This window comes from Streptomyces radicis (assembly GCF_003626575.1).
Lineage (GTDB): Bacteria > Actinomycetota > Actinomycetes > Streptomycetales > Streptomycetaceae > Streptomyces > Streptomyces radicis.
The window spans coordinates 1-112,724 of the sequence record NZ_RBDY01000021.1 but is presented as its reverse complement, the minus strand read 5'-3'; the positions used below and the strand labels follow the sequence as shown (position 1 = coordinate 112,724).

Sequence of the window (112,724 nt, the reverse complement as noted above, 5' to 3'; positions counted from 1 at the left end):
ACCGGAGCCGTGGAACCCGGCGCCCACCCGACGCGACAACCGGGCCATCACCCTGCCCGCCACCAACCCGAACAACCGAAACGGCCCGGCGGGCAAACCGACGGACCGTCACGAAAGATCGAGGCTAGCGTCATCGGCGCCCTCAACGTCGGCGTGACCGGTGTGCTCCATGGCTTTGCGAGCCTCGATGGCCACCAGGTCGGGACTCATGGCACCGACCGTGAGGACAGTTGTCATTCCGGCGACGACGGCTTCGGCGGGCAACTGCCGGTGCAGCAACAGCACTTCGATCAACAGCCGGGTGCCCTCGCGGTCCCCGCATTTGGCCTTGGCCGCCACCCAGAACGCCTCGTGAGTCTTGGTAAAGGTGCCCTCGGCCCTCGCCTGGGCGAGGGCCGAGGCGCCGGCGAACGCTCCGGGGCGGACAAGCAGGATCTCCAGGTAATGGTCGAGGATGTCGTGAGCGGAGTAACGACGCGTCAGTCTGGGGTGACGGGCCACGACTCTGCGGCCGTCGTAGATCCACAGCTCGTTCGCCCGCAGCTTCACTCGCACCTTGGTGCCGATGAACTTGGCGGGCACCGAGTAGTAGCTCTGGCGAACGGTGATCCTGCCATTGCGCTGGACCTGCGGTGTCAGGTCGATCCCGCAGTCATAGCCGTCAGCGGGCAGCGGGCGAAGAAGCTCGCGTTCCTGCTCGAAATCGAAACCGATCGAGGTCGGACGGCCATGGATATGCCGAGCATCCTCAGCCAGATCGATCGCGGTCAGACGCTCGTTCAGTTCCGCCAGCAACTCGGCAGCGGGCGGAGGGACCAGATGCTTGCGGCGGAACCGGCCACCCTCATGCTCGACCCCGCCCTTCTCATGAGCGCCTTTCTCCCCGGGAGTGCAATAGAGCGCCGAGAAGCCGTACCACGACTTGAAAGCGGCCCACCGGGCCGTCTCGGTGCGCGAGCGCCCGAACAACACCTGCTTGACCGCAGGCTTGAGGTTGTCGTAACGGATGTGGACCGTGGGCACCCCGCCGAGCACCTCGAACGCCTCGACATGGCCCTCGAAGAACGCCTCCTGCGAGGCGGTGGCATAGACCCGGTGCACTGCCTTGCCGGAGTACGACATCCGCAGCGTGAACAGCACGCACTTGCGACGCTGTCCCGCCAGGTCCAGCCACACGTCCGCGAAGTCGACCTCAGCCTCCTCGCCGGGCTGCTTGGTCTGCGGGACCGTCCCCTCCAGATGACGGCGTCCCTGCTTCGCCTCCAACACCAGCTCCGGGCGGCGCTTTGCTACGTAGTCCCGGACCGTGGTGTACGCGGCCAACTCGAAATCGTGCTCGGCCGCGAGCCGTTCCAGGACCCTGCTGATCGTGTGCTTCTGCTTCTTCGGAGCCGACAGGTCCTCACGCAACATCGCGTCGATGAAGCCCTTCACCGGCTCCAGCACGCTCTTCCTGGGCGGCGGCTTCTTCCGCTTCGCCGGCACCGGATGGGCCAAAGCCTTCGCCACCGTATTCCGCGACACCTTGTACCGCTGAGCCAGGGTCCGCCCCGACACCGTCGGATCCAGCCGACGATCCCGACGGATCCGCTCAAAGATCCACTCACGCGACCTGTACACACGGGCTCCTGACACGACCGTGATCAACAAGCACAGCGTGAGCCGCCAAACAGTCCAAAGCACCGATTACGCCATCAGCGGCATGTCACATACCCGACCCCAGGGGTGGCTCCCGTCCTCACCGCCCGACCCAGCTGCCCCGAACATCCCGCCCTACTGGCTCCCATTCACCCCGATAGAAACACGTTCGGGTACTCGAAGGCGATGAGGTTGTCGGGGAGGGTGGCGGACACCTGGATGAGCGCGGCAAGGCCGAGCGGGCCGCCGCTGACCCCGTGCGGGTGACGCGGGGGAGGTGCCGCCCCCGGGGCGCCGTGGGTGAGCGTTCCGCCCGTGGATAGTGAGGGGCCCGGCGATCACGAAGCCGTCGCCGCGGGCCACCACCGCACGAAGCAGGAGGAGACACCCATGCGCGGAGTTGTGATGCACGCCCCGGGCGATGTCCGTGTCGAGGAGCGTGGGGATCCGGCGATCCTCGAGCCCACGGACGCGCTCATCCGCGTTTCCGCGACCACGATCTGCGGGTCCGACCTGTGGCCGTACCGGGGCGTCGAGGAGGTCCACGACGCCCCGATGGGTCATGAGTACGTGGGCGTCGTCGAGGAGGTCGGCGCCGATGTGCGCACGGTGAAGGTCGGCGACTTCGTGGTCGGGTCGTTCTGGGCGTCGGACAACACGTGCGAGATCTGCCGGGCCGGGTACCAGTCGCACTGTGTGCGCAGGGTGCCCATGGGCTCGCTCGGCACCCAGGCGCCGCTGGCCAGGGTCCCGCTGGCGGACGGCACGCTGGTCGCCACCCCCGGCATGCCGGACGAGGACCTGATCCCTTCGCTCCTGGCGGCCTCGGATGTGCTGGGCACGGGCTGGTTCGCCGCCGAGGCCGCGGGGGCGGGCCCCGGCAGGACGGTCGTCGTGGTCGGTGACGGCGCGGTCGGCCTGCTCGCGATCCTCGCGGCCGGGCGGCTCGGCGCCCAACGGGTCATCGCGATGAGCCGCCACGCCGACCGCCGGGCCCTGGCGCGGACCTTCGGCGCGACGGACGTCGTGGGGGAGCGCGGCGACGAGGGCGTGGCCAGGGTCAAGGAGCTCACGGACGGGCTCGGGGCCCCCTGCGTGGTCGAGGCGGTCGGCACGCAGGAGTCGATGATGCAGGCCATCCGCTCCACGCGCCCCGGCGGGCACGTCGGCTATGTGGGCGTGGGGCACGGCGTTTCCCTGCCGGGGATGGAGCTGTTCTTCTCGGGTGTGCACCTGCACGGCGGCCCGGCCCCGGTGCGGCGGTTCCTGCCCGATCTGATCCGGCTGATCTGGGACCGCGAGATCGACCCGGGCACGGTCTTCGACCTCACCCTGCCGTTGGAGCGCGCCGCCGAGGGCTACCGGGCCATGGACGAACGCCGCGCCGTCAAGGTGCTGCTCACCGTCTGAGTCGGCGGCGTACCCCTGACACCCCGTCGCGCGGTCCGGCTACGGTGCCTCGTCCGTTGCCCCGGCCGCGTCGGGGTAGGCGGCGAGCGCCTCGGCGGCGGACGCGACGATCGCGGGGACGCGGGCCTCGTCGACCCCGAGGAGCCGCAGGGAGCCGCGCACCACGGAGGCGGCGTAGGCGGGCCTGCTCCCCTCGTCGCCCCACTGGCGCTGCGACACGGCCGCCTCCACCAGGGCGAAGACGAGGTCGAGGTCGCGCGCCAGGGCGTCCGCGCGGTCGGGCGGGTGCAGGGCGTCGAGGACCGCGCGGCCGAATCGGCGATAGGTGTCGCGCAGGCTCGTCCGGGCCGCGTGGGCGGGCGCGAAGTCGTCGGGGACCAGCCCGGGCAGGCGGTGGAGGACATGGAGGTCGAGCCGGTCACGCAGCAGGGTGTCCAGGTCGTGGCGGATGAGCGCGCACAGCCTGACCTCGGGCGTGAGGTCCCGCGCGTCGAGCCACCGCGCGAGGGCCAGCGCGGGCGTGACGGTGCTGGACAGCAGGGCGGCGAGGATCGCCCGCTTGTCGGCGAAGTGGTAGTACAGGGTCGCCTGTTTGATGCCGACGGAGTCGGCGATCTGCCGCGTGCTCGTCGCCTCGTAGCCGCGCGCGCCGAACAGCGCCGACGCCGCCTTGAGGATCTCCTCGCGCGTGCTCAGACCGTTATGCCGCTTGGGGGCGGCGCGCGGGCGTCCGGGGCCGCGGCGCGCGCCCGGGGCCTGCTCGGCCTGCGGCATGGTCCCTCCCTCCGGGTCGCCGACGGCGCGTGGGCACCGCGTCGGCGCGGTCACCGTACCAGAGGCCGCCCGGGTTTCTGTCGTTGACAGAATTTACGCCCCGGTCATTCTCGGCCTCGCCTCCCCGGGTTAGGTTCCTGTCAGTGACAGGAACCAGGCCCGAGCGAGAGGACCCCTTCTCATGAACGTTGTCGGCAACGCCGTGCTGATCGTCGTGGACATCCAGGGCGGCGGTGCGGAGGTGCCCGCGCCCGGCACCGGGATCCCGCACATGCCGGGCCGCGGCGAACGCGCGCCGCGGCAACGCCGGCTCGTCGACCGCGCGCGGGAGCGGGGCGTTCCCGTCGTGTGGATCCAGGAGGTGCACAAGCCGAACCTCGTCGACATCGGGCGCGAGCTCGACGGCTCCGAGGGGCCGCACTGCGTCGAGGGGCGCCCCGAGACGGAGCTCGCGGCGGGGCTCAGGCCGCGGCCCGACGAGTTCCACATCCGCAAGCGCCGTTACTCGGCCTTCTTCGGCACCGAGTTGGAGATCGTGCTCAAGGCGTACAAGGCGGGGACGGTGATCCTCATCGGCGGCCTGACGGACGTCTGCGTGCACTACACCGCCGTCGACGCCCACCAGCACGACTACCGGGTCCGGGTGGTCACCGACTGCGTCGCGGGCTCCACCCGGGAGGCCCACGACGCCGCGCTGCGGGCGATCCACTACCTGCAAAGGGACGCGCTCGTCGAACAGGCCGACGTGCTCGGCTGGTTGGCCACCGCGCCCGCCAACCCCGAGGTCGCGCTGGCCGACCGCACCCACCTCGCCGCGCGCCCCGCCTGAGCGGCCCTCAGGACGTCATGGCACATGGGCGCAGATGGTCTCGGCCCAGGTCAGAAGGCTGGAGGGCACGCCGGGCCGCGGGCTCGGGTGGTCGGTCGCGGGCACCGTCGGCATGTCGGTGACGCGGGCGCCCCCCTGCGCGCGGGCGGCCCGGGTCGTGGCCGTGGTGGCCGCCGGTGGGGCGGCGGGGTCCGGTCGTGAGGCGGGTTCGGCCATGGTCATCTCGCGCGGAGGTTTTTCTTTCGGTCGATCGACAGAATTGGACGCCCGCCGCGTCTCGGGGGCGTGAGCCAGGCGTTGAACGGGCGTCTCGGCGGTGCCCCGGTCCGCCCCCGGTTGGCTGGATCCAAGGCTGATCGTTTCGGATTCGCTAGGCTTTCCTGGCGGTTGCACGCGCCGCGATGGAGTTCCGCGCTCACGGGAGCCGCCGCCGTGCGCCGTTCCATTCCGGATGGATTCCAGCTGGATTCCAGGTGAGTTGAAGGGAGCGAGTCCGCGGATGTCCGACACCGCTGGCCTGAACGTCGAGGCCAAGAACGGTCATGCGCTCGTCGACGACCTCGCAGGCCGCATTCGCGGTCGGATCATGTCGGGCGAGATCGCCATCGGCGCCCAGCTGCGCCAGGCGGAGCTCGCCGCCGACTTCGGCGTCAGCAGGACGCCGGTGCGCGAGGCGTTGCGTCAGTTGCAGAGCGGCGGCCTCATCGAGGTGCTGCCCAATCGCGGCGCGGTCGTGCGGGTCCCGGCGCCCTGGGAGGTGCGCGAGGCCTACGAGGTGCGCGCGGAGCTCGAGGCGCTCGCCGCCGCGCGGGCGGTCAGCCGGATCACCGGCGAGCAGATGGAGGAGCTGCGCCGCGTCAATCAGGAGATGTACGACCACTCCGTCGCCGAGAGCAGGGGCGAGCCGGTCGGCCTCCCGGTCAGCCAGGGGGACAACGACCGCTTCCACACCCTGATCGCCGACATCTCGGGCAACGCCCGTCTCGCCAAGGTCGTCAACGACGTCAACGAGACCTTTCCGCGCAATGTCTCGGCCCAGCTCATCGTCAGCGACACGCGCCATCGCGACGAGAACTTCCGCGAACACGAGCGCATCGTGGCCGCCCTCGCCGCGGGGGACGCCGAGGCCGCGGCGGCCGAGATGCGCGAGCACGTCGTGAAGGCGGGCGAGCAGCTGGCCGAGTGGTACGAGAAGCGCTCGTCGACGGTCTTCCGCGGCGGAGCGGGAGCGCAGTAACGCCTCGCGGCACGCTCGGGTGGGCGCCCGCCCTCGGGCGGGCGGGGCCCGGCGTGGCCGCGGCCCGCCGTCCTCGTCGCCGCCGCCGTGCGGTCCTTCGGTGCCCCACCCGTTCCGTGCATGCTTCCGTGGCCAGGTTGGATCCAAGCATGTTAGTTTTGGATCCCCACGGAAGGGTGATGAGAGATGGATTCGATCGAGGCGGTACCTGTCACCTCCCCAGGCACGGGGACGGAGACAGATGTCGCCGCCGAGCGCGCGCGCACCGTCGGCGCGGGTCTGTCGCACCACTTCAACGCCGCGGGCTCCGCGTTGCCCTCGCACGGCGTCATGGCTGCCGTCGTTGACCATCTGCGTCTCGAGGAGCGGTACGGCGGCTACGAGGCCGCGGCGGTGGCCCGCGAGCGGACCGAGGACGTCTACGCCGCGGCCGCCGAGCTCATCGGCGTGGGGGCCCATGAGATCGCCCTGTTCGACAGCGCGTCGACGGGCCTGCGGGTCCTCCTCGACGCGCTCAGGCCGGGGCGCGGCGCGCGCGTCATCGCGTCGAGCACGACCTATGTCAGCCACGCGCTGCACCTCATGACGATGGCCAGGGAGCGCGGCCTCGACCTGGTCGTCGCGCCCGTCGACCACCGGAGGAGGGTCGACCTCGACGCGCTCGACGCGCTGCTCGCGGACGAGCGGCCCTCGATCCTCACGGTCTCGCACATCCCCACGTCCTCGGGGCTCGTCGAGCCCGCCGAGGGCATCGGCGAGATCGCCAGGCGCCACCGGGCCACCTACATCCTCGACGCGACGCAGTCCGTGGGGCACCTGAACGTCGACGTGGGGGCCATCGGCTGCGACGCGCTCGTGACGACGGGCCGCAAGTTCCTGCGCGGCCCTCGCGGCACCGGCTTCGCCTATGTCAGCGAGTCGCTGTTCGAGCGGATGACGCCGACCGCCCCCGATGTGCGCGGGGCCCGTTGGGTGTCGGCGTCCGGCTGGGAGCTCAGCCAGGACGCGCGGCGGTTCGAGTCGTGGGAGAGCGCCGTCGCCGCGCGCCTCGGCCTCGGGGCCGCGCTGCGCGAGGCCATCGCCCGCTCGCCCGAGCGCACCGAGCGGTGGCTGCGCGGACGCGCCGGGCTGCTGCGCTCCGCGCTCGCGGACATCCCGGGGGTGACGATCGCCGACCCCGAGGGCGCCGTGTCCGCGATCGTGACCTTTGTCGTCGACGGGGTGGAGTGCCGCGCGGTGGTGGAGGCGCTCGCCGCCAGGAACGTCCGCGTCGTCTCGGTGCCCGCGACGCACGGCCAGTGGGACCTCGGCGCGCGGGCGCTGCCCTCGGTCGTCCGGGCGTCGGTCCACGTCTACAACGACGAGGCCGACCTCGGCGCGCTCGTCGACGCCGTCCGGGCGGTCGCCGCGGGGCGCGGCGGGGAGGCGCACGGATGACCGGGCGCCCCGACGACGCGGACGTCGTCGTCATCGGACTTGGCGTGCACGGCAGCGCCGCCGCGGCGAGCCTGGCGCGCCGGGGGCGCCGCGTGATCGCGCTCGACCGCTTCGGGCCTGGACACCACCGGGGGTCCTCGCACGGCCGTACCCGCATGATCCGCCGCGCCTACCCCCACCCCGTGTGGAACGGCCTTGTCGACCGCGCGTTCGCGGCCTGGGCCGCCCTCGAGGCGGAGTCCGGCGAGCGGCTCGTGCGCCGCACGGGCGGGCTCTTCGCGCACCGCGGCACATCGCGGCTCCAGGGCCCCGGGTGCGTGGCCGTCGACGACCGGGGCGAGCTGGCCCGCCGCATGCCGGGACTCGCCGTGCCCGAGGGCTACCGGGCGGTCCACGACCCCGGCGCCGGTGTCATCGAGGCCGCGAGCGCGCTCGCGGCGCTGCGCGGGGCGGCGCTCGCCCACGGCGCGGAGCTGCGGCACGGCGCGCGGGTGCGCGGCTGGGAGCCGAAGGGCGCGGGCGTCCGCGTCGCGACCGACGACGGAGTGCTGACGGCGGCCCGCCTGGTGATCGCGGCCGGTCCGTGGTCGGGCGCGCTCGTGCCGTCGCTCGCGCCCCTGTTCGAGGTGTGGCGCATCCTCACGGTGACCGTGCGGGCGGGCCAGCCGGTCGGGATGCCGCCGCGCCTCGGCGCCTTCTCCGTCGACCGTCCCGAAGGCCTGCTCTTCGGCGTTCCCGATGCCCTGGGGAACGGCGTGAAGATCGGCGTCGACGCGGGGCCCAGCTGGGACCCCGAGGAGCCGCCCGCCCCGCCGAGCCCGCGGGAGATCGCGGAGCTGCGCGAGCTCCTCGCCTCCTGTGTGCCGGGCCTCGACACGACGCCGGTCGAGGCCGTCGCGTGCCTCTACACGATGACGGAGGACAGGCGTTTCGTCATCGGCCCGCTCGCCGACGCCCCCGGGGTCGTGGTCGTGGCGGCCTGCTCGGGGCACGGCTTCAAGTTCGGGCCCGCCCTCGGCGACGCGGTCGCCGACCTGTGCGACGGCGTTCCGCGCCCCGACCTGGACTTCGTCTCGACGGCCCGGCGGGGGCTCTGACATGGCCCTCGCCCTCGCCGCCCCGCACCGCGACGCCGTCGCCGCGGGCGAGCGCGCCGTCGCGGCGGGCGGCAACGCGATCGACGCCGCCCTCGCCGCCGCGGTCATGCTCACCGTCGTCTACCCGCACCAGTGCGCGCTCGGCGGGGACCTCGTCGCCCTGGTCCGCTCGCCCGATGGCGCGACGACCGCGGTCGTCGCGGCGGGCACGGCGCCCCGCGCGATCGACCGCGCGTCGGCCACGTGGGCCGCCGTGCCGCGCCAAGGCGCGCACGCGGTGACCGTGCCGGGGATCGTCGCCGGATGGCTCGAACTGGCCCGCCTGGGAAGCCGCTTGCCGCTCGGCGCGGCGTTCGGCGACGCCGCGGGCGTGGCCGATGACGGCACCCCGGTGAGCGCGGGCCTCGAACGCGCGCTCCGCGCCCGCCGCGCCGCGGTCCTGGCCGACCCGGGCCTCCGCGCGGTGTTCGCGCCCGGCGGGGAGCCACTGGCGCGTGGGGCGCTGCTGCGCCAGCCCGCGCTCGGGGCGACGCTGCGGCGGCTCGCCGCCGATCCGCGCGACGCCTATGAGGGCGACACCGCGCGGGCGTTGGTCGGGACGCTGCGCGCGCGGGGCGGCGCGCACACGCTCGCGGACTTCGCCGACTACCGACCCGAGACGTCCCCCGCGGTGACGCGCGAGGTCGCCGGAGGCGCCTGGTCCGTCGCGCCGCCGCCCTCCGTGGGTCCCGTGCTCATCGGCGTCGCACGCGCCGCGGCGCATGCGGGAGGCGAACCCGCACCCGCGCGCGTGCTCGAGGCCAGCCTGCTCGGCGTCGCCGCCAGGGCCGCGCACCTGGGCGACCCGCGCTCGGGCGGCGCCGACCTCGAGGCCCTGCTGCGGCTCGACGCGGCGCCCGCCGCGGGGCGGGCAGAGCCGCGCGCCGCGGGCGACACCGTGGCGGTGGCGGCGGCCGACGACGCCGGTTGGGGCGTCACGATCGTGCAGAGCGTCTTCCAGAGCTTCGGCGCCGGGCTGCTCGACCCCGGGACCGGGGTCGTGCTGCACAACCGCGGCGCGGCGTTCAGCCTCGACCCCGCGTCGCCCGCCCGCCTCGCGCCGGGGGCGCGGCCCCCGCACACGCTGTGTCCCGTCATCGTCCACTCGGCCGCGACCACGGTCGTCGCGGGCTGCCAGGGCGGGCGGGCCCAGCCCTGGATCCTGGCCCAGCTCGTCCCCGCGATGACGGACGCGGCCCGGCCGCTGGCCGACATCCTGGCCCGTCCGCGCTGGGTGGTCGGCGACGTCGACCTCGGCCACGCCGAGCTCACCCTCGCCGCCGAGCCCGGGGTCGGCGCCGAGGTCACCGCTGCGGCGCGGGCGGCGGGGCTGCCCGTGGCCCGCCTCCCCGCCCGGGCCGACGCCGCGGGCCACGTCCAGGTCGTGCGGCGGCGCACGGGACCCGCGGGTCCCGCGCTCGAAGGGGCGAGCGACCCCCGTGCCGACGGCGCGAGCGCCGTCGTCCCGCCCCGCGTACGCCACCCCGAGGAGGAGAAATGACCACGACACGTCGGTGGAGCGACCCGCTCGACCCCGAGGAGATCGGCGGCGTCGTCGCCCTTGTCCGGCGGGACGAGCGCATCGGCGCCCGTCCCCGCTTCTGGGGGATGGCCGTCGAGGAGGGGCTCGCCCGCGGCCTCGCGCCGGGCCAGGGCCGCCCGGCGCGGCTCGTCGTCATGAACCCCGACGCGCACGAGGCGTGGGAGGTCACCGCGTGGACGGCCGGTTCCGACCGGCCCGCGTCCCTGGTGGCGTGGCGGCCCGTCGACGCCAAGCGGCCCGGCGTCTCGTCCGAGGAGGCGCGCCTGGTCGCGCGGGCGGCCCGCGAGCACCCGCTGCTGAAGGAGGCCCTGGCCAGGCGCGGGATCCACGACACCTCGCTGGTGTGGGTCGACCCGGAGTCGATCACGGGCTTCGAGCCCGAGGACCTGAAGGACAGGCGGCTCAGCTGGGGCACCGTGTGGCACCGCGAGTCGGAGGACGACAACGGCTACGCGCGCCCGGTCGCGGGCCTCGTGCCCATCGTGGACCTCGAGACGCTCGACGTCGTCCGCGTCGAGGACCACGGCGTGCTTCCTGTGCCGGGCGAGACCGGTGCCTACCGCTCGGGCACGTGGGGCGCGGACCGCGAGGTCGCGCCGTTGGAGATCACCCAGCCCGCCGGCCCCGGCTTCACCGTGGAGGGGCACGAGGTCACGTGGCAGAACTGGTCGTTCCGCGTCGGCTTCACCCACCGCGAGGGGCTGGTGCTGCACGAGCTCACCTATCGCGACGGCGACGCGGTGCGGCCCGTGCTGCGGCGCGCCGCCGTCAACGAGATGTATGTGCCCTACCTCGACTCCGACCCGACGGCCTATCGCAAGAACTTCTTCGACTGGGGCGAGTACGGCGCGGGACCGCTCACCGCGTCGCTCGAGCTGGGCTGCGACTGCCTGGGGGAGATCCACTACTTCGACGCGCACGTGCTCGACGGCCTCGGCGAGGTGAAGACGATCAGCAACGGCGTCTGCCTGCACGAGGAGGACTTCTCCGTCCTCTGGAAGCACGTCAACACGCGGACGGGCGAGGCCGATGTGCGCCGCTCGCGGCGGCTCGTCATCTCGTTCTTCGCGACGGTCGCGAACTACGACTACGGCTTCTACTGGTCCCTCTACCAGGACGGCTCGATCGAGCTGGAGGTCAAGCTCACGGGGATCCTCTCGGTGTCGGGCGTCGCCGAGGGCGCGCCGCCGCCGTTCGGGCGCCTGGTGGGCCCCGGCGTCCAGGCGCCCACGCACCAGCACTACTTCGCGATCCGCCTGGACACGGCGGTCGACGGCCCGCTCAACCGCCTTGTCGAGGTGCACGCCGAGACGGAGGAGGACGAGGCGCTCAACCCCTACGGCAACGCGTGCCGCATGGTGCCGACCGTCATCCCGTCCGAGCGGGCCGCCGCCCGCGTCAACGACCCGTCGCGCGCCGTGCACTGGCGCGTCGAGAGCGCGGAGCGCGTCAACCGGTTCGGGGACCCCACCGCGTTCCGGCTCGCGCTGCCGAACACCACGCGCCTGTTCGCGCGGCCCGGCAGCGTCGTCGAGCGCAAGGCGCCGTTCGTGGCGAAGCACCTGTGGGCGACGGCGTACGACCCGGCCGAGCGGTTCATCGCGGGGGAGTACCCCAATCAGGCGCCGCTCGGTGAGGAGGGCATCGCGGCGTGGCAGCGCGCCGACCGCCCCCTCGACGGTGCCCAGCTCGTCCTGTGGCCCGTCATCGCCTCGCACCACTACGCGCGCCCCGAGGACTGGCCGATCATGCCCGTGCAGCGCATCGGGCTGCGGCTCGAACCCGACGGGTTCTTCGACCGCAATCCGTCGCTCGACGTCCCGCCGTCGCCCCCGTCGGAGCGCTGCCACGCCGCGCCGGGACCGGCCACCGAGGGCGCGACGTCCTGCTCATGCCACGGGAACACGCGGGTAACGCCCCCGTGATGGCCTGCGTCTCCCGGGCGGCGTGCCCGGCGAGGCCCTCGACACGCAAGTATTGGATCCAATAGCATTCAAATCGGATACCTGATCCGGTGGTCGGAAGCGAGGGAGTCGCGCGGCATGCTGAAGCAGGAAGACAACGACAAGATCACCCGCTCGGGCCCCGGCACGCCGCTCGGCGCGCTGCTCCGCTCCTACTGGCAGCCCGCCGCGCTCGCCTCGGAGATGCCCGCCGAGCGCCCCGTCAAGGCGATCAGGCTGCTCGGCGAGGATCTCGTGCTGTTCAGGAGGCGCGAGGGCTGGGGGCTGATCAGCCGGTTCTGCGCCCACCGGGGCGTCGACCTGTCCTTCGGGCGGCTCGAGGACGACGGCATCCGCTGCCTCTACCACGGCTGGCTCTACGACGGCGAAGGGCGCTGTGTCGAGCAGCCGGCCGAGCCCGAGCACAGCCGGTTCCTCGGCAAGGTCAGGATCGCCAACTACCCGTGCGTCGAGCGGAACGGGATCGTCTTCGCCTACCTCGGCGCGGGCGACCCGCCGCCCTTCCCGCACTACGACTGCTTCGTCGCCCCCGAGGAGTTCACGTTCGCCTTCAAGGGCCTGTGGGAGTGCAACTGGCTCCAGGGCCTCGAGGGCGGCATCGACCCGAGCCATGTCTCGTTTCTCCACCGCTTCATCCAGGAGGACCCGCGCGAGGTCTACGGCCAGCAGTTCAGCGAGGAGGTCGCGGGCACGGGCCGGAAGCTCTCGACGCTCGTCGGCGAGAACCACCGCCCCGACATCGAGGTGGAGAGCGCCGACCACGGCCTGCGCGTCTTCGCGCTGCGGCAGCTGACCGAGGACATCAAGCACGTCCGGGTGACGAACCTGCTCTTCCCCAACGCCTTCGTCGTGCCGTTCGGCAACTCCAAGGTCTTCACCCAGTGGCACGTGCCGATCGACGACGAGAACCACCACTGGTTCATGATCTGGTACGACTTCGCCGAGCGGACCGACCAGGAGACGCTGCTCCGCCAGCGCCTCGAGGGCGTGAGCCTCCCCGACTACCGCCCCCTGCGGAACCGGGACAACGACTGGGGCTTCGACGCGCGGGAGCAGCGCGAGCTGACCTACACCGGGATGGGCCTCGACATCAACGTCCACGACCAGTGGGCGGTCGAGAGCATGGGGCGCGTCCAGGACCGCACCGTCGAGCGCCTCGGCGCCTCCGACCGCGCCGTCACCGCCAACCGGCGCCTGCTGCTGCGCGCCATCGACGCGTTCGCGGCGGGCGGCGTGACGCCCGCGCGCCCCGTCAGCGAGGAGCAGGCGGCGGCCCTCACCGGACCGCTCGCCGTCGACACGATCGCCGCCAACGACGTGTGGCAGACCCGGTGGATCGAGCGCGAGCGCGAGCGCCGACGCGACTCACCCTGGGCCTCGGGCACCGAGCGGGCCGAGGTCCCGGCCGATGCGTGAGCGCAACGCGGACGAGCGCCCGGTCGCGGCGGCGGGCGGAGGCGCCTCCGCCCGGCCGTTGCTCGGGGAGGACCGGGGCGGTTTCATCGACCGGCACGACCTGTGGAGCGAGGCGCAGTACGCGGCCGCGGGACAGATGCGCCGCGTCATCGACGAGCTCGGCATCGAGATGGTGCGCTTCTCGTTCGTCGACCAGCACGGCATCCTGCGCGGCAAGACCCTCACCCGCGCCGCGGTGCCCGCGGCGCTGCGCTCCGGCGTCACGGCGCCCAGCTCGCTGCTGCTGAAGGACACCTCGGGCCTTTCGGTCTTCGCGGTCTTCGCCGCCGACACCGGCGTGGGCGTCGGCGGCTTCGGCGGCGCGGGCGACATCGTGCTCGTCCCCGACCCGACGACGTTCCGCGTCCTGCCGTGGACCGAGCGCACCGCGACGCTCCTGTGCGACGTGCGCTTCCCCGACGGCGCCCCCGTCCCGTTCTGCACGCGCTCGATCCTGCGCGACGGACTCGCGGCGCTCGCCGCCCGCGGCTACGGCATGACGGTGGGCGCCGAGCTGGAGTTCCACGTGTTCCGCGCCGTGGACGCCGGGGTCGGCCCCGAGCAGGTCGGCGGCCCGGGGCGGCCTGGCGCCGCGCCCGCCGCCCTGCCCACGACGCGCGGCGCGCAGCTGCTCCACGACGAGGGCCTCGACGCGATGCAGCCGCTCGTCGACGCCCTCTACCGCGGGCTGACGCTGCTCGACCTGCCGCTGCGCTCGATCGAGTTGGAGTTCGGGCCGAGCCAGTTCGAGCTGACGATGGAGGCCGGTGACGCCGCCGACATCGCCGACGCGGTCGTCCTGTGCCGCACGGCCGTGCGCCGCATCAGCGCGGGGCTCGGCTATCACGCGACGTTCATGTCGAGGCCGCAGGGCGCCGATGGCGCGTCGACCGGGTGGCACCTGCACCAGTCGCTCCACGAGCTCGCGACGGGCGTCGGCGCGTTCGTCCCCGACGCGCCGGGCGCCACGCTCTCGCCCCTCGGGGCCCGCTATCTCGCCGGGCTGCTCGACCACGCGCTCGCCGCGGCGGCGTTCACCACGCCCACCGTGAACGGCTACAAGCGCTACCAGCCGTACTCCCTCGCGCCCGACCGGGTCACGTGGGGCATCGACAACAAGGGCGCCATGATCCGCGCCGTCGGCGGCCCCGGCGACCCCGCGACGCGCCTCGAGAACCGCTCGGGGGAGCCCGCGGCGAACCCGTACCTGTACATCACGTCCCAGCTCGTCAGCGGGATGGACGGGATCGACCGCGGTCTCGTCCCCCCGGCCCCGACGACCACGCCCTACGCCGAGGACGCCGAGCGCCTGCCGACCGACCTCGGCGCGGCCGTCGACGCCCTCGGCGGCGACGCGGCCTTCAGGGCGGCGCTCGGCGACACGGTCGTGGAGTGGTACGCCACGATCAAACGCGCCGAGTTCGACCGGTATCTGCGCCATGTCTCCGACTGGGAGCAGCGCGAGTACTTCGGGATCTTCTGAGCCGGAGCCCCGGGGAAGGATGCTCATGACCATCAGGACCGCCGTGACGGCGCTGCCCGACTACGAGCCGTTCCTGCGCGGGGGCGAGTGGGTCGCCCTGGGCGACCGCGAGGCCCGCGCCGTCGTCGACCCGGCCACCGAGGAGGTGCTCACCACGGTCGCCCAGGCGACCGAGGCCGATGTCGACGCGGCCGTCGCGGTCGCGGTGGCGGCGCACGAGGACCGCCGCTGGCGCGGGCTCGCCCCCGGCGAACGGGCGCGGATCCTGCACCGCGTCGCCGACCTGATCGAGGACGACCTGGAGGATCTCGCGATCCTCGAGACGCGCGACAACGGCAAGCCCGTCGAGCGCTCGCGCGCCGACACGGCCAGCGCGGCGCGCACGTTCCGCCACTTCGCGGGGGCGCCGTCGCGCCTTGGCGGCACCGTCGTCCCGATCGACGGCGGCGGAGGCCACCACGCCTACACCGTCCTCGAGCCCGTGGGCCCGGTCGCCGTCGTCCTGCCGTGGAACTTCCCGCTCATGACGGCGGCGTTCAAGCTCGCCCCCGCCCTCGCGGCGGGGTGCACGGTGGTCGCCAAGCCCGCCGAGGACACGCCCCTCACGCTGCTGCGCCTCGCGCGGATCCTGCTGGCCGCGGGCGTCCCCGACGGCACCGTGAGCGTCCTCACGGGCGACGGCCTGGTCGGCGCCGCGCTCACCCGCCACCCCGGCATCGCCAAGGTGTCGTTCACGGGATCGACGGAGGTCGGGCGCGCCGTCGCACACGCCGCCGCCGACGGCTTCACACGCCTCACGCTCGAACTCGGCGGCAAGAGCCCGAACATCGTCTTCGCCGACGCCGACCTCGACGCCGCCGTCGTGACGGCGATGCGGGCGTCGTTCGGGCACTCGGGGCAGATGTGCACGGCGGGCAGCCGCCTGCTCGTGCAGCGGTCCGTCGCCGACGAGATGACGCGCCGCCTGGTCGACGCCGTCGCGGCGGTGCCGGTCGGCGACGGCCTCGCGGGCGGCGTCACCGTCGGCCCGCTGGTGTCGGAGGCGCAGCGCGCGCGGGTCATGGGATACATCAGGAAGGGCGTCGACGAGGGCGCGACCCTGGCGGTCGGCGGAGGGACGCGCGGCCCTGGCTTCTATGTCGAGCCCACCCTCTTCACCGGGGTGACGAACGACATGACCATCGCGCGCGACGAGATCTTCGGGCCCGTGGTGGGGGTCATCCCCTTCGACGACGAGGACGACGCGATCCGGATCGCCAACGACACCGCCTACGGCCTCGCAGCGGGCGTCTGGACCCGCGACCTGTCCAGGGCGCACCGGATGGCGGCGGCGCTCCGCGCGGGAACGGTCTGGGTGAACACCTACAACGTGTTCGACCCGGCCCTCTCCTTCGGCGGCGTCGGCGCGTCGGGCCTGGGGCGCGACCTCGGGGACGAGGGGCTGCGCGGCTTCTGCGAGCCCAAGAGCGTCGTCATGGCGATCCAGGCGAGCTGACAGGAGAGGACGAGGATGGTCGACACGGTCCAGAGCGTCACGGGCCCCCTGCTCCCCGAGCAGCTCGGGGTCACGCTGACGCATGAGCACATCTTCATCAACATGACGAGGACGACCCCACAGGACGGCTACCTCAACGTGTGGGCGGAGGCGGAGGCCGAGCTCGGTCTCTTCACCGCGGCCGGGGGCTCGACGTTGATCGAGGTGACCAACGGCGAGCTGAGCGACTACGCGGCGCCCGTCGGCTGGAGCCAGGACCCGCGCGACATGCAGCAGAACCCCAGGACGGGGTCGCGCTCGGTCGCCAACGTCCTGGCCACCAAGGCGATGGCCGAGGCGACCGGGGTGCAGGTCATCCTCGGCACGGGCCACTACTACGACACGTATCTCGACAAGCGCTGGTTCGACCGCAACGCGACCAACACCATCGCGGACTTCCTCATCGCCGACCTGCTCGACGAGATCCCCGGCACGGGCGTGCGCGCGGGCGTCATCGGCGAGGTCGCGTCGGACCTCTCGCACATCACGGCCGTCGAGGAGCGCTCGTTCCGCGCCGCCGCCCGGGCGAGCCGCGAGACCGGCGCCCTGGTCAGCACCCACGCCGCGTCGTTCCCCACCGGCCTGGCGCAGCTGGAGATCATGCGCGAGGAGGGCGTCGACCCAGGGCGCGTGGTGATCGGCCACGCCGACACGGTCAAGAGCGTCGACTACTCGCTCGAGCTGGCGCGGCGCGGCGCGTTCGTCCAGTTCGACTGCCTCATGACGTGCCGCATCGGCGGCAACCTGATCTCGCACCAGATCGACCGGCGGCTCTCCTATCTGAGGACGCTCATCGAGAAGGGCCACCAGGACCGGATCCTGCTCTCGCAGGACGTCTGCCAGCGCTCGCACACGCGCGCCCTCGGCGGCCCCGGATACACGTTCCTCTTCGAGGAGTTCAGGGCGCTCGCCGCGAACGCGGGCATCGACCCCGAGGTGCTCGACAGCATCCACACCGCCAATCCCCGCCGCGCGATCTTCGGACAGTGAGCCCATGCCCGTACACACCGTGCTCGGACCGATCGCGCCCGAGCGACTCGGCCCGACGTCGATGCACGAGCACCTGCTGAGCGACCTGAGCCTGTGGGCGAAGCCGCCGCGGGAGCTGCCGCCGCCCGGCGTGCCGATGGGCCCCGAACTCGCGGCCTACCTGCGCTGGAACGCCCTGTCACTGCCGCGGAACCTGGTGCTCGACGACCCGGACGTCGCCGCGGCCGAGCTCCGGCACGCGCGCGACGCCGGCGCGTCCGCCGTCGTCGAGCTCACGCTCGAGGGCATGGGCCGACGCGTCGACGAGCTCCCGGAGATCTCGCGCCGCGCGGGCGTCCACGTGTGCGTCGGCGCGGGCTTCTACGTGGAGGAGACGATGCCCCCGCACGTGCGCGGGGCGGGCGTGGACGAGCTCACCGAGATCCTGGTGGCGCAGCTGACGGACGGCGTCGGCGCGAGCGGCATCAAGCCCGCGCTGCTCGGCGAGATCGGCACGAGCTGGCCGATCACCCCGGCCGAGTGGCGGCTGGTGCGGGCGGCGGGCCGGGCCGGGGCGCGCACGGGCGCCGCGGTCTACGCGCACCTGTCCTTCCGCGGCGCGGGCGGCACCGCCGTCCTGGCCGCGCTCCTCGACGAGGGGATGCCCGCGGACCGGGTCGTCATCGGCCACCTCGACGAGCGCTGGGACCGCGGATACCACCGCGAGATCGCGCAGGCGGGCGCCGTGCTCGGCTATGACACGTTCGGCTCGGACTTCCACTACGGCTCGCCCGCGCTGCGGAACCCCACGGACGCCGAACGGCTCCAGATGGTCGAGTGGCTCCTGAGCGAGGGGTTCGGCTCCCGGCTGATCATCGGCGCCGACGTCTGGACGCAGGCCAACCTCCACCGCAACGGCGGCAACGGCTACGACCACCTCTTCCGCCGCATCGCCCCGGCCATCACCGACCTGGCGGGCGGCGACACCACCGTGGTCGACACCATCCTCGTCCACCACCCCCGACGCCTCCTGGACCGCCCATGACCACCGCGACATCCGCGACATCTGTGACCACCGCGCCAGCCACCGCCCACGGGGACACGGGCGCGCTGCCCGATGAGGCCCAGTACGTCGTCGTCGGCGGCGGCACCTCGGGCAACGTCGTCGCCGCCCGGCTCGCCGAGGCGGGCCTCGATGTGCTCGTCCTCGAGGCGGGCCCCGACTTCGGGCCCGAGGGCGGTGCCGCCTGGCCCGCCGACCTCGTCGACGCGACGCGCCTCGGGCGTTCGCACGACTGGGGCTACGACTCCGGCGACGCCTACCCGTGGACCGTCGGCTTCGAGCGCGCCCGCGCGATCGGCGGCTGCTCCGACGTCAACGGCTGCACCCAGACCTGGGGGCACCGGCGCGACTACGACGCGTGGGCCGAGGCCGGGCTGACCGGGTGGTCGGCCGACGACCTGCTGCCGCTGTTCGCCGAGGGCACCCGGCGGATGCGCGTGCGCACCTACCGGGCCGACGAGCTCACCCCGTGGCAGCGCGCCTGGTACGACGCCGCGCCCGCCGTCGGGATGCCGCGGCTCACCGATCTCAACGACCTCGACGAGTCCGCGGGGTTCGCCCCCGAGGCCGTCAACATCGTGGACGGCGTCCGCGTCAACACCGCCTTCGCCTACCTCGACCCCGTGCGCCCGCTGCCGAACATCCGGATCGTCGGCGACGCCCTCGTCGACCGCGTGCTGGTGAAGAACGGGCGGGCCACCGGCGTCGTGGTCAGGCACCGGGGCGACGCGGTCACCGTGCGGGCCGGGACGGTCGTGCTCGCGGGCGGCGCCTACAACTCGCCGACGATCCTGCTGCGTTCGGGCATCGGCCCCTACGCGCGGCTCGCGGTCCTCGACATCCCGCTCGTGCGGCACCTGCCCGGCGTCGGCGAGAACCTGCACGACCAGCCGTTCCTGCTGATGAGCTGGGCGGGCTCCGACGAGATGACCGCCGCGATGGAACGGGCCCGCGCGGCGGGCTGGTGCCCCGACGAGCAGGCGATGGGCAAGGCGGCGTCGAGCTTCGAGACGGAGGCGTTCGACCTGCACTTCCTGCCGTACAGCCCGACCCACCTGATCGAGCGCAAGCGCTGGAGCGTGGGCGTCTCCGCGCTCCAGCCGCGCTCCCGCGGGTCCGTGCGGCTGCGCGACGCCGACCCCGAGGCGAAGCCCGTCATCGACCACCGCTTCCTGGCCGACCCCGGGGGCGTCGACGTCGCGGTGCTCGCGGAGGGCGCCGCGATCCTGCGGGACCTCGCGGCGGACCGGCGCCTCGCGCCCCTGGTCGGCGCGGAGATCCACCCGGGCCCAACGACGTTCGACCGGGACGCGCTCGTCGCGCACCTGTACCGCAACCCCGACAACTACTGGCACCCCGTCGGCACCTGCCGGATGGGCACCGCCGACGACGCCCTGTCCGTCGTGGACGAGCGGGCGCGGGTGCACGGCATCGAGGGGCTGCGGATCGCGGACTGCTCGATCATGCCGAACGTTCCCCGCGCGACGACGGCGATGCCCGCGGTCGTGATGGGCGAGAAGGTCGCCGGGCTGCTGCTCGAGGAGGCGGGCGCGGTGCCGCGCGACGAGTCGGCCCGCCCGTCGGCGACGGCGGGGTGAGGGCCGCGATGGCGCTGTCGATCCAGGACGCCGAGATCCTGCGGACGCGGGTGCGGGCGCTCGTGACCGCCGAGCTCGTCGAGCGCGCCCGCGCCGCGCCCGCCCCGCCCTACGACCCCGACATCGCCGAGGTGCTGGACTTCGTGCGCCGCAACCCCGATCCGGACCTGCCCAGATACGCGATCGTGCGGTGCCACGACGGGTTCGCGATCGCCGCCCGCGCCGCGGTCAGGGGACGGCCGCCTGAGCTCGTCGACGCGCGGCGCCACCCCGACAGGGGCGCGGCCGAGCACGCCGTCCTCGAACGCCGCCTGCGGGACCTGGGGCTCGACTGGTGAGCCGCCGCGCACGGCGGCGAGCGACCACCGCACAACGGAGGAAGGTTCGACCATGACGTCACCCACCTGGCTGGCGCCGAATCCGACGCTGGTCGGCACGCGGCACTCGGTCTCGTCCGGGCACCATCTGGCCTCGGCCGCGGCGTTCGCGATCCTCGAGGCGGGCGGCAACGCGGTCGACGCGGGCGTTTGCGCGGGCATGGCGCTGGCCGTGCTGCACGCCGACGAGGTCAACTTCGCGGGGGTCGCGCCCCTCATGATCCGCCTCGCCGACGGCACCGCCGTGAGCCTCGACGGGCTCGGCGTCTGGCCACGGCGCCTGCCCGCCGACCTGTTCATGTCCGAGCACGGCGGCACCATCCCCGTCGGCGTCCTGCGCACGGTCGTCCCCGCCGCGCCCGACGCCTGGATCACGGCGCTGCGCGACCACGGCACGATGACCTTTGCCCGGGTCGCGGCCGCCGCGGTGCGCCTCGCGCGGGACGGCTTCCCCGTCTTCCCGCTGCTCGCCGACGGCATCGCCAAGCGGCAGGCGGGCTACCTGAGGTGGGCGGCGAACGCGGCGATCTACCTGCCGGGCGGCCGCCCCCCTCGGGTGGGGGAGCGCTTCGTCCAGGCCGACCTCGCCCGCACGATCCAGACCATGATCGACGCCGAGGAGCGCGCGGGCGGCGACCGCGTCACCGGCCTCGAGGCCGCCCGCGCGGCGTTCTACGAGGGCGAGATCGCCGACCGCATCGTGGCCTGGCACGAGGCGAACGGCGGCTATCTGCGCCATGACGACCTCGCGGAGTTCCGCTCGCGCCGCGAACCCGTCGTCGAGACCCGCTGGCGCGACTTCACCCTGCTGACGTGCGGCGCCTGGTGCCAGGGGCCGATCCTCGCCGAGGCGTTGCTCATCCTGGAGCGCCACGGCATCGACGGCCTCGCGCACAACAGCGCCGCCTACGCGCACACGGTCGTCGAGGCGCTCAAGGGCGTCTTCGCCGATCGCGAACACCACTTCGGCGACCCGGAGTTCGTCGACGTTCCGCTCGACAGGCTGCTGGGCGACGAGCACGTCGCCGCACGCGCCGCGGCGATCGACCCCGAGCGCGCCTTCGCGGGCCTGCCGCCCGCGCTCTTCGGCGCGTCCCAGCCGCTGCCCGAAGCGATCAGCGCCGACGAGGTGCGCCACATCGGCGAGGGCGGCACGAGCTATGTGTGCGTCGTCGACCGCTGGGGCAACGCCTTCTCCGCGACGCCCTCCGACGGCGCTTCGACCTCGCCCGTCATCCCTGGCACCGGGATCGTGCCCTCGCTGCGGGGCCTCCAGTCGCGGCCCGACCCCGCCCACCCCGCGGGCGTCGCGCCGGGCAAGCGGCCACGCCTGACGCCCAACCCCGCGATCGCGGTGCGCGACGACGGCAGCGTGCTGTCGTTCGGCTGCCCAGGCGGCGACATGCAGGTGCAGGCGATGCTCCAGGTCTTCCTCAACGCCTTCCACTTCGGCATGGAGTTGCAGGAGGCCGTCAACGCGCCGCGCTTCTCGACATGGAGCTTCCCGAACTCGTTCGCCCCCTTCGACTACCTCGCGGCGCACGTCTTCCTCGAGGACCGGTTCGACCCCGCCGTCCACGCCGAGCTGGCGCGGCGGGGGCACGATGTGCGGCGCTGGCCCGCCTTCACCAGGGACGCGGCGGCCGTCGAGGCGATCTACCTGGACGCCCGTACGGGGTTCCTCGCGTCCGCCGCCGATCCGCGGCAGCCCGCCCAGGCGGTGGTCGCGTGAGCGCCGCGCCCGTCGTCCACATCGCGCCCGTCGTCACGATGGACCCGCGCAGGCCGCGCGCCTCGGCGCTCGCGGTCGCGGCCGGTCGCGTCGTCGCCGTCGGGAGCGTCGACGAGGTGCGCGCCGCGGTGCCTCCCGGCACGCCCGAGCACCCGCACGACGGCGTGATCCTGCCCGGCCTCATCGACGCGCACCTGCACATGCAGCGGGGCGGCCTGAAGGCGCTCGCCCACCTGGCGGCCGACGCGGACGCCGACGCGTACGCCGAGGCGATGCGGCGCACATCGGGCCAGGAGACATGGCCGGGCGGCGAGCCCACGCTCGACCAGCGGGTCGCCGGGCTGCGCCGCGTGCAGCCGCTGCTGCACGCGCTCGGCTTCACCGGCGTCGTGGATCCCGCGGTGACGATCGACGAGATGCGCGGCTACCAGGAGGCGCACCGCGTCGGCGCGTTGACGATGCGCACGGTGGCGATGCCCTACCTCGAGCCCGGCTCGGCCGAGACACCGGACATCGACGCCGTGATCGGCCACCTGGTGGGCACGGGCGTCTCGACCGGCTTCGGCGACGACGCGCTGCGGATCGGCCCCATCAAGATCTATGTCGACGGCGAGGGGCTGCGCGGCCAGGCGCTGCTCCACGAGCCCTGGGACGACTCCGGCTACCGCGGGCTGCGGCGGATGGCGGACGACGACCTCGCCCGGCTGGTGCGCTTCTGCGCCGAGCGCGGCTGGGGCGTCGGCGCGCACGCGGTGGGCGGCGCGGCCATCGAGGCCGTGACGCGGGAGTTCGCCGCCGCGGGCGCGGCGGTGCGCGAGCGGCGTTTCCAGCTCATCCACGCCTACCTCGAGCCACGCCGGGACGACCTGGTGACGGCGGCGCGGTGCGGGGTCGTGGCCTCGGTGCAGCCCTCGATCATCTGGCACAACGGCCGCGGGCTGCGGGAGCGCCTCGGGGACCGCGCCGAGCGCGCCAACCCCGTGCGCAGCTGGATCGACGCCGGGGCCGTCGTGGCGTTCGGCTCCGACGGCCCGTTCTTCGCGTTCGACCCGCGCCTGCTGATGTGGCAGGCGGTCACCCGGCGCGTCGACGGCTCGGACGTGCCGCTCAGCCTCGACGAGGCGATCACGGTGGAGGAGGCGCTGGCCGCGTACACCGTCGGCGCCGCCCACGCCAGCCTCGCCGACGGGAGGCGGGGCGTGCTGCGCGGCGGCGCGCTCGCGGACTGGACCCTGTGGTCGGCGGACCCGTCGGCCGTCGGGGCGGACGGGCTGCGCGCCCTGCGCGTGCTGCGCACGGAGGTCGGCGGGCGCACGGTGTTCTCGGCGGCGGGCCCGGCCGGGGCGGGTGACGCGCGATGACGGGCTCGGCGGCGAACACCGTCACGGGCGTCACGGGCGGCCTTCCCCTGCACCGTTGGCCCGCGCGCGAGCTCGCCGCCGCGATCGCCCGCCGCGAGCTGTCGGCGGTCGAGGTGATGCGGCACCACCTCGCGCGCGTCGACGAGATCGACGAGGGCGTCGATGGGCTGCGCGCGATCGTCGCGCGGGTGCCCGGGTCCACGGCGCTGCGCATGGCGGCGGACGCCGACCTGGCCGTCGCGCGCGGCGACGACCTCGGCCCGCTGCACGGCCTGCCGACCGCCGTCAAGGACCTCATGGACGTCGCGGGGCTGCCGACGACGCATGGCTCCGCCGCCTACCGCGACGCGCGCCCCGCGACCCGCGACAGCGTGCTCGCCGAGCGCCTGCGCGCGTCCGGCGCGCTCATCGTGGGGAAGACGAACACCCCGGAGTTCGGCCTCGGCACGCTGACCTTCAACTCCGTGCGCGGCACGACCCGCAACCCCTGGGACCCCGCCCGGCACGCGGGCGGCAGCAGCGGGGGCGCGGCCGCCGCGCTCGCCGCGGGGCTGCTGCCGATCGCCGACGGCTCCGACAGCGGCGGCAGCATCCGTTTCCCGGCCGCGTTCTGCAACGTCGTGGGGCTGCGGCCCACGCCGGGGACGGTGCCGAGCGGTCGCCCTGGCGACGCGTGGAACCCCCACGTCGTGCTCGGCCCGATGGCGCGCGACTCCAGGGACGCGGCGCTGCTGCTCTCCGGCATCGTGGGCCGCGACCCGCGCTGGCCGCTGTCCTGGGTGGACGATCCCGCCGCCTTCGGCCGCGTGGCCGACCTCGACGCCGACCTCGACCCGGCCCGGCTGCGCATCGCCTGGAGCCCCGACGTCGGCGGGCTGCCGATCGCCCCCGACGTGCGCGCGGTCCACGCCGAGGCGCGCCGGGCGCTCGAGGCCGCGGGCGTCACCGTCGTCGACGTCGAGCCCGACCTCGCGGGCGCGGACGCGTGCTGGGAGGCCATCGAGCTGTTCGGCTTCGGCGCCGACGGCGGGCCCCACGCGGGCCGTGCGGGCCTGCGCGACGACTACCTCCGCAACGTCGCCGAGGGCCGCCGTATCCCGGCGGACGCGCTCGCGAGCGCGCTGGCCAGGCGGACGGAGCTGTTCCGCGCCACGGCCGCCGTGCTCGACGACGTGGACGCCGTCGCCTACCCGGCGACGCCCGTGGTCGCGCCGCCGTCCGACGTGGAGTGGGTCGAGGAGATCGACGGCGTGCGCCTCGGGCGTTACTTCGCGTGGCAGCGCACGGCCTGTCGGCTGACCGTCACCGGGCACCCCGTGCTGACGACGCCCGCGGGCTTCACCCCCGAAGGGCTGCCCGTCGGGATGCAGCTCGTGGGGCCGTCGCGCGAGGACGCGCGCCTGCTCGCGATCGGCGCGGCCGTCGAAGCCGTCCTCGGCCATGTCCGCGCCGCGCCGGGCTCCGTCGTTCCGCGAACCGGCAACGTTCCCGCAACATGAACGGAACCCGTCGGGATCCTGTAGTCCATACTTTGGATCCAATATCGGTGAGCTCGGAGGTAGGTCCCATGCATGCACCCTTCACACGACCACCCCTCACACGCCCCTTCACACGACGCCGACGCCGCGGGGCCGCGGGCGTCGCCGTCGCCGCGGCGCTGGTGCTGCTGGCCGGATGTGCCGAGGAGTCGGGGGCGGGCGACGACGCGTCCGGGCTCAGCGGGGAGATCATCTGGTCCGACTTCGGCGGTCCCACCAACGAGGCCCGCCAGGAGATCTATTTCGCCCCGTTCACGGAGGACACCGGCGTCGACGTCGTCTCCGTCGTGGTCAACGACGCCATGCAGGAGGAGATGATCTCCGGCGGGCCCGGCGACTACGACGCGACGCATGTCGGGCTCGACCTGGTGTACGCCAACATGGACACGCTCGTGCAGATCCCCGAGGAGTACCAGGACGAGGCGCTGCCCGAGAACATCCGCGCGTACGCGTTCGGCACGTTCTACGTCGGCCACGCCCAGGGCTACCTCACCGACACCTTCCCCGACGGCGGCCCCGAGACCTGGGCGGACTTCTGGGACGTCGAGACCTACCCGGGCAAGCGCGCCTGGCCAGGCACCCCGGGAAGCTACGACAGCTCGTGCGAGATCGCGCTGCTCGCCGACGGCGTCGCGCCCGACCAGCTGTACCCGCTCGACTTCGAACGCTGCTCGGCGAAGCTCGACGAGCTGCGCCCCGACATGGTCTTCTACACGTCGTACCCGGAGATCCAGCAGCTGCTCGTCTCGGGCACCGCGGCCATCGCCATGGGGCCCAGCGGCCAGTTCTCGGCCCTGCGCAACGCGGGCCAGGACGTCACCGTCTCCTGGGAGCAGGCGGTCGTGTCGCCCAACGTCATCGCCATCCCCAAGGAAGCGCCCAACGCCGAGAACATCCTCGCGCTCACCGAGTACTTCCACGACCCCGAGCGGCAGGCGGAGTTCGCCGGGCTGACCCACTACGGGCCCGGCAACCCCGAGGCGTACGAGTTCATCCCCGAGGACGTCCAGGAAGGCCTGGTCACCGCGCCAGGGCACACCACCGTGGTCCACCAGGACTCGGAGGCCCGCGCCGAGGCGACCGAGGAGCTGCTCAACTGGTACACGGCGTGGCTGGCCGACTGAACGGCAGGGCCGCGGACGATCGCGACGTGATCGTCCGCGGCCGCGTCAGGACGATGGACGCCGCGCGGCCTTCGGCCGAGGCGATGCTCGTGCGCGGCGACCGCGTCGTCACGACGGGCGACCTGTCGACGCTGCGCGCGCTCAGCCCTTCGGCGCGCGTCGAGCGGGCCCGTGGCACGGTCCTGCCCGGCTTCATCGACGCCCATGTGCACACGCTCGTCGTCGGTCTCGAGCGGCGACGGCTGACGATCTCCGAGGCCGGGTCTGTGCGGGAGATCGTCGAGCGCGTGCGCGACTGGCTGGCGAGCCACCCCGGCCTCGACTGGGCCGTCGTCGGCCTGCACGTCCACGCCGAGGATCTCGCGGAGGGGCGGCTGCCCGACCGGCACGACCTCGATCCCGTCTCGGGCGGGACCGCCCTCTACCTCGACCGCCGCACGCACGACGCGATCGTCAACTCGGCGGCGTTGGAACGGTGCGGGATCGACCGTTCGACGCCCGACCCGCCGGGCGGCTCGATCGAGCGCGACGCCGGGGGAGAGCCGACCGGCGTGCTCGTCGAGCGGCCCGCGGCCGACCTGGTCTTCTCCCATGTGCCGCCGGTCGACCGTGACGACCTGCACGCCGCGCTCGCCGAGGGCCAGGCGCACCTGCACAGCCTCGGCGTCGTGGGCGCCGCCGAGCCCGGGCTCTCGCCGGTCGAGCTGGCCGTGTACCAGGAGGCGTGGGCGCGCGGCACGCTGACCCTCCGCACCCTCGCGATGCCCCTGGTCGACACGGCGCTCCCGCCCGAGGAGTTCCTGGCCGGGCTCGGCACCGTCACCGGCTTCGGCGACGAACGGCTGCGGATCGGCCCGCTCAAGGTGTACTTCGACGGCACGGGAGGCTTCGGCACCGCGCTGCTCGGCCGCGCTTGGCCGGGGAGGCCCGGCTACCACGGCACGCAGGTCTGCTCCACCGCGACGTTTGAGGCGCTCGTCGACCACTGCGCGGCCCGCGGCTGGTCGCTCGCCGTGCACACCGTCGGCGACGAGGCGGTGCGGATCGTGCTCGACTGCTTCCACCGGGCCGACCTGCGTCACCCGATCCGCGACCTGCGCTTCTCGATCATGCACGCCTATCTGTGGCCCTCGGCCGAGTCGATGGAGCGCGCGGCCCGCCTCGGCGTCGTCCTCTCGACGCAGCCTTCCATGCACTGGCGGGTCGGCGCGGGCATCGCCGACCGCTTCGGAGCCCTCGCCGACGACCTCGCCCCGCTGGGCGCGTGGGCCGCCGCGGGCGTGCGCATGGCCGGAGGGTCCGACGGCCCCGACTTCCCGATGTCCCCGCTCTTCGGCATGTGGCAGGCGCGCACCCGGCGGGTGCGGGCGCGCACCGGCGCGCTCGGCGCGCGCTGGGCGCTCACCCCGGCCCAGGCGTTGCGCATGTGGACCCTCGACTCCGCCTACTACTGCTTCGCCGACGACGTCCGCGGCAGCCTCGCGCCCGGCAAGCTGGCCGACTGGGTCGAGGTGAGCGCCGACCCGGTCGAGGCCGACGACGACGCGCTCGCCGAGGCGGCGGTGCTGCGCACCGTCGTCGGCGGGCGCGAGGTCTTCGCCGCATGAACGGGGGTCGGCGCTGATGGGCGAGGAAGCACCCCCCGTGGTCGTACCGCCGCGCGTGATGGGCTACACCGACCGGATCTCCTACCGCCCGGGCGACACGGTCGCGCTGCACGTCAGCACGTCGGCGGCGCACTGGCGCGGCGAGCTCGTCAGGCTGTCGGCGCTCGAGATCCCCTCGGCCGGGGTCCGCCGCCGCACCGAGGACGTGCCCGGCGCCGAGCCCGTGGCGGCGCGCGGCATCGACCAGCGGACGGCCACCGGCTCGTACGCGCGGTTCGACGGCGTCCCGCCGCTCGGGAAGGGCGGGCTGCTCGTCGCGCTCGCGCTCATGCCGACGACGCCGGGCGACCCCGCGTTCGGCCCCCAGGTCGCCCTCGCGCACGCGGCGGACGGCACCGGCTGGTGGGTCGGGCTCGCGCCCGACGGGCGGGCGTGCGTCGGCGTGTGCACGACGGCGGGCCCGGTGAGCCTCGCCGTCGGCGAACCGCTCGCCGCGGGCCGCTGGGTCGAGGTCAGGGCGACGATCCCCGGGCGTCCGGGCGAGCGGCTCACGATCGAGGTCACCCCGGCGGGGACCGTCGCGTCGAACCGGTTCGTCGGGCCGCCGGGCGACACGGCCACCGCTGCCGCGGTCATCGGCGCGCGCGTCGTCCCGGCGCGGGGGCCGCTGCTGTGGGGGTGCCGCTCGCTGGGCGCGGGCGGCCGCCCCGAGATGAGCTTCGACGGCCGCCTGGAGAACCCGGTGATCGTCGCGGACGCCTCGGCGACCGGCTCCCGCCGCGAGCTCGCGGCGCATCCCGCGGCGGTCGCGGCCTGGGATCTGGGCGCGGACATCGGCCCCGCGGGCGTCGCCGCCACCTCACGCGTCACGGACGCCAGCGGGCGCGGCCACCACGGCGTGACGGCGCACCACCCGCACCGCGCCGTCACCGCGTCAGGGTGGGACGGCACGGTCACGGACGCGCGGTTCGCGCCGCACGCGTACGCGGCGATCCACTTCCACCGCGACGACCTGACCGACTGCGGCTGGGCGTCGCAGGGCGGCATCGCGCTGCCACCCGACCTGCGCAGCGGGGTGTACGCCGTGCGCCTCACGGCGGCCGACGGCACGGAGGACCTCGTGCCCGTGTTCGTCGGGCCGCCCGAGGGCTCGGCCACGGCGCCGCTGCTGCTCGTCATGCCGACGAGCTCCTACCTCGCGTACGCCAACGACCACGTCGGCGTCGACAGCCCCCGCACGCAGGTGTGGAGCCAGATGGTGCCCACGCTCGACGACTTCGAGCTGTTCCGCGACGCCCGCCGCGAGCTCGGCCTCTCGCTCTACGAGGTGCACGGCGACGGCTCGCCGGTCTTCTACTCCAGCTGGCGCCGCCCCATCCTCACGATGCGCGAGCGCGTCTACGACCACAACGCGCCGGTGTGGCAGTTCACCGGCGACATGCAGATCGTGGACTGGCTCGACCGCACGGGCCGGGCGTTCGACGTCGCCACCGACGTCGACGTGCACCGCGAGGGCGCGGCCCTGCTGTCGCGCTACGCGGCCGTGATGACCGGGTCGCACCCGGAGTACGCGAGCGGTCCGATGCTCGACGCCTACGAGGGGTACGCCTCGACCGGCGGGCGCCTGCTCTCCATGGGCGGCAACGGGATGTACTGGGTCACGGCGTTCGATCCGTGCGACGAGCAGGTCATCGAGATCCGCCGGTGGGGCGGCACACAGGCGTGGTGCGCCGATCCCGGCGAGTACCACCTGTCGTTCACAGGCGAGCCGGGCGGCATCTGGCGTTTCCGAGGGCGTGCCCCGCAGAAGACGTTCGGCGTCGGGTTCGTCGCCGCGGGCAATCCCGGGGCGTCCGCGGGCTACCGCCGCGCGACCGACGACCCCCGTGTCGCGTGGGTGTTCGACGGGGTCCTGAACGCCCGTGGCGAGCGTGACTTCGGGCGCCACGGCGTCTCGGGCGGCGCCGCGGGGCTCGAGATCGACTCGGCCAGCGCGCAGCTCGGGACGTCGCCCGACGCCGTCGTTCTCGCGACGTCCTTCGGGCACAGCGACGACATGCTCGAGGCCCGCGAGAACTTCAACATGACCAGCAGGATCCTGGGCGGCGGCCGCAACCCGAGGGTGCGGTCCGACCTGGTCCTGGTGCCGCGCGCGGGCGGCGGCGCGGTGTTCGCGACCGGATCGATCGCCTTCGCCGGTGCCCTGCACGACGCCGACGGCGAGACCCCCGTGGGCCGCCTGCTCGGCAACGTCATCGACCGCTTCCTCTCGAACACCCCCGTCCTGGACGAGTGAACGCGCGGCACGGCTCGCGCACCGACCCACGGGCAGGGCCCGGGCGCTGCCGGGCACAACCCAACGCCCACGGCCGGGTTTCGGCGGGAGGGCGTGGACTCGGGCCCTGCCGGTGTGGTCGTGCGTCGGGGGCAACCTGGCGTCTGCCGACGGGTTTCGTGGGTGCGACGCCACCGGCGCGGCGAAGCCCGCGCACCGGCGCACGGGCAGGGGTCCACCATCGCCGGTGGTGGTCGCCCACCGGGGGCAACCCGGTGTCCGCCGACGGGTTTCGGCGGTGCGGGCGCAAGCCCACCATCGCTGGCGCGGTCGCCCACGGGGGGCAACTCGGCGTCTGCCGACGGGTTTCGGCGGTCGGGGCGCGAGCCCGCCGCCGCGGTCGCCCACCGGGGGCAACCCGGCGTGCACCGACGGGTTTCGGCGGTGCGGGCGCAAGCCCACCATCGCTGGCGCGGTTGCCCATGGGGGGCAACTCGGTGTCTGCCGACGGGTTTCGGCGGTGCGGGCGCAAGCCCACCATCGCTGGTGCGGTCGCCCGCCGGGGGGCAACTCTGCGTCCGGCCACGGGTTTTGGCGGCCTGGGCGCAAGCCCACCACTGCCGGCGCGGTCGCCCACCGGGAGCAACGTGACGCCCACCGACGGGGTTCGGTGGTCCGGGCGCAAGCTCGGGGCCGCCCGCGCGGCGAAGCTCGCGCGGCGGCACCGGCGTCGCGCCCGGACCACCCGTCCCTCAGCGGATGCGCCAACGGTTGCGGGGCCGAAACATCCCCGCTACCATCCAGGATCCACTCGCATCTAGATTGGATCCATCATCGGCGGATCGCGCCGTTCCGAGGAGGATCGCATTCACATGGCACACATCATCCGAGTACGCCGCGTCGCGATGGTGGGCGCCGCGATGGCCGTGGTGGCCGCCCTGGTGGCCGGTTGCGCCGACTCCGACGACCCGCCGTCCGACGGCGGCGGGTCGGGTCTCGGCGGCGACATCGTCTGGGCCGACTACGGCGGGCCGACCAACGACAGCCGCCAGGCCGCCTACTTCGACGGCTTCTCCGAGGAGACCGGCGTCGATGTCGTGTCGGTCGCCATCGAGGACGCCGTGTTCAACGGGATGCTCGAGGGCGACGCGGGCGACTACGACGTGTTCCAGGTCGCCGCCGCCGACGCGCTCGGCAGCGCGGAGAGCCTGGTCGAGCTGCCCGACGACGTCCGCGGCGACCTCCTGCCCGAGGGGCTGCGGCCCTATGTCGTCGGCGGCTTCTACGCCGGTCTCGCGCAGGGCTGGCTCACGGAGACGTTCCCCGGGGGCGGCCCGCGGGACTGGGCGGACTTCTTCGACACGGAGACCTATCCCGGCAAGCGCGCCTGGCCCGGCGCGCCCGGCAGCTTCGACGCGTCGTACGAGATCGCGCTGCTCGCCGACGGCGTCGCCCCCGATGACCTCTACCCGCTGGACATCGAGCGCGCGGAGGCCAGGCTCGACTCGATCCGCGGCGACCTTGTCTTCTACCAGAGCTACCCGGAGGTGCAGCAGCTGCTGACCAGCGGCAGCGCCTCGATCGCCGTGACCGTGACCGGTCAGTTCACCGCGCTGCGGAACGCGGGGGCCGATGTCACGGTCCAGTGGAACCAGGCGTTCATCACGCCCAACGGCTTTGTGATCCCCGCCGAGTCGGGCAACCCGGACGCCGTCATCGCGCTCGCCGAGTGGATCAACGACCCGGAGCGCCAGGCGGCGTTCGTCGAGCGGACGCTCTACGGCCCGGTGAACTCCGAGGTCTTCGAGCACCTCCCCGCCGACGTCGTCGAGCAGCTGGCGAACTCGCCCGACAAGGAGGACCTGGTCCTGCGCTGGGACGAGCAGTGGCGCGCCGACAACAGGCGGCTGATGCTCGACTCCTACACGGCCTGGCTGGCCGGCTGAGTGCCCCCGCGGGGCGAGGGGCGCGCACGGCGATCGTTTGTCACCTTCCCGAAACGCGGCCGCAAGGGAAGGCATCCATCAATGAATACATTGGATCCACAATGTCGGGTTTCCGGAGCATGACGGAGTGAGCATGCCATCGCTGACCATGCCGAGAGCGCGGGCGGACGCGCGCGGGCGCAAGCCGTTGGGAGTCTCGAGGGCCGAGCACCGGTGGCTCCTGTGGCCACCGTTGATCTTCTTCGCGGTCGCGCTCGGGTTCCCGCTCCTCACGCTCGTGAGGCGGTCCCTCGAGGGCGGCGGCGCGGCCTACGCCGACGCCTTCGAGGTCCCGGCCTTCACCGGATCGCTCGTGCGCACGGTCGTCATGGCGGCCGTCGTCATGGCCCTGACGATGGTCCTCGGCTCCCTCTACGCGCTCGCGGTGGTCGCCTCGCCCACGTGGCTGCGGTTCGGCCTGCTCGCGGCCCTGGTCCTCTCGCTCTGGACGTCCATCATGGTGCGCTCCTTCGGCTGGATGCTGCTCGAGCTGCCGCGGGGCGCCCTCCACTGGTTCCTCGACCTGCTCGGCCTGGCCGACGAGCCGATCGAGCTCTACCAGACGACGGCCGGGATGTATCCGGCCATGGTGGCCGTCATGCTGCCGTTCGCCGTGCTGCCCGTGATGACGGCCCTCCAGTCGATCGACCGGCAGCAGCTCAGCGCCGCGACCATCTTCGGGGCCGGGCCATGGCTGACGTTCCGCGCCGTGACCTGGCCGCAGATCATGCCGTCCGTGCTGAGCGGGGGCGTGCTCGTCTTCGTCATGTCCCTCGGCTTCTACGTCACGCCGCTGCTGCTCGGCGGGCCCGGCAACATGACCGTGTCGGGCGTCATCAACGCGCAGATGAACCAGGCCAACCGCCCTGACATCGGGGCGGCGATGAGCATCCTCCTGGTGGGCGGGACGATGGTCGTCTATCTCCTCGCCGACCGCCTGTTCCGGGTGAGCGAGAAGTGGGGATGACGCGATGAGCACGACCGTGGGCCGCAGCCTCGGCCGGTACCGGGCCCCCATCGTCGTCGTGGCGATGCTCTCCAGCCTGCTCCTGATCGTCCCGTTCCTCGTCCTCGTCGCGACGTCGTGGACCTCGGGCAGCTTCATCCTGTTCCCGCCCGAGGGCTTCTCCCTCGACTGGTACGCCGAGGTGCTCGCCGACCCCGAGTGGACCGAGTCGTTCCGGCTGTCCCTGTGGACGGCCGCGCTCTCCACCGCCATCGCGGCCGTGCTCGGCACGCTCGCGGCGATCGGGCTGACGCGGGTGCGCCACACGACCGCGCGGCGCTGGATACGCACGCTCTTCATCGTCCCGATCGCGCTCCCGCCGATCGCCTACGCGGTCGGGCTCTACGGCGTCACCGTGGACCTCCCCTTCCTGCGCGGCACGCTCGCGACCCTGGTCGTCGGGCACGCCCTGATCGCCCTGCCCTATGTCTTCGTCATCGTCTCCGGCGGCATCGCCCGCATCGACCCCGCCCTGCGCCCCGCGGCGAGCACCCTCGGCGCGCGGTGGCCGCTGATCCTGTGGAAGATCGAGCTGCCCGCGATCCTGCCCTACCTGCTCTCGGGCGCGCTGTTCGCCTTCGTCGTGGTCTTCGACGAGGTCGTCCTCGCGGTCTTCCTGATGCCGCCGGGCGAGCAGACGCTGCCCCTCCAGATGCTCAACGCGTCGCAGGAGGCGTTCTCGCCCGAGCTGACGGCGGCGTCGACGCTCGTCTCGGGCCTGGCCCTCCTCGTGCTCGCCATCGTCCCCGTCGGCAGGGTCCTGAGGCGGAGGGCGGGGCGCGCGGCCTCCCCGCGGCCCGCCGAGGGCCAGGCCGCGCCGGAAGGAGTCACGCCATGACCATCGCACTCTCGATCTCCGACGTGCACGTCACGCTGGGCCACAACCACGTGCTCAAGGGCGTGTCCCTCGACGTGCGGCCCGGGGAGTTCGTCACGCTGCTCGGCGCGAGCGGCAGCGGCAAGTCGACGCTGCTGAACGTCGTTGCGGGCCTCCAGGCGGTCGACAGCGGCCAGCTCACGTTCGACGGCGTGGACGTCGGCGGGCGCCCGCCGCAGAAGCGCAACGTCGGCGTCGTCTTCCAGTCCTACGCGCTCTTCCCGCACATGACGGTCGGCGAGAACGTCGCGTTCCCGCTCCTCGCGGCCCGGCGCCCCGCCAAGGAGCGGCGCGCCGTCGCGGCGGAGATGCTCGCGCTCGTGCGGCTGCCCGGCATGGCGGACCGCGTCCCCGCGACGCTCTCCGGCGGTCAGCGGCAGCGCGTGGCGCTCGCCAGGGCGCTGGCGGCCCACCCCGGCATCCTCCTGCTCGACGAGCCGATGGCGGCGCTCGACAAGCAGTTGCGCGAGCAGATGCAGGTCGAACTCACGCGTATCCAGCGCAAGGTGGGCATCACGACGGTGTCGGTGACGCACGACCAGACGGAGGCCCTGACGATGTCCGACCGCGTCGCGATCATGCGCGACGGCGCCCTGGTGCAGGTGGACTCGCCCGAGGACCTCTACCGCCACCCCGTCGACGCGTATGTCGCGGGCTTCCTCGGGGAGGCGAACCTGCTGCCCACCTCGGGCGGGCGCATCCTGGACGACCCGCTGGGCGAGGATGCCGACGGCACCGCCGTCCTGCGCCCCGAGGACCTCGAGCTGGTCCCGGCGGACGAGGCGTGCCCCGCCTGGCACGTCGAGGGCACGATCCAGCTCCTGAGCTTCCAGGGCACGCGGTTCCGCCTCGAGCTGTTGACCGACGCGGGCCGCAAGGTCGTGTGCTCGCTGCCCACCTCCGTGGACGCGTCGTCGCTCGTGGTGGGCACGCGCGCCCGGGTCGTCTGCCGCGACCCTGAGCGCGTGCACGTCATCGCGGCGCCGCCCGCGCGGCCCGTGCCGGTCGCCGTGTGATCCGCGGGCGCCCCCCGCGGCTCACGCCGCGGGGTCGCGCGGCGCCTCGGGAACGGGGCGCTCGCGCGGCGCGTCGCCGCGGGTGAACAGCGCCACCACGGCGAGCGCCCCCAGTTGCAGCCCCGCGACGAGGACGAACGCCCACGTCGTCGAGGCGGCGGCGATCACCAGGCCGCCGATGAGGGCCCCGCCCGCGTGCCCGACGCTGGTGAAGCTGGAGAACATGCCGAGGCCGAGGGCCCTGTTCCCGGTGGTCAGGCCGCCCGTTGCGAGCATCGTCAGCGACGGGTACAGCGGTGAGAAGCCGACCCCGATCAGGGCCACCCCGGCCGCGGCGACCCAGAAGTCGCGCGCGAGTCCGAGCGTGGCAAGGCCCGCCGCGAGCGCGCACAGCGAGAGCGCGGTCGCGCGCAGGGGGCCGATGCGGTCGGGCAGGCTCGCCAGGGCGATGCGCGCGCCGATCACGCTGAAGGAGAAGACCGCGAAGACGGAGGCCGCGCCCGTGAGGCCGCTGGCCGGCACGCCCCCGGCCTCGAGGTGGACGATGAGGAAGCCGAGCATGAGCCCCTCGCCGCACCAGGCCGCCGCGGCCACGACGCCGGGCACCCTGACCGCGAGGAACGCGCGCCAGACCGCGACCGCGCGCCCCTGGCCGTGGGACGCGGGACCGGTGGGCGCCTGCCTCGGCGGTCGCGGCAGGCAGGCGATGAGCGCGGCGGTGGCCACCTCGAACCCACCGCACACGGCGAACACGGCGGCGGGCCCGGCCAGCTCGTTCACCACCGCGCCGATCTGCGGGCCGAGGGCGAGCCCGATCCACACGCTCAGGCCGAAGACGCTCAGCGCCTTGCCGCGCTGCGCGACGGGCGCCATGGCGACGAGCCAGGTCATGACGAGCGTCATCGACGCGGAGTTGCCGAGGCCGAACAACACGCGCCCGAGGCCCGCTCCCCACAGCGACGGCACGGCCGCGAGCAGGGCCATCCCGAGCGCGGCCGTCGCGCTGCCCGAGAGGGCGACCACCCGGTAGCCGCGCCGGTCGCCCAGCATCCCGGCGACGGGCATCGCGACCACGGCGGCGACCGCGGACAGCGCGATGACGAGCCCCGACAGCGTCGTGCCGCCGCCCAGGACGCGCTCGACGTACTCGGGGATGATCGGCGTGCTGGTCGCGTTGGTCATCGCGCTCAGCGCCGAGGCGGTGAAGACGAGCCAGAACGTGAGGGTGCGGGTGATGTCGCGATCCCGCGTCATGAGGCGGTCGGCTCGGGTACGCACTCCAGGTCGAGCCAGAGCTCGAAGCAGTTGCCGCGCGAGAGCGCCGTCGCCCCGATCGACGCGCGGCCCATGCTCCCGGTCTCCGGGCCGAAGACGTCGACGAAGAGGTCGCTCGCGCCGTTGGACACCTCGTGCAGCAGCTCGAACCCCGGTGGGCAGACCACGAAGCACAGGGCCCGCGACAGGCTCGCGACGTTGTCGAGCGAGCCGATCGCGTAGCGGATCATGCCCAGCGTGTGGATCGCGGTCAGGCGGGCCGCCGCGTAGCCCTGCTCGATCGTGACGTCGACGCCGACGACGCCAGGGTGGAGGCGCTCACCCGCGCGGCTCTCGGGCGTCAGCCCGCTGAGCTGGAGCAGGTCGCCGACGCGGTGGAACGGCTTCATGGGGCCGTAACGCCGACCGTAGGGCGGATCCGCGTAGTCGGGGATGTCGAGCCCGAGCTGTCCGACCCTCTGCTCCGCACCGGTCATGAACCCTCCCACGCCGCATGTGTATCCGATACCATCGGGAATGGATCCATCTTAAGGGAGGCGCCCGTGACGACGACCGGCGAGTCCATGGCCCAGGCGCGGCACCGGGGGGCACGCACATGATCGAGACCGTGCTCGGCCCCATACCGGCGGAGCGGCTCGGCATCACGTCGATGCACGACCACGTCCTCAGCGACGCCTCCGCGCTCCGCCGCGACGGCTCGGCGCCAGGCCCTTCGGGCGACCGGGTGGGCCCGGGGACGATCGGCCATCTGCGCCTGAACATGCTGGCGTTGGCCGACAACCTGCGCCTCGACGACCCCGATGTCGCCGTGGCCGAGCTGGCCGCCGCCGTCGCCCTCGGCCAGCGTTCGCTCGTCGAGGACACCTCGTGGGGCCTCGGGCCCGACCACGCGGGCCTGCCCGACGTGGCGCGGCGCTCGGGGATGACGATCGTGTGCGCCTACGGCGCCTACCTCCGCGCCACGCTGCCCGGGTGGATCGCCGACCTCGACGAGGACGGCCTCGAACGACACCTGGCGGGCGCCCTGCTCGACCGGGTGCCCGGCACCGGCTACCGCGCCGGGATCCTCGGCATCATGGGCACGACGGCCGACCTGCCGGAGGCGGAGCGGTCCATGCTGCGTTCCGCGGCGCGAGCGGCCGTCGGGGCGGGCGCCGCTGTCGGGGTGCGCCTCGACCCCGGAGCGACCCGGGGCCCCGAGGTGCTCGCGCTGTGCGCGGCCGAGGGGCTCCCGCCCTGGCGCGTCGTCCTCACCAACGCCGACGAGTACATGGACGCCGCCTACTGGGCGGATCTCGCGGCCGCGGGCGCCGTGCTCGAGATGTGCTTCGGCACCGAGGACAGCCACGTCGGCCGCTACCACAACCCCTCGGACGCGCAACGCCTCGAGTTCTTCGCGGGGTTCTGCGCCGAGCATCCCGGGACGCGGCACGTCCTCGGCGGATCGCTGTGGACGAAGGCGCAGCTGCGGGCGCACGGCGGCCCCGGCTACGGCCACCTGATGGCGCGGATCGCGCCCGCGCTGCGCGAGCGCGGCATACCGGCGGGGCGCCTGACCCGGATGCTCGTGGACGAGCCGCGGCGCCTCCTCGACCGCGGGGAGGGCGCCCCGTGCCGCGACGCCCCGTGACGGTGATCGGGGCCGGTGTCGTCGGCCTCAGCTGCGCGCTCGTGCTCGCCGAGCGCGGGCACGCGGTGCGCGTGGTCGCCCGCGAGAGCGGCGAGCTGACGGCCTCGGCCGCCGCGGCGTCGCTGTGGGCGGTGCCGTTCGTCGAAAGGAGCGAGCGGGTGCGGGAGTGGGCCTACGCCACGCTCGCGCGGCTGCGCCGCGACGCCGGACCCCACACCGGCGTGCGCGAACAGGAGGCGCGCACGGTCGGTGTCGGGCGGGCGGCGCCCGACCCGTGGATGCGCGGCTTCACGCCACCGCTGCGCCAGGCGAGGGCCGACGAGCTGCCCCCCGGCTACCGCGAGGGCACCGTCGCGAGCATCCCGCTCGTCGACACGAGCCGCTATCTGCCCTGGCTGCGCGAGCGGTGCGCCGAAGCGGGCGTGCCCATCGAGCTCCGCGAGGTGCCGAGCCTCGCGGGCTGCGCGCCCGACGCCGACATCCTCGTCCTGGCCGCCGGGCTCGGCTCGGGGCCGCTGGCGGGTGACGCCGCGCTGCGGCCCGTCCGCGGCCAGGTCGCGCTGCTGGAGAACCCCGGCCTGACCCGCACCACGATCGTGCGCGACGGGCCACTCGCGCCGCTCTTCGTCGTTCCGCGCCACGACGACGTCGTGGTCGGCGGACCCGCGCAGGACGGCGCGTGGGATCCCAGGCCCGACCGCGCGACCGAGCGCGCGCTCGTCCGGCGCGCCGCACGGGCCGAGCCCGCGCTCGCCGACGCCAGGGTCATCGGCCGCGCGGTGGGCCACCGGCCCGTGCGCCCCGAGGTGCGCCTGGCCGCCGAACGCCTCGGCGGGCGCGACGTCGTGCACTGCTACGGACACGGCGGCGCGGGCGTGGCGCTGTCCTGGGGATCCGCCCGCGCGGCGGCCGACCTCGTGGAGAAGCTGTGAACGGAGCCGTGAACGGAGCTGTGGACGGCGCCGTGAACGGCGCGGCCGCGGGCGCGCGTAACGTCATCGCCGTCGACATCGGCGGCACGCACACCGACGCGGCGCTCCTCGCGGCCGACGGCACCCTGCACGTCCACAAGGTCCCCTCCACCCCGACCGACCCTGGGCTCGCCCTCGTCACCGCGGTGGACGGCCTCCTCGAACGGTCGGGGCTGGCGCCGGGCGACATCACGGCCGTCGTCCACGGCACGACGGTCGCGACGAACGCCGTCCTCACCGGCGATCACGCCCGCGTGGGGCTGCTCGTCACGGCCGGGTTCGACGACATCCTCGAGATCGGCACGCAGCAGCGCCCCGACCTCTACGACCCGTGGCGGCCCAAGGCCGCGGCGCTCGTGCCGCGCGAGCGCGTCCACGGCGTGCGCGAGCGGATCGGCGCGGACGGCTCCGTCGTCACCCCGCTCGTTGACGACGACGTGCGCCGGGCGGCGCGGGCCCTCGCGGGCCGGGTCGACGCGGTGGCGGTCGTCTTCCTGTTCTCGTTCGCCGACGCCGCGCACGAACGGCGCGCGGGCGCCCTGGTGCGGGAGGAGCTGCCCGGGGTGCCGGTGACGCTGTCCTCGTCGGTCGCGGCGGAGTTCCGCGAGTACCCGCGCGCCGCGACCACCGTGCTCAACGCCGCGCTCCTGCCGCGCACCGGCGGCTACCTCGCGCGGCTCGAAGCGCGGCTGCGCGAGCGGGGCTTCGCCTGCGCGTTCCAGCTCATGACGTCGGCCGGGGGCGTCGTCCCCGCCGCGCTCGCCACGAGCCTGCCCGTCGCGCTGCTGGTCTCGGGGCCCGCCGCGGGCGCCATCGCGGCCGCGGAGATCGGCAGGCGGCTCGGCGAGCCGGATGTCGTCATGCTCGACGTCGGCGGTACCAGCGCCGACGTGGCGCTGATCGAGGGCGGGCAGCCGCGCCGCCGCTACCGCGGCGAGGTCGCGGGGCTGCCGGTCGCGCTGCCGCAGATCGACGTCCTGCCGATCGGCGCGGGCGGCGGCTCGCTCGCGCGCGTGGACGCCTTCGGCTCGCTCACGGTCGGCCCCGACAGCGCGGGCGCCGACCCGGGCCCCGCCGCCTATGGCTCGGGCCTGCGCGCGACCGTCACGGACGCGCACCTCGTGCGCGGCTCGCTCGACCCCGCGGGCCTGCTCGGCGGCGCGCTCCCGCTCGACGCCGACCGGGCCAGGGCGGCGATCGAGCGGGACGTCGCCGGCCCGCTCGGCCTGACCCCCGAGGCAGCCGCCGCGAGCGTCATCCGCATCGCCGACGGCGCGATGGCCGACGCGCTGCGCGCCGTCACCGTCGCGCGCGGGATCGACGTGCGCGGCCGCGCGCTCCTGGCGTTCGGCGGCGCGGGCCCGCTGCACGCGTGCGCGATCGCGGACGACCTCGGCGTCGCGCGCGTCGTCGTGCCCCGCCATCCGGGGCTGACCTCGGCGCTCGGGCTGCTGATGGGGGACGGGCGCCACGACCTCGGCCGCACCTGCGTCGCCCCGCTGCGCGCACTCGACCACGCGCGCGTCGACGCGCTCATCGGCGAGCTGGTCGACGAGGCCACGCGCCTGCTGCGCGGCGCCGGAGTGGCCGACGCGCCGCGCCTGAGCCTCGACGCCGACCTGCGCTACGCGGGGCAGGCCTACGAGCTGACGATCCCCGTCTCCGCGGCGTGCGCGCTGCGGCCCGAGGACACCGGACGCCTCGAGACGGCGTTCGCCGAGGCTCATCGCGCGGTCTACGGCCACGCGTGGCACGACGTCCCCGTCGAGCTCGTGACCCTGCGGGTGCGCGCCGTCGTGCCACGCGCGGCGGTCGACTGGGCGGCGGGCCACAGGGCGCCGCGCGAGCCCGCGCGGCGGTACCGCTCGGGGTGGGACGCCACGGGCGCGCCCGTGCGGTACACGGTCGTCGACCGCGTCGACGTCGAGCCGGGGCTGCGCGGGCCCGCGATCGTGCGGCAGACCGACACCACGACCCTCGTCCCGCGCGGCTGGTGGGTGACGAGGGTCGACGGCGTCGCCATGGTCATCGAACGCGTCGAACCCGTGGAACGCGTCGAACCCGTCGAACCTGTCGAACGAGAGGGGAGCTGAGCCGATGAGAGTGGCGGATCCAGCGGTGCGCGAGCTGCTGTGGAACGGTTTCGACGCGGTCGTCGGGGAGATGTCGCTGCTGCTCAAGCGCTGCTCGTTCTCGCCGTTGATCCGCGAGATGCTCGACTTCTCGTGCGGCTTCCTCGACGCGCGAGGCCGCCTCGTCGCCGACTCGCACCTCATCCCGGCCCAGGCGGGCACCCTGGAGTTCGCCCTCGCGGGCGCCCTCGCCCGCACGGGCCCGCTCGCCGAGGGCGACGTCGTCGTGACGAACGACCCCTACAGCGGCGCGACCCACCTGCCCGACCTCGAGGTGTTCATGCCCGTGTACGCGGGCGGTGAGCTGCTCGGCCATGTCGCGACCGTCGCGCACCACGTCGACATCGGCGGGGTCTCGGCGCGCAACCGGGGCGCGGTCCCCGGCCACCGCGAGGCGTCGCGCGACCTCTACGAGGAGGGCCTGCAACTGCCGCCCGTGCGCCTCGTCGAGCGGGGCCGCCGCAACGACGCGCTGTGGGACGTCGTGCTGCGCAACGTGCGCGACCCCGAGTCGGTCGAGGGCGACCTCATGGCGCAGCTCTCGGCGTGCCGCCGCGGCGTCGAGCGGCTCCGCGAGCTCGCCGGGCGGCACGGCGCCGCCACGCTGCGCGCCGCCGCCGACGACCTCATCGACGACACGTCGGCGCGCGCCGCCGCGGTCCTGCGCGGCTGGCCGGAGGGCACCGTGACGGCGACGGGCTTCCTCGACGGCGACGGCCTGCACTACGACGAGCCGCTGCGCGTCCACGCGGCCGTGACCGTCGGCGACGGCCGCATGACCGTGGACCTCTCGCGCTCCGCGGCACAGACGACGGGGACGTTCAACGTGCCCTGGTCGAGCACGTATTCGGGCCTGTACTACGCCCTGCGCTGCTTCCTCGGCCCCGGCATCCGGCAGAACCACGGCTACATGCGGCACGTCGAGGCGCGCGCGCCCGAGGGGTCCCTCTTCCGCCCGCGCCGCCCCGCCGCGGTGATGTCGCGGCACATGGCCGTCCAGGTGCTCACCGACGTGGTCTTCCGCGCGCTGGGCGAGCTGCTGCCCGACCGCGCCGTCGCGGCGAGCCATGTCTCGTTCCCCGTCCTGCTGATGCACGCCGTCGATCCCCGCGACGGCGCGTCCAGGACGCTCATGGACACCGTCGGCGGCGGGGGCGGGGCGCGGCGTGGCGCGGCGGGCGACGACGGCATCGACTCGTACACCTCCAACTGCGCGCTCATGTCCGCCGAGGTCATCGAGCTCGAGTACCCGTGGCGCGTGCGGGCCTGCGCGCTCGTGCCCGGCAGCGGCGGCTCGGGGACATGGCGGGGCGGCCTCGCGGTGCGTCGCGACTACGAGCTGCTCGCCGACCGGGCGAGCGGCCGCGTCGCGGCGGAGCAGCGCCGCCCCGAGCACGCCGCGCGGGGCGCCGCGGGCGGCGGCCCCGGCGCGCCGGCGAGCGCGATGGTGAGCCGGGCGGGCGGCCCGTGGGAGCCGCTGCCGTACGACACGTCGTCCCTCTCGGTCCGCAGGGGCGACGTCGTGCGGCTCACCGCGGCGGGCGGCGGGGGATACGGGCCGCCGACCGCGCCGAGCGCCGCCCCCTCACATCGGGCGGACGGGGACGAAGCGCCCCGCGACGTGGAGGTCGGCCTCGATCGCCGCGGCGGCCTCGCGCAGCGGGGGCAGCAGCGTGGCGCGGGCCTCGGCCGCGGTGCGGTGGGCGGCGTGCATGGAGACGTTGACGGCGGCGACGGCGCGTGAGGCGCGGTCGCGCACGGGGACCGCGAGCGAGCGCAGGCCCTCCTCCAGCTCGCCGTCCACGAGCGCGTGCCCTTCGCGCGCGGCGCGGTCCAGGACGGCGGCAAGCTCGGCGCGGTCGGTGACCGTGTGGCGCGTCAACGGCTCCACGTGCCCGAGCCGGGCGGCGCGTTCCTCCGTCGGCAGATCCGCGAGCAGCACCCGGCCCATCGAGGTGGCGTAGGCGGGGAAACGGGTGCCCACGGTGATGTCGACGCTCATGACGCGCACGGTCGGGACCCGGGCGACGTACTGGATGTCGTCCCCGGCCAGCACGGAGAGGGAGGCCGACTCGTGGACCCGCTCGACCAGGCGGGCCAGGTGCGGCCCGGCGATCCGCGGCAGCGTCAGCGTGGAGAGCTCGGCGAAGCCCAGCTCGAGCACGCGCGGCAGGGGGCGGAAGACGTCTCCCGCCCTGGCGATGTGCCCCGTGTGCTCCAACGTGATGAGGGAGCGGCGCACGGTGGCCCTGGCGAGACCGGTGGCGCGCGCCAACTCGCCGAGGGTGCGCGCCGGATGGGCGGCGTCGAACGAGGCGAGCACGGCGAGGCCGCGGGCCAGGGACTCCACGAACCCGGCGCCCAGCTCCCGCTTCGCGGCGCGGACGCGGGTCGCGGCCGAAGGGCCGTCGGGGACCGACCCGGGAGCCGACCCCGCGGCCGACCCTGGATCGGCGGGCGGCGGGGGCGCGGCCAGGGTGCGCTCCATGGCGGCGACCGCGCGGCGCAGCGGCGGGAGAAGCGCGCGGCGCAGGCTCGCCGGGCTGTGCCGACTGGTGTGGCTCACCACGCTGGCCGCGCAGACGGGCCGCCCGTCGCCGCCGCGCACGGGGAGGGCGATGGCGATCAGCCCCGGCTCGATGAGCTGGTCGTCCTCGGACCTGCCGGTGCGGGCCGCCGCCGCGACGCGGTCGTCGAACGACGCGGCGCCGCGCGCCGCGGCCCCCGGGGGAACGGCGGGGAACGCCGCGCGGTCGGGGTCGGCCGCCCTGCGGGCGCGCCAGTGCGCCCACTCCTCGGGGCCCCACCCCGCGGCGAACAGCGCGCCGGGCGCGCCGCACTCCGCGGGCAGCGGGTCGCCGAGGCGGAAGGCCAGGGACATCGCCCGCCGCCTGGTCGCCTGGTGGACGAAGCGCACCCCGTCCCCGTCGGGCACCGCGAGGGACACGGACTCGTCGAGCGCGTCGGCCAGCTCGTCCACCCGCCCGCCCAGCAGCTCGGGGAGTCGGCAGGCCGCGAGGTAGGCGTTGCCCACCTCCATCAGCCGGGGCGCCAGCACCGCCGCCCTGCCCTCCCACCGCACCTGGTCGAGGCGCGCCAGGGTGCCGAGCGTGCGGTCGACCGTGGAACGGGCCTGGCCGGTGAGCCGGGTCAGCTCGCCCGCCGACAGGCCGCCGCCCCCCGCGGCGAGCGCGCGCAGCACGGCCAGCCCGCGCAGCAGCGGTCCCACCGCCTCGGGCGGCGGCGCCGATGTCGTCGCGTTCGTGCTCCTGGTCGGGGTCGCCATCGCGGAACGGCCCTCCTCGCTCCCATTGACAGTGCGGCGCGGCTGAGCCCACACTCGAACGCGCATCGTTCGCGAACAATAGTTCACCAGACGAACACCCGGAAGGCGAACGCCGGGGTCGAGGGGGCGTACCTCGTATGGCCGACATCCGCTCCCTCCATGACGCCGTGGCCGACCTGATCCATGACGGCGACACCGTGGCCATGGAGGGCTTCACCCACCTCATCCCCTTCGCCGCCGCCCATGAGCTGATCCGGCAGGGGACCACCGACCTGACCCTGGTCCGGATGACCCCCGACGTCGTCTACGACCAGCTCATCGGCGCGGGCCTGGCCGCCAGGCTCGTCTTCTCGTGGGGAGGCAACCCCGGCGTCGGGTCGTTGCACCGCTTCCGCGACGCCGTCGAGAACGGCTGGCCGCGCCCGCTCGAGCTGGACGAGCACAGCCACGCGGGCATGGCCAACCGCTATGTGGCCGGGGCCTCTGGCCTGCCGTTCGCCGTGCTGCGCGGCTACCTGGGCAGCGACATCCCGCGCCGCACCGACACCGTGGCGACCGTGGTCTGCCCGTTCACCGGCGCGGAGTTGGCGGCCGTCGCCGCGCTCAATCCCGATGTCACCGTCATCCACGCCCAGCGCGCCGACCCCGCGGGGAACGTTCAGCTGTGGGGCCTGACGGGCGTGCAGAAGGAGGCGGTGCTCGCCGCCCGCCGGGTGCTGGTGACCGTCGAGGAGGTCGTCCCCGCGCTCGATCCACGGCCCGGCGCGCTCACGCTGCCGACCTGGACGGTGGACGCCGTCGCCGTGGTGCCGGGCGGCGCCCACCCGTCCTACGCGGCCGGCTACTCGACGCGGGACAACGCCTTCTACCGCGCGTGGGACGCGATCTCCCGCGACCGGGAGGCGTTCACCGCGTGGCTCGACAGCCAGGTCCGCCGCAGGGAAGGAGCCACGCCCCGATGAGCCAGGACTGGACGCCCGACGAGCTGATGGAGGTCAACGCCGCCCGCGCGCTGGCCGGGGCCCGCACGTGCTTCGTCGGCATCGGCCTGCCGAGCACCGCCGCCAACCTCGCCCGCCGCACCGTCAACCCCGGCCTGACGCTCATCTACGAGTCGGGGGCCATCGGCGCCCGCCCCGCCGCGCTGCCGCTGTCCATCGGCGACGGCGAGCTCGCCGACACGGCGGACGCGGTGGTCCCGGTGCCGGAGATGTTCAACTACTGGCTCCAGGGCGGGCGCATCGACGTCGGCTTTCTCGGCGCCGCCCAGGTGGACCGTTTCGCCAACGTCAACACCACCGCCGTGAGCCGCGGTCAGGGGCGGCCCGAGATCCGGCTGCCGGGCGCGGGCGGCGCCCCCGAGATCGCCGCGGGCTGCGGACGGGTGCTGCTGGTGCTGCGCCACTCACGGCGCGGCTTCGTGCCCCGCCTCGACTTCGTCACCACCGTCGGCCATGGCACGGGCCCGGGGGACCGGGCGGCGCTGGGACTGCCGGGGCGCGGCCCCGTCGCCGTCATCACCGACCTGGGCGTGCTGACGCCCGACCCCGGCACCGCCGAGCTGACCCTCGCCGCGCTGCACCCCGGCGTCACCGTGGACGACGTGCGCGCGGCCACCGGCTGGGACGTGCGGATCGCCCGGCACCCGTCCTTCACCGAGCCGCCGACCGGCGCTGAGCTCGCCGCGCTGCGCGCCCTCAAGTCCCCGCGGGAGGAAGCCACATGACCCAGGTGACCACGCGCGACGTCTACATCGCCGACGCCGTCCGCACCCCGGTGGGCCGCTACGGCGGCGCCCTGTCGGGCGCGCGCCCCGACGACCTCGCGGCCCATGTGGTCCGCGCCCTGCTCGACCGCTCTCCCGCCCTCGACCCCGCGGAGGTCGACGACGTGGTCCTCGGGAACGCGAACGGCGCGGGCGAGGAGAACCGCAACGTCGCCCGCATGGCCGCCCTGCTGGCCGGGCTGCCGCCCACGGTGCCCGGCACCACCGTCAACCGGCTGTGCGCCTCGGGCCTCGAGGCCGTCGTCCAGGCCGCCCGCGCGATCGCCGTCGGGGACGCCTCGGTCGTCGTCGCCGGGGGCGTGGAGTCCATGAGCCGCGCGCCCTGGGTGCTGCCCAAGCCGGAGCGGGCCTTCCCCACCGGCCACCAGGAGCTGCACTCCACCACCCTCGGCTGGCGCATGGTCAACCCGCGCATGCCACCTGAGTGGACCGTTCCGCTGGGCGAGGGCGCCGAGCTGATCGCCGCCAAGCACCGCATCGGCCGCGCGCGACAGGAGGCGTTCGCGCTGGCCAGCCACGCCAAGGCCGCCCGCGCCTGGGCCGATGGCCACTACGCGGCCGAGGTCGTGCCCCACCCCGGCGTCGACCTGGCACGGGACGAGAGCGTCCGCGACGGCGGCACCCCCGAGGCGCTGGCCAGGATCAGGCCCGCCTTCCGCCCCGACGGCACCGTCACCGCCGCCACCTCGTCCCCGCTGAACGACGGCGCCGCGGCGCTGCTCCTCGCCGACGAGCGCGGCCTCGCGCTGACCGGCCGCCCGCCGCTGGCCCGCGTCGCCGCGTCGGCCGTCACCGGCATCGAGCCGCAGTGGTACGGCCTCGGCCCGGTCGCCGCCATCACCACCGCGCTGCGCAGGGCCGGGCGGCGCTTCGACCGGCTGCGCACGGTCGAGCTCAACGAGGCGTTCGCCGCGCAGGTGCTCGGCTGCCTGGCCGAGCTTCCCGACCTCGACCCCGCCCTGGTCAACCCGCGCGGGGGAGCCCTGGCCATCGGTCACCCGCTGGGCGCGTCAGGGGCCCGCCTGGCCGGGGCCGTCGCCCACCAGCTCGCCGCGCACGGCACCGGAGTCGGCGTCGCCGCCCTGTGCGTGGGCGTCGGCCAAGGCCTCGCCCTGGTACTCGAAAGGTGACACAGCGCCGATGACACCCACCCAGCGGGACATCGATCTCGAGATGGCCGCCCACCGGGCGGCGTACGAGCGTGGACGCGCCTCCGGCGGGCCCGCCGTCGACCACCCGCCGCGCGACTACCCGCCCTACCGCAGCAGCGCGCTGCGCCACCCCACCAGGCCGCTGGTCGCCGTGGCGGGCGACCCGGAGGCGGTGGAGCTGCACGGGCCCGTCTTCGGCCACACCGACGTCTCCCCGCTCGACGCCGACCTGACCGGGCAGCACGGCGGCGAGCCCCAGGGCGCGCGGATCACCGTCACCGGCAGGCTGCTCGACCGGGCGGGCCGCCCGGTGGCGGGGCAGCTCGTCGAGATCTGGCAGGCCAACGCCGCGGGCCGCTACGCCCACCGCCTCGACCGGCACCCCGCGCCGCTCGACCCGCACTTCACCGGCGCGGGCCGGGCGTTGACGGGCCCCGACGGCTCCTACCACTTCACCACCGTCCAGCCGGGCGCCTACCCCTGGCGCAACCACGACAACGCCTGGCGCCCCGCGCACATCCACTTCTCGGTCTTCGGCACGGCGTTCACCCAGCGCCTGGTGACGCAGATGTACTTCCCCGGCGACCCGCTCCTGGCGCACGACCCGGTCCTGCGGTCCGTCGTCGACGACGACGCCAGGCGGCGCCTCGTGGCGACCTACGACCACGCGCTCTCGCGCCCCGAGTGGTCGCTCGGCTACCGGTGGGACATCGTCCTCGACGGCCCCCGCGCCACGTGGGCGGAGGAGGGCCGATGACGGGCGGCTCCGCGGCGCTGCCCCCGACGCCCTCGCAGACGATCGGCCCGTTCTTCGGCCACGCCCTGCCGTTCGCCGGGGGCGGCGACCTCGCGCCCGCGGCTCACCCCGGGGCCGTCACCGTGCACGGCCGGGTCCACGACGGCGCCGGGGCGCCCGTTCCCGACGCGATCGTCGAGCTGTGGCAGAACGGCCCCGAAGGCCGCCCGCCGCGCGCGCCCGGCTCGTTGGCCCGCCGCGACGGCGATCTCGCGCAGGAGTTCACCGGGTTCGGCCGGGTCGCCACGGACGCCGAGGGGCGCTGGTCGGCCAGGACGCTGCGTCCCGGGGCGCGGGCGGGGCGCGCGCCGCAGGTGAGCGTGTGCGTGTTCGCGCGCGGCCTGCTGCACCACCTGTTCACGCGCCTGTACTTCCCCGACGACCCCGCGGCCCTCGCCGCCGATCCGCTGCTCGCCTCGCTCGACCCCGCCCGCCGCGCGACGCTGGTGGCGACGGCCGAGCCGCTCGGCCCCGCCCCGCGCTACCGCTTCGACATCCACCTCCAGGGCGAGAAGGAGACGGTCTTCCTTGACTTCCGAGACTTCCGGGACTTCCGGGACTTCCGATGACCGCGCCCCCGACGTGGGCCTGCTCTCCCCCGGGTGGGCGGGCTCGGAGGCCGAGGCCGCCACCGGTGACGCCGCGTTCGTGCGCGCGATGCTGGACGCCGAGGCGGCGCTCGCCCGGGCCCGCGCGGCGGTCGGCCTCACCCCGCCCGCGGCGGCCGAGGCGGTCTCACGGGCGGCCGACGCGGCGCGTATCGATCCGCGCGCGCTGGCGTTGCGCGCCCGCGTGGGCGGCAACCCCGTGATCCCCCTGGTCGATGAGCTGACCCGCGCGGTCGCCGCCCGCGACGAGGCGGCGGCGGAGCATGTGCACCGCGGCGCGACGAGCCAGGACATCCTGGACACCGCGCTCATGGCGGTGGCGCGCCGGGCGCGCCGGGCCGTCATCGCCGATCTGGCGCGCACCGCCGATGCCGTGGCCGCGCTGGCCGACGCGCACCGCGCCACCGCGATGCCCGCCCGCACCCTGACCCAGCACGCGGTCCCCACCACGTTCGGCCTGAAGGCCGCGGGGTGGCACACCCTTGTCGCCACCGCGCGCGACCGCCTGGCCGGGCTTCCCCTGCCCGCCCAACTGGGCGGCGCCGCAGGCACGTTGGCGGCGTTCACGGCGGAGGCCCTGGCCATGGCGCCGGGCGGCGAGGGAGCGCGGGGGCCCGAGGACGACCCGGGGGTGCGCCTGCTGCGCGCCTATGCGCGCGAGACGGGCCTCGACGAACCCGCCGTGCCCTGGCACGCGCTGCGGACGCCCGTCGCCGAGCTCGGGTGCGCGCTGGCCCTGACCACGGGCGCGCTGGGGAAGCTGGCCGCCGATGTGCTGGTGCTGTCGCGGACCGAGGTGGGGGAGGTCGCCGAGGGGCGCGGCGGCGGGTCATCCGCCATGCCGCACAAGCGCAATCCCGTGCGCGCCACCCTGATCGCCGCCGCGGCGCGGCGGGCCCCCGCCCTGGCCGCGACGCTGCTCGGATCGCTGGCCGCCGAGGACGAACGCCCGGCCGGGGCCTGGCACGCGGAGTGGCAGGCGTTGCGCGAGCTGCTGCGGCTCGCCGGTGGCGCGGCCCGCGACGCCGCCGAGCTGGCCGAGGGCCTGCGCGTCGACCCCGCGCGCATGCGGCGGAACCTGAACGCCACCCGCGGGCTCGTCGTCAGCGAACGCCTCGCCCTCGCCCTCACCCCGCTGCTCGGCCGCCCCCGTGCCCGCCGCCTGCTCGACGAGGCCACGGGCGAGGCCGTCGCGCGCGGCGTCCCCCTCGTTGACGCGCTGCTGGCCGCCGAGCCCTCGCTCGCCCACCGCCTCGACCTCGCCGCCCTCACCGACCCCTCGGGCCACCTGGGCTCGGCCGACTCCCTCGTCGACCGCGCACTGGGCCGGTGCGCCTCATGAACGCCATGCCGCCGAACGATGCGCTGCCGAACGACGTGCTGCCGCACCACCGCCTGGCGGGCCCACCCGACGGGCCCCCGCTGATCCTCGGCCCCTCGCTCGGCACGTCGTCGGACGTCTGGGAGCCCCAACTGGCCGCGCTGGCCCGCCGCCACCGCGTGCTGCGCTTCGACCTGCCGGGCCACGGCGGCTCACCCGCATCCCTGCTGCCGTCGAACGTCCTGGCCTCCGTCGACGACCTGGCCGCCCTGGTGCTGCGGCTGGCCGACGCGCGGGGCTGGGAGCGTTTCGCCTACGCCGGGATCTCCCTGGGCGGGGCCATCGGCCTCCACCTGGCGGCCCGCCACCCCGCCCGCGTCTCCCGCCTCGCCGTGCTGTCCTCGTCCGCCCACTTCGGCCCGCCCGAGCCGTGGCTCGAACGCGCCGCCACGGTGACCGCCCGCGGCACGGGCGCGTTGGTGCCCGGCCGCACCGGCGTCTGGTTCGCGCCGGGGACGGCCGACACCCCGCTGGGCGCCGCGCTCCTGTCCGACCTGCGGCGCGCCGACGACGGCGCCTACGCCGCCTGCTGCGCCGCGCTCGCCGCCTGTGACCTGCGCGCCGACCTGCCCGCCGTCACCGCGCCCACCCTGGTGCTGACCGGGCGCGACGACCCGGCCACCCCGCCCGCGCACGCCAGGGAGATCGCCGACGCCGTCCCCGGCGCCGACCTGGTGGAGGTCGCGCGCGCCGCGCACCTGGTCAACGTCGAACGCCCGGGGCCCGTACGCGCCGCCCTGCTCGGCCACTTCGACGAGCCCGACCCCTCCACCGTCACCCCCGCCGACCCCTCCGACGACGCCGCCCGGCGCGCGGTCGGCACCGCCATCCGCCGGGCCGTCCTCGGTGACGCGCACGTGGACCGGGCGAAGGCCCGCACCACCGCGTTCACCGAGGACTTCCAGGACCTCCTCACCCGCTACGCCTGGGGCGAGATCTGGAACCGCCCAGGGCTCAGCCGCCACGCCCGCAGCTGCGTCACGCTCACCGCCCTGGTGGCGGGCGGCCACCACGACGAGCTGGCCCTGCACACCCGGGCCGCGCTGCGCAACGGCCTGACCCCCGAGGAGATCGCCGAGGTGCTGCTCCAGACGGCCGTCTACTGCGGCGTCCCCGCCGCGAACGCCGCGTTCACCATCGCGAGCAAGGCCCTGTCCCCTGCGGACGCCCTGTCCCCTGCGGACGATGGGGAGCCGCCCGCGTGACGCCGCCGCCGTGTCACCGGGAGTCGACGCGTGGATCCGCGGTCTCCCGCGCGGCGTCAGGGGCGAAGGGGCCCGAGGGGTATCCGGTGTCGAAGTGCATGTAGTCGGGGACGTCGATGTTCTGCCAGATCCAGCCCTCGTCGGTGAAGGCCCGCCAGACGAGGCCGCCTTCGAGGATCTTTCCCCGGCCCTCGTCGCGTTCGGCGAACTCCGCTCCCGGTGACCAGCACGCGCAACGCGGGTCCCTCCAGGGGTTCTCGCGTGGGTTGATGTCGATGGCGCGGCCGTTGGCGTGCGGGGACTCGGCCTCGGGGGCGTTGATCTGGTCGGGGCGGCGGCAGTTGTAGGCGGCGGTGTTGTCGTCGGCCATGCTGGCCTCGTTGTCGCCCTCGTACTCCTCGACGGGCCGCATCCGGCGGATGGGGAAGCGCTCTTCGAAGAGGCGGGTGAACACGCGGACGGCGCTGTCGGCGACGTCCGCGTTGACGACGAGAACGCCGCGGGCGATCTCGCCGTCGAAGTCGACGTGGTTGATCTCGACCCGGCGCAGGTCCTCGCGGGTGGCCGGGCAGCCCTCGCGCCACATGCCGACCGCGACCATCTCCTCCCACTGCTCGACGGGAACCTCCCGGACGACGGGATCGGCGCCCTGGGGGTCAGGGGTGGTGGGATCCGCGGTCGGCGGCTCGGGCGGCTCGGGCGGCTGGGGTGACTCGGGCGGCTCGGACGGCGTGGGGTCGGCGGAGGGGCTGCCGGTGCGGTCGTCCGAGTTGTCGGAGTCGTCGGAGCCCTGGCCGCCCGAGCACGCCGTCGCGGCCATGAGCAGGGCCGCCGCCCAGGCCACGAGTGGTCGACGGACGGTCACCGCCCTGGCCCTGAAGAGCGGGGACCTGAAGAGCGCGGAGAGGTGAGAGGAACGTCATAGGTGGCGAGCAGTCGCCCCTCGGGCGTGCGGGTCTCGCCGCGGGGCAGCCAGCCGCGCCGCTCGTAGTAGGGCCCGGCGCCGTCGGGGCCCGAGGCGGTGACCAGGCTGACGCGGGCGCATCCGGCGACGGCCGCGTCGGCGACGAAGCGCCCGATCAGGGTCTCCCCGATGCCCAGCGAACGCGCCGAGCGGGTGACCACCACATGGGAGAGCACGGCGGTGACCCCGGGGTTCGCCGCGGGCGCCGCTCCGGGCGCCGCGCGGCGGGGGAGCAGCCCGCGGAGATAGCGCAGCAGGCGGGTGCGCAGGAAGTGCCGGGCCAGGCGGGGCCGGACGGCCAGGCTCACCAGGGCGCGCGCCGCGAGGCGCGGGCCGTGGGAGCGCAGCACATGGCGCCGGTGGGCGGGCGGGTCGAGGACCCCGACCAGGAAGCCCACCGGGCGTCCCGCGGCCTCGACGACATAGGCGCGGGCTTCGGGGCCGGTGAGATAGGTGCGGGTGTAGGAGGTCAGAAAGCCCGCGCCGAGGCGGGCGAAGAACCCATGAGGGAAGTGCCCGAGGTGTTCCTCCACCACGAACGGCAGGTCGGCCGACGCCATCGGGCGCAGGGAGAACGTTCGCCGCTCGTCCGGGTGTCGCGTCGCGGGCACGAGGGGGCCCGCGGGCGGCTGGCCCCTGACGAGGGCATGGTCGGATCGCGCGGAGGCGCGGGGGTCGGCATCCACACCTGCAAAGTACTACCCTCCGTAGGAGATTATGGAGGGTCTGTCGGACCCCCGTTCGGCGGGAACCGCGACCGGATGGCAGGCTGACCCCCGGTCCCCCCGGTCGCCGGACAGCGCACAAGGGCGAAGGTGAGCGGGACGCCTCCGTCGGGACCCCGATACCCGCGAAGGGGGCTGACGTGCTCGTCATCCTCGCGTTGCTCGTCCACGCCCTCGCCCTCGGCGGGCCCGCCGCCCGCCTCCTGGCGGGAGCCGCCTGGGTCGCGCGCTTCCCCGAGACGGCCCTGCGGGTGTGGCACGCCTGCGTCCTTGGCTTCTTCGCCTCCCTGACCGCCGTGCTGCTGCTCGCGGCCCACGACCTGTGGGAACACGCGGTCGCCCGGCTCTTCCACGCCCACGAGAAGAAGGTGCACGCCGCCTACGCGGGCTCTTCGCCCCTGGCGGGCATCACCGACGCGGCCCTGCTGCTCCTCCTCGTCGGCGTCGGCGCCCTCTTCGGCATCGGGGCGTACCGCTTCGTCCTGGCCCGTCGGCAGCGGGCCGAACACCGGCTGGTCGTCGACTCGTTGGCCGAGTCGACACCCAGCAGGGTGCGAGGGCTGCGGGTGCTCGACCACGCGACCCCGGCCGCCTTCTGCGTCCCCGGCTCGGGCGGCCGGGCGCGCGTCGTTCTCACCACGGGAGCCCTGCGCCTGCTCACCCCGCGGCAGTTGGCCGCGACCGTCGAGCACGAGCTGGCGCATCTGCGACTGCGCCACCACCACGCGATCCTCGTGGCCGACACCGTCACCGCCGCCGTCGGCTGGACCGGCCTGCTGCGCGACTACGCCCCGCAGGTGCGACGGCTCACGGAGATGATCGCCGACGACCGGGCGGCCCGGCGGCACGGCCGCACGAACCTGGCCAGCGCCCTCCTGGACCTGGGAGCCGTCACCGGCCCTGGCCAGGACGCGGGAACGCTCCCGATGACCGGCCCCGACCTCGCCGAACGCGTCCGCCGCCTGATCGACGGCGCACCTGGCGGCATCCGCTCCCGCGTGCTCCCCGGGCTTGCCCTCGGCCTCGGCACCGTTCTGCTCGCGCTTCCCGCGGCCGTCTCGCTGGCCCCCGCCGCCTCGATCGCAGGAACGGCGCACGCGGAGAAGGCCCACCGCGACTGAGCGGGACACCCGTTGTCCAAAACATGGAATGCCGTGACCGTTATGTGGGCGGGATCGCCTCCTGAGTGTCGGCGAGGGGCCTTTGGGGCGCTCGGGGGGCGATTCGGCGGCCCTTGAGCCCGTGGTCTCACATGGCGGACGGTGGGTTTCATGATGCGTCGGCGTGGGCTAGCGTGACCGGCAGGTCAAGAGTGCCAGCGCCAAGACCCGGCTCGCTGGCCGGCAACCCTCCTGCACGGTGGGGTGCCCCCGGGACGACGACCCGGCCGCGGTGACGCGGCAAGCGTGCTCTGTGTGAGATCTCGTCCCGGTCCGCGACCCGGGCGACGCGTTTGCCCCGTGCCTCGGCCGCCACGCGAACCGAGCACGACGAGGCGGACTCCATGAGCAGCACTTCCGACACCGGGCCCGAGGGCGACGACATCGGGCGGTTGGCCGGGCTGGACCGGCCGATCGAGGCGGCGCGCGCCGCCAAGCCGCAGGTGGCGGGGCGCGCCCAGGAGGCCGCGGCCGCGCTGTTCGGCGGCCGGGCGCCGGTGAGCGGCCCGGTGCGCCGCGGCCTGGCCGCGCTGGCCGCGCGCTGGCACGGGGCGGAGGAGATCGTCCGCCACCACGCGGAGCGGGGTGGCGACGCCGCGCTGTGGCGGGACGACCTGCCGGGCGACCCCGCGCTGCGCGCGGCGGCGGCCCACGTCGATCTCGTCACCGTCTCCCCGGCGCTCGCCACCCGCGACGACCTGGCGCGGCTGACCGACGCGGGCTGGTCGACCGACGCCGTCGTGACGATCTCCCAGGTCGCGGCGTTCACGGCGTTCCAGGCGCGCGCCGTCCAGGGCCTGCGGCTGCTCCAGGGCGACGCCCCTGGCGCCGCGGCCCCGCCGCCGCGGCACACGCCGGGCCGCGGCCGCCGCAAGAGCACCGCGCCGACGGCGGCCAACGGGCGCCCGCGCCCGGTGGAGTACACCCGCGAGCTGCTGTCCTGGACGGCGTGGGTGCCCCCGGTGCCGACGGACGAGCTCACCCCCGAGCAGGAGGCGTCGTTCCGTGGCAAGACCAACGGCGCGTACTTCCGGCTCCTGGCACGGCTGCCCGCGGTGCTCGCGGCCCGCACCGCGCTCGACGCCGCGATCTTCGCCACCGTCGAGGGCCTGCCCCGCGCCGAGCGCGAGCTGGCCGCCGCGGCGACCAGCAAGGTGACCGACTGCGTGTACTGCGCCTCCGTGCACGCCAGGAAGGCCGCCCAGCTGTCCCGGCGCCCCGCGGACGTCGACCGGCTCCTCGGGGTCACCCTGGAGCGGGACGCCGACTGGGTCCCCTCGGCCACCGCCCCGCTGGCCGAGGGCCAGGACTCCCGCTGGGCCGCGATCGTCGCGTTCGCCGCGGCCCTCGCCACCACCCCGGTGACCGCCACCACCGCCCACGTGGACCGGCTGCGCGCCGAGGGGCTGACCGACGCGGAGCTGACCGACCTGGTGGCGTCCGCGGCCTTCTTCGCCTGGGCGAACCGGCTGATGCTCAGCCTCGGCGACCCCTACTGGCCCGACACGGCCACGGCCACACCCCGCACCCCCGCGTGACCCCGCGACAGAACACCCGCACGATCCCGAACGGAACCACCATGAGACAACGCCATTCCCGCGCCGCCCTCCTCGCCGCCACCGTCGCCGTCGCGCTCTGCGCCGCGGCCTGCGGCACCGTGGTCAACGAGGAGTCCGACGAGAACGACGACGGCGGCGCGCGCGACGGATCCCTCACCGTCGTCGACGACGCGGGACGCACCGTCGAGCTCGAAGGGCCCGCCGAGCGCGCGGTCGTCCTCAACAGCTACGGCAACGAGTTCGCCCAGGCCATCGGCGCGGGCGACCGGGTCGTGGGCTATGACCGCGTCTCCGCGTCCCGGCTCCCCTACCTGGAGATATCCGACGACGAGATCGTCAGCGAGGACCTTCAGGAGATCAACTACGAGGCGGTCGTCGAGCTCGACCCCGACGTGTTCATCCTGCCTCGCAACGGGGCCTGGCAGGACGCCAGCGAGCAGCTCGAGTCCTTCGGCATCCCGGTGGTCGTGGCCACCGCGTGGGACTTCGAGGTGTTCCACGAGACCGTGGAGCTGCTGGGCGAGGTCTTCGGCGAGCCCGAGGGCGCCCAGCGGGTCTCCGGCTTCTACGACGAGATCTTCGAGGTGGTCAGCGAGCGCGTGGCGGGCACCGACCCGGTGCGCGTGTACTGGGAGACGGAGCAGCCCTACCTCACCGGGCTGCCAGGCTCCGGCTTCGACCAGATCATCGTGGCCGCGGGCGGCGAGAACATCTTCGGCGACCTGGACACCGGCGGCGACGAACAGGCCGAGACCACCGTCGACCCCGCCGCGATCCTGGAGCGCGACCCCGAGGTCGTCGTCCACGAGTTCGGGCCGTCCGCCGACCCCACGGGCCAGGAGCGGTTCGACACCCTGGCCGACGAGCTGACCGGCCGGGCGGGCTGGCAGGACCTCTCCGCCGTCGGCGACGACCGCGTCTTCGTGACCAACGGCTGGGCCACGAGCGGCCTGTCGAAGGCCATCGGGGCGCTCTACCTGGCGAGCTGGCTGCACCCCGACGCGTTCGCCGACGTCGAGCCAGGGGACTATCTGGCGCGGTGGGTCGAGGACTTCCAGCAGGCGGACTTCCCCGGCGACGACGCGTACATCCAGAGGGTGGGCTGACGCGCGATGAAGCCGCCCTCCGGGGGCCCGGCGACCGCCACCCGCCCCTCGTCCCCCGAGCCGGCCGCCGAGCAGGAACGCCGGGAACGCCAGGACCGTTCCGGCTCCTGGTCCCGGCGCCTCAGGTCCCGCGGCGCGTGGACCGGGCGGCCCGCGGTGCTGTGGGCCGGCTCGGTGCTGTCCGTCCTCGTCGTCACCTGGTGCGTCACCGCGGGGACCACCGACGCGGGACTGCTCGACGTGTGGCGCGCGGTCCGCCTCGCCGTCTTCGGCGGTGTGCTGACCGAGGACTTCGCCCAGACCTACTCCGTGATCATCAACCTGCGGCTGCCCCGCGTGCTGCTCGCCTTCGCCGCGGGCGCCGCGCTGTCCCTCGCGGGCGTGGTCATGCAGGGGCTGCTGCGCAACCCGCTGGTCAGCCCGTTCACGCTGGGGGTCTCGCCCGCCGCGGCGTTCGGCGCCGCGCTGGCGATCCTCCTCACCGGCGGGTCGGCGGGCTCGGGGTCGACGCTGGTCATCGGCAGCGCGCTCGGCACCGCGCTCGGCGTCTCCGCGCTGGTGCTCGGGCTCGCGTCCGCCAAGGCGATGTCCGCCGCCACCCTGCTCCTGCTCGGGATCGCGCTCACCCAGCTCTTCGAGGCGATGACCGCGGCCCTCCAGTTCGTGGCCGACGAGAACACCCTCCAGGCGATCGTGCGGTGGACCTTCGGCTCCGTCAACGACGCGGGCTGGAACGACGTCCTGGTGGTGGGGGCGTGCACGGTGGCGGCCCTGCCGCTGCTGCTCTGGTTCAGCCGCGACCTCAACGCCATCGCGTTCGCGGGCGACGACGCGGCCAAGAGCCTGGGGGTCAACGTCACCGCGGTGCGGGTCGGCCTCATCGTGGTCTCGGTGGTGCTCGCGGCGGTCGTGGTGTCGTTCTGCGGCGTGATCGGCTTCGTCGGCCTGGTCGGCCCGCACATCGCCCGGCTCGCCATCGGCGCCGACCACCGCTACCTGCTGCCGTTCTCCTTCGTGACGGGCGGCCTGCTGCTGGTGGTCGCGGACACCGTGGGGCGCACCGTGCTCGCGCCCTCCGTGGTCCCCGTCGGCATAGTCGTCGCCTTCATCGGCGCCCCCGTGTTCATCAACCTCATCCTGACCAGGAGGGCCGCGCAGTGAGTCTCGATGTCGCGTCGGTCAGGTTCGCCTACCGGCGCACCCCGGTCCTCGAGGGCGTCGACCTCCGGGTGGCCGAGGGCGGCTTCTGCGCCCTGCTCGGCCCCAACGGCTCGGGCAAGTCCACCCTCACCAAGATCATCGCCCGGGTGCTCTCCCCGGCGTCGGGCACCGTCTCCTTCGGCGGCAGGGACCTGCTGGCCGCCCCGCGCCGCGAGCACGCCAGGGTGGTCGCCTATGTCCCGCAGTCGGGGGCCACGCCGTTCGAGCAGACCGTTCGGGAGGCCGTGCTGCTCGGCCGCACCCCGCACATCGGGCTGCGCCCCACCCGGCGGGACTGGGAGACGGTGGACGCGGCGATCGAACGGCTCGGCCTGTCGGAGCTGGCCGACCGTCCGCTGTCCCAGCTCTCCGGCGGCCAGGCGCAACGGGTGCTCATCGCCCGCGCCCTGGCCCAGCGGCCCCGCGTGCTCCTCCTCGACGAGCCCACGTCCGCGCTCGACCTGCGCTACCAGATCGAGACGCTCCAGCTCGTCAGGGCGGTGACCAGGGAGGAGGGCGTGACCGCCCTGATCGCCATCCACGACCTCAACCACGCGGCGCACTTCTGCGACCAGGCGGTCCTGCTCGACGGCGGGCGCGTCGTCGCCGACGGCCCGCCGTCCGAGGCGTTCGACGCCGCCGTGCTCAGCCGGGTGTACGGGCTCGACGTGCGCGTCTCCCGGGGCGAGACCGGCGTGGAGGTGCGTCCTGCGGCCCTTGAGACGGTGACGGGCGTGTCCGCGGCGCCGACGGAGTCGGTGTGAGCGCCGCGGGGACGGCGCGCGCCGCGGACCGTTCCACGGTCTTCGACGCGGTCGTGGTGGGCGGCGGGCCCCGCGCGGTCGCCGTCGTGGAACGGCTCGCGGCCCGGCACCGGAACGCCGCGCCCCCGGTGCGGGTGGCCGTGGTGGACCGGGTGGAGGTCGGCGCCGGGGCCACCTGGCGCACGGATCAGTCCCCGTTGCTGCTCAACAACACCTACAGCGCCCACACCACCATCTACACCGACGCGTCCACGCCCATGACCGGGCCGGTGACGCCCGGCCCCGACCTCATCGCCTGGGCCCGCGAGGGCGGCGCGCCGCCCGACCGCCCCGCGTGGGTGGCCGACGAGGCGGCCGAGCTGCGCCCGTGGTCCTACCCGACCCGCCGGATCCAGGGCGTCTACTACCGCGAGCAGCTGGCACGGGCGGAGAGCACGGGGCGCGTGGCCGTCACGCGGGTGCTCGGCACGGCGGTGGACCTGGCCCAGGACACGGAAGGGACCCGCACCGTCACGCTGGCCGACGGCCGCGCGCTGAGCGGCCGCGTCGTGGTCCTGGCCCAGGGGATGGTCCAGGCCAAGCGCTCGCCCCGGGTGCGGTCCCTCGTGACGGCCGCGCGGGAGGCCGGGCTGGTCTACATCGAGCCCGGCATGCCCGCCGAGCGCGACTGGGACCTGGTGCCCGCGGGGGAGACCGCGCTGGTCGCCGGGCTCGGCGCGAACTTCTTCGACGTGGTCGCCCTGCTCACCCAGGGGCGCGGCGGCCGCTTCGAGCCCGCGGGGGACCCGGCGCGCCCCGCCCGCCTCCGCTACCGACCCCGCGGACGCGAGCCGCACCTGGTGGCGGGCTCGCGGCGCGGCCTGCCCTACCGCTCGAAGGCGGCCTACCCCGCGGGGTTCCCGCCCCGTTACGAGCCCCGGCTGGCCACGCGCGCCTGGTTCGCGCGGACGGCGGCCGTGCCCGGGCAGGACTTCCGCCGTGCCGTGTGGCCGCAGCTCGCCAGGGAGTTCGCCTGGGCCCACCTGTCCACGCTGTTCGCGCACCGCCCCGACGCCCTGGCACCGGGGGCGGACGAACGACGGACGCTCGACCGGCTGCGGGCCGCGGAACGTGACGACGAGGTGGATCAGGTCATCGCGACGACGGTGGCCTCGCCCCGCCTGGCCCTCTCCGTGGCGCGCCTCGACCGGCCGCCCGCCCCAGGACCCGTGGATCCCGAGACATGGCGGACGTGGGTCCGCGACCACGTGGACGACGAGCTTGACGCGATGCACGCCCCCCTCACCCATCCGCGCAACGCCGTCAACCGCGCGATGGCGGCGCTGCGCGGCCCGGTGCGCCGACTGGCGACCCACGGCGCCCTGGACGGCGGCAGCGTGGTCAGGGACGTCGACGGCTGGTTCAACGCGCTCGGGCTCGCCCTGGCGTCAGGGCCGCCGCCGCACCGCACGGCGCAGGTGCTGGCCCTGATCGACGCGGGCGTGCTCGAACTGCTCGGCGAGAACTCCTCCGTGACGTTCGACGACGGCGCGTTCGTCGGCCGGTCGGCGGTGCGGCGGAACGCGCCGGTGCGCGCCCGCGCGTTCGTGGAGACCCGCATGTCGAAGGGGGTGGTGACCCACACCGACGACCCCCTGCTCGACACGCTGCTGCGCGAGGGGCGGGCGCGGCTGCACCACTGGCCGAGCGACCACGGCCCACCGGTGTCGAGCGGCACCCTCGACGTGACCCCCGACGACTTCCACCTCCTGGACGCGGACGGCGTCGCGGACGCGAGGGTGATCGTGCTCGGCATCCCCGCCGAGGCCCGGCAACCCGGCTCGGCCATCGGCGCCACCCCGGGAACGCCGTCACCGCTGCTCGCCGGGGCCGACCGCGCCGCGGCCCAGGTGCTCGCCGCGGCCGCGGCATGAGCGCGCGCGAGGCGAGCGTCCGGCGGTCGCCTCAGGCGGCCACGTCGAGCCGTGCGCGTTCCCGCCTCCGCGCGCGGGCCCGTTGGATCAGGAGGCCGGCGACCCCGAGCACGAGCACGGAGTAGAGGGTGGCGGCGATCGGGCTCGACACCAGGACCGAGGCGTCGCCCTCGCTGACCGCCAACGCCCGCCGGAACTCCGTCTCGGCGAGGGGGCCGAGGATGACCCCGATGAGCACGGGCGCGACGGGCAGCCCGTAGCGGCGCATGGCGAAGCCGAGCAGGCCGATGGCGAGCACCAGCACGAGGTCCAGGATCTTGCTGCTCGTCGCGTAGATGCCGAGCATCGCGAACACGGATATCCCGGCGTAGAGATAGTGGCTCGGCACCTTCAGGAGCTGGGCCCACAGCGGCGCGAACGGGAGGTTGAGGATCAGCAGCACGACCATGCCGACGAAGAAGCTCGCGAGCAGCGCCCACACCAGCTCGCTGGCCCGGTCGAACAGCAGGGGCCCGGGTTGCAGCCCGTACTGCCGGAACGCGGCGAGCAGCACCGCGGCGGTGGCCGAGGTCGGCAGGCCGAGCGCGAGCAGCGCGCCCATGGCGGTGCCCGCGGTGGCGTTGCCCGCCGCCTCGGGCCCCGCGACGCCCTGGATCGCGCCCTTGCCGAACATGGAGCCCGGCTTCCTCGACGCCAGCCGCCGCTCGGCGCCGTAGGCGAGGAACGTCGGCACCTCGGAGCCGCCGACCGGGATGACGCCGAACGGCACGCCGATCGAGGTGCCGCGCAGCCACGCGGGCAGCGCGAGCCTGAACTCCCTCCGGGTCAGCCAGAGTCTGCCGCTCGACGGGATGAGGGCGTTCTCCTTCTCGGTGCCGCGCCGCGCGGCGACCGCGATGACCTCGCCGAGCGCGAGCAGGCCGACGGTGATGACGACGATGTCGATGCCGTCGAACAGCTCCGGCTGCCCGCCGGTGAAGCGCGACGCCCCCGACATGGCGTCGATGCCGACCAGCGCGATCGCGAGGCCGATCACCAGGGCCGCGAGGCCGCGCAGGAACGACTCGCCCACCACGGCCGAGATCGCGACGAACGCGAAGACCGCGAGCGCCAGGTACTCCTCGGGCCCGAACAGGGTCGCGAGGTCGGCCAGCGAAGGCGCGAAGAAGACGACCAGGATCGAGGACACGATGCCGCCGATGAACGCGCCGATCGCGGAGGTCGCGAGCGCCTGCGCCGCGCGACCCGACTTGGCCATCCGGTGACCCTCGATGGTCCCGGCGATCGCGGTGCTGTTGCCCGGGGTGTTCATCAGGATCCCGGAGATCGAGTCCCCGAACAGGCCGCCGAACAGGACGCCCGCGAACATGATGAACGCGCCGATCGGGTCGAGCGAGAACGTCACGGGCAGCAGCAGCGCCACCGCCATCGCCGAGCCGAGGCCAGGCAGGACGCCGACCGCGGTGCCGAGCAGGGCGCCGACGACCACCCACAGCATGTTCATCGGGGTGAGGACGGTGAGGAAGCCGTCGCCGAGGTTGGACAGTTGATCCATCAGAAGACTCCTGCCAGGACGCCGGGGGGAAGGTTGAGGCCGAGCCCCGCGGAGAAGGCGAGCTGCACGATCGAGGAGATGGCGATCGACAGGAACGTGTCGAACACCGGGCGGCGGCTGCCGAGGGCCCGCGCGACGCCCCAGAACAGCAGGGCGCCCGCGAGCAGCCAGCCGAGCGGCTCGAGCAGCGCGATGAAGACCACGAACGTGCCGACGAGCCCCAGCACGGCGGGCCGGTTGCTGCGGAACATGGTCTCGTCGGCGGCCGCTTTCGCGCCGGTCTCGTCCGCGCCGGTCTCGTCCGCGGTGGCGGGCGCCTCGGCGGGCCGCTCCGCGACCCGTTCGGGCTCGGGGCGGCGCAGCATGTCGGCGCCCAGGAACGCGGCGAGCACGACGCACGCCACCGAGATCACCCCGGGGAAGAGCCGAGGCCCAGGGGAGGCGACGTTGCTCGGCACGTCCATGGTGATCGTCCCGATCGCCAGCGTCACGCCGATGACCAGCAGCAACAGCGGGACGACCAGGCCGGTGCGGCGGCGCAGGAAGGCCGCGGGGCCGGTGCGGGACAGCGTTTCCTGGTCGGTGCTCACAGGCCCAACTCCTCGATGATGGCGTCGACCCTGGCCTGGTCCTCGCGGATGAACGCGCCGAAGTCGTCGCCGGTCAGCACGCTGTCCACCCACCGGTTGCGGCTGAGGGCGTCCTCCCACTCCGGGGTGCGGGTCGCCTCGGTGACGATCGCGATCAGCTCGTCCCGCTCCTCGTCGCTGATCCCCGGCGGGGCGACCACGCCGCGCCAGTTGGGCAGCGCGACATCGATGCCCTGCTCGACGAACGTCGGGGTGTCGATGCCGGGGACCGGCTCGTCGGCCGAGACCGCGAGCGCGCGCAGGTTGCCCGCGTCGATCTGGTCGCGGAAGTCGTTGTAGCCGCTCACCCCCAGCTCGACGGTCCCCGAGAGTAGCGCGGTCATCACCTCGCCGCCCCCCGCGAACGCGATGTAGTTGACCTCGGCCGGGTCGACGTCCGCCTCGCGGGCGGTCAGGCCCGTGAGCAGGTGGTCGGTGCCGCCGAGGCCGCCCCCGCCGATCGCGTGCCCGTGCGGGTCGGCCCGCCAGGCGTCGAGGAAGTCGTCGAGCGTCTCGAAGGGCGAGTCCGCGGGGACGATGAAGACCTCGTAGTCCTCGGCGAGCCGGGCGATCGGCGTGGTGTCGAGCAGGTCGACCCGTGACGCGTTGACCGTGATCGCGCCCTCCATGACCGTGCCGGTCATCATCAGCCGCGTCGGGTCGGCGCCCAGCTCCACGAACTGGCCGAGGCCGATCGTGCCACCGGCCCCTGGGACGTTGACGACCTGGGCGTTGTTGACGATCGAGTTGGCGCGCAGCGCCTGTTGGAGCTCCCGCGAGGCGAGGTCCCAGCCGCCGCCGGCGGCCGCGGGCGCCGTCAGCGTCAGCTTGGATCTCGGCGTGGCGCCCGTGGTGGAGTCGCTGGCGTCCACGGCGGCGAACCCCGCGAGCCCCAGCGTGACCACCACCCCGAGGGCGGCCAGGGCGGGACGTTTCTTGCGCACGGTCACTCCTTTGTGGCATGGCTCGGAAATCTGTGCGACACCGGAGTGTCCGCCTAGTAGATATAGATGACCGCCAGGTGGTATACAACCCTTCGGATCAGATCCTTTGAGCAAAAAGGGGGCGGGATGGTGTCCACGGCGGTCGCGGAAGGGGCCGAGGGTGAGGGCGGTGGCATCAGGGCGGTGAGCAGGGCGTTCCGGGTGCTGCGCGCGTTCACCCCGGAACGCGTGTCGCTCACCCTCGCCGAGCTGGTGCGGGAGACGGGGCTGCCGAGGACGACCGTGCTGCGCCTCGTGGACACCCTGGTCGCCGAGGACCTGCTGGCGTTCGGCCAGGACGGGCAGGTCAGGGTCGGCACCAGCCTGATCGCGTTCGCCGCCTTCGCGGACGCGGCGTGGACGGTCCCGCCCGCCTCCCTCGCGCGGATGCGGGCCCTGGCGGCCGAGACCGGCGAAACGGTGAGCCTCTATGTGCGGGAGGGAACGCGGCGGGTCGTGGTGGGCCAGGCGCCGAGCCCCAACACCCTGCGGCACGTCGTGCGGCCGGGCGACGAGCTGCCCATGTCCGTCGGGTCAGCGGCCTATGTGCTGCTGAGCCTTGAGCCGCCGGCGGAGCTCGACAGGCTGATCGCGCGCATCCACGTGGAGTCGGGCGGCGACGCCGGGGCGATCCGCGCGGGGGTGGCGCGCGCGGCGGCGCAGCGGTGGTGCGTCACCCACGGGGAGCGGGAGGCGGGCAACAGCGGCCTCGCGGTGCCGGTCCCGTTCTCCGACGCCAGGCCCCGCGCCAGGGCGGCGGTGCTCGCGCTCGGCGGCCCCACGGTCCGGTTCACCGACGACAGGATCCCGGGCTTCGTGCACGCCGTCCGCCGCTGCGCCGAGGACATCGCGCGCACCGGCCTCCCGCCCGCGCTCCACTGACCGAGCCGCTCGACCGAACGAGCCGCTCGACCGAACGAGCCGCTCGACCGAACGAGCCGCACCACCGAACGACGAAGGAGAACCCATGCCCACCTACCCGCCGCCGGGCGCGCTCCCCGTGGCCACCGTCTCGGACGCGATGGACCGGTTCGGGGTCGCCGACGGCATACGGCCGCTGTGGCGCGGCGCCGCCCTCTCTGGCCCGGCGTTCACCGTGTGGACGCGGCCAGGGGACAACAAGGGGCTGCACGCGGCCTTCCAGACGATCCGGCGCGGCGAGGTGCTGGTGGTCAACGGCGGCGGCGACGCGACGCGCGCCCTGATCGGCGAGCTCGTGGTGCAGAAGGCGAAGGCGCTCGCGGTCGGCGGCATCGTGCTCGACGGCGCGGCCCGCGACGTCGCCGAGCTGGCGGACCTCGGCGTGCCGGTGTTCGCCCGGGCGGTCACGCCCGCGGGCCCCTGGAAGACCGGGCCCTTCAGGATCGGCGGCCCGATCGCGGTCGGCGGCGTGCCGGTGAGCCCGGGCGACTGGGTGGTCGGCGACGACGACGGCGTGGCGGTCGTTCCCCGCGAGCAGGTCGACCAGGTCATCGGGACCGCGCACGCGCTCGTCGAGGGCGAGGCCGAGCGGCGCGCCGCCAACCAGCGGCTGATTCCCCGTGACTGACCGCCCGCTCGTCTGGATCCCGCGGCCTGTCCACGACGACGCCGTGCGGCGCCTCGCGCGGCACGCCGACGTGCGCCTCGGCTACGGCGCCGAGGCAGCCACGTTCGACGACGTCAGCGACCTGGTCGGGGCGATCCTGCTGCGCACCGAGCGCGTCGACCGGGACATGATGCTCCGCGCCCCCCGCCTGCGGATCGTCGCCCGGCACGGCGTCGGCCTCGACACCGTCGACGTGGCGGCCGCCCGCGAGCTGGGGATCGCCGTCACCACCACGCCCACGGCCAACGCCCGCTCGGTGGCCGAGCACGCCGTCGCGCTGCTGCTCGCCGCGCGCCGCGGCATCGGCGTCGCGGTCCGCAACGAGGGCGACACCCGCGCCGCGATCCACGGCCGCGAGCTCCACGGCGCGACGCTCGGCCTGGTCGGCTTCGGCCGGATCGCCCGCCTGGTCGCGGCCATCGCGACCCATGGCTTCGGCATGCGCGTCCTGGCCCACGACCCCATGCTGCCCGCGGCCGACATCGCCGCCGAGGGCGCCGAACCCCTCGACCTGCCAACGCTGTTGAGCCGCGCCGAGAACGTCAGCCTGCACGTTCCGCTGACCCGGGAGACCCGCGGCCTCATCGGCCTGCCCGAGCTCCTGTCGCTGCCCGCGGGCGCGGTCGTCGTCAACACCGCGCGCGGTGGCGTCCTCGACGAGAACGCCCTGCTCACGGCGGTCCGGCGGGGCCATGTCGCGGGCGCCGGGCTCGATGTCACGGCCGTCGAGCCGCTCCCCGACGACCATCCGCTGCGCGCGGAGCCCACCGTCGTCATCACCCCGCACACCGGAGCCCAGACCGCGCAGGCGCTGCGCCGCATGGCGACCGAGGCCGCCGACCACATCCTGGCCCACCTGGGCGCCGCCGACCCGGGGGCCGCCGGGCCGGGCGCCGCCTGATCAGCGCTTGGGAGGCAGATCGCGTTCGGGGGGGCCGTGGTAGCCCGCGAGAAGGGGCCGGGGCAGCGGCCCCTTGATGCGGGCGCCGCCCTCCGTCTCCTCCCACGCGTGGGCGAGGATGCCGACGCTGCGGGAGAGCACGAACAGGCCGCGCCCCAGCTCGGGGGGAAAGCCCAGCTCGGCGTAGATGATGGCGGTCGCCCCGTCGATGTTCATCGGCACGGGCCGTGACCGGCCATCGGAGAGCGCGGCCTCGAGGGCGAGACCGGCCGCCAGGGCGCGCCCCGGCACCTCGCCCCGCTCGACGGCCTCATGGACCAGCGCGAGCAGGGGGTCGCGGCGCGGGTCGCGCGGGTGGAAGCGGTGCCCGAACCCGGGGACATAGGCCCGGCGTGCACGGAAGTCCGCGACGACCGCGCGGGCCTCCTCGCCCCCGGCCACGCGTTCAAGCACCTCCATGCACTGCTGCCCCGCGCCCCCGTGGACGTCGCCGAGCAGGCCGGTGCCCGTGGCCACCGCGTTGTTCAGGCCGACCCCGCATGTCGCGGCCATCCGGGCGGCGGCGATCGACGGCGCCTGCGGGCCGTGGTCGACCGCCGCGACGAGGGCCGCCTCCAACAGGCGGCCCTGGCCAGGGGACGGCAGCTCGCCGCGCAGCATCAGCCAGATCTGCTCCGCGAACGTGACCCGGCCGATGAGCTGTTCGACCGGATAGCCGCGCAAGGTGATCCGGCCGGGGCGGATCTCGCTCACCGCCGTCGACCACCAGTCGGTGACGCGGCGCTCCTCGATCATCGGCTCGCCGCCTTCGGGGAGATGGACCTCGCTCATACCGCGCCGCTCTCGCGCAGCCCGGCGATCTGCTCCGGCGTGTAGCCGAGGCCGGTGAGGACCGCGTCGGTGTGCTCGCCGAGCAGCGGCGGCGGCGCGGGGGAGGGGACGGGCTCGTCGTCGACCCTGATCGGGCTGCCGAGGACGTTCAACGCCCGGTCCCGCCCGTCGGGGAACGGCAGGCTGTGCACGAACTCCCGTGCGGCGAGGTGCTCGAGCCCGAGCGCCTCGGGGACCGACAGCACGCGGGCCGCCGGGACGCCTGCGTCGGAGAGCACCTCCTCCCACTCGGCGGCCGGCCTGGTGGTGAGCCGCTCCTCGATCTCGGCGCGCAGCGCGTCGCGGTGCCGCTTCCGGTCGGCGGGGTGGGTGAACCGCGGGTCGGACACCAGGTCGTCGCGGCCGATCAGGCGGCACAGCGTGGCGAACTGCTGCTGCCTGTTGGCGGCGATGTTCAGGTGCCCTTCGGCGGTGCGGAACGTGCCGGACGGGGCGGCGGTGAAGTTCTCGTTGCCCATCGGCCGCGGCTCGCGGCCCGTGACGAGGTAGTTGGAGGTCACCCAGCCCATCGCGGTCAGCGCGGACTCGAGCATGGAGACATCGACGAACGCGCCCTCACCGGTGCGTCCGCGCCGGACGAGGGCGGCCGCGACCGCGTAGGCGGCCGCCATGCCGCCGAGCGTGTCGGCGACGGGGAAGCCCGCGCGCAGCGGCGCCGTCTCCCGGGTGCCGGTCACGCTCATCATGCCGCTGAGGCCCTGGATGATCTGGTCGTACGCCGGGCGGTCCCGCAGCGGACCCGTCTGCCCGAAGCCGGAGATGGCGCAGTAGACGAGCGAGGGGTTCTCGGCGCGCAGGGTCTTCCGGCCGAGCCCCAGCCGTTCCATCACGCCAGGGCGGAAGTTCTCCAGCAGGACGTCCGCCTCGCGCACGGCCCGCAGCAGCGCCTCCCGGCCCTCGGGGGCCTTGAGATCGAGGGTGAGGGAGCGCTTGCCCGCGTTCTGGGCCAGGAAGGACGCGCCGAGCAGGTCGTCCCCGAGAGCGCGGTCGGCCCCCAACTGGCGGGCCAGATCGCCGGATCCCGGCATCTCCACCTTGACGACATCGGCGCCGTGCAGCGCGAGCTGGTAGCCGGCGAACGGCCCGGCGAGCACGTTCGTGAGGTCGAGGACCCGGACCCCTTCGAGCAGGGCTGTCGTCATCAGGCGGTGCCTCCGATGCAGTCGAGTGTGGTCAGGGCCCGCGCGGTCGCCAGCAGCGGCGGCACGAACTCCGCGACGGCCTCGTCGGTGAAACGGGTGGTGGGGCCGCCGAGGGCGACCGCCGCGCTCATCCGCCCCGAGCGGTCGAACACCGGGGCCGCGACGCCCGACACGCCGGGCTCGCGCTCGCCGTGGCTGGCGGACCAGCCGTCGTCGGCGGCCCGCCGCGCGCGCTCCCACAGCAGCTCGCCCCAGCCCTCGTGCGGCGCCGCGGCCGCGACCGCCACGACGTCGGCGCGGTCGGCACGGGAGAGCAGGACATGGCTGGCGGCCCCCGACCACAGCGGCATCTCCTCGCCGACGCGAACGACGTGCCTGAGGTTGCGCGTTCCCTCGTGGCGGGCGACGCAGACCCGGGCGTTCCGCTGGCGGACATAGAGGTGCACGGTCTCGCCCCGGCTCGCCTCGCTCAGCTCCTCGAGGCGCCGAAGGGCCTCATCGGGCAGCCGCCAGGTGCGCTGGGCCAGCTCCGCCCAGCGCAACAGCCCCGCTCCCGGCACCAGCTGGCCGTCGCCCCGGCTCCAGAGGAGACCGGCCTGCTCCAGCGTCTGCACCAGCCGCACCACGGTGGTCTTCGGCAGGCCGGTCGCGTCGACCAGCCCGCGCACCGAACGGCTGTGGTGGTCGGCGTCGAACAGGGCCAGCAGATCCACAGCGCGCTGAACGCTGCGGACGCCGCCCGCGTCCACGTCGGGCATGTCCGCCCTCCATCCCCTGGGCCATCGCCACGGCCCGTCCCGGCGCGGCGAACTCACCCACCCATCACACCACCGAACCACGTGACGGTACAAGCGTTCCGCACCGTGGTTTGAGGCACATCGCTCACGGTGCGCGTGCGGGAGAGCATCGTCGTTTATGCAGAGTTATGAAGTGTATCGGTGAATCTTATTGACTCATGAGGAAAGTTGCGTCAAGGTGCGGACGGCCTGATCGGATTCCCTTCGTCCAAGCACGTTCGCCAGTTCGGCATGCAAGGAGTTGAACAACGTGGTTCACATCAGTCGACGTCACGTCCTGGCCTCGGCGGCGGCCGCCGGGGCCACCGCTCTGCTCACGTCCCACCCGGCGGCGGCCGCGCCACAGGAGCGCCGGACAGCGCGGGCCGCCGATCTCAGCGGCCATGACCCGGTCACCGTGCGGTGGTTGGAGGGCGGGGTCCCGGCCGAGCTGGCCGCGGGGACGACCTGGGGGGTGCCGTGGCCGCGCGGGGCGTTCGCGCCGGAGCAGGAGTTCTCGCTGGTCAGCGATGCGGGGGAGGCCGTGCCCGTGCAGTCGTGGCCCATCGGGTGGTGGCCGGACGGCTCGGTGAAGTGGACGGCCCACGCGGTCAGCGGCGCCGACCCGCGCGCCGAGACCTACCGGCTCGAACCCGGCGAGGCCGCGCGGTCCGAGGCGCCCCTGACGGTCGGTACGAGCGGTCGGCGGGTGACCGTGGACACCGGCGTGATCACCGTGACGTTCCGGCGCGACGGCGAGCATCTCGTGGAGTCCGTCAAGCGTGGTGAGACGGTCATCGCCGAGAACGGCCGCCTGGTCGCCTCGCGGCAGGACAAGCCGGGCACGGAGCGGGCCGAGGTGATCAGGAGCGAGTCCTTCACCGGGGTCGTGGACGAGGTGACGCTCGAGCAGGAGGGCCCGGTGCGCGCCGTCGTCAAGGTCGAGGGCAAGCACCGCAAGGGCCGGCGCGCGTGGCTGCCGTTCACCGTCAGGTTCTACCTCTACGCGGGGTCGGACGCGATCCGCGTGGTGCACACGTTCGTCTACGACGGCGATCCGGAGCGGGACTTCGTCAACGGCCTCGGGGTGCGGTTCGACGTGCCGATGCGCGGGGAGCCGCACGACCGGCACGTGCGGTTCGCCGGGCAGGGCGAGGGGGTGCTCGCGGAGGCGGTGCGCGGCATCACGGGCCTGCGGCGTGACCCGGGTGAGGCGGTCAGACAGGCCCAGGTCGCGGGCCGGGCCACGCCCGACCCGGCCACGTGGGACCAGCGCGTCACCACGCGGCTCCCGTACATCCCGGCGTTCGGCGACCACAGCCTGCGCCAGCTCACCGCGAACGGCTTCGAGATCCACAAGCGCACCGGGCGCGGCCACTCCTGGATCCGGGCGGACGGTGGCCGACGGGCCAGGGGCCTGGCGTATGTGGGCTCGCCGACGGGTGGGTTGGCGTTCGGCATGCGGAACTTCTGGCAGCTGCACCCCACCGAGCTGGAGATCACCGGCGCGGCCACCGACACCGCGCAGGCCACGGTGTGGATGTGGTCCCCGCGCGCGAACGCGATGGACCTGCGCTTCTACCACGACGGGCTGGGCCAGGACACCTATGAGGAGCAGCTGGAGGGCCTTGAGATCACCTACGAGGACTACGAGCCGGGGTTCGGCACCCCCTACGGCGTCGCCCGCACCACCGAGTTGACGTTCTGGGCGCTCGAGGCAACGCCCTCGGCCGAACGTTTCTCCGCGCTCGCCGACGCCAACGCCACCCCACCCCTGCTGGCCAGCGGTGTCGAACACAACCACGCGGCCGGGGTGTTCGGCTCCTGGTCCCCGGTGGACCGTTCGAGCGCCGAGAGGGAGGAGCTGGAGGACAACCTCGCCCTCATGCACCGCTACTACGTCGATTCGGTCGACCAGCGCCACTGGTACGGCTTCTGGGACTACGGCGATGTCATGCACAGCTATGACGGCGACCGCCACGCCTGGCGCTACGACATCGGCGGCTACGCGTGGGACAACTCCGAGCTGTCCACCGACCTGTGGCTCTGGTACCACTATCTGCGCACCGGCGAGGCCGACGCGTTCCGGCTGGCCGAGGCGATGACCCGGCACACCGGCGAGGTCGACATGTACCACCTGGGCGAGTGGAAGGGCCTCGGCACCCGGCACGGCGTCATGCACTGGGCCGACAGCGCCAAGCAGGTGCGGATCAGCAACGCGGGATACCGGCGCTTCTACTACTTCCTCACCGCCGACGAGCGGGTCGGCGACGTGCTGCACGAACTGGTCGACGCGGACCGGACGTTCCTGGTGCTCGACCCGGGGCGCAAGTACGCCGAGGAGCCGTTCGACCCCGACCCCGCGGCCCTGCCCGTCGGCAAGTCCACCGACTGGGGCTCGCTGGCCCTGGCCTGGCTGACGGAGTGGGAGCGAGGCGGCGACGAGATCGCCCACACCAAGCTGATCAACGGCGCCACCACCCTGGCCGCGTTGCCCAACGCGTGGGCCCAGGGCGGCAATGTCACCTACAACCTCGAGGACGGCCGCTTCACGGGCCCGTCCGAGCCGAGCGTCAGCATCGGCAGCCTCAGCTCGGTGTTCGGGCTCATGGAGCTGATGACCGAGCTGCTCGACCTGATCGACGACGAGCAGGTCCACGCCCAGTGGATCAGGTTCTGCCGCCTGTACAACTCCACCGCCGCCGAGCAGCGCGAGGAGACCGGCTCCTCCTGGGGCAGCCTCAACCTCCGCCAGGCCTACTCACGCGCCACCGCCTACGCGGCCGTGCGGCTCGAGGACGACGCCCTCGCGGCACGCGCCTGGCAGGAGCTGCGCACCGGCCACGCGGGCTACCCCGAGGACCACGACTTCACCGCCGAACGCGTCGAGGGCCCCGCCGTGCTCAACCCCGTCGACGAGGCCAGCCTCAGCACCAACGCGAGCGCCCAGTACGGCCTCGCCGTCGTCCAGTGCCTCGCCCTCGTCGGCGACCACATCTGACGCGGCGTGGTCGTGCGAAGCGGCGCCACGCGGTGATTCCCGCCGTGGCTCAGGCCCCGGCCGCCGCGCTGGCGCCGCAGGACTGGCGGACGATCAGGCGGGGCTGGAGGTAGATCTGACGCGTGGCCATCGACTCGGTGGCGTCGAGGCGGTCGAGCATCAGCAGGGCCGCCTGCTCGCCGATCTCGTACTTCGGCGGCGCCACGGCGGTGAGCGGCACCTCGGCGAGCGCGGCGATCTCGTTGTCGTAGGCGATCAACGCCAGGTCGTCGGGCGTGCGCAGGCCACGGGCCCGCAGCCGCTGCATCAGCTGGATGGCGTCGTGGTCGGAGTGGATCAGCGCGGCGCGCGTGCCGCTGGCGAGGCAGGCGTCGATGAACGCCTCGTACTGGCGAGCCGCCTCCTGGTGACCGAGCGTGGGGCGGCCGCCGTCCACGATCGGGGCCGACGGGTCGAGCCCGAGCTGGTCCACCGCCGCGCCATACCCCTCACGGATCAGCGGCGCCGTCGGGCTGCCGTTGGTGTAGAGGGCGACTCGGGCATGGCCGAGACCCTTGAGGTGGGCCGCCGCCCCGTACGCGCCCTGCCGGTGGTCCGACGCGACGTACTCGCAGGCCTCGTAGGGGTTCGCGGGCTGCCGCTCCAGCAGCACGAAGGGGACGTCACCCGCCCGCAGCCGGGCGAGCGTCTCGCTCGGCAGGTAGTGGCCGCCGGTCGAGGCGACCAGGAGCCCGGTGGCCCCCGAGGCGCGCAGCTCGTCGATCTGCTGGAGATCGCGGGGCTGCGCGTAGTCCGTCAGGCCGATGACCACGCGGGCGTCGCGCCGTGCGGCGACGGCCCGCACGCCTTCGACGACCTGGGGGTAGTAGTAGGTCGCGGAGGGCACGAGCAGCCCCAACGTGTGCGCGGTGGCCGGGGGCCGGGCGGCGGTCGCGGCGCCGGGGTCGGTCGGGGTGCCGGTCGGGGCCGTGGGCGTCGCCAGGATCGCTCCGCCCCTGACCTTGGTCACGTGCCCGGCGGCGGCCAGCTCCGTGAGGTCCCGCCGGATCGTCTCCCCTGACACTCCGAAACGGGCGGCCAGGTCGGCGATGCGCACGACTCCCGTGGCGCGGAGCTCCCGGAGGAGCAGCTCGTGGCGCTGCGCGACCAACATCTCACTCATCCGTGCACCCCTCCTGGGCAATCACGTTGCATCGTAAGCTCAGTTTGCGTCTCATGACTGACGACCGATGGGTTCCATGGATTGCTGGAACGAAGGTCGCCCTTGTGCCCTCCGGCCGCCCCGCGGCCCGCCCCGCGGCCCTCCGTGCCTCTCATCAGCGGTCCATGCGCCGTCCCCACCCCTGCACCGCCTCGACGGCGCGCACGCGAGGGTGTGTCCTCGTTGATGATCCTAGAAGCGTTCTGACGAACGACGACTGATCATGAATTAAAGCGTGTAGTTGTATTGACTGCCGCACACTCCTAAGTCAAGGTGACGTAGCGCACGCCAGACAAGGAGCCGTCGTGTTTCATCGAAGAAGCCGAATCGTTCGAGGGCTGCTGGCCTTCGGAGCGGCAGCCGCGCTGCTGACCTCGTGTGGCATCACCGGATCGGGAGCCGACGGCCAGGTGACGAGCATCACCTTCTGGTCGTGGACCTCGGGATCCCAGGAGATCGCCGACCGTTTCAACGCCACACACGACGACGTCCAGGTCGTCTTCGAGCAGATCCCCGCGGGCACCGGCGGCGGGTACTCGAAGATCTACAACGCCGTGCGCGCGGGCAAGGCCCCCGACGTGGTGAACGTCGAGTACCCGCAGGTGCCCGCCTTCGTGACGCACCAGGTCATCCAGCCCATCACCTCCTACGGCGTCGAGGACCTCAGCGGCGGCTACCCGGAGTGGGCCTGGAACCAAGTGGCGCTCGGCGATGAGGTCTACGCCGTGCCCAAGGACATGGCGCCCCAGGTGTTCCTCTACCGCGCCGACATCTTCCGGGAACTCGGCCTCGAACCCCCCACGACCTGGGAGGACTTCCGCGAGGCCGCCGAGCGCGTGCGCGCCGATGACCCCGACTCCGTGCTCGCGACCCTGGGCAACACCGACGCCGGCTGATAGCCGGTCTGGCCTGGCAGGCCGGGGCCGACTGGTTCGACACGTCGAGCGGCGCCTGGGCGGTGAACAGCACCGACGAGGCGAGCATCGCGATGGCGCGGTACTGGGACGAGGTCATCACCGAGGGGCTGGTGAACGTGGAGCCGGTGTTCGCCGAGAAGCACATCGCCGACCTCCAGCAGGGCCGTTCGCTCGCGATGATCGCCGCGCCCTGGATGATGGGCAATCTCTCCCGGTTCGTGCCCGAGCTCGCGGGCAGCTGGGGGATCGCCCCGCTGCCGTCCTGGGACGGCGACGCCGCCGCGGGCAACTACGGCGGCTCGACGCTCGCGATCCCCGAGGGCGCCGAACACCCGGACGCCGCCATGGAGTTCGCCCGTTGGGTCGCCACCTCACCCGACGCGGTCGCCGCCGCCGCGCCCGTCAGCACCGGCATGCCGGCCAACGGCGAGCTCTTCGACGTCTGGCAGACCGAGGTCGCGGAGGCCAACCCCTATGTCGAGGGCATGGACCTGCCCGCGGTCGCGCTCGCCGCCGCCGAGACCGTTCCGCCGAACTGGGAGTGGGGGCCGGACATGACCGAGGGATTCGCCCGACTCACGGATGAGATGTCCGCCTCCGTCGGACAGGAGGGCGGCCTGGAGTCCGTCCTGCACCGCTGGCAGGGGGGCACCGTCGACCAACTGCGGATCCGCGGGTTCGACGTCGACGACTGAGCGATCGGCTCGCCGCCCCCGGCCGCGCCACCAGGCCTTCACCGCACGAACCCCAGGGAACGCCATGTCATCCATCACGTCTTCAGGGACGGCGAGAAACAGACAGCGTCGCAACGGTGTCCTGCTCCTCCTCGGCCCCTTCCTCCTGCTCTTCCTCCTCACCTACATCGTGCCGCTCTGCTACGCCCTCGGCCTGAGCTTCTTCCGCGAACAGTTCAGCGGGATCGGCTGGGACGGCCCCCGACTCACCTTCGCCCGGCTCGACAACTACACCCGCGCGCTGACGGACCCGGAGTTCCTCGACGGCGTCGGCCGGGTCCTGCTCTACGGGCTGGTGTATGTCCCGCTGCTGATCGCGCTGGCCATCGCGCTCGCCCTGCTGCTCGACAGCGCCCTGACCTACGGCAGGCGCTTCTTCCAGACGCTGCTTTTCCTGCCACACATCGTCCCAGGCCTGATCGCCGCCATCATCTGGCTCTACCTCTACACCCCGGGCCTGAGCCCCGTCCTCGACGGCTTCGAAGCCCTGGGCTGGGAGATCGACTTCCTCAACGGCGGCGCCGTCCTGTTCTCACTGGTCAACATCGCCGTCTGGGGCGCCCTCGGCTTCAACGTCGTGCTGATCTTCGTCGCCCTCAAGGCCGTGCCCCCCACGATCATCGACGCGGCCCGCATCGACGGGGCGGGCGAACTCCGCATCGCCCTCAGCGTGAAGCTTCCCCAGGTGCTCCCCACCGTGCTCGTGGCCACGCTGTTCACGATCATCGGCGCGCTCCAGCTCTACACCGAGCCGACGATCCTGCGCACCTCGGGTGACAGCCCCATCAGCACCACCTGGACGCCCAACATGCTCGCCTACTCCTCGGCGTTCAACAGCAACGACTACCACTACGCGGCCACGGTCTCCGTGCTGATCGCCCTGCTGGCGGGCGTCCTCTCCTTCCTCGTCACCAGATTCGCCAACAGAAGGGCGCTGCGATGACCGACCTCCTCGACACCGAGCGCCCCGTGCCAAGGCCCGACGCCACCGGCGGAAACGGCTCCGCCCCCCGCCGCGCGACGTCAGGCTCCGCGGTGCCGTGGTGGCTGCGGCGCTCGGCGGTCACATCCCTGACCGGCATCGCCGCCCTCTACACCCTGCTCCCCCTGATCTGGCTGCTGTTCGCCGTCACCAAGACCCTGCCCGAGCTCTACAGCGGCAACGGCTTCTCGCCCTCCGCCGGCTTCCACGTCCTCGACAACGTCCGCGACCTGTTCGCCCAGGACGACGGCCGCTTCGGGCGCTGGATGCTCAACACCGCGATCTACGCGATAGGCGGCGCGCTCATCGCCACCCTGCTGTCCGTCGCGGCGGGCTACGCCTTCGACAAGTTCGCCTTCCGCGGCAAGGAGAAGTGGTACGGGCTGGTCATCGCGGGCGTGCTCATCCCGCACACCGCCATCGTCATCCCGCTCTACCTGATGATGTCCAACCTCCAGCTCACGGACACCATGTGGTCGGTCCTCATCCCCGTCATGGTGAACCCGTTCGGCGTCTACCTGGCGCGCGCCTACTCGTCAGGGGCGATACCCGACGAGCTCCTGGAAGCCGCGAGGATCGACGGCGCGGGGGAGGTCCGCACGTTCTTCTCGGTCGGCCTGCGGATGATGCTGCCCGGAGCGTTGACGATCTTTCTCATCCAGTTCATCGGCATCTGGAACAACTTCTTCCTGCCGATGGTGATGATCACGGACAACGACCTCTTCAGCCTCGGGCAGGGCCTGTTCACCTGGAACTCGGCGACCAGCCAGAACCCCGACTACACGCGCCTCGTCGTCGTGGGCTCCGCGGTGACGACCCTTCCCCTGATCCTCCTGTTCATCCCGCTCCAGCGCTGGTGGCGGGCCGGACTCGCCGAAGGTGGCATCAAATGACGAACGACAGATGGCGGAGCGTCGGCGGCGCGACGCGCTATGCCGCCCTCGTGCTCGGCGAGTTGCGCGCCCAGCGACTCATCCACGCCCGGCTCGTCCGCTGACCGCTCCGCCTCAGAGCCGGTCGGCGGCCCCGCAGGAGGCGCGGACGACCAGGCGCGGCTGGAGGAAGAGCTGGCGGACCGGGACGGCCCCTGGCGCGGGGGAGGCGAGCCGGTCGAGCAGCAGCCTGGCGGCCTCCTCGCCGAGCTCACGCTTGTACGGCGCGACCGCGGTCAGCGGCACATCGGCCAGTGACGCGATCTCGTCCTCGTAGGCGACGAGCGCCAAGTCGTCCGGCACGCCGAGCCCTTGGGCGCGCATGCGCCGCATCAGCTCGATGGCGTCGTGGTCCGAGTGCACGAGCGCGGCCCGCGTGCCGGTGGCCCGGCACTCCGCGAGAAAACGGTCATAGGTCGCCGCTGCCCTCGTGCTGCCGAGGACGGGGCTGCCGCTGTCGACGGCCGGGGACGAGGGGGCGAGCGGCAGCAGGCGGACGGCCGCCTCGTATCCCTCGCGGATCAGCGGGGCGGTGGGGCCGCCGTTGGTGAAGAGGCCCACCTTGTCGTGCCCCAGGTTCACGAGGTGCCGGACGGCGGCGAACGCGCCCTGCCGATGGTCGGACGCCACGAACTCGCTCGGCGCGAAGCCGTCATCGGGCTGGCGTTCCAGCAGGACGAACGGCAGCCCCCTGGCCCGCAGCCGGTCGAGCGCGCCCCGCGGCGGGTGGTGGCCGTCGGCCGAGGCGATCAACAGCCCCGTGGCGCTGGACGCGTTCAGCTCGTCCAGCGCGTCAAGGTCGCGCGTCTGGGCGTAGTCGGTGAGGCTGATGACGACGCGCGCGCCGCGCGTGGCGGCCACCGCCCGCACCCCCGCGACCACACTCGGGTAGTAGTGCGTGGCCGCGGGAACGAGCAGCCCCAGCACCTGCGGGCCGGTCCCCGCGGTCGGCTCCGTGGCCGCCCCCGCCACCCCGGCCACCCCGGCCGACCTCTCGACGGCCTCCGAGGCCGCCAGCACGGCACCACCGCGGACCCGGGTCACCAGCCCCGCGGCCTCCAGGTCCATCAGGTCCCGCCGGATCGTGGCGCGGGAGACCCCGAGCCGGGCGGCGAGCTCGGTGATCTTCAGGACACCGGACGCCTCCAGCTCCTTGACCAACAGCCCATGCCGTTCCGTGGCGAGCATGTCGGTCATGACACCTCCGGTGAACAGATATAAAGCTTTCTCAAGCAATGTAGCGGATTCTGCTCACCCATGGCCCATCGCCCCGTCCCCGCGCGGGGAGACGAGGGATCTCGTCGATCGGCGTGCACAGTCATGCTTGGTTGTGCGATGAGTTGGCCCGGCGGCGTTCAGTCCGGGTAGACGCGGTGGGCGTTGGGCTCGGGTTCGGGGCGGTGGCGTGCGGCCGGTCCCTCGGCGAAGGCGCGCAGCAGGTTGGTGGTGGTGCGGGTGACGAAGGCGCCGGTGGCCCGGTCCATGCCGTGGTTGCGGCCGTTCTCCTCGGTGCCCGCCATCAGGCCCTCGACCCAGCGCATGGTCCCGGCGGCGAAGACTCCCGCGCCGCTGTCGACGGTGTAGTAGGCGGAGTCGTGGTGGCTGTCCTCGCCGTTGCAGCGCAGGGGCGAGTGGGCGATGATCTCCAGCTTGCGCGGGGTGGGCGCCTGGGGTGTCACCCGGTCGTACTCGACGCCGACGAGGTGGTCGAACGCGTCGCCGCGGCGGACGCCGGTGCCCTCGAAGAGCCAGTGGCCCGGGCGGTGGACGACATAGGGCGCGTCGGTCGGGTAGCCCTCGTAGAGCACGCCGGTCAGCGAGGACTCGGGGTCGGCGCCGGGGTCGTGGCGGAAGTCGGTCGTGACCTCGTCGGGCCGGTCGGCGAAGTGCGGGTCGTGGGTGTAGGAGCTCTTGTAGCAGGCGACGCTGCGGCCCGGCCGGTGCTCGGGCTCGCGGTCCGCGGTCTCGAGGCGGATGCGTCGGAAGCACGTGTTGGCGCCCAGGATGGCGACGTTGGTGCCCGCGTCGCGGGCCCGGGTCACGGCTCGGCGCAGCCGGGGTGTCCAGTACTCGTCGTGGCCGAGGACCACCACGGCCGCGGCGTTCTCGAGGACCGCGGGGTCGCGGTCGGCGTCGATGCCGGTCGTGTAGGCCAGCGGGATGTCCAGCTTCTCGGCGAGCGCCACCGCGGCCCGCTCGTACACCAGGAACTTCTCGGCGCCGTTCTTGTCGTAGGGGCGGTTGAAGCTCACCACCGTGGAACGCGCCCGGTAGCCGCCGTCCGGCCCTTCGTAGAGGTTGTATCCGCCCCACAGGTTGTACGCCTGCCAGGTGGCCGCCGCGTGCAGGAGCACGGTGCGGCCCGCGGCCTCCTTCGATCTGACCACCAGGGGGATGTAGCGCTGGTGGCTGTCGTCGGTGTCGAGCCGCAGCAGGTAGGCGCCCTCCTCCCAGCCGTCGGTGCCGAAGCTCATGGTCCTCTTCCAGTCGGCCTCCACCGTGCGGGTGGCCGTGTGCGTCCTGGGCTCGCGCTGGGTGCGGCCGGGAACGCGCTCCGAACGCCACACCAGCCGGGCCTGGGCGCCGTCGTACCAGCCCATCCGGAAGGCCAGCACGCGGAATCCGCGGGCCGTCGTCGAGACCCGCAGCGTCACCTCCTGCCCCGGCCTGACGCTCACCTGGTCGCTGTAGCCCAGGACGGCGTCCTCGGGGCCGCTGTCGTGGATGCGCCAGTCCACGTCGGCCGCGCGGTGCACGCGATCGGCCCGCGGTGATGTGCACGCCGCCGGGAGCACCGTTCCCGCGACGCCCGCGCAGCAGCTCAGGAACAGTCGGCGGCTCGGGCGATGTGCGTGCAGGGGCTCGAGTGAATCCATGGAACCGCACCTCTTCCCGACTCCCCGCTCATCCGCTCATGAAGGGCGCCCGGCCTGAGGCCGCGTCACCCATGCTCACGGCGCCGCACCCGGTCGGCAAACCGGCGGGGTCCGTCGGGGGCGTCAGGCGACGACCGCCGCTTCCCGCTGGACGTCGAACGCCTGCTCGCACCGTTGCACCAGGGCGCGCAGTGCCGGGCCCTGAGCGTGCGACCATGTGAGCGCGAGCACCGCGGGAAGGTCGGCGCCCGCCAGGGGGAGCGCCGTCAGGGCGGGGGCCACGCCCGCCATGGACGCGCTGAGCACCGCCACCCCCAGACCCCGGCGCGCGAGGTCGACGATCGCCGAAGGGGCGCTTGCCTGGATCGCCACGAGCGCCTTCCGCCCGCGGTCGGCGAACGCGAGATCGAGAACGGTGCGGATGCCGGTACCGTGCGGCATGCAGATGAGCGGGCGGTCCGCCAGATCGTCGACCGTGACCGAGCCGACCGCCGCGAGCGGATCGTCAGGGGGGACGAGGGCGACCAGCCCCTCGCTGACGATCGTGAGCGACTCCAGGTCGGGGGGCGCCGCCACCGGAACCCCCACCAGCGCGAGGTCGAGTCGCCCCTCCCGCACCCGGGCGACGAGCTCGTCGGAGCTCCCCTCGGACACGGACAGCTCGACCCCTGGATGCGCCTGGTGGAACGCGGCCAGCGCGTCGAACAGCGCCGTGACCGTGCATCCGGAGACCATGCCGACCTTCAACCGGCCGCGGATGAGGCCGGTCACCTCACCGACGGCCTCCGTCGTCGCCCGCGCGGCGGCCAGGGCGGCCCTGGCGTGCACGAGTGCGGCCTCGCCCGCGACCGTGAGCGTCGCCACCCGGGTGGAACGGTCGAACAGCCGGGCCCCGACCTCGCGTTCGAGCTGGCGGATCTGCGCGCTGATGCCCGACTGCGTGATGTGCACGCGCTCTGCCGCCCGCGTGAAGTTCGCCTCCTCGGCGACCGCGACGAAGTATTCCAACTGGCGAAGTTCCATGAGCTCAGCTTCTCATGGCCATCAGAAGCATCTGTTGGACTTCTGGTGGGGCGTGCTCAAGGGTGAAGGGGTCAGCACACCGAATCCCGGACGAGGGGCACGACCCACATGACCGAGCGCGAGAAGGCACGGACGCCCGAAGACCTCACCCGCCTGTTCGTCGAACGATCCAACGCGGGCGACGCGGAGGGCGTTGCCGCGCTGTATGAAGAGGACGCGGTGCTCGCCTACCCGCCGGGGCGGACCACCGTCGGCCGCGCCGCCATCCAGGAGCTGTGGGCGAAGGTGCTCGCCTCCGGCGCGAGGTTCGAGCCCGAGCCCCCGCTGCCGACTCTCGTCAGCGGCGACCTTGCCCTGACGTCCACGCCGCCGAGGGACGCCGCCGGAGCCCGCGCCCAGGTGGTCAGGCGCCAGCCCGGCGGAGGCTGGCTCCGGGTCATCGACCAGCCGGAGTTCCGCCGCCCGTGATCAGGCGTGCCCCGAGGCCGGGTCACGTCGACGCTTGTTCGCCTGGTCGAATGCCGTTCCTCCCCTCGAACAGAAAGTAGAAGGGGCGGGGGGAAGCTGTCAATGGGGGGCGGCGGGTCCGAGCGCCCGCCGCCCCCCATGGCGCGCGTCCCGAAGATCAAGGGACGCGACTCTTGACTCTCCTGGGCAACGTGGGTGTAACTTCTGCCCCACCCCGCACTCTTTAACGATAAAGCGGCAGCGGGAGAGGAGGGCGACGACATGGTGTGTGCACGAGGGGCCGCGAACTCACCGCGTGGATTCACGCAGCTCAAGGCGGGCGGGCAGCATGATGTGCCTGCGCGGCGCGGCGCCGTCATCGGCGGCGTCGGGGCGGATCCGCTCCTGCAACAGCGCCATGACCGTGTCGGCCATGATGTCGTTCCCCGGCTCGACCGACGACAGACGCGGCGTCAGGAACCCCGTCTCCTTGCCGTTGTCGAAGCCGATGACCTGCACGTCATCCGGCACGCGCAACCCCAGGTCGGCCAGGGCGCGCAGCGCTCCGAGCGCCGCCGCGTCGGTGAGCGCGAACGCGCCGTCGAACGGCACGCCCGACTCGTGCAGGCGCATCAGGCCCCGGTAGCCCTCCTCCATGGTGAACGCCTCGAGCGGCACCGCGAGCCGCTCGTCGACCTCGGCGCCCAACTCCGCGTGCGCCTGCCGGTAGCCGCGGGTGCGCAGCGTCGGCATGTTGTCCACCTCGTCGTCGTGGTGCCCGCCGATGACCGCGATGCGCCGCGACCCGGTGCTGAGCAGGTGCCGGGTGGCCAGCAGGGCGCCGCCGACGTTGTCCATCATCACGTGGTCGAACGTCGTGGGCACCGGGCGCTCGCCGATGAAGATCACCGGGGTGTCGAAGGTCGGTCCCTCCAGATCGGCGGCCTCCACCTGGATGAGGCTCATGATCACGCCGTCGTACATGCTCAGCCGCCCGAGGGAGAGGGCCTCGAGCTCGCGCTCCCTGCGGCCGGCGGTGTGCACGAGGGCCAGATGGTGGCCGCGCCCTTCCATTCTCCTGGAGAGCCGGTCGGCGAGCTGCGCGTAGTAGACGCCGTCGAGGTCGGGGACGATCAGCCCCACGGTGCCGGTGCGGCCCGCGCGCAGGTGCCTCGCCGCCAGGTTGACCTGGTAGCCGAGCTTGGCCACGGCGTCGAGCACGCGACGCCGGGTGGCGGCGCTCACGCCCGGTCGCCCGTTGATCACGTTCGACACGGTCATCGCTGACACGCCGGCTTCGCGAGCCACCTCGATCATCGTCGCCACCTCTCCATCATCCCCGAACGTCCACCACCACCCCAAACGAAGGAGTGATCCCGATGACGAGACACTCAAGGCACTTGGCCGCCGCTCTCTCCCTGGCCACCGCTCTGGCCGTCTCCGCCTGCGGTGGCGGCGGCGCGGCTGACGGCGACACGTTGACGCTGCTGGCATGGGACTCGGAAGAGGTCATGACGCCGGTGCTCGAGGCGTTCGAGGAGGCCCACCCCGACATCGACGTGGAGGCGACCTACTCGCCCCCGGTCGCGGAATACATCCAGGCCCTCCAGACCCGCGTGCTGTCGGGGACCGCTCCCGATGTCTTCCTCATCGCCGCGGAGAACAAGACCAACCTCATCGAGGGCGGGCACGTGCTCGACCTGGCGGGCGAGGACTTCCTGGCGGGCGTGCCGGAGTTCAACCAGCAGACCTACGGCGCCGACGGCGCGGTCTACGGTCTTTCGCTGTCCTCATGGGGCGCGGGCATCCTGTACAACGAGGACCTGCTCGCCGAGGTCGGCGCCGAGGAACCCCCGGACACCTGGGACGAGTTCCTCGCTCTGTGCGCCGAGCTCAAGGACGCCGGGATCACGCCCTACCTGGAGCCGCTCGACGCGATGCCGGGGGTGCTCTCGGCGTTCCTCGGCGCCTACGACGCCTCGACCGGCCACACGATGGACGACGAGATATTCAGCGGCGCCTCGACGTTCGAGGAGACCTGGACCCCCCTGCTCGAGCAGTACAACCGGCTCTACGACGAGGACCTGGTCACGAGGGACACCGTCGGCCTCGGCCCCGACCAGGTGGAGGCCGAGTTCGCCAACGGCCGGGTCGCGATGATGATCGCCGGCCCGTGGAACGTGAACTCGGTGCGGGAGGCCGCGCCCGACCTCGAGGTCCGGATGGTGCCGATCCCCGGGGTGGACGGCGGCGAGCCGTTCCTGGCCGGCGCGGCGGCGCCCGGCCTCGCGATCAACCCCGAGTCGGGGAACATCGAGGCCGCCAAGGCGTTCCTCTCGTTCTTCGCCTCGCCCGAGGGCATCGAGATCTACCAGGCCCAGCTCGGCGCCATCACGGTCACCGACGACTTCGAGCCGCCGCTCGACCCGGCCCTCGACCCCGTCGTCGAGGACGTGCGCGCCGGCAACGTCTATCTGCCGCAGATCGCCTGGCAGCGCGCCGAGGACGTGCTCAACGTCGAGGCCGTGGCGCAGATCCAGCGCATGGTGCAGGGGGAGATCACGCCCCGCGAGGTGGCCCAGGCCCTCGACCGGAAGCTCGCCTCGTCATGACCGTCGCCACCGAGGCGCCGCCGCCGTCAGGCTCGGGGACCGCCACCCGTCCCCGAGCGGCAGGGCGCAGGACCGGCCCGTCAGGCGGCTGGCGTGAGGCCGCCGCGCACCAGCTGTTCCTGGTCCCGGTGGCCGCGGTCTTCATCGTGCTGTTCGTCATCCCGCTCGGGCAGACGTTCTACTGGAGCCTGACCGACTTCACCGGGTACTCCGACGACTTCGCGTTCGTCGGCCTGGAGAACTACCGGACGATCCTCTCCGACCCGTCGATGACCGCCGGGCTCACCTTCACCCTGCTGTTCGCCGTGGGCACGACCGTGCTGACCACCGTCATCGCCATCCCGCTGGCGGTGGCGCTGAACCAGCGGCTGTACGGCCGGAACCTCGCCAGGTCGCTGTTCTTCTTCCCCGCCATCCCGAGCATGGCCGTACTCGGCCTCGTATGGGGATACATCCTGTCCCCGCTCGGGTCCGGCGTGCTCAACTCCGTGCTCGACTCCACACTCGGGCTCGGCCCCGTGCCCTGGCTCTCGGACTCCACGCTGGCCAAGTTCTCGGTGATCATGGTGGGCGTCTGGGGCGGCGCGGGCTGGCACGCCGTGCTGTACCTGGCCTATCTCCAGTCGATCCCGCACGAGTACTACGAGGTCGCCACGATCGACGGCGCCAGCGGCCGTCAGCGGTTCTTCCACATCACCCTGCCGCTGCTCATGCCCGCGATGGTGATCAGCCAGTTCCTGCTCATGACCAACGGGCTCAAGGTGTTCGACCTGCCCTACACGCTGACCAACGGCGGCCCCGGCTTCGCGACGCAGACCATCACCCAGTCGATCATCGTCAGCGGCGTCGGGCAGGGCCAGTACGGCATCGCGTCGGCACTGGCCGTGCTCTTCACGATCGCCGTCGCGGCGCTGGCGTTCAGCCAGTTGCTCATCTCGCGCCGGATCGAGAGGAGAGTGCTGTGACGCGCCGCCGTCCCCTGCTGAGCGTCGTCGTGATCGGGCTGGCCTGCCTGGTCGGGATGCCGCTGTACTACATCCTCGTCAACACGTTCAAGACGCAGGAAGAGATGGTGAGCTCCCCGCTCGCCCCGCCGACATCGTTCTACCTGGACAACTACCTGGAGGTGTTCGACCGGATACCGCTGGCGCAGAGCTTCGGCAACACGCTCTACGTCACGGTCGGCGCGGTCGTGGTCCAGCTGCTCGTCGGCGCCACCGCGGCCTACGGCATGATCCTGCGCGCGACGCTGTTCAACCGGATCTTCGGCGCCCTGCTGCTGCTGGCGTTCGTGGTGCCGGGACAGGCCACGCTCATCCCGCTGTACCGCACGCTCGTGGACGCCGAGCTCGTCGACACCCTCAATGGGCTCATCTTCATGTACGCGGGCGGCTCGATCTTCTGCTTCTTCCTCATCCAGGGCTATATCCGCACCCTGCCGTTCGAGATCATCGAGGCCGCCAGGATCGACGGCGCGGGCGTCTTCCAGATCTTCTGGCGGATCGTGCTGCCGCTGATCAGACCGATCCTGATCACCGTCGGCATCTTCCAGACGATGTGGGTGTGGAACGACTTCATCCTGCCCAACGTGTTCATCTCGTCGCCGGAGAAGCGCACCATCGTGCTCGAGGTCTACAGCGCCGTCGGGCAGTTCACCACCGACTGGCCCGCGTTCATGACGCTGTCCGTGATCGTCCTGGTCCCGATGGTCGTCTTCTTCGTCCTCACCCAGCGCCACATCATCAGCGGGCTGCTCGCGGGGGGCGTCAAGGGATGAGCACCGTCGACCGCATCACTTTCCAAGGAGATCTCCACATGTCCGGTCATACCGGCTCCGCGATCATCAACCTCGACATCGAGGGCCCGGTCATCAGCCGGCACCTCTACGGCCACTTCGCCGAGCACTTGGGGCGCTGCATCTACGGCGGCTTCTATGTCGGCGAGGACTCGCCCATCCCGAACGAGGGCGGCATCAGGCTGGACGTGGTCGAGGCGCTGCGCGCGTTGAACATCCCCAACCTCCGCTGGCCCGGCGGCTGTTTCGCGGACGAGTACCACTGGAAGGACGGCACGGGGCCCAAGGAAGAGCGCCCGGTCATGGTCAACACGCACTGGGGCAACGTCGAGGAGAACAACCACTTCGGCACCCACGAGTTCATGGCCCTGTGCGAACTCCTCGGCGCCGAGCCGTACATCAGCGGCAACGTCGGCAGCGGCACCGTCCAGGAGATGAGCGAGTGGGTGGAGTACCTCACGCGCGACGGTGACAGCCCGATGGTGCGGCTACGGAAGGCGAACGGCCGCGACGAGCCGTGGCGCGTGCCGTTCTGGGGGCTCGGGAACGAGGCATGGGGCTGCGGCGGGAACATGCGCGCCGAGCACTACGCCGACCTCGCCCGCCAGTACGCCACCTACTGCCGCGACCACGGCGACAACACCCTCTACCGCATCGCCGCGGGCGCCGCCGACGGCGACTTCGCGTGGACGGAGACGCTGATGCGGCAGATCAGCTGCTTCGGCTGCGAGGCCACGCCGAAGAACTTCTTCCAGGGCATCTCCTTCCACTACTACACGCTCGGGGGCCCCTGGGAGAACAAGGGCAGCGCCACGGACTTCACGGTGGAGGACCACTACCGCACCATGCTCGCCGCCCAGCGGGTGGACCGCCTCATCGCGGGCCACTCCTCGGTCATGGACTGCTACGACCCCCACAAGCGCGTCGGGCTCGTCCTGGACGAGTGGGGCACCTGGTGGAGTGTCGAGCCCGGCACCAACCCCGGCTTCCTCTTCCAGCAGAACACCCTGCGGGACGCCCTGGTCGCCAGCACGCACTTCGACATCTTCCACCGGCATGCCGAGCGGCTGTTCATGGCCAACATCGCCCAGACCGTCAACGTTCTCCAGGCGATGATCCTCACCGACGGCGAGAAGCTGGTCCTCACCCCGACCTACCACGTCTTCGAGATGAACAAGGGTCACCAGGACGCCACGTCGCTCCCCGTCCACCTGCGGACCGAGGGAACCGTGCGCGCGGTCGGCGACGCGGAGTTGGAGACGCTGTCCGCCTCGGCCAGCGTCAAGGACGGCCAGGTGCTGATATCCCTGACCAACCTCGACGCGGCCGAATCCGCCGATGTCGCCCTCGACCTGCGGGGCGGGGAGCTGGGCGCGCTCACCGCCCGGATCCTCACCGCCGCGGGGCTCAGGGAGCACAACAGCGGCGACGCGCCCGAGACGGTGGCACCCCGTTCCTTCGACGGCGTCACCAGGACCGGCACGGGGCTGCGGCTGGCGCTGCCCCCCCACGCGTTCGTCACCATCCAGGCGCCGCTCCAGCCCTGACCCGGCCCCGCGGGGCCCGCCGACACGGGCCCCGCGGCGGCTTCCCCCGCCCGCCACCGCGTCATCTCCCCGCCGCGTCGGTCGGCTCCCCGGCCTCGCCCACGGGCTGCCGGGACAGCGCCATCGACCGGCGAACGGTCGGCAGGGGGCGCAGCCGGTAGCTGTAGGTGTAGTCCCTGTCGGCGAACAGCTTGTACGCGTCGAGGGTGTGCGCCCCCCAGGTGTCGTTTCCGCCGATGCCCATCTGCCGGTGGTTCACCCGCAGCACGACATCCTGGCGTGGCGTCAGCTCGTACTCGTGCCTGACGCCGGTCGACAGGTCCTCGGGCGTGAAGTGCGACGCGTTCACCTCGAGCAGCCCCTCGCCGTACACGAGCAGGCCGCGGCCGCTGCCGTTGACGAGGGCGACCCACCGCACGTCGGTCTTGTTGCCGTTCTCCTGGGGGCGGAGATAGCTGGTCCACTGGTCGGTCACCGTCGAGGTGTACACGCCGACGTCGGAGCCGGTGTGCCGGTCCCAGTGGTTCTCCTCGGGCCCGCGGCCGTAGTAGTGCATCTCCTCCAGGTCGCCGGGGAGGAGGAGGATCGACCCCACCTCCGGTATGTAGGGCAGGCTCGACGAGCCGGGGCGCAGCGTGGTGTCGACCTTGATCTCGCCGTTGCCGTGGACCGTGAACGTCGTGCTGAACGACGAGGCGGTGGTGGTCGGCAGCGTGCCCGTGACGCTCACCCGCACCGCGCGGTCCGAGAGCCGCTCGACGGCGACGCCGGTCACGGTCCTGTCGGCTCCCGCGCGCCGCCAGGTGGCGTTGCGGGTGGGGTGGCCGTTGCCGCGGTCGTTGTCGTTCGGGGCCCGCCAGAAGTTCGGCGCGGGACCGGAGTTCACCAGCCGCATGCCCAGTGCCTCGTACGAGGTGATCTCGCCCGTTGTCCTGGAGATGGTGACGGTGAAGTCGTCGCCGGAGACGGTGATCTCCTCGTCGGTCTCCGTGTCGGTCAGGGCCGGGACCTCCGCGATCGGGGTCGGTTCGATCGGCGGGCTGCCGAAGTCGACCGGCAGCTGCTGCTTGGCCACCTCGAATCCGGCGTCGGCCCAGGGCGTCGCGGACCTGAGGGTGAACGAGAGCTGGAGGAAGTGCTCCTCGCCGGGCACGGGGTGGGCCGGGCGCCGGATCGGGAGGCGGACGGTCCTGCTCGACAGCGGCGGGATGTCGAGCTGCGCCGCGGTGAGCGTCCCGTGATCGACCACCACGCCATCGGCGACCAGGGCCCAACTCCCGGCGAACTCACGGAGGTTGGCGAACAGGTACTCGTTGGTGATCCGGACGACGCCGCTGGTGATGTCGGCGTCGGCGTCGGCGGAGACGTTGATCGCCTGGTAGATCTGCTTGACCTCGACGGCCTTGCCGGCCGGGCGACGGTCGGCGTCGACGATGCCGTTGCCGCAGAAGTTGCCCGCGAAGTCGGGCCGGTCGCCCCAGTCGCCGCCGTAGGAGAGGAAGGTCTCCCCGTTGCCCGACGGGATCGGCCAGCGCAGGGCCTCGTCGGCGAAGTCCCAGATGAACCCGCCCTGAAGGATCGGGTGGGCCCGGATGATGTCCCAGTACTCCTTGAGGTTTCCTGTCGAGTTGCCCATCGAGTGGGCGTACTCGTGCATGACATAGGGCCGGGGGTCGCTCGCCCGCGCGCGAGCCTCGACCTGGGCGGGGGACTCGTACCCCTCGACGCGGAGATCGCTGACCTCAGGGCGGTTGTCGCCCTGGTACTGGATGATCCGGGTCGGGTCGGCCTCGCGGATCCAGTCGCGCATGGCGATGAAGTTGTCGCCCGCGCCCGCCTCGTTGCCGAGCGACCAGATGACGACCGAGGGGTGGTTCTTGTCGCGGTGGACCATGGCGGAGGCCCGGTCGATGACGGGTGCGGTCCAGTCGGGGCGGGAGGCCGGGTAGTCCCGCATGACTCCGTGGGTCTCCAGGTTGGCCTCGTCCATCACATAGAGGCCGTACTCGTCGGCGAGCTCGTACCACACCGGGTTGTTGGGGTAGTGCGCGGTTCTGACGGCGTTGATGTTGAGCCGCTTCATCGCCCTGATGTCCCTGACCATGTCCTCGCGGGTCAGGGCCGCCCCGCGGTCGGTGTCGATCTCGTGGCGGTTGACGCCGCGCAACGAGACCGGCTGGCCGTTGATCCGGATCAGGCCGTCCTCGAGCGCGAACTCGCGGAAGCCGACGCGTGCCGACACGGTCTGGACGACCGTGCCCGAGGGGTCGCGCAGCTGAAGCACCGCGGTGTACAGGTTCGGGTGCTCGGCCGACCACAGCTCGGGCCTTCGCACCTCCTTGGCGTCCCCGGCGGTGACGTCATCGCCCGGAGGCACGGAGCCGATGTCGGCGGTGACGCGCAGCGGTCGGGGCCAGACGGGGCGCCGGTCGGCGTCGTAGAGCTGGGTCTCCACGGTGTAGGTGCCCGAGCGCCGGGAGCCGCTGTCGCGGACGCGGGCGGTGACCGCCAGGTCGGCGTTGGTGTAGCCGTCCTTCAACGTGGTGGTGAGCGTGAAGTCGCGCAGGTGCACGGTCGGGAGCGAGTAGAGGAAGACCGGCCTGAAGATCCCGGACAGCCGGATCATGTCCTGGTCCTCCAGCCAGTCCCCGTCGGGGAACCGGTAGACCTCGACGGCGATCAGGTTGGTCCCGGCGTGGACATGGTCGGTGATGTCGAACTCGGCGGGCGTGTACGAGCCCTCCCGGTACCCCACCCTCGTCCCGTTGATCCAGACGTAGAAGGCGGCCTTCACCCCCTCGAAGTGCAGGTGGATCCGGCGGCCCCGCCATGCGGCGGGGAGCTCGAACGTCCGGCGGTACTGCCCGACCGGGTTGAACAGCATCGGCACTTCCGGCGGCAGGGGGGCCTCGCTGTGGCCGCCGCCACCCCACCACGGGTAGGCGATGTTGACATAGATCGGGAAGTCGTAGCCGTGCAGCTGCCAACTCGAGGGCACCGGGATGGTGTCCCATGAGCCGTCGTCGATGTCGATCCCGTGGAAGTCGGGGTCGCGGTCGTCCGGCCTGTCGACGTGCTGGAACCGCCAGGTGCCGTCGAGGTCGAGCCGGTACGGCGAGTCGGTCCGGTCGGCGGCCAGTGCCTGCCCGAGGTCGCGGTAGGGCATGAACGTCGCGTGCGGCGGCTGGGAGTTGACCTCGAAGATCTCGATGTTGTGCCGCCACTCCGGATGCCCGTTGGGCGGATCGGGCCACACCGCGACGGGCTCAGCGGCCTCCGCGGCCCCGGCCGCCGCCGCCGTCACCGCGAGCGGGGGCATGGCCGCCGCCCCCAGGGCGGCGAGGCCGCCGCCGAGCAGCGTACGACGGTGGATCGGCGGTCGTCGCCCCGGTGGATCGGTCATCGTCGACTCCCTTCCGCTGCCGCCGGGCCGTCTGGCGAGCGATGCAGAGCGTAGAAACATCTGATGTATCGGTCAAGGGTGCCCGCTCGATCGCTTTCGGCGCGTCACGTTCCGGCTGAACACCCTGCGTTGGCGGCGTTCATGGGGGAGCGGGGGAGGATCGTCGCCTTGATACATCAGATGTATCCGCTCGTGGGCCGTGGCTGGCCTTCCCTTTCGTGGAGTCGGCCGAAAATATCCCTGTCCGAGGGCTGTCGGCTCCTGGGGTGGCCTCCTAGGATCTGTGATGTCCGGCAAGCCGATCGATGTTCGACTTTCCGAACGCAGCCTGATGCGGGTGGCCGCCGCGCCCCCGACACGCCGCAGGTGACCGTAAGCGCACCATCCGCTTCTTCCGGTAAGGGTCCCCCCACGCTCCTCGCCGAGCCGGAACGCACGGGCGCAGACGACGTCCGTGTGGGTGGGCCTCCGGCTGAGCCGCAACGGAGACCTCATGCTCGCTTCAGCACGTCGTTCACGACGTCGTTCCCGCTCACGGCCGCTGCGCATGGCCGTCGTCCTCCTCGTCGGCCTGGCGACGGCGCTGTCCGCCGCCCCGGCCTCGGCCGATCCCGGCGGCCGAGCCGCCGCCGTTCAGCAGCAGTTGCCGACCAGCTTCCAGTGGTCCTCAGGCGGCCCGGTGATCTCGCCCGCCGCGAACATCGACTCCGTGGCCGTCAAGGATCCGTCCGTGCTCCAGGACGAGGACGGCACCTGGCACGTCTTCTTCACCCGGGTCGACACCTCGGGTGACTGGGGCCTCGCCCACACGAGCTTCGACGACTGGTCCCAGGCCGCGGGCGCCCCGCAGACCGACCTGGAGGCCGCCTCGGGCGTCGGCCCCGGCTACCGTGCCGCGCCCCACGCGTTCTACTTCGAGCCCCGCGACGAGTGGTACCTCGTCTACCAGACCGGGCTGCCGTCGTTCTCCACGACCGACGACCCGAACGACCCCACCAGCTGGTCGGCGCCGCGCAACTTCCAGGACAGCGTGCCCGACGTCGTCGAGGAGAACATCGGCGACGGGCACTGGCTCGACTTCTACGTCATCTGCGACGCGAGCATGTGCTACCTGTTCTCCGCCGACGACAACGGCCATGTCTACCGCGCCGAGACCACCGTCGGGGAGTTCCCCAACGGCTTCCGCGACACGCGGATCGTGCTCGAGGACACCGGCAACGCGCTCTTCGAGGGCGGCGCCGTCTACCGCGTCGAGGGCACCGACACCTATCTGCTGATCTGGGAGGCCATCGGCTCGGACGGCCGCCGCTGGTACCGCTCGTTCACCGCCGACGGCCTCACCGGCCAGTGGCAGCCGCTCGCCGACACCGAGTCCAATCCGTTCGCCCGCAGCACCAATGTCACCTTCGACGGCGGCAACGCCTGGACCAGGGACATCAGCCATGGCGAGCTCATCCGCACCTCGGCCGACCAGACCATGACCCTCGACCCCTGCGACATCCAGCTCCTCTACCAGGGCCTCGACCCCGACGCCGGAGGCGACTACTCCCAGCTGCCCTGGCGCCTCGGCCTGGCCACCCAGACCAACTCCCCCTGCTGAGCGGGTCGGTCCCTTTCCGCCGGACAGCCCTCCACCTGTCCGCCCCCACCGGAAGTGAAGGAGTTCCCATGACCGAGAGACTGCCCGAACGGCGCGGTCGCCACCGCGTCCGCGCGGCCGTCGCCGCGCTGGTCACCGGCGTCCTGGCCGCGACCGGCGCCATGATGTCCACCGGCACCGCCCAGGCCCAGGCGGACACGCTCGGCGCCGCGGCGGCCGAGAGCGGCCGGTACTTCGGCACCGCCGTCGGCCCCCACCTCCTCGGCGAGGCCGACTACGCCGCCACCCTGAACCGGGAGTTCACCAGCGTCGTCGCCGAGAACGACATGAAGTGGGACGCCACCGAGCCAAGCCCGGGCCAGTTCAACTTCAGCCGCGGCGACCAGCTCGTCGACCACGCGCGGAGCCAGGGCATGGAGGTCCGCGGCCACACCCTGGTCTGGCACGCGCAACAGCCCTCCTGGGTGCAGGGCCTGACCGGCGACGCGCTGCGCCAGGCCATGCTGGGCCACATCGACGGGGTCGCGGGCCACTACGCGGGCGACATCTCCTCGTGGGACGTGGTCAACGAGGCGTTCGAGTGGGACGGCAGCCGCCGCCAGTCCAACCTCCAGCAGCAGCTGGGCGACGGCTGGATCGAGGAGGCGTTCCGCGCCGCCGACGCCGCCGACCCGAACGCCACGCTCTGCTACAACGACTACGGCACGGACGCGGTCAACGCCAAGAGCGACGCCATCTACCGGATGGTGGAGGACTTCCTCGCCCGGGGCGTGCCCATCGACTGCGTCGGCTTCCAGAGCCACCTCGACTCCACCTCCGACCTGTCCACCTATCGGCAGAACCTCCAGCGCTTCTCCGACCTCGGCGTGGACGTCGAGATCACCGAGCTGGACATCGGCGGCTCGGGCGCCGCCCAGGCCGACGCCTACCGGCAGGTCACCGAGGCATGTCTCGCGGTCTCGCGCTGCACCGGCATCACCATCTGGGGCTTCACGGACAAGTACTCCTGGCGCGATGACGTCACCCCGCTGCTCTTCGACGCCACCTACCAGAAGAAGGAGGCCTACCACGCCGTGCTCGCGGCCCTGAACAACGCCTGATCGCCGTCCCTCCTCACCTCTCCGCCACGGCGGGGCCCCGGAAGCCTCGGGGCCCCGCCTTTTGACCATGGCACAGTCACCCGCCAATGATCTGATGTATTTCGCCCCGCCTCGCTCGGTCGGCTGCCGCAAAGTGCTGACGAGCCCCTTGGCATGGGTCTCCCGTCGTGGCAGGGTAGCGCCCGATCGAGGCAAACATCTGATCTATCGGCGATGGGTGTGTGCCCGCGCCGGAGCTGTCGAGGAGGCCGTTGCTCGTGAGCTCTCCGCTCGAACAGGGTGATCCGCCGCCGAAGTCCCGCGGCGGTGCCGGGGAAGGGCCGGTGCGGCCGTGAGCACCGCCGAGCAGACCGCCGAGGCGCGGGGCCGGACATCCGAGTGGCTGCGGGAGCGGATGTCCCACGCGCTCTCGGAGCTCACCGCCGCCGGGGCACTCGTCATCCTGTTCATCGCCCTCAGCTTCGCCAGTCCCCACTTCCTGACGTCCGACAACCTCTTCAACATCGGCGCGCAGACCGCCGTGATCGCCATCATCGCGACCGCCCAGACCATGGTCATCATCACCAAGGGCATCGACCTGTCCGTCGGGTCGGTCGCCGCCCTCTCGGGCGTGGTGGGCGCCATCGTCGTCCGTGACCTCGGCTTCTCCGTGTGGGCGGCGACCGCGGTGGCCATCGCGGTCGGCGCCGCCGCGGGGCTGGTGAACGGGCTGCTCGTGACGGTGGCGCGGATCCCCCCGTTCATCGCGACCCTGGGCACCATGTCCGTCGGGCGCGGTCTCGTCTTCATCGTCACCGGCTCCGTGGGCGTGTACAGCCTTCCCGAGTCCTTCCAACTCCTCGGCAACGGCGAGTTCCTCGGCCTGCCGTTCGCCGTCGTGCTGACCGCGATCGTCGCGGTCGGGGTGGCGTTCCTGCTCTCGCAGACGCGCTTCGGCCGGTACACGTACGCCATGGGCTCCAATCTCGAGGCCGCCCGCCGCTCGGGCGTCCCGGTGCGTCGGCACCTGACCGCCGTCTATGTGCTGGCGGGCGTGCTGGTCGGCCTGGGGGGCATGATCGCGGCGTCCCGGGTGAACTCCGGGCAGCCGAACTACGGAATCGCCCTCGAGCTCGACGTCATCGCCGCCGCGGTGATCGGCGGGGCCAGCCTCTTCGGCGGCCAGGGCCGGATCATCGGCACGCTCATCGGCGCGTTCCTCATCGCGGTCGTGCGCAACGGCGCCGTCCTGCTCGACATCAGCATCCACTACCAGCAGGTGATCGTCGGCGTCATCATCTGGGCCGCCGTCTACTTCGACCAACTCCGCCGTCAACGGCTCGAAGCCCGAGGGTGAGCCTCCCGAGCCCCTCACCACGACCCTGCCGAAAGGACACACCCATGGCACACAGCACGGCCGGTCGGCGCCGTCTCGGCGCCCGCACCCGGAGCGGATCCCTGCTCGCCGCCGCGGTCGCCGCCGCGCTCCTGAGCGCCTGCGGAGGCGTCGAGGTGCGGGACGGGGGTGACGACGCGTCGGACGGCGAAGGCGACGGGTCGGCAGAGAGCGCGAGCGGGCCCCTGGAGCTCGCCGTCGTGCCCAAGGCCGTCGGGCACGAGTTCTGGAACACGGTGCGGGCGGGCGCGGAGTGCGCCGCGGAGCAGGCGGGCGACGTCACGGTCGAGTGGGACGGCGTCACCGCGGAGACGGATGTCGAGGGCCAGGTCAATCTCATCCAGAACTTCGTGACCCGGCAGGTCGACGGCATCGTCTACGCCGCCACCGACTCGGCCGCCCTGGCCCCGGCCACCGACCAGGCCGTCGGCGCGGGCATCCCGGTGGCGATGATCGACTCCGGCACGGACCCCCAGCCCGATGACGTGCCGCTGTACGCGACCGACAACCACGCCGCGGCGGTCGAGGCGGCCAACCTGCTCGCCGGGGAGCTCGGCGAGGGCGAGCACGACGTGGCGCTGATCGAGTTCCAGCCGGGATCGCAGACCAACAGCGAGCGCGTGGAAGGGTTCTCCGAGGGCCTGGCGCGGCACGACAACCTCAACCTGGTCGGGCAGCAGCCGAGCCACAGCGACGTGAACGAGGCACGACGCGTCACCGAGGACATCCTCACCGCCAATCCCGACCTGGCCGGGATCTTCGCCGCCAACGAGCCGAGCGTCCTCGGCGCCGCCCAGGCCGTCGAGGCGGCCGGCAGGTCAGGCGAGATCGTCATCATCGGCTGGGACGCCGCGCCTGACGAGATCGCCGGGCTGCGCGACGGGCAGATCTCGGCGCTCGTGGTGCAGAACCCCTTCAGGATGGGCTACCTCGGCGTGGAGAACATGGTCGCGCACCTGCGCGATGGCACCCCGCTGACGTCGGCGGACACCGGTGTCACGTTCCTCACGCGGGAGAACATCGACTCCGACGAGGCGCGCGCCGTCCTCGAACCCAGCTGCGACAACCCCCCGGTGGAGTGATGAGCGCGACCCCTGAGACAGAGGCCGCCGGGCGACGGCGCGGCGCCCCCGCGGGCCGACCGGTCCTCGAGGCCCGCGGCATCGTCAAGCGATTCGGGCATGTCGAGGCGCTCCGCGGGGCCGACTTCACCGTCGGCGAGGCGGAGGTCGTGGCGTTGATCGGCGACAACGGCGCGGGCAAGAGCACGCTGATCAAGACCCTGTCCGGGGTGCACGCGCCCGACGAGGGCGAGCTCAGGGTCGCCGGTGAGCCGGTGCGCTTCGCCACCCCCGTCGACGCCAGGCGCGCGGGCGTGGAGACCGTGTACCAGGACCTGGCCGTCGCCGACGACCTCAGCGTCGCAGCCAACCTCTACCTCGGCAGGGAGATCCTGCGCCCCGGGGCGCTCGGACGCCTCGGCCTGCTCGACAAGCGGGCCATGCGCCGCGGCGCCACGGAGGCCCTCGATCAGCTCGGCGTGCGGATCCCCCGCGTCACCACGCCGATCGCCATGCTCTCCGGGGGCCAGCGGCAGAGCGTCGCCGTGGCCCGGGCGATCATCTGGGCGACCAACGTGGTCATCCTCGACGAGCCCACCGCGGCGCTCGGCGTCGTGCAGACCGAACGCGTCCTCGACGTCGTCCGCAGGGCCAGGGACGTCGGCATGTCGGTGGTGTTGGTCAGCCACAACATGCCGCAGGTCCTGGAGATCGCCGACCGCGTCGAGGTCCTGCGGCTCGGTCGGCGGGCCGCCAGGTTCCGGGCGGCCGACGTCACGACGGACGACCTGGTCGCGGCGATGACCGGTGCCATGACAGCCGATGAGGAGGACCGATGACGGCAGTCGTCTACCGCGGTGCCCGGCGCCTGGAGATCCATGACCGGCCCGTGGAGCCACCCGGCCCCGGCCAGGTGCGCATCGCCGTGGCCTATACCGGCATCTGCGGCACCGACCTGCACATCTACCACGGCGACATGGACGCCAGGGTCGGCGCGTCCGCCGTGCTCGGACATGAGATGTCCGGGCGGATCGCGGCCGTCGGCGAGGCCGTCACCGGCCTGTCCCCGGGGCGGCCCGTCACCGTGATGCCCACCCGCGCGTGCGGCCGGTGCGCCGCCTGTCGGCGCGGGAACTCCCATGTCTGCCACGCCATGGACTTCCTCGGCATCGACTCGCCCGGAGCCATGCAGGCCTCCTGGACCGTTCCCGCCGACCTGGTGCTCCCGCTGCCCGAGGGGCTGCCGCTCGACCGCGCGGCACTCGTCGAACCGGTCGCGGTCGCCGTGCACGACGTCGGGCGCGCGGACGTGGGCGCCGATGACCATGTCGTCGTGGTCGGCGGGGGACCGGTGGGCGTGCTCATCGCCGCCGTCGCGCGGGGCCGCGGGGCGCGGGTGCTGCTGGTCGAGCCCGACCCGTTCCGGCGCTCGGTCGCCGAAGGGATGGGCATCGGGACGGCCGACCCGCGCGCGACCGACATCGTCGCGCTGGTGGACGACCGCACCGACGGCGCGGGCGCCGACATCGCCTTCGAGGTCTCGGGGTCCGCCGACGGCGTCTCCACCGCGGTCGGCGTCCTGACCACGCGCGGCCGACTCGTCATGGTGGCGATCCACCCCAGGCCGCGCGCCCTCGACCTGCACCGCTTCTTCTGGCGCGAACTCGAGCTGTTCGGCGCCCGCCTGTATCGGCGGGACGACGTGGCCGAGGCCATCCGGCTGGTCGCCGCGGGAGAGATCCCGGTGGAGCGGCTGATCTCACGGGTCGAGCCCGTGGACGGCGTGCACGCCGCCTTCGAGGCTCTGGAGTCCGGTGGCGGCGTGATGAAAGTCCTCGTCGACTGGCGGGAGAGCGCCCCATGACCATGTCGTTCGACCTGTCGGGACGCACCGCCGTGGTGACCGGCGCGCGCCGGGGTATCGGCCTGGCCATGGCAGGGGCGCTCGCCCACGCCGGGGCCGACATCATCGGGGTCTCCGCCGGTCTCGAACCGACCGGCAGCGAGGTCGAGCGCCGGGTGCGCGCGTTCGGCCGCCGATTCACCGGCCTCCGGGCCGACTTCGCCGACCGGGCGGCCGTGCGTCGGCTGGCGGGCGAGCTCCACGCGCTCGGCCCGATCGACATCCTGGTGAACAACGGCGGGACCATCGCCCGCACCCCGGCGGCCGAGCACCCCGACGAGCTGTGGGACCGGGTCATCGAGGTGAACCTCAGCAGCCAGTTCGTGCTGAGCCGGGAGGTCGGCCGCGCGATGATCGCCCGGGGACGCGGAAAGATCATCTTCACGGCGTCGCTGCTGAGCTTCCAGGGCGGCGTCAACGTCCCGGGGTACACCGCGTCCAAGTCGGGCCTGGCCGGGCTCACCAGGGCGCTGGCCAACGAGTGGGCACCGCACGGCGTGAACGTCAACGCCATCGCGCCCGGCTACATCGCCACGGACAACACCAGGGCCCTGCGGGAGGACCCCGACCGCAACGAGGCCATCCTCGGCCGGATCCCCGCGGGACGCTGGGGGCGGGCCGATGATCTCGCGGGAGCCACGGTGTTCCTGGCGTCACCGGCGTCGGACTACGTCCACGGCGCCGTTCTCCCCGTCGACGGCGGATGGATGGGCCGATGACGGCGGCCGACCGTCCCCGTGCGACCGGGGGGCTGCGATCAGTCGGCCCCGGGCCCTGAGATCCGCTCGCCGTCCTCAGGCGCCGCGTACAGGGACTCCTCGACGCCGATCAGATGGCTGGCCATGCGGATCCCGGCCCGCTCGGGGTCGCGGGCCGCGAGCGCGCGCCAGATCGCCTCGTGCTCGTCGTGGGTGCGTTGGTCGGCGCCCGTCTCGTGCAGGCTCCGCCACAGCCGACCGCGGACGGTACGTCCCGCGAACGCCTCGATCAGGCCGACGAGAACGGGGTTGCCGGTGTGGGTGGCGATGACGCGGTGGAAGGCGATGTCGATCTCGATGAGCCGCTCGTGATCCTGCCGCGCGCCTCGGACGACGCGGGCGGCCTCGTCGAGCAACTCCCTGGCCTGGCCGAGGGCTTCCTCGGTGATGGTGACCGCGGCCTGCCGCGCCGCCTCGCACTCGAGCAGGCGCCGCACGGTGTGGATGTGCCGTGCGTCGCCCTGGCCCTGGAGATCGACCACGAATCCCATGGGGGCCAGCAGCCGTGTGGTGTCGAGATTGGTGACATACGTTCCGTCGCCCTGCCGGGTGTTGACGATGCCGAGGATCGACAGGGCCGACACCCCCTCGCGCAGGGAGCCGCGCGAGACGCCGAGCGACTCGGCGAGCTCCTTCTCCACCGGCAGGCGATCGCCGGGACGGAAGACCCCGTCGAGGATCATCCGCTTGATGCCGTCTACGACTTCGTCGGTGCGAGACATGACTGATTATGTGCCTAGCGGTCGGCCGGGACGATCGATCCGCCCGTCGCCTGGCGTGGTCCGGGCGGAGGAACGGCGGCCGCGTCCCCCGCGTTCGCCCAGAACTCGCCGTCGGGGAACCGGTACCGGGCCACGGACTCGGGGCGCATCCGGGTGGAGTAGCCGGGCGAATCGGGCAGCGCGTAGGCGCTCCCCGTGCCGGTGTCGCGGACCACACAGGGGTCGGTGAAGTGCTCGTGCAGGTGGTCGACGTACTCGGTGACGCGGTCGGTGAGATCCCCGGAGACGGCGACGTAGTCGAGCACGGACACGTGCTGGACCATCTCGCACAGCCCCACGCCTCCGGCGTGCGGGCAGACCGGGACACCGAACTTCGCCGCGAGGAGCAGCACGGCGACGATCTCGTTGACGCTCGCCAGCCGACCGGTGTCCAGCTGGCAGAAGTCGATGGCACCGGCCTGGAACAGCTGCTTGAACATCACCCGGTTGTGGCAGTGTTCGCCGGTGGCGACGCCGATGGGGGCGACGGCGCGGCGGACCTCGGCGTGTCCCAGGATGTCGTCGGGGCTGGTGGGCTCCTCGATCCACAGCGGCTCGAATCGGGCCAGCTCCCCGACCCACTCGATGGCCTGGCCGACGTCCCACACCTGGTTGGCGTCGATCATCAGCTTGCGGTCCCGGCCGATGACCTCGCGGGCGATGGCGCAGCGGCGGATGTCGTCGCCGAGGTCGGCGCCCACCTTGAGCTTCACATAGCCGTACCCGGCGTCCACCGCCTCCTGGCACAGCCGACGCAGCTTGGCGTCGTCGTAGCCGAGCCAGCCCGCGGACGTCGTGTAGGCGGGGTAGCCGGTGCGGGTGAGCTCGGCGACGCGGTCGGCCTTGGTCCCCTCCTTGGCCCTGAGGATGTCCAACGCCTCATCGCGCGTCAGGGCGTCCGAGAGGTAGCGCAGGTCGGCGACGTCCACGAGCTGCTCGGGGGACATGTCGGCGAGCAGCCGCCACAACGGCAGGTCCGCGGCGCGTGCGGCGAGGTCCCACGCGGCGTTCATCACGGCCGCGAGCGACAGGTGGACCACGCCCTTCTCGGGGCCCAGCCACCGCAGTTGGGAATCGGAGCCGAGGAAGCGGTACACCGCGCCCATGTCCGCGGCCATCTCGTCCACGTCCCTGCCGACCAGGCGGGCGGCCTGCTGCCGGGCCGCCGCGGTGACGAGATCGTTGCCCCGGCCGATCGTGAACGTGAGGCCATGACCGGCGAGCGGGGCCCCCGCGGCGTCGACGCCGTCGGTGTGCAGCACGACGTAGGCCGCCGAGTAGTCGCCGTCCTTGTTCATCGCGTCGGACCCGTCGGCGGTGAGCGACGTGGGGAACCTGACGTCCTCGACGGTGACGGCGGTGATCTGCGGCATGGGGTCCTCGCCTGCCTGGAAGCCTCGAAAGGTCAGATGACCTCGGCGAGTGTATGGGGGGATGGGCCCACAAATCAACGGCGGACGGGAGGATCGTCCCCGAGATACATCAGATGTATCGAGGGGGAGGGCGGGGCGACCCGCCGGGCTGCGGGGTGGGTGAACGCGCCGGAGCCTCCATCAAGTCGTCGCGCCAAACATTCGATCTTTGGTGGGTCGGGTGCCGTGATCTGGCCGTCTTTGCGGCCTTCGGTCGCAGTTATTGACGCGATACATCGAATGTTTGTAGATTCGCCGCCGCCCCGCGCGGAGCCGCGTCGCGGAGGCAGCAGCCCGCGAGGGTGCTCGTCCGCTTGGAGGACTGAGATGCCAGACCTGTCACGAAGGAACATCATCAAGTTCGGAGCGATCGGCGGCGGGGGCGCGCTGCTGCCGTTGCCGTGGACGGCGGCCGCCCGCGCCTCTTCGCAGGCGCCCGCCGAAGTGCGCGCCGCCGACGACTTGGCGCTCTGGTACGACGAGGCCGCCGGCACGGACTGGCTCCGTGCGCTCCCCATCGGCAACGGCCGCCTCGGCGCCATGGTGTTCGGCAACGTGGAGGCCGAGCGCCTCCAGCTCAACGAGGACACGGTCTGGGCCGGCGGGCCTTACGACCCGGCCAACACCGCGGGCGCCGAGGCGCTGCCGGAGATACGGCGGCTGGTCTTCGAGGAGCAGTGGACGCAGGCCCAGAGCCTGATCAACCGGACGATGCTCGGGGATCCGCCAGGCGAGCTGGCGTACCAGCCGGTCGGGAACCTCGGGCTCGACTTCCCCGGCACGGGGAACGTGTCGGAGTACCACCGCAGCTTGGACCTGACCACGGCCGTCACGACCGTGACCTATGTGGCGGACGGGGTGCGGTACCGGCGGGAGGTGATCGCGAGCGCGCCGGACCAGGTGATCGCCATGCGCCTGACCGCCGACCGGGCGGGCGCGATCGGCTTCTCCGCGGCGTTCGACAGCCCTCAGCGCACGACGACGGCCAGCCCCGACGGCACGACGGTCGCGCTCGACGGCGTCTCGGGCGACCAGGAGGGCGTCGCCGGATCGGTCAGGTTCCGCGCGCTGGCCCGCGCCGTCGCCGAGGGCGGCAGCGTCACCAGCACCGGCGGCACGCTGAGCGTCTCAGGCGCCGACAGCGTCACGGTGCTGATCTCCATCGGGTCCAGCTATGTCGACTACCAGGACGTCGGCGGCGATCACGAGGGCATCGCCCTGCGGCACCTGACCGCCGCCCAGGAACGGTCATGGGACGACCTGCGTGACCGCCATGTGGCCGACCACCGCGCGCTGTTCGACCGGACCACGATCGACCTCGGCCGTACCTCGGCGGCCGACCAGCCGACCGACGTCCGGATCGCGCAGCACGCGAACGTCGACGACCCGCAGTTCTCCGCGCTGCTCTTCCAGTTCGGCCGGTACCTGCTCATCGCGTCGTCGCGCCCCGGCACCCAGCCGGCGAATCTCCAGGGCATCTGGAACGACCTGATGAGCCCGCCCTGGGACTCGAAGTACACCATCAACGCGAACCTGCCGATGAACTACTGGCCGGCGGACACGGCGAATCTGTCCGAGTGCTACGGGCCGGTGTTCGACATGATCGACGACCTCGCCGTCACCGGTGCCCGCACCGCCGAGGCGCAGTACGGCGCGGGCGGCTGGGTCACCCACCACAACACCGACGCGTGGCGCGGCACCTCGGTCGTCGACGGCGCGTTCTGGGGCATGTGGCAGACCGGCGGCGCGTGGCTGGCGACCCTGGTGTGGGACCACTACCTGTTCACCGGCGACATCGAGTTCCTGCGGTCCCGGTACCCGGCGGTGAAGGGCGCCGCCCAGTTCTTCCTCGACACGCTCGTCGAGGAGCCGGAGCTGGGGTGGCTGGTCACCAACCCCTCGAACTCCCCCGAGCTCTCCCACCACCCGGACGCCAGTGTGTGCGCCGGCCCGACCATGGACTCGCAGATTCTGCGCGACCTGTTCGACGGCGTCGCCCGGGCGAGTGAGGCGCTCGGCGTGGACGCCGACTTCCGTGCCCGGGTCCTGGAGACCAGGGAGCGGCTGGCCCCCATGCGGATCGGGTCACGCGGCAACATCCAGGAGTGGCTGTACGACTGGGTCGAGACCGAGCGGACCCACCGGCACATCTCACACCTCTACGGCCTGCACCCCAGCAACCAGATCACCAGGCGTGGCACCCCCGAGCTGTTCGAGGCCGCGCGCCGGACGCTGGAGCTGCGGGGCGACGACGGCACCGGCTGGTCCCTCGCCTGGAAGATCAACTTCTGGGCGCGGATGGAGGAGGGCGCACGGGCCCACGACCTGATCGGTGACCTCGTGACCCCGGCCCGGCTCGCCCCGAACATGTTCGACCTGCACCCCCCGTTCCAGATCGACGGCAACTTCGGTGCCACATCCGGCATCGTCGAGATGCTGGTGCAGAGCCACGGCGGCGAGCTGCACCTGCTGCCCGCGCTGCCCCCGGCCTGGCCGAACGGGCGCGTCGACGGCCTCCGCGCGCGCGGCGGCCACACCGTGGGCGCGGTGTGGAGCGACGGACAGCCCGACGAGTTCCGCATCACGCCCGACAGGAACGGCACCGTCAAGGTGCGCGGCCGAATGCTCGCCGGGCGCTGGAGGATCCTCGACAACGACCGTGACGGCCGCGTCCACACGGAGCGGACCGAGCCCGACGCCATCGAGTTCGCCGCCAGGGCCGGACACACCTACCGGGTGCGCGCCCTTCAGAAGGTCCTGCTCGACGCGCCCGCGGAGATTCCGGTGGGCCGCCCCACGCGGATCGCGGTCACGGTCCAGGCGATCGACAGACCGCTCGAGCGCTCGACGGTGTCCCTCGCGGTCCCCGAGGGCTGGACCGTGACGCCCGCGCGGATCGACCTGCGGACCGTGCGGCCCGACTCGGCGCGAACCGTCGCGTTCGAGGTCACCCCCGGCGGGGACGCGGCGACGGGCTCGGCGGTCCTGACGGGCGAGATCCAGGGGCGTGACTGGTCCGCGTCCGCGACCACGACGGTTGGCGTCGCCGAGGGGGAGGGGGCGTCGGCGTAGCCGAGGACGGTGCGGGAGGCGACCGGCCCCTGGCACAGGACACCCGCCTCCCCACGGCGGCTTGTCAGCTGGGGACGCCGGTGGCGCGCCTGATGACGGCGTCGAAGGTGCGGTCGGACACGAAGCGGCGCAGGGTGATCAGGGGCCGGGCGCCGAAGCCGGTGGCGTACCGGGTCTTGGGGCGCCGGGCGGTGACGGCCTTGGCGATCGTGTCCGCGATGACCTGGGGTGCGGAGCTGCGCTTGGCGGTGCTCTCGGAGCCGAGCGAGTTCGCCACGGCGTCGGCCTGTTCGGCATAGGGGCTGGCGCCGGAGGTCTTCCTCAGGTGGTCGGCCGCGATGGCGCCCCATTCGGTGCGGATGCCGCCCGGCTCGATGACGACCACGTCGACACCGAACGGCTTGGTCTCCATCCGCAGGCAGTCGCTGAGGGCCTCGAGCGCGAACTTGGTCCCGTGGTACCAACCGCCGAGCGGGGTGTGGACCTTGCCACCCATGGAGGTGATGTTGACGATGGTGCCGTCGCGCCGGGCGCGCATGTGCGGCAGGACGAGCTGGGCCAGGCGCATGGCTCCGAAGACGTTGACCTCGAACTGGCGGCGGGCCTCGTCGAGGGGCACGTCCTCGATGGCGCCGTACGAGCCGTAGCCCGCGTTGTTGACCAGGACGTCGACGCCGCCCGCCTCGGCGGTGATGTGCTCGACTCCGGCGCGCATGGAGTCGTCGTCGGTGACGTCCATGGCCAGCGGCCGGATACCGCGGGCGGCCAGCGGCTCGAGGCGTTCGGCACGGCGGGCGGCGCCGTAGACGGTGTAGCCGAGGTCGGACAGCTTCAGGGCGGTGGCCTCGCCGATGCCCGAGGATGCGCCGGTGACGAGAGCGATCTTGCCAGTCATGGGGGAGTCCTCAAGAAGTAGGATGAACCATCGTTCATCAAATAGAGTGAACCATGGTTCATCGAAAGGCAAGTCGGAACCCTTCGGCCAGTGGAGAGCCCATGTCCCAGCCCCGGACCTCGCGCGCCGACGCGGCCCGCCGCACTCGTGCGAGGGTCCTCACCGCCGCGCGCGAGCAGATGGTGCTGCACGGACCCGACATCGGGATGGACGAGATAGCCGGCGCGGCGGGGTTGGCCGTGGGGACGCTCTACCGGCACTTCCCCGCCAAGGCCGACCTGGTCGCGGCCGTCGTCGCCGAATACGTCGAACGCGTCGCCGACGACGCCGAGGCCGCCTGCGAGCGCGTCACGGCGGGCTCGCGCGCGCTGGACGAGATCACGGCCTTCCTCGGCCGCGTCATCGAGGCGTCCGCCAGGGACCGCGCCGTCAAGGCCGCCGCCCACGCGCTCGGGGCCGACCCGGGCGACAAGGTCGCGGAGGATCGCGCCAGCAGAGCCGTGGCCACGCTCCTCCTCGCCGGACAGGCCGACGGGGACATCCACCCGGACGTCACCGTCGGCGACATCTACCTGCTCTTCGCCACCGTCCCCGCCGACCAGCCCGCCGCCGCCAGGGCCCGCTGGCTGGCCCTGATGCTGCCCGGCCTCACCACCCACCCCCGCCCGACCCCCCGGGACCGGCGGCACCCGGTCCCGGGGTCCCGGCAGGGGGCCGGGGCCAAGGGCGAGACATGACCACGCGCGGTGAGCCGGGTCCGACGCTGGCCGCCATAGCGAGGGCCGCGGGGGTGTCGGTGCCGACCGCGTCGAAGGTCATCAACGACAGGGACGGGGTCGCTCCCGAGACCCGGGTCCGCGTGCTCAAGGCCCTCGACCGGCTCGGCTATGTGCGGCGGCGCAGACGGGGAGCGCGGCCCACGCTGGTCGAGTTGGTGGCCGACCGGCTGGAGACCCCGTGGTCCGGCGCGGTGCTGCGCGCGGTGGAACAGGCGGCGGGGCAGGCGGGCATCGGCCTGCTCGTCTCGAGCCCCGGCGCGGTATGCCAGGAGACCGGGGATCCGGCCTGGCTGCGCCGCTACCGCAGCGGTCGTTCCGACGGAGTGCTGTTCTGCCTCAACGTGTCGGCCCCCGCCGTGCACGTCCGGCTCGAGAGGAACGACGGCCTCCCCTTCGTCCTGATCGACCCCGGGCTGAGGCCCCCGGCGCGCGCCCTGTCGGTGAGCGCCGAGAACCGGCGGGGTGGTGCGTGTGCCGCGGCTCATCTGCTCGACCTGGGACATCGCCGATTCGCTGTGATCGGCGGCCGGCCCGCGTCGCTCCCCGGGAGAGAGCGTGTCGAGGGGTTCCAATCGGCCCTGCGCGAGGCGGGGTTACCGGACGCGTCGGTCGCCTTCGGAGACTTCGACGAGGCCAGGGCCGGGCGGCTCACTGCCGAGCTGATGGGGCGGCCGACCCCACCCACCGCGCTCTTCGCCTGCAACGACCGGATGGCCCGAGGGGCTTGCGCCCAGCTGGCCGCCCTGGGGCTGCGGGTCCCGGACGATGTGAGCGTCGTCGGCTTCGACGGACTGCCGGGGGCGGACTGGCCGGGGGTGCGCCTCACCACCGTCCGGCAGCCGGTGACGGAGATGGCCGCCACCGCCGTCCGGCTCTTACTGGCCCTGGTCGCCGGTGATCAGCCGGAGGCCGTCGGCGTCGAGCTCGCCACGCGGCTCGTCGTGGGGGACACGACGGCCCCGCCGGTGCGGGTGCCGTTGCCGAAGCCGCGCGGCTGAAGGGTCGCTGAGCGGGCGGGCGGCGAGTTCGACATGTCGAACCATTTTCAATAAGTCGAACGGAATGCGGGGCGAGTCATAGGGCGTGTCAATGCCCCGCGTCCGTGATTTCCAGCCGGATTTCCGGTCGGGGCCCGGGTGAGGGATTTCCGCGATCCCAGGTCGTCGCAAGGGGGTGGATTGCGTGTACTTTCGGGGTGGTGGACGTCCAAGTGGGCGCCCTTCGACGGGCGTTCGACTCGGTCGAGGGCGTTCCCCGCCCTTCCGCTGTTCTGTTTCGCCGATTTTCCGGGACGTATTCCCGGCGCATCGGGCGGCCGATGCCAGGGAATGCGCGCCGGTCTCATTGACAGGGTGTGGACCCGAACTTATTCTCCGTTCGGGAAATGGGACGTTGAACGATATTCCGAACGAGCGCGGTCGGGTCGGCCTGCCTCGTCGAGCCGCGCGGTTCGCCGTCCCCTCTCCTTCCCCCACCCAAAGGAGAACGCGCCATGTCCTGGCTCCACCGTCCACACAGCCGCAGAGGGCTGCTCACCACCGCCGCGGGCCTGGCCCTCGCGGGTGCGACATCCCCCGTGCACGCCTCGCCCGCCCGCGCCGGTGCCGCCGCCCGCGCCGTGGCACCGACGGCCGCTCAGACGACCTACACCAACCCCGTGATCTGGCAGGACTTCGCCGACATCGACGTCATCAGGGTCGGCGACACCTTCTACTACTCGGCGTCGACCATGCACTACTCGCCGGGCGCGCCGATCCTGCGCTCCCACGACCTGGTGAACTGGGAGTTCGCCGGGCACTCGGTGCCCGTGCTCGACTTCGGCGCCAAGTACGACCTCAACGGCGGGCGCGGCTACGTCCGCGGGATCTGGGCCTCGTCCCTCGGCCACCGGCGAAGCAACGGCACGTTCTACTGGGTGGGCCAGATCGACTTCGCCCGGACGTACCTCTACACCGCCAGGTCCGTCGAGGGGCCATGGACCAGGCACGCCACGCTCAACAACGTGTACTACGACGCGGGGCTGCTGTTCGACGACGACGACACCCCGTATGTCGCCTACGGCAACACGCAGATCAGCGTCGCGCAGCTCTCCCCCGACGCGCGCACCCAGGTCCGCGCGCAACAGGTGTTCTCCACGCCGTCCAGCGTCGGCACGCTCGAGGGCGCCCGCTTCTACAAGATCAACGGGAACTACTACATCTTTCTGACCCGCCCGGCCAACGGCCAGTACATCCTCAAGTCGACCTCTGGACCGTTCGGCCCCTACGAGATGCGGCAACTCCTGCTGAATCTCCCCGGCCCGATCCCCGGAGGCGGAGTCCCGCACCAGGGCGGCCTCGTGGACACCCCGGACGGCGACTGGCACTATCTCTCCTTCGTCGACGCCTACCCCGGCGGGCGCGTGCCCGCCCTGGCCCCCATCACCTGGACCGGGGACGGCTGGCCACAGCTCCAGCTGGTCAACGGCGCCTGGGGCCAGTCGTACCCGTCCCCGCTGCCACCGCGCCCGGTCGCGCCCCTGACCGGCGTCGACACCTTCCAGGGCACGGCGCTCAAGCCGCACTGGGAGTGGAACCACAACCCTGACACCGGCAGGTTCTCGGTGAACAACGGGCTCACCCTGCGCACCGCGACGGTGACCAACGACCTGTACTCCGCCCGCAACACCCTGACCCGCCGGATCCAGGGGCCCACCTCCACCGCGACGATCGAGCTCGAGCACGGCGGGATGGCCGATGGGGACCGGGCGGGGCTGGCGATGCTGCGGGACTCCTCGGCGTGGATCGGCCTCCGACGCGACGGCGGGAGCACGCGCCTGGTGAGGGTCGACGGCATCACCATGGACAGCAACTGGAACACCAGCAACACCGGGACCGAGGTGGCCGGTACATCGGTCGCGGGCAGCCGGATATGGCTGCGGGTCAACGCCGACATCCGCCCGGGCCCGGGCCGCCAGGCGCGCTTCTCCTACAGCACCGACGGCACCGCCTTCACCGGGCTCGGCCCCGCCTTCACGCTGAAGAACGAGTGGCAGTTCTTCATGGGCTACCGGTTCGGCGTCTTCTCCTACGCCACCCGCGCGCTCGGCGGCTCCGTGCGCGTCGCGCGGTTCGAGCTGGCGACACCCTGAGCGAACGGGGCGGAGCGGCGGGCGCGTTGCCTAGGGGCGCGGCGGTGCGGTGCTGCCCCGGTCGACGAGCTCGGTGGCGAGCTCGACCCGGGTGTGGGTCAGCGGCTCTCCCCTGGCGAGGGTGATGGCCATGGTCGCCGCCGCCGCGGCCATGGCGGCGAGCGGCTGGCGGACCGTCGTCAGCGGTGGCGTGAGCCAGTCCGAGGGGAAGAGGTCGTCGAAACCGACGACGCTGAGGTCCTCCGGGACGCGCAGCCCCGCCTCCGCCGCCGCCCGGTACACCCCGAGCGCCTGCCCGTCGTTGCAGGCGAAGACCGCCGTCGGCGGATCGGGCAGGCGCAGCAGCTCCCGCGTGTGGAGCAGGCCGTCCTCGATCTGGAAGTCGCCGGTCCTGATCAGCTCGTCGGCCACGGGGATTCCCGTCATCTCCAGGGCGGTCCGGTAGCCGTCCACCCGGGCACGGCTGGAGATGACGTGATCCGGTCCGGTGATGACGGCGATCCGCCGGTGCCCGAGCCCCAGCAGGTGCCGCGTCGCGGACAGCCCGCCGTTCCAGTTGTTCGCGCCGACCGAAGGGTGGGCGTGGTCCGGGTCACCCGTGGGATCGACCAGCACGAACGGGATGCCACGGCTGCGCAGTTGGGCGCGCTGTGCCTCGGTGGGTCCCGAGAACACGGCGATGACGCCGGTCGGGCGGCGCGCCAGAACGCCTTCCGCCCAGCCGGGCCCCGGCGTGTGGCGGCCATCGAGCTGCGAGACGACGACCGACAGGTGGTGCTCACGCGCCACCCGGTCGACGCCGTTGAAGATCTCGATCGGGTACGGACCCGCGACCTCGTGGAAGACCAGGTCGAGCAGGGCCGCGGGACCGGCCGACTTCTTCTGCCGCCGGTAGCCGTGTCGGCGGATGACGTCCTCGACATGGGCCCGGGTGTCGGCGCTGACCCCCACGCGGCCGTTGACCACCTTGGAGACCGTCGCGATCGAGACGCCCGCCCGGGCGGCGATCTGCGCGATGGTCAGGGGCTCCTCGGTCGCGCCGGGAGCCCTGTCGGCGGAAGTCACGGCGGCGAGTCTAGCCCCCGGCGACTCCCGAATGTTTCCGAGGAGTTCTTTCCGCAGTTGACACAGCTCTTGACGCTGCCTCGGCCCGCTTCTAGAGTCCCGCGCGAGGTGAACGATCGAAGCATTCCCCGAAACTTTCGAAAGGCCGGGTGTGCACGTGCTCGCTGAACCGCGGTGCCGACGCGGAACGTTCGAGGGATGACGGCCACCCGGCGTGCGGATCCCGCACCCCCCGCGACCCGGCAGGCGCTCGTGGTGCGCGGCGGCTGGGACGGCCACAGCCCCGTCGCCCTCACCAACCTCTTCGTCCCCTTTCTCGCCCGGCGCGGCTTCCGGGTCCTGGTCGAGGAGAGCCTGGAGGTCTACGAGGACGAGAAGCTCCTCGCGGAGACGGACCTGATCGTCCAGTCCTGGTCCATGGGCGACATCACCCCCGCGGAGACCGCGGGGCTGAGCGCGGCCGTGCGCGCGGGGACCGGACTCGCGGGCTGGCACGGCGGCATCGTCGACGCCTTCCGCGGCGACCACGACTACCAGCTCCTGACCGGCGGCCAGTTCCTCGGACACCCACCCGGGTTCGCGCGGCACCGGGTGAGCCTTGAGCCCGCGTACGCCGATCACCCCGTGCTCGCGGGCCTGGGCGACTTCGAGGTCCACACCGAGAAGTACTGGGTCGCCACGGACCCGTTGAACGACGTGCTGGCCACGGTCACCTTCGAGGCGGACGAGACGCGCCCGCGGGCCGTCGCCATGCCCGCCGTGTGGACCAGGACATGGGGACGCGGCCGGGTCTTCGTCTCCACCATCGGACACAAGCCTGACGACTTCGACGTGCCCGAGGTCCGGGCCCTCACCGAGCGGGGCCTGCTGTGGGCCAGTCGGTGAGGGCCGGGCCCGCCGCCCGAGCGGCGGTCGGGTGGCTCGTCAGACGCGGGCCCATCTCTGGTTGGACTGGCCGTTGCAGGTCCACAGGATCGCCGTCGACCCGTTCGCCGTGCCCGCCTGGTTGACGTCAAGGCACAGTCCGGAGTGGACGTTGCGGATCGATCCGTCGGGGGCGAGGGTCCACTTCTGGTTGTTCTGGCCGTTGCAGGCCCAGGTGATCACGGGCGTGCCGTTGGAGGTGCCCTGGCCGTACGCGTCCAGGCACTTGTCACCGAAGACGCGGATCTCGCCGCCCTGCCACGTCGTCCACGACTGGTTCGCGGCGGTGTGGCAGTCCCAGATCAGCACAGCCGCGCCCGGCGCCGTCGAGGCGTTGTCGACATCCAGGCAGCGGCCCGAGCCGACGCCGCGCAGCCGTGACGTCGAGCTCTCCAACGGCGCGCCGCCGGACACCGTGAACACCGCGACGCCGTGCGACGGCACGCTCGCCGCGAGCTGACCGCCGGTGGTCGACGTCGCGCCGGTCCACAGGTCGGTCAGGGTGAACGACCCACCGGACAGGCCGATCTGTGCCGCCGTGGTGGTGACCGTCGTGGTGCCACCGCCGCGGTTGAACAGCCCGACGGCGACCGAGCCGTCGGCCAGCGGCTTGGCGAACACCTCGACATCGCCGTCGTCGCGCACGCGCCGCCCGCCCGCGCCGAGCGGGTCCTGGTTCACGGCCAGCAGGCGAGGGTTGCGCAGGACCGCGCTGACGTCGGGCGACATCGTGCGGATGTCGTTGCCCGCCATCAACGGCGCGGCCATCAGGGCCCACAGCGCGAAGTGCGACCGCGACTCGGTCAGCGTGAGCCCCGGCCTGCCGACCACCAGCATGTCCGGGTCGTTCCAGTGGCCAGGACCGGCCTGGGCCGCCAACGGGGCATTGATGTCGACGACATTGCCCACGCCCATGGGATAGCTGTTGGTGTTGCCGTTCTGCCAGATGTCCAGCAGATCCTCGGTGGTGCGCCACAGATCGGCGACCTCACCCCAGTTGTAGGTGGAGCCCGTGATCGCGTGGAGGCTGTTGGGGTTGATGCTGTAGACGATGTCCCGCCCCGTGGCGCGCAGGGCGTCCCGCATCAGCGTGAACCGGGCGATCTGCTCCTCGCGGGTGCCCTCGGGGGAGCACCAGTCGTACTTCAGGTAGTCCACCCCCCACGAGGCGAAGGTCCGGGCGTCCTGCACCTCGTGCCCCATGCTCCCGGTGGAGCCCGGGTATCCGCCGACGCGCTGGGCGCAGGTGCGTTCGGTGGGCACCTGATAGATGCCGAACTTGAGCCCGCGGCTGTGGATGTAGTCGCCCAGCGCCTTCATGCCACCGGGGAACTTCGTCGGGTGCGCGCGCAGATTGCCCTGGGCGTCGCGCTCGGGGTCGAACCAGCAGTCGTCGACCACGACATACTCGTAGCCCGCGTCCCGCATGCCCGAGCTCACCATGGCGTCGGCGGCCTGGCGGATCACCGTCTCGTTGACGTTGTTGCACCCGAAGCTGTTCCAGCTGTTCCAGCCCAGCGGCGGGGTGAGGGCCGGGCTTCCCGGCGCGGCCTGAGCCGTCGACCGGAGTGGCGCCGTGGAGAGCAATGTCAGCGCCATGGCCGCCACCACCAGGAGGTGCAGCAGGCGTCCGAGCTGTGACGTACGCATCGTCTGGCCCTTTCTCGATGGACCTGGGGCGCCGCCGACCGGTTCTGGCGTGTCCATGACATCACGTGTCGAGGGTCGTCTCGGTGGTGGGGCGACGGCCACGCGGGAGGGCGGCGAGGGGGAGGGGGCCGGCTTCGCCCGTCCCGTGGCGAGGCCGTCCCCGATCCGCAGGATAGGGAGGGCGGCGCTCGTCGGACATCCCCGGGGGAAAGTTTCGATACATCCGGCGATCGGGAGACCGTGAACGGCGCGCCCCTCGGGCGGGGGCTCGAGGGAGCCGCCACCGGCTGCTCCGTCCCGACCGGGACGAGGCGTTGTGTTATCGATAATTTTTTTCTAGGCTCCCGCATGGCAAGCGCTTGCTCAACCCCTGAGGAGCTCCTCGTATGTCCCCTCCCTCATCCCGTGCGCGCGTGGCTGTCGTCGGCACGGGTGGCATCGTCACCGGCAGCCACCTGAAGTCCCTTCAGGCCCATGCCGACCGGGTCGAGCTGGTCGCGGCCGTGGACATCGACCAGGCCAGGCTCGACACGTTCAGGAAGGCGGCCGGGGCCGTCGGCATGGCCCCTCGGGGCTTTGCCGATCTGGGTGCGATGCTGGCGGCCGAACGCCCCGACCTGGTGTTGATCGGGACGCCGCCTTCGTTGCATCGTGAGCAGACGGTGGCGGCGTTGGGGGCGGGGGCGTGGGTGTTGTGTGAGAAGCCGTTGACGTTGTCGTTGGC

At 73.2% G+C, this 112,724-nt stretch carries 91 protein-coding genes, 1 pseudogene and 1 riboswitch; of the genes and pseudogenes, 67 read left to right on the top strand and 25 right to left on the bottom strand.

Features of this window, described 5'->3' with window-relative positions; translation table 11 throughout:
* Positions 1-108: 108 nt before the first annotated feature.
* Entirely contained in the window at positions 109-1,620 is a 1,512-nt protein-coding gene (istA, locus tag D7318_RS23270) for an IS21 family transposase (RefSeq protein WP_183091567.1), read from the bottom strand.
* 408 nt (positions 1,621-2,028) lie between these two features.
* On the opposite strand from istA, the gene D7318_RS23265 reads away from it, so the two are divergent.
* Positions 2,029-3,048 carry a zinc-binding dehydrogenase gene (locus D7318_RS23265; protein ID WP_120699129.1) on the top strand — a complete coding sequence of 340 codons (1,020 nt, stop codon included), beginning with the start codon at positions 2,029-2,031 and terminating at the stop codon, positions 3,046-3,048.
* Positions 3,049-3,087: 39 nt separating this feature from the next.
* Here the strand turns inward: D7318_RS23265 and D7318_RS23260 are convergent, their stop codons facing one another.
* A complete protein-coding gene (locus D7318_RS23260) occupies positions 3,088-3,822 on the bottom strand; it encodes a TetR/AcrR family transcriptional regulator (RefSeq protein WP_120699128.1) in 735 nt (244 codons plus the stop codon).
* A gap of 181 nt (positions 3,823-4,003) precedes the next feature.
* Between D7318_RS23260 and D7318_RS23255 the strand changes: the two genes are divergently transcribed.
* A complete protein-coding gene (locus tag D7318_RS23255) occupies positions 4,004-4,651 on the top strand; it encodes a cysteine hydrolase family protein (protein WP_120699127.1) in 648 nt (215 codons plus the stop codon).
* 15 nt (positions 4,652-4,666) lie between these two features.
* Here the strand turns inward: D7318_RS23255 and D7318_RS32970 are convergent, their stop codons facing one another.
* Positions 4,667-4,873: a hypothetical protein gene (locus D7318_RS32970; protein WP_183091568.1), complete on the bottom strand. Its 207-nt coding sequence runs from the start codon at positions 4,871-4,873 to the stop codon at positions 4,667-4,669.
* A 277-nt stretch (positions 4,874-5,150) separates the two neighbouring features.
* Between D7318_RS32970 and D7318_RS23250 the strand changes: the two genes are divergently transcribed.
* The 22 genes from D7318_RS23250 (at position 5,151) to D7318_RS23145 (ending at position 34,968) form a co-directional block, all read left to right on the top strand.
* Entirely contained in the window at positions 5,151-5,888 is a 738-nt protein-coding gene (locus D7318_RS23250) for a GntR family transcriptional regulator (RefSeq protein WP_120699126.1), read from the top strand.
* A 186-nt stretch (positions 5,889-6,074) separates the two neighbouring features.
* Complete coding sequence (locus tag D7318_RS23245) at positions 6,075-7,325, top strand: aminotransferase class V-fold PLP-dependent enzyme (RefSeq protein WP_120699125.1); 1,251 nt, start codon at positions 6,075-6,077, stop codon at positions 7,323-7,325.
* Complete coding sequence (solA, locus tag D7318_RS23240; protein WP_120699124.1) at positions 7,322-8,422, top strand: N-methyl-L-tryptophan oxidase; 1,101 nt, start codon at positions 7,322-7,324, stop codon at positions 8,420-8,422. The genes D7318_RS23245 and solA overlap by 4 nt, the downstream gene beginning before the upstream one ends.
* 1 nt (position 8,423) lies before the next feature.
* A complete protein-coding gene (locus D7318_RS23235; protein WP_120699123.1) occupies positions 8,424-9,962 on the top strand; it encodes a gamma-glutamyltransferase in 1,539 nt (512 codons plus the stop codon).
* Positions 9,959-11,929, top strand: a complete 1,971-nt coding sequence (locus D7318_RS23230; protein WP_120699122.1) for a primary-amine oxidase — start codon at positions 9,959-9,961, stop codon at positions 11,927-11,929. Before D7318_RS23235 ends, D7318_RS23230 begins: the two co-directional genes overlap by 4 nt.
* 117 nt (positions 11,930-12,046) lie before the next feature.
* Entirely contained in the window at positions 12,047-13,384 is a 1,338-nt protein-coding gene (locus tag D7318_RS23225; RefSeq protein WP_120699121.1) for an aromatic ring-hydroxylating dioxygenase subunit alpha, read from the top strand.
* Positions 13,377-14,906, top strand: a complete 1,530-nt coding sequence (locus D7318_RS23220; protein ID WP_120699120.1) for a glutamine synthetase family protein — start codon at positions 13,377-13,379, stop codon at positions 14,904-14,906. Before D7318_RS23225 ends, D7318_RS23220 begins: the two co-directional genes overlap by 8 nt.
* Before the next feature lie 25 nt (positions 14,907-14,931).
* Positions 14,932-16,401 carry an aldehyde dehydrogenase family protein gene (locus D7318_RS23215; protein WP_120699119.1) on the top strand — a complete coding sequence of 490 codons (1,470 nt, stop codon included), beginning with the start codon at positions 14,932-14,934 and terminating at the stop codon, positions 16,399-16,401.
* Positions 16,402-16,416: 15 nt separating this feature from the next.
* Positions 16,417-17,430, top strand: a complete 1,014-nt coding sequence (locus D7318_RS23210; RefSeq protein ID WP_120699118.1) for a phosphotriesterase family protein — start codon at positions 16,417-16,419, stop codon at positions 17,428-17,430.
* 4 nt (positions 17,431-17,434) lie between these two features.
* Complete coding sequence (locus D7318_RS23205; protein WP_120699117.1) at positions 17,435-18,454, top strand: phosphotriesterase family protein; 1,020 nt, start codon at positions 17,435-17,437, stop codon at positions 18,452-18,454.
* Positions 18,451-20,070: a GMC family oxidoreductase gene (locus D7318_RS23200; RefSeq protein WP_120699116.1), complete on the top strand. Its 1,620-nt coding sequence runs from the start codon at positions 18,451-18,453 to the stop codon at positions 20,068-20,070. Before D7318_RS23205 ends, D7318_RS23200 begins: the two co-directional genes overlap by 4 nt.
* A gap of 8 nt (positions 20,071-20,078) precedes the next feature.
* A complete protein-coding gene (locus D7318_RS23195) occupies positions 20,079-20,408 on the top strand; it encodes a hypothetical protein (protein WP_120699115.1) in 330 nt (109 codons plus the stop codon).
* A gap of 52 nt (positions 20,409-20,460) precedes the next feature.
* Positions 20,461-22,179 carry a gamma-glutamyltransferase family protein gene (locus tag D7318_RS23190; protein ID WP_120699114.1) on the top strand — a complete coding sequence of 573 codons (1,719 nt, stop codon included), beginning with the start codon at positions 20,461-20,463 and terminating at the stop codon, positions 22,177-22,179.
* On the top strand, positions 22,176-23,540 hold the full coding sequence (locus D7318_RS23185; protein WP_120699113.1) for an amidohydrolase: 1,365 nt from the start codon (positions 22,176-22,178) through the stop codon (positions 23,538-23,540). Before D7318_RS23190 ends, D7318_RS23185 begins: the two co-directional genes overlap by 4 nt.
* Entirely contained in the window at positions 23,537-25,039 is a 1,503-nt protein-coding gene (locus D7318_RS23180) for an amidase (protein WP_120699112.1), read from the top strand. The genes D7318_RS23185 and D7318_RS23180 overlap by 4 nt, the downstream gene beginning before the upstream one ends.
* A gap of 68 nt (positions 25,040-25,107) precedes the next feature.
* Positions 25,108-26,202, top strand: a complete 1,095-nt coding sequence (locus tag D7318_RS23175; RefSeq protein WP_183091570.1) for an extracellular solute-binding protein — start codon at positions 25,108-25,110, stop codon at positions 26,200-26,202.
* Positions 26,187-27,809 (top strand): amidohydrolase, encoded by a 1,623-nt coding sequence (locus D7318_RS23170; protein ID WP_120699110.1) that lies wholly within the window; start codon positions 26,187-26,189, stop codon positions 27,807-27,809. The genes D7318_RS23175 and D7318_RS23170 overlap by 16 nt, the downstream gene beginning before the upstream one ends.
* A 37-nt stretch (positions 27,810-27,846) precedes the next feature.
* Entirely contained in the window at positions 27,847-30,105 is a 2,259-nt protein-coding gene (locus tag D7318_RS23165; RefSeq protein WP_147437785.1) for a N,N-dimethylformamidase beta subunit family domain-containing protein, read from the top strand.
* Positions 30,106-30,956: 851 nt separating this feature from the next.
* Positions 30,957-32,030 (top strand): extracellular solute-binding protein, encoded by a 1,074-nt coding sequence (locus tag D7318_RS23160; protein ID WP_120699108.1) that lies wholly within the window; start codon positions 30,957-30,959, stop codon positions 32,028-32,030.
* Between the two features lie 133 nt (positions 32,031-32,163).
* Positions 32,164-33,036: an ABC transporter permease gene (locus D7318_RS23155; RefSeq protein ID WP_120699107.1), complete on the top strand. Its 873-nt coding sequence runs from the start codon at positions 32,164-32,166 to the stop codon at positions 33,034-33,036.
* Between the two features lie 4 nt (positions 33,037-33,040).
* On the top strand, positions 33,041-33,913 hold the full coding sequence (locus tag D7318_RS23150; protein ID WP_120699106.1) for an ABC transporter permease: 873 nt from the start codon (positions 33,041-33,043) through the stop codon (positions 33,911-33,913).
* The gene (locus tag D7318_RS23145; RefSeq protein ID WP_120699105.1) at positions 33,910-34,968 is read left to right on the top strand and encodes an ABC transporter ATP-binding protein; all 1,059 of its coding nucleotides are present in this window, start codon (positions 33,910-33,912) and stop codon (positions 34,966-34,968) included. Before D7318_RS23150 ends, D7318_RS23145 begins: the two co-directional genes overlap by 4 nt.
* A gap of 21 nt (positions 34,969-34,989) precedes the next feature.
* Here the strand turns inward: D7318_RS23145 and D7318_RS23140 are convergent, their stop codons facing one another.
* Both D7318_RS23140 and D7318_RS23135 read right to left on the bottom strand, forming a co-directional pair.
* Entirely contained in the window at positions 34,990-36,222 is a 1,233-nt protein-coding gene (locus D7318_RS23140) for an MFS transporter (RefSeq protein ID WP_120699104.1), read from the bottom strand.
* Positions 36,219-36,719, bottom strand: coding sequence for a RidA family protein (locus tag D7318_RS23135; protein ID WP_120699140.1), 501 nt, complete (start codon positions 36,717-36,719; stop codon positions 36,219-36,221). Before D7318_RS23135 ends, D7318_RS23140 begins: the two co-directional genes overlap by 4 nt.
* 119 nt (positions 36,720-36,838) lie before the next feature.
* Between D7318_RS23135 and D7318_RS23130 the strand changes: the two genes are divergently transcribed.
* From D7318_RS23130 to D7318_RS34145, 4 genes and pseudogenes are all read left to right on the top strand, one after another.
* The gene (locus D7318_RS23130; protein WP_120699103.1) at positions 36,839-37,873 is read left to right on the top strand and encodes a phosphotriesterase family protein; all 1,035 of its coding nucleotides are present in this window, start codon (positions 36,839-36,841) and stop codon (positions 37,871-37,873) included.
* A complete protein-coding gene (locus D7318_RS23125; protein ID WP_120699102.1) occupies positions 37,855-38,805 on the top strand; it encodes an FAD-dependent oxidoreductase in 951 nt (316 codons plus the stop codon). Before D7318_RS23130 ends, D7318_RS23125 begins: the two co-directional genes overlap by 19 nt.
* Positions 38,806-38,813: 8 nt before the next feature.
* Entirely contained in the window at positions 38,814-40,937 is a 2,124-nt protein-coding gene (locus D7318_RS23120) for a hydantoinase/oxoprolinase family protein (protein ID WP_183091571.1), read from the top strand.
* Positions 40,938-40,941: 4 nt separating this feature from the next.
* Positions 40,942-42,528, top strand: a pseudogene (locus D7318_RS34145) (hydantoinase B/oxoprolinase family protein); the annotation flags it as partial.
* 33 nt (positions 42,529-42,561) lie between these two features.
* Here the strand turns inward: D7318_RS34145 and D7318_RS23110 are convergent.
* Positions 42,562-44,262 carry an IclR family transcriptional regulator domain-containing protein gene (locus D7318_RS23110; RefSeq protein ID WP_120699099.1) on the bottom strand — a complete coding sequence of 567 codons (1,701 nt, stop codon included), beginning with the start codon at positions 44,260-44,262 and terminating at the stop codon, positions 42,562-42,564.
* Positions 44,263-44,399: 137 nt separating this feature from the next.
* Here D7318_RS23110 and D7318_RS23105 point away from each other — a divergent pair, with 137 nt between their 5' ends.
* The 7 genes from D7318_RS23105 to pcaDC are packed head-to-tail and all read left to right on the top strand — an operon-like array spanning position 44,400 to position 51,189.
* Positions 44,400-45,224 (top strand): CoA transferase subunit A, encoded by an 825-nt coding sequence (locus D7318_RS23105; RefSeq protein WP_120699098.1) that lies wholly within the window; start codon positions 44,400-44,402, stop codon positions 45,222-45,224.
* On the top strand, positions 45,221-45,988 hold the full coding sequence (locus D7318_RS23100) for a CoA-transferase subunit beta (RefSeq protein ID WP_120699097.1): 768 nt from the start codon (positions 45,221-45,223) through the stop codon (positions 45,986-45,988). The genes D7318_RS23105 and D7318_RS23100 overlap by 4 nt, the downstream gene beginning before the upstream one ends.
* Positions 45,985-47,178: a thiolase family protein gene (locus D7318_RS23095; protein ID WP_183091572.1), complete on the top strand. Its 1,194-nt coding sequence runs from the start codon at positions 45,985-45,987 to the stop codon at positions 47,176-47,178. Before D7318_RS23100 ends, D7318_RS23095 begins: the two co-directional genes overlap by 4 nt.
* Before the next feature lie 10 nt (positions 47,179-47,188).
* Positions 47,189-47,956, top strand: coding sequence for a protocatechuate 3,4-dioxygenase subunit beta (pcaH, locus tag D7318_RS23090; protein WP_120699096.1), 768 nt, complete (start codon positions 47,189-47,191; stop codon positions 47,954-47,956).
* On the top strand, positions 47,953-48,564 hold the full coding sequence (gene pcaG, locus D7318_RS23085; protein WP_120699095.1) for a protocatechuate 3,4-dioxygenase subunit alpha: 612 nt from the start codon (positions 47,953-47,955) through the stop codon (positions 48,562-48,564). The genes pcaH and pcaG overlap by 4 nt, the downstream gene beginning before the upstream one ends.
* A complete protein-coding gene (gene pcaB, locus D7318_RS23080; protein WP_230423988.1) occupies positions 48,524-49,945 on the top strand; it encodes a 3-carboxy-cis,cis-muconate cycloisomerase in 1,422 nt (473 codons plus the stop codon). The genes pcaG and pcaB overlap by 41 nt, the downstream gene beginning before the upstream one ends.
* A gap of 5 nt (positions 49,946-49,950) precedes the next feature.
* Positions 49,951-51,189, top strand: a complete 1,239-nt coding sequence (gene pcaDC / locus D7318_RS23075; protein WP_120699093.1) for a bifunctional 3-oxoadipate enol-lactonase/4-carboxymuconolactone decarboxylase PcaDC — start codon at positions 49,951-49,953, stop codon at positions 51,187-51,189.
* Between the two features lie 13 nt (positions 51,190-51,202).
* Here pcaDC and D7318_RS34650 read toward each other — a convergent pair whose 3' ends face one another.
* Both D7318_RS34650 and D7318_RS23065 read right to left on the bottom strand, forming a co-directional pair.
* On the bottom strand, positions 51,203-52,054 hold the full coding sequence (locus D7318_RS34650) for a M15 family metallopeptidase (RefSeq protein ID WP_268987360.1): 852 nt from the start codon (positions 52,052-52,054) through the stop codon (positions 51,203-51,205).
* Positions 52,051-52,839 carry a GNAT family N-acetyltransferase gene (locus D7318_RS23065; RefSeq protein WP_230423987.1) on the bottom strand — a complete coding sequence of 263 codons (789 nt, stop codon included), beginning with the start codon at positions 52,837-52,839 and terminating at the stop codon, positions 52,051-52,053. Before D7318_RS23065 ends, D7318_RS34650 begins: the two co-directional genes overlap by 4 nt.
* Positions 52,840-53,018: 179 nt before the next feature.
* Between D7318_RS23065 and D7318_RS23060 the strand changes: the two genes are divergently transcribed.
* The 6 genes from D7318_RS23060 (at position 53,019) to D7318_RS23035 (ending at position 60,580) form a co-directional block, all read left to right on the top strand.
* Positions 53,019-53,999: a M56 family metallopeptidase gene (locus tag D7318_RS23060; protein WP_120699092.1), complete on the top strand. Its 981-nt coding sequence runs from the start codon at positions 53,019-53,021 to the stop codon at positions 53,997-53,999.
* 183 nt (positions 54,000-54,182) lie between these two features.
* A riboswitch (SAM riboswitch) is annotated at positions 54,183-54,291 on the top strand.
* Between the two features lie 91 nt (positions 54,292-54,382).
* Positions 54,383-55,576 (top strand): peroxidase-related enzyme, encoded by a 1,194-nt coding sequence (locus D7318_RS23055; protein ID WP_120699091.1) that lies wholly within the window; start codon positions 54,383-54,385, stop codon positions 55,574-55,576.
* Between the two features lie 41 nt (positions 55,577-55,617).
* Positions 55,618-56,703, top strand: coding sequence for an ABC transporter substrate-binding protein (locus D7318_RS23050; RefSeq protein WP_120699090.1), 1,086 nt, complete (start codon positions 55,618-55,620; stop codon positions 56,701-56,703).
* A gap of 6 nt (positions 56,704-56,709) precedes the next feature.
* On the top strand, positions 56,710-57,864 hold the full coding sequence (locus D7318_RS23045; RefSeq protein WP_230423986.1) for a FecCD family ABC transporter permease: 1,155 nt from the start codon (positions 56,710-56,712) through the stop codon (positions 57,862-57,864).
* Positions 57,861-58,667 (top strand): ABC transporter ATP-binding protein, encoded by an 807-nt coding sequence (locus tag D7318_RS23040; protein ID WP_120699089.1) that lies wholly within the window; start codon positions 57,861-57,863, stop codon positions 58,665-58,667. The genes D7318_RS23045 and D7318_RS23040 overlap by 4 nt, the downstream gene beginning before the upstream one ends.
* On the top strand, positions 58,664-60,580 hold the full coding sequence (locus tag D7318_RS23035; RefSeq protein ID WP_120699088.1) for an FAD/NAD(P)-binding protein: 1,917 nt from the start codon (positions 58,664-58,666) through the stop codon (positions 60,578-60,580). Before D7318_RS23040 ends, D7318_RS23035 begins: the two co-directional genes overlap by 4 nt.
* Before the next feature lie 31 nt (positions 60,581-60,611).
* On the opposite strand, the gene D7318_RS23030 is transcribed toward D7318_RS23035, so the two are convergent.
* The 3 genes from D7318_RS23030 to D7318_RS23020 are packed head-to-tail and all read right to left on the bottom strand — an operon-like array spanning position 60,612 to position 63,708.
* The gene (locus D7318_RS23030; protein ID WP_120699087.1) at positions 60,612-62,135 is read right to left on the bottom strand and encodes a tripartite tricarboxylate transporter permease; all 1,524 of its coding nucleotides are present in this window, start codon (positions 62,133-62,135) and stop codon (positions 60,612-60,614) included.
* Positions 62,135-62,725, bottom strand: coding sequence for a tripartite tricarboxylate transporter TctB family protein (locus D7318_RS23025; RefSeq protein ID WP_230423985.1), 591 nt, complete (start codon positions 62,723-62,725; stop codon positions 62,135-62,137). The genes D7318_RS23030 and D7318_RS23025 overlap by 1 nt, the downstream gene beginning before the upstream one ends.
* Entirely contained in the window at positions 62,722-63,708 is a 987-nt protein-coding gene (locus tag D7318_RS23020) for a Bug family tripartite tricarboxylate transporter substrate binding protein (RefSeq protein WP_120699086.1), read from the bottom strand. The genes D7318_RS23025 and D7318_RS23020 overlap by 4 nt, the downstream gene beginning before the upstream one ends.
* Before the next feature lie 126 nt (positions 63,709-63,834).
* Here D7318_RS23020 and D7318_RS23015 point away from each other — a divergent pair, with 126 nt between their 5' ends.
* The 3 genes from D7318_RS23015 to D7318_RS23005 all read left to right on the top strand — a co-directional run bounded on the left by D7318_RS23015 (position 63,835) and on the right by D7318_RS23005 (position 66,236).
* Positions 63,835-64,629, top strand: a complete 795-nt coding sequence (locus tag D7318_RS23015; protein WP_120699085.1) for an IclR family transcriptional regulator — start codon at positions 63,835-63,837, stop codon at positions 64,627-64,629.
* Between the two features lie 85 nt (positions 64,630-64,714).
* Positions 64,715-65,296: an RraA family protein gene (locus D7318_RS23010; protein WP_120699084.1), complete on the top strand. Its 582-nt coding sequence runs from the start codon at positions 64,715-64,717 to the stop codon at positions 65,294-65,296.
* Entirely contained in the window at positions 65,289-66,236 is a 948-nt protein-coding gene (locus D7318_RS23005) for a hydroxyacid dehydrogenase (protein ID WP_120699083.1), read from the top strand. The genes D7318_RS23010 and D7318_RS23005 overlap by 8 nt, the downstream gene beginning before the upstream one ends.
* On the opposite strand, the gene D7318_RS23000 is transcribed toward D7318_RS23005, so the two are convergent.
* Genes D7318_RS23000 through D7318_RS22990 form a run of 3 tightly spaced genes read right to left on the bottom strand, consistent with a single transcriptional unit; the run spans position 66,237 to position 69,027 of the window.
* Entirely contained in the window at positions 66,237-67,067 is an 831-nt protein-coding gene (locus D7318_RS23000) for a citryl-CoA lyase (protein WP_183091573.1), read from the bottom strand.
* Positions 67,064-68,269, bottom strand: a complete 1,206-nt coding sequence (locus tag D7318_RS22995; RefSeq protein ID WP_120699082.1) for a CaiB/BaiF CoA transferase family protein — start codon at positions 68,267-68,269, stop codon at positions 67,064-67,066. The genes D7318_RS23000 and D7318_RS22995 overlap by 4 nt, the downstream gene beginning before the upstream one ends.
* Complete coding sequence (locus D7318_RS22990; RefSeq protein ID WP_120699081.1) at positions 68,269-69,027, bottom strand: IclR family transcriptional regulator; 759 nt, start codon at positions 69,025-69,027, stop codon at positions 68,269-68,271. Before D7318_RS22990 ends, D7318_RS22995 begins: the two co-directional genes overlap by 1 nt.
* A gap of 289 nt (positions 69,028-69,316) precedes the next feature.
* On the opposite strand from D7318_RS22990, the gene D7318_RS22985 reads away from it, so the two are divergent.
* Entirely contained in the window at positions 69,317-72,046 is a 2,730-nt protein-coding gene (locus D7318_RS22985) for an exo-rhamnogalacturonan lyase family protein (RefSeq protein ID WP_120699080.1), read from the top strand.
* Positions 72,047-72,095: 49 nt separating this feature from the next.
* Here the strand turns inward: D7318_RS22985 and D7318_RS22980 are convergent, their stop codons facing one another.
* Positions 72,096-73,208, bottom strand: a complete 1,113-nt coding sequence (locus D7318_RS22980; protein WP_230423984.1) for a substrate-binding domain-containing protein — start codon at positions 73,206-73,208, stop codon at positions 72,096-72,098.
* A 449-nt stretch (positions 73,209-73,657) separates the two neighbouring features.
* On the opposite strand from D7318_RS22980, the gene D7318_RS34645 reads away from it, so the two are divergent.
* The 4 genes from D7318_RS34645 (at position 73,658) to D7318_RS22960 (ending at position 76,773) form a co-directional block, all read left to right on the top strand.
* Positions 73,658-74,143 carry an ABC transporter substrate-binding protein gene (locus tag D7318_RS34645; RefSeq protein ID WP_183091574.1) on the top strand — a complete coding sequence of 162 codons (486 nt, stop codon included), beginning with the start codon at positions 73,658-73,660 and terminating at the stop codon, positions 74,141-74,143.
* Positions 74,140-74,859, top strand: a complete 720-nt coding sequence (locus D7318_RS34640; protein ID WP_120699077.1) for an extracellular solute-binding protein — start codon at positions 74,140-74,142, stop codon at positions 74,857-74,859. The genes D7318_RS34645 and D7318_RS34640 overlap by 4 nt, the downstream gene beginning before the upstream one ends.
* Positions 74,860-74,923: 64 nt before the next feature.
* Positions 74,924-75,841: a carbohydrate ABC transporter permease gene (locus D7318_RS22965; RefSeq protein ID WP_120699076.1), complete on the top strand. Its 918-nt coding sequence runs from the start codon at positions 74,924-74,926 to the stop codon at positions 75,839-75,841.
* The gene (locus tag D7318_RS22960; protein WP_120699075.1) at positions 75,838-76,773 is read left to right on the top strand and encodes a carbohydrate ABC transporter permease; all 936 of its coding nucleotides are present in this window, start codon (positions 75,838-75,840) and stop codon (positions 76,771-76,773) included. The genes D7318_RS22965 and D7318_RS22960 overlap by 4 nt, the downstream gene beginning before the upstream one ends.
* Positions 76,774-76,887: 114 nt before the next feature.
* Here D7318_RS22960 and D7318_RS22955 read toward each other — a convergent pair whose 3' ends face one another.
* The 3 genes from D7318_RS22955 to D7318_RS22945 form a co-directional block, all read right to left on the bottom strand.
* Entirely contained in the window at positions 76,888-78,009 is a 1,122-nt protein-coding gene (locus D7318_RS22955) for a LacI family DNA-binding transcriptional regulator (protein WP_120699074.1), read from the bottom strand.
* Positions 78,010-78,167: 158 nt separating this feature from the next.
* The gene (locus tag D7318_RS22950) at positions 78,168-79,688 is read right to left on the bottom strand and encodes a N,N-dimethylformamidase beta subunit family domain-containing protein (RefSeq protein ID WP_230423983.1); all 1,521 of its coding nucleotides are present in this window, start codon (positions 79,686-79,688) and stop codon (positions 78,168-78,170) included.
* A 123-nt stretch (positions 79,689-79,811) separates the two neighbouring features.
* Positions 79,812-80,711, bottom strand: a complete 900-nt coding sequence (locus tag D7318_RS22945) for a LysR family transcriptional regulator (protein ID WP_120699073.1) — start codon at positions 80,709-80,711, stop codon at positions 79,812-79,814.
* A 108-nt stretch (positions 80,712-80,819) separates the two neighbouring features.
* Between D7318_RS22945 and D7318_RS22940 the strand changes: the two genes are divergently transcribed.
* Complete coding sequence (locus D7318_RS22940; RefSeq protein WP_120699072.1) at positions 80,820-81,179, top strand: YybH family protein; 360 nt, start codon at positions 80,820-80,822, stop codon at positions 81,177-81,179.
* Positions 81,180-81,467: 288 nt separating this feature from the next.
* On the opposite strand, the gene D7318_RS32450 is transcribed toward D7318_RS22940, so the two are convergent.
* Positions 81,468-82,475 (bottom strand): LacI family DNA-binding transcriptional regulator, encoded by a 1,008-nt coding sequence (locus D7318_RS32450; RefSeq protein ID WP_268987359.1) that lies wholly within the window; start codon positions 82,473-82,475, stop codon positions 81,468-81,470.
* Positions 82,476-82,537: 62 nt separating this feature from the next.
* On the opposite strand from D7318_RS32450, the gene D7318_RS22920 reads away from it, so the two are divergent.
* Genes D7318_RS22920 through D7318_RS22905 form a run of 4 tightly spaced genes read left to right on the top strand, consistent with a single transcriptional unit; the run spans position 82,538 to position 87,112 of the window.
* Complete coding sequence (locus D7318_RS22920) at positions 82,538-83,770, top strand: ABC transporter substrate-binding protein (RefSeq protein ID WP_120699069.1); 1,233 nt, start codon at positions 82,538-82,540, stop codon at positions 83,768-83,770.
* Complete coding sequence (locus D7318_RS22915; protein WP_120699068.1) at positions 83,767-84,735, top strand: carbohydrate ABC transporter permease; 969 nt, start codon at positions 83,767-83,769, stop codon at positions 84,733-84,735. Before D7318_RS22920 ends, D7318_RS22915 begins: the two co-directional genes overlap by 4 nt.
* On the top strand, positions 84,732-85,547 hold the full coding sequence (locus tag D7318_RS22910; RefSeq protein ID WP_220729764.1) for a carbohydrate ABC transporter permease: 816 nt from the start codon (positions 84,732-84,734) through the stop codon (positions 85,545-85,547). The genes D7318_RS22915 and D7318_RS22910 overlap by 4 nt, the downstream gene beginning before the upstream one ends.
* 38 nt (positions 85,548-85,585) lie before the next feature.
* Entirely contained in the window at positions 85,586-87,112 is a 1,527-nt protein-coding gene (locus D7318_RS22905) for an alpha-N-arabinofuranosidase (protein WP_120699067.1), read from the top strand.
* 61 nt (positions 87,113-87,173) lie between these two features.
* Here D7318_RS22905 and D7318_RS22900 read toward each other — a convergent pair whose 3' ends face one another.
* Positions 87,174-90,515, bottom strand: a complete 3,342-nt coding sequence (locus D7318_RS22900; protein ID WP_120699066.1) for a glycoside hydrolase family 2 TIM barrel-domain containing protein — start codon at positions 90,513-90,515, stop codon at positions 87,174-87,176.
* A 547-nt stretch (positions 90,516-91,062) separates the two neighbouring features.
* Here D7318_RS22900 and D7318_RS22895 point away from each other — a divergent pair.
* The 7 genes from D7318_RS22895 (at position 91,063) to D7318_RS22865 (ending at position 98,273) form a co-directional block, all read left to right on the top strand.
* Positions 91,063-92,115, top strand: coding sequence for a non-reducing end alpha-L-arabinofuranosidase family hydrolase (locus D7318_RS22895; protein WP_230423981.1), 1,053 nt, complete (start codon positions 91,063-91,065; stop codon positions 92,113-92,115).
* Between the two features lie 68 nt (positions 92,116-92,183).
* The gene (locus D7318_RS22890) at positions 92,184-93,215 is read left to right on the top strand and encodes an endo-1,4-beta-xylanase (protein ID WP_120699065.1); all 1,032 of its coding nucleotides are present in this window, start codon (positions 92,184-92,186) and stop codon (positions 93,213-93,215) included.
* A 331-nt stretch (positions 93,216-93,546) separates the two neighbouring features.
* The gene (locus D7318_RS22885; RefSeq protein ID WP_220729762.1) at positions 93,547-94,551 is read left to right on the top strand and encodes an ABC transporter permease; all 1,005 of its coding nucleotides are present in this window, start codon (positions 93,547-93,549) and stop codon (positions 94,549-94,551) included.
* Positions 94,552-94,595: 44 nt separating this feature from the next.
* Positions 94,596-95,672 carry an ABC transporter substrate-binding protein gene (locus D7318_RS22880; RefSeq protein WP_120699064.1) on the top strand — a complete coding sequence of 359 codons (1,077 nt, stop codon included), beginning with the start codon at positions 94,596-94,598 and terminating at the stop codon, positions 95,670-95,672.
* The gene (locus D7318_RS22875) at positions 95,672-96,490 is read left to right on the top strand and encodes an ATP-binding cassette domain-containing protein (RefSeq protein WP_120699063.1); all 819 of its coding nucleotides are present in this window, start codon (positions 95,672-95,674) and stop codon (positions 96,488-96,490) included. Before D7318_RS22880 ends, D7318_RS22875 begins: the two co-directional genes overlap by 1 nt.
* A complete protein-coding gene (locus D7318_RS22870) occupies positions 96,487-97,515 on the top strand; it encodes a zinc-dependent alcohol dehydrogenase (RefSeq protein ID WP_120699062.1) in 1,029 nt (342 codons plus the stop codon). The genes D7318_RS22875 and D7318_RS22870 overlap by 4 nt, the downstream gene beginning before the upstream one ends.
* Positions 97,512-98,273 carry an SDR family oxidoreductase gene (locus D7318_RS22865; RefSeq protein ID WP_120699061.1) on the top strand — a complete coding sequence of 254 codons (762 nt, stop codon included), beginning with the start codon at positions 97,512-97,514 and terminating at the stop codon, positions 98,271-98,273. The genes D7318_RS22870 and D7318_RS22865 overlap by 4 nt, the downstream gene beginning before the upstream one ends.
* Positions 98,274-98,311: 38 nt before the next feature.
* Here the strand turns inward: D7318_RS22865 and D7318_RS22860 are convergent, their stop codons facing one another.
* Positions 98,312-99,034 (bottom strand): FadR/GntR family transcriptional regulator, encoded by a 723-nt coding sequence (locus D7318_RS22860; protein ID WP_120699060.1) that lies wholly within the window; start codon positions 99,032-99,034, stop codon positions 98,312-98,314.
* A 14-nt stretch (positions 99,035-99,048) separates the two neighbouring features.
* A complete protein-coding gene (locus D7318_RS22855; RefSeq protein ID WP_120699059.1) occupies positions 99,049-100,446 on the bottom strand; it encodes an enolase C-terminal domain-like protein in 1,398 nt (465 codons plus the stop codon).
* Positions 100,447-100,812: 366 nt separating this feature from the next.
* On the opposite strand from D7318_RS22855, the gene D7318_RS22850 reads away from it, so the two are divergent.
* Positions 100,813-103,557 carry a glycosyl hydrolase family 95 catalytic domain-containing protein gene (locus D7318_RS22850; protein WP_120699058.1) on the top strand — a complete coding sequence of 915 codons (2,745 nt, stop codon included), beginning with the start codon at positions 100,813-100,815 and terminating at the stop codon, positions 103,555-103,557.
* Positions 103,558-103,621: 64 nt separating this feature from the next.
* Here the strand turns inward: D7318_RS22850 and D7318_RS22845 are convergent, their stop codons facing one another.
* Positions 103,622-104,452, bottom strand: a complete 831-nt coding sequence (locus D7318_RS22845; protein WP_120699057.1) for an oxidoreductase — start codon at positions 104,450-104,452, stop codon at positions 103,622-103,624.
* 101 nt (positions 104,453-104,553) lie between these two features.
* On the opposite strand from D7318_RS22845, the gene D7318_RS22840 reads away from it, so the two are divergent.
* The 3 genes from D7318_RS22840 to D7318_RS22830 all read left to right on the top strand — a co-directional run bounded on the left by D7318_RS22840 (position 104,554) and on the right by D7318_RS22830 (position 108,361).
* On the top strand, positions 104,554-105,189 hold the full coding sequence (locus tag D7318_RS22840) for a TetR/AcrR family transcriptional regulator (RefSeq protein ID WP_120699056.1): 636 nt from the start codon (positions 104,554-104,556) through the stop codon (positions 105,187-105,189).
* Entirely contained in the window at positions 105,186-106,229 is a 1,044-nt protein-coding gene (locus D7318_RS22835) for a LacI family DNA-binding transcriptional regulator (protein ID WP_120699055.1), read from the top strand. Before D7318_RS22840 ends, D7318_RS22835 begins: the two co-directional genes overlap by 4 nt.
* Before the next feature lie 494 nt (positions 106,230-106,723).
* Positions 106,724-108,361 (top strand): glycoside hydrolase family 43 protein, encoded by a 1,638-nt coding sequence (locus D7318_RS22830; RefSeq protein ID WP_120699054.1) that lies wholly within the window; start codon positions 106,724-106,726, stop codon positions 108,359-108,361.
* A 30-nt stretch (positions 108,362-108,391) separates the two neighbouring features.
* Here D7318_RS22830 and D7318_RS22825 read toward each other — a convergent pair whose 3' ends face one another.
* Positions 108,392-109,426, bottom strand: a complete 1,035-nt coding sequence (locus D7318_RS22825; RefSeq protein WP_120699053.1) for a LacI family DNA-binding transcriptional regulator — start codon at positions 109,424-109,426, stop codon at positions 108,392-108,394.
* A gap of 198 nt (positions 109,427-109,624) precedes the next feature.
* Here D7318_RS22825 and D7318_RS22820 point away from each other — a divergent pair, with 198 nt between their 5' ends.
* Positions 109,625-110,311: a ThuA domain-containing protein gene (locus D7318_RS22820; RefSeq protein WP_120699052.1), complete on the top strand. Its 687-nt coding sequence runs from the start codon at positions 109,625-109,627 to the stop codon at positions 110,309-110,311.
* Positions 110,312-110,350: 39 nt separating this feature from the next.
* Here D7318_RS22820 and D7318_RS22815 read toward each other — a convergent pair whose 3' ends face one another.
* On the bottom strand, positions 110,351-112,000 hold the full coding sequence (locus tag D7318_RS22815; RefSeq protein ID WP_120699051.1) for a glycoside hydrolase family 27 protein: 1,650 nt from the start codon (positions 111,998-112,000) through the stop codon (positions 110,351-110,353).
* A gap of 386 nt (positions 112,001-112,386) precedes the next feature.
* Here D7318_RS22815 and D7318_RS22810 point away from each other — a divergent pair.
* Positions 112,387-112,724 (top strand): Gfo/Idh/MocA family protein (locus tag D7318_RS22810; RefSeq protein ID WP_147437781.1); only part of this gene is annotated, 338 nt, incomplete at its 3' end.

Excerpts from the sequence above, each read along its gene's own strand:
- D7318_RS23105 (WP_120699098.1), top strand. The coding sequence starts at position 44,400 with ATGGCCGACATCCGCTCCCTCCATGACGCCGTGGCCGACCTGATCCAT.
- D7318_RS23260 (WP_120699128.1), bottom strand. The coding sequence starts at position 3,822 with ATGCCGCAGGCCGAGCAGGCCCCGGGCGCGCGCCGCGGCCCCGGACGC.
- D7318_RS22870 (WP_120699062.1), top strand. The coding sequence starts at position 96,487 with ATGACGGCAGTCGTCTACCGCGGTGCCCGGCGCCTGGAGATCCATGAC.
- D7318_RS23155 (WP_120699107.1), top strand. The coding sequence starts at position 32,164 with ATGCCATCGCTGACCATGCCGAGAGCGCGGGCGGACGCGCGCGGGCGC.
- D7318_RS23255 (WP_120699127.1), top strand. The coding sequence starts at position 4,004 with ATGAACGTTGTCGGCAACGCCGTGCTGATCGTCGTGGACATCCAGGGC.
- D7318_RS22855 (WP_120699059.1), bottom strand. The coding sequence starts at position 100,446 with ATGCCGCAGATCACCGCCGTCACCGTCGAGGACGTCAGGTTCCCCACG.
- pcaH (WP_120699096.1), top strand. The coding sequence starts at position 47,189 with ATGACACCCACCCAGCGGGACATCGATCTCGAGATGGCCGCCCACCGG.
- D7318_RS22850 (WP_120699058.1), top strand. The coding sequence starts at position 100,813 with ATGCCAGACCTGTCACGAAGGAACATCATCAAGTTCGGAGCGATCGGC.
- D7318_RS23050 (WP_120699090.1), top strand. The coding sequence starts at position 55,618 with ATGAGACAACGCCATTCCCGCGCCGCCCTCCTCGCCGCCACCGTCGCC.
- D7318_RS22965 (WP_120699076.1), top strand. The coding sequence starts at position 74,924 with ATGTCATCCATCACGTCTTCAGGGACGGCGAGAAACAGACAGCGTCGC.
- D7318_RS22840 (WP_120699056.1), top strand. The coding sequence starts at position 104,554 with ATGTCCCAGCCCCGGACCTCGCGCGCCGACGCGGCCCGCCGCACTCGT.
- D7318_RS22960 (WP_120699075.1), top strand. The coding sequence starts at position 75,838 with ATGACCGACCTCCTCGACACCGAGCGCCCCGTGCCAAGGCCCGACGCC.
- D7318_RS22895 (WP_230423981.1), top strand. The coding sequence starts at position 91,063 with ATGGCCGTCGTCCTCCTCGTCGGCCTGGCGACGGCGCTGTCCGCCGCC.
- D7318_RS23150 (WP_120699106.1), top strand. The coding sequence starts at position 33,041 with ATGAGCACGACCGTGGGCCGCAGCCTCGGCCGGTACCGGGCCCCCATC.
- D7318_RS22955 (WP_120699074.1), bottom strand. The coding sequence starts at position 78,009 with ATGACCGACATGCTCGCCACGGAACGGCATGGGCTGTTGGTCAAGGAG.
- D7318_RS32970 (WP_183091568.1), bottom strand. The coding sequence starts at position 4,873 with ATGACCATGGCCGAACCCGCCTCACGACCGGACCCCGCCGCCCCACCG.
- D7318_RS22950 (WP_230423983.1), bottom strand. The coding sequence starts at position 79,688 with ATGGATTCACTCGAGCCCCTGCACGCACATCGCCCGAGCCGCCGACTG.
- D7318_RS22860 (WP_120699060.1), bottom strand. The coding sequence starts at position 99,034 with ATGTCTCGCACCGACGAAGTCGTAGACGGCATCAAGCGGATGATCCTC.
- D7318_RS23100 (WP_120699097.1), top strand. The coding sequence starts at position 45,221 with ATGAGCCAGGACTGGACGCCCGACGAGCTGATGGAGGTCAACGCCGCC.
- D7318_RS22980 (WP_230423984.1), bottom strand. The coding sequence starts at position 73,208 with ATGAGTGAGATGTTGGTCGCGCAGCGCCACGAGCTGCTCCTCCGGGAG.
- D7318_RS32450 (WP_268987359.1), bottom strand. The coding sequence starts at position 82,475 with ATGATCGAGGTGGCTCGCGAAGCCGGCGTGTCAGCGATGACCGTGTCG.
- D7318_RS23000 (WP_183091573.1), bottom strand. The coding sequence starts at position 67,067 with ATGAGCGAGGTCCATCTCCCCGAAGGCGGCGAGCCGATGATCGAGGAG.
- D7318_RS23160 (WP_120699108.1), top strand. The coding sequence starts at position 30,957 with ATGGCACACATCATCCGAGTACGCCGCGTCGCGATGGTGGGCGCCGCG.
- D7318_RS23245 (WP_120699125.1), top strand. The coding sequence starts at position 6,075 with ATGGATTCGATCGAGGCGGTACCTGTCACCTCCCCAGGCACGGGGACG.
- D7318_RS22940 (WP_120699072.1), top strand. The coding sequence starts at position 80,820 with ATGACCGAGCGCGAGAAGGCACGGACGCCCGAAGACCTCACCCGCCTG.
- D7318_RS23230 (WP_120699122.1), top strand. The coding sequence starts at position 9,959 with ATGACCACGACACGTCGGTGGAGCGACCCGCTCGACCCCGAGGAGATC.
- pcaDC (WP_120699093.1), top strand. The coding sequence starts at position 49,951 with ATGCCGCCGAACGATGCGCTGCCGAACGACGTGCTGCCGCACCACCGC.
- D7318_RS22835 (WP_120699055.1), top strand. The coding sequence starts at position 105,186 with ATGACCACGCGCGGTGAGCCGGGTCCGACGCTGGCCGCCATAGCGAGG.
- D7318_RS23130 (WP_120699103.1), top strand. The coding sequence starts at position 36,839 with ATGATCGAGACCGTGCTCGGCCCCATACCGGCGGAGCGGCTCGGCATC.
- D7318_RS23200 (WP_120699116.1), top strand. The coding sequence starts at position 18,451 with ATGACCACCGCGACATCCGCGACATCTGTGACCACCGCGCCAGCCACC.
- D7318_RS23205 (WP_120699117.1), top strand. The coding sequence starts at position 17,435 with ATGCCCGTACACACCGTGCTCGGACCGATCGCGCCCGAGCGACTCGGC.
- D7318_RS23265 (WP_120699129.1), top strand. The coding sequence starts at position 2,029 with ATGCGCGGAGTTGTGATGCACGCCCCGGGCGATGTCCGTGTCGAGGAG.
- D7318_RS23180 (WP_120699112.1), top strand. The coding sequence starts at position 23,537 with ATGACGGGCTCGGCGGCGAACACCGTCACGGGCGTCACGGGCGGCCTT.
- D7318_RS22920 (WP_120699069.1), top strand. The coding sequence starts at position 82,538 with ATGACGAGACACTCAAGGCACTTGGCCGCCGCTCTCTCCCTGGCCACC.
- D7318_RS23055 (WP_120699091.1), top strand. The coding sequence starts at position 54,383 with ATGAGCAGCACTTCCGACACCGGGCCCGAGGGCGACGACATCGGGCGG.
- D7318_RS22820 (WP_120699052.1), top strand. The coding sequence starts at position 109,625 with ATGACGGCCACCCGGCGTGCGGATCCCGCACCCCCCGCGACCCGGCAG.
- D7318_RS22830 (WP_120699054.1), top strand. The coding sequence starts at position 106,724 with ATGTCCTGGCTCCACCGTCCACACAGCCGCAGAGGGCTGCTCACCACC.
- D7318_RS23095 (WP_183091572.1), top strand. The coding sequence starts at position 45,985 with ATGACCCAGGTGACCACGCGCGACGTCTACATCGCCGACGCCGTCCGC.
- D7318_RS23145 (WP_120699105.1), top strand. The coding sequence starts at position 33,910 with ATGACCATCGCACTCTCGATCTCCGACGTGCACGTCACGCTGGGCCAC.
- D7318_RS23045 (WP_230423986.1), top strand. The coding sequence starts at position 56,710 with ATGAAGCCGCCCTCCGGGGGCCCGGCGACCGCCACCCGCCCCTCGTCC.
- D7318_RS22815 (WP_120699051.1), bottom strand. The coding sequence starts at position 112,000 with ATGCGTACGTCACAGCTCGGACGCCTGCTGCACCTCCTGGTGGTGGCG.
- D7318_RS22900 (WP_120699066.1), bottom strand. The coding sequence starts at position 90,515 with ATGACCGATCCACCGGGGCGACGACCGCCGATCCACCGTCGTACGCTG.
- D7318_RS23220 (WP_120699120.1), top strand. The coding sequence starts at position 13,377 with ATGCGTGAGCGCAACGCGGACGAGCGCCCGGTCGCGGCGGCGGGCGGA.
- D7318_RS23190 (WP_120699114.1), top strand. The coding sequence starts at position 20,461 with ATGACGTCACCCACCTGGCTGGCGCCGAATCCGACGCTGGTCGGCACG.
- D7318_RS22995 (WP_120699082.1), bottom strand. The coding sequence starts at position 68,269 with ATGACGACAGCCCTGCTCGAAGGGGTCCGGGTCCTCGACCTCACGAAC.
- D7318_RS23195 (WP_120699115.1), top strand. The coding sequence starts at position 20,079 with ATGGCGCTGTCGATCCAGGACGCCGAGATCCTGCGGACGCGGGTGCGG.
- D7318_RS22875 (WP_120699063.1), top strand. The coding sequence starts at position 95,672 with ATGAGCGCGACCCCTGAGACAGAGGCCGCCGGGCGACGGCGCGGCGCC.
- D7318_RS22915 (WP_120699068.1), top strand. The coding sequence starts at position 83,767 with ATGACCGTCGCCACCGAGGCGCCGCCGCCGTCAGGCTCGGGGACCGCC.
- D7318_RS23215 (WP_120699119.1), top strand. The coding sequence starts at position 14,932 with ATGACCATCAGGACCGCCGTGACGGCGCTGCCCGACTACGAGCCGTTC.
- D7318_RS23210 (WP_120699118.1), top strand. The coding sequence starts at position 16,417 with ATGGTCGACACGGTCCAGAGCGTCACGGGCCCCCTGCTCCCCGAGCAG.
- solA (WP_120699124.1), top strand. The coding sequence starts at position 7,322 with ATGACCGGGCGCCCCGACGACGCGGACGTCGTCGTCATCGGACTTGGC.
- D7318_RS23225 (WP_120699121.1), top strand. The coding sequence starts at position 12,047 with ATGCTGAAGCAGGAAGACAACGACAAGATCACCCGCTCGGGCCCCGGC.
- D7318_RS23250 (WP_120699126.1), top strand. The coding sequence starts at position 5,151 with ATGTCCGACACCGCTGGCCTGAACGTCGAGGCCAAGAACGGTCATGCG.
- D7318_RS23010 (WP_120699084.1), top strand. The coding sequence starts at position 64,715 with ATGCCCACCTACCCGCCGCCGGGCGCGCTCCCCGTGGCCACCGTCTCG.
- D7318_RS22905 (WP_120699067.1), top strand. The coding sequence starts at position 85,586 with ATGTCCGGTCATACCGGCTCCGCGATCATCAACCTCGACATCGAGGGC.
- D7318_RS22865 (WP_120699061.1), top strand. The coding sequence starts at position 97,512 with ATGACCATGTCGTTCGACCTGTCGGGACGCACCGCCGTGGTGACCGGC.
- D7318_RS23235 (WP_120699123.1), top strand. The coding sequence starts at position 8,424 with ATGGCCCTCGCCCTCGCCGCCCCGCACCGCGACGCCGTCGCCGCGGGC.
- D7318_RS23140 (WP_120699104.1), bottom strand. The coding sequence starts at position 36,222 with ATGACGCGGGATCGCGACATCACCCGCACCCTCACGTTCTGGCTCGTC.
- D7318_RS23030 (WP_120699087.1), bottom strand. The coding sequence starts at position 62,135 with ATGGATCAACTGTCCAACCTCGGCGACGGCTTCCTCACCGTCCTCACC.
- D7318_RS22845 (WP_120699057.1), bottom strand. The coding sequence starts at position 104,452 with ATGACTGGCAAGATCGCTCTCGTCACCGGCGCATCCTCGGGCATCGGC.
- pcaG (WP_120699095.1), top strand. The coding sequence starts at position 47,953 with ATGACGGGCGGCTCCGCGGCGCTGCCCCCGACGCCCTCGCAGACGATC.
- D7318_RS22990 (WP_120699081.1), bottom strand. The coding sequence starts at position 69,027 with ATGCCCGACGTGGACGCGGGCGGCGTCCGCAGCGTTCAGCGCGCTGTG.
- D7318_RS22945 (WP_120699073.1), bottom strand. The coding sequence starts at position 80,711 with ATGGAACTTCGCCAGTTGGAATACTTCGTCGCGGTCGCCGAGGAGGCG.
- D7318_RS23015 (WP_120699085.1), top strand. The coding sequence starts at position 63,835 with ATGGTGTCCACGGCGGTCGCGGAAGGGGCCGAGGGTGAGGGCGGTGGC.
- D7318_RS23110 (WP_120699099.1), bottom strand. The coding sequence starts at position 44,262 with ATGGCGACCCCGACCAGGAGCACGAACGCGACGACATCGGCGCCGCCG.
- D7318_RS23175 (WP_183091570.1), top strand. The coding sequence starts at position 25,108 with ATGCATGCACCCTTCACACGACCACCCCTCACACGCCCCTTCACACGA.
- D7318_RS22890 (WP_120699065.1), top strand. The coding sequence starts at position 92,184 with ATGACCGAGAGACTGCCCGAACGGCGCGGTCGCCACCGCGTCCGCGCG.
- D7318_RS23135 (WP_120699140.1), bottom strand. The coding sequence starts at position 36,719 with ATGACCGGTGCGGAGCAGAGGGTCGGACAGCTCGGGCTCGACATCCCC.
- D7318_RS22880 (WP_120699064.1), top strand. The coding sequence starts at position 94,596 with ATGGCACACAGCACGGCCGGTCGGCGCCGTCTCGGCGCCCGCACCCGG.